Origin of the sequence: Microbacterium rhizosphaerae (genome assembly GCF_034120055.1) — a bacterium.
Classification (GTDB): Bacteria; Actinomycetota; Actinomycetes; order Actinomycetales; family Microbacteriaceae; genus Microbacterium; species Microbacterium rhizosphaerae.
The window spans coordinates 114,930-230,272 of the sequence record NZ_CP139368.1; the positions used below are offsets into that span (position 1 = coordinate 114,930).

At 70.1% G+C, this 115,343-nt stretch carries 98 protein-coding genes (2 of these 98 cut by a window edge); 60 read left to right on the forward strand and 38 right to left on the reverse strand.

Annotated features, from left to right (window positions below; all coding sequences use genetic code 11):
- From SM116_RS00570 to SM116_RS00580, 3 genes are all read left to right on the forward strand, one after another.
- Positions 1 to 713, forward strand: partial view of a kynureninase gene (locus SM116_RS00570; RefSeq protein WP_320942526.1) — the 3' portion only. 544 nt of this gene lie to the left of the window's left edge; the window shows 713 of its 1,257 coding nt (coding positions 545–1,257); its start codon lies beyond the left edge, outside the window; the stop codon is at positions 711 to 713.
- Between the two features lie 100 nt (positions 714 to 813).
- On the forward strand, positions 814 to 2,574 hold the full coding sequence (locus SM116_RS00575; protein WP_320942527.1) for an aldehyde dehydrogenase family protein: 1,761 nt from the start codon (positions 814 to 816) through the stop codon (positions 2,572 to 2,574).
- Positions 2,571 to 4,235, forward strand: a complete 1,665-nt coding sequence (locus SM116_RS00580; RefSeq protein ID WP_320942528.1) for a GMC family oxidoreductase — start codon at positions 2,571 to 2,573, stop codon at positions 4,233 to 4,235. The genes SM116_RS00575 and SM116_RS00580 overlap by 4 nt, the downstream gene beginning before the upstream one ends.
- On the opposite strand, the gene pip is transcribed toward SM116_RS00580, so the two are convergent.
- Both pip and ypfJ read right to left on the reverse strand, forming a co-directional pair.
- Positions 4,236 to 5,216 (reverse strand): prolyl aminopeptidase, encoded by a 981-nt coding sequence (pip, locus tag SM116_RS00585; protein WP_320942529.1) that lies wholly within the window; start codon positions 5,214 to 5,216, stop codon positions 4,236 to 4,238. It abuts the gene before it with no gap.
- On the reverse strand, positions 5,213 to 6,100 hold the full coding sequence (ypfJ, locus tag SM116_RS00590; protein ID WP_320942530.1) for a KPN_02809 family neutral zinc metallopeptidase: 888 nt from the start codon (positions 6,098 to 6,100) through the stop codon (positions 5,213 to 5,215). The genes pip and ypfJ overlap by 4 nt, the downstream gene beginning before the upstream one ends.
- A 60-nt stretch (positions 6,101 to 6,160) precedes the next feature.
- Here ypfJ and SM116_RS00595 point away from each other — a divergent pair, with 60 nt between their 5' ends.
- The 3 genes from SM116_RS00595 to SM116_RS00605 all read left to right on the forward strand — a co-directional run bounded on the left by SM116_RS00595 (position 6,161) and on the right by SM116_RS00605 (position 9,482).
- A complete protein-coding gene (locus SM116_RS00595; RefSeq protein ID WP_320942531.1) occupies positions 6,161 to 7,174 on the forward strand; it encodes a malate dehydrogenase in 1,014 nt (337 codons plus the stop codon).
- On the forward strand, positions 7,174 to 8,943 hold the full coding sequence (locus SM116_RS00600; protein WP_320942532.1) for a cation:proton antiporter: 1,770 nt from the start codon (positions 7,174 to 7,176) through the stop codon (positions 8,941 to 8,943). Before SM116_RS00595 ends, SM116_RS00600 begins: the two co-directional genes overlap by 1 nt.
- Positions 8,944 to 9,029: 86 nt before the next feature.
- Complete coding sequence (locus SM116_RS00605; RefSeq protein WP_320944214.1) at positions 9,030 to 9,482, forward strand: recombinase family protein; 453 nt, start codon at positions 9,030 to 9,032, stop codon at positions 9,480 to 9,482.
- Between the two features lie 9 nt (positions 9,483 to 9,491).
- On the opposite strand, the gene SM116_RS00610 is transcribed toward SM116_RS00605, so the two are convergent.
- The gene (locus tag SM116_RS00610; protein WP_320942533.1) at positions 9,492 to 10,073 is read right to left on the reverse strand and encodes a DNA-3-methyladenine glycosylase I; all 582 of its coding nucleotides are present in this window, start codon (positions 10,071 to 10,073) and stop codon (positions 9,492 to 9,494) included.
- A gap of 185 nt (positions 10,074 to 10,258) precedes the next feature.
- Between SM116_RS00610 and SM116_RS00615 the strand changes: the two genes are divergently transcribed.
- The 7 genes from SM116_RS00615 to SM116_RS00645 all read left to right on the forward strand — a co-directional run bounded on the left by SM116_RS00615 (position 10,259) and on the right by SM116_RS00645 (position 17,962).
- Positions 10,259 to 11,539 (forward strand): ABC transporter substrate-binding protein, encoded by a 1,281-nt coding sequence (locus SM116_RS00615; protein WP_320942534.1) that lies wholly within the window; start codon positions 10,259 to 10,261, stop codon positions 11,537 to 11,539.
- A gap of 1 nt (position 11,540) precedes the next feature.
- The gene (locus tag SM116_RS00620; RefSeq protein ID WP_320942535.1) at positions 11,541 to 12,515 is read left to right on the forward strand and encodes a carbohydrate ABC transporter permease; all 975 of its coding nucleotides are present in this window, start codon (positions 11,541 to 11,543) and stop codon (positions 12,513 to 12,515) included.
- Positions 12,508 to 13,395, forward strand: coding sequence for a carbohydrate ABC transporter permease (locus tag SM116_RS00625; protein WP_320942536.1), 888 nt, complete (start codon positions 12,508 to 12,510; stop codon positions 13,393 to 13,395). The genes SM116_RS00620 and SM116_RS00625 overlap by 8 nt, the downstream gene beginning before the upstream one ends.
- A gap of 3 nt (positions 13,396 to 13,398) precedes the next feature.
- Positions 13,399 to 14,454, forward strand: a complete 1,056-nt coding sequence (locus SM116_RS00630) for a LacI family DNA-binding transcriptional regulator (RefSeq protein ID WP_320942537.1) — start codon at positions 13,399 to 13,401, stop codon at positions 14,452 to 14,454.
- Between the two features lie 61 nt (positions 14,455 to 14,515).
- Positions 14,516 to 15,727 (forward strand): Gfo/Idh/MocA family protein, encoded by a 1,212-nt coding sequence (locus SM116_RS00635; protein WP_320942538.1) that lies wholly within the window; start codon positions 14,516 to 14,518, stop codon positions 15,725 to 15,727.
- Positions 15,724 to 16,767 carry an L-threonine 3-dehydrogenase gene (gene tdh / locus SM116_RS00640; RefSeq protein ID WP_320942539.1) on the forward strand — a complete coding sequence of 348 codons (1,044 nt, stop codon included), beginning with the start codon at positions 15,724 to 15,726 and terminating at the stop codon, positions 16,765 to 16,767. Before SM116_RS00635 ends, tdh begins: the two co-directional genes overlap by 4 nt.
- Positions 16,768 to 16,783: 16 nt before the next feature.
- Positions 16,784 to 17,962 (forward strand): glycine C-acetyltransferase, encoded by a 1,179-nt coding sequence (locus SM116_RS00645; RefSeq protein ID WP_320944215.1) that lies wholly within the window; start codon positions 16,784 to 16,786, stop codon positions 17,960 to 17,962.
- 356 nt (positions 17,963 to 18,318) lie between these two features.
- Here SM116_RS00645 and SM116_RS00650 read toward each other — a convergent pair whose 3' ends face one another.
- From SM116_RS00650 to SM116_RS00660, 3 genes are all read right to left on the reverse strand, one after another.
- A complete protein-coding gene (locus SM116_RS00650) occupies positions 18,319 to 20,385 on the reverse strand; it encodes an ABC transporter ATP-binding protein (RefSeq protein ID WP_320942540.1) in 2,067 nt (688 codons plus the stop codon).
- A 31-nt stretch (positions 20,386 to 20,416) separates the two neighbouring features.
- Complete coding sequence (locus tag SM116_RS00655) at positions 20,417 to 22,144, reverse strand: ABC transporter ATP-binding protein (protein ID WP_320942541.1); 1,728 nt, start codon at positions 22,142 to 22,144, stop codon at positions 20,417 to 20,419.
- A 90-nt stretch (positions 22,145 to 22,234) separates the two neighbouring features.
- Complete coding sequence (locus SM116_RS00660) at positions 22,235 to 24,355, reverse strand: acyl-CoA dehydrogenase family protein (RefSeq protein ID WP_320942542.1); 2,121 nt, start codon at positions 24,353 to 24,355, stop codon at positions 22,235 to 22,237.
- 867 nt (positions 24,356 to 25,222) lie between these two features.
- Between SM116_RS00660 and SM116_RS00665 the strand changes: the two genes are divergently transcribed.
- The 4 genes from SM116_RS00665 (at position 25,223) to SM116_RS00680 (ending at position 30,038) form a co-directional block, all read left to right on the forward strand.
- Entirely contained in the window at positions 25,223 to 25,831 is a 609-nt protein-coding gene (locus SM116_RS00665; RefSeq protein ID WP_320942543.1) for a hypothetical protein, read from the forward strand.
- Positions 25,832 to 26,250: 419 nt separating this feature from the next.
- A complete protein-coding gene (gene lysA / locus SM116_RS00670) occupies positions 26,251 to 27,510 on the forward strand; it encodes a diaminopimelate decarboxylase (protein WP_320942544.1) in 1,260 nt (419 codons plus the stop codon).
- Between the two features lie 93 nt (positions 27,511 to 27,603).
- On the forward strand, positions 27,604 to 29,124 hold the full coding sequence (locus SM116_RS00675; RefSeq protein ID WP_320942545.1) for an amino acid permease: 1,521 nt from the start codon (positions 27,604 to 27,606) through the stop codon (positions 29,122 to 29,124).
- Positions 29,121 to 30,038 carry a universal stress protein gene (locus SM116_RS00680; RefSeq protein WP_320942546.1) on the forward strand — a complete coding sequence of 306 codons (918 nt, stop codon included), beginning with the start codon at positions 29,121 to 29,123 and terminating at the stop codon, positions 30,036 to 30,038. The genes SM116_RS00675 and SM116_RS00680 overlap by 4 nt, the downstream gene beginning before the upstream one ends.
- 310 nt (positions 30,039 to 30,348) lie before the next feature.
- Here the strand turns inward: SM116_RS00680 and SM116_RS00685 are convergent, their stop codons facing one another.
- From SM116_RS00685 to recQ, 3 genes are all read right to left on the reverse strand, one after another.
- A complete protein-coding gene (locus tag SM116_RS00685; protein ID WP_320942547.1) occupies positions 30,349 to 32,145 on the reverse strand; it encodes a glycoside hydrolase family 3 protein in 1,797 nt (598 codons plus the stop codon).
- A 41-nt stretch (positions 32,146 to 32,186) separates the two neighbouring features.
- Positions 32,187 to 33,860, reverse strand: coding sequence for a formate--tetrahydrofolate ligase (locus SM116_RS00690; protein WP_320942548.1), 1,674 nt, complete (start codon positions 33,858 to 33,860; stop codon positions 32,187 to 32,189).
- 98 nt (positions 33,861 to 33,958) lie between these two features.
- The gene (gene recQ / locus SM116_RS00695) at positions 33,959 to 35,851 is read right to left on the reverse strand and encodes a DNA helicase RecQ (protein ID WP_425563219.1); all 1,893 of its coding nucleotides are present in this window, start codon (positions 35,849 to 35,851) and stop codon (positions 33,959 to 33,961) included.
- 159 nt (positions 35,852 to 36,010) lie between these two features.
- On the opposite strand from recQ, the gene SM116_RS00700 reads away from it, so the two are divergent.
- Positions 36,011 to 37,495, forward strand: a complete 1,485-nt coding sequence (locus SM116_RS00700) for a dicarboxylate/amino acid:cation symporter (RefSeq protein WP_320942550.1) — start codon at positions 36,011 to 36,013, stop codon at positions 37,493 to 37,495.
- Between the two features lie 88 nt (positions 37,496 to 37,583).
- A complete protein-coding gene (locus SM116_RS00705; protein ID WP_320942551.1) occupies positions 37,584 to 37,892 on the forward strand; it encodes a GNAT family N-acetyltransferase in 309 nt (102 codons plus the stop codon).
- A gap of 13 nt (positions 37,893 to 37,905) precedes the next feature.
- Here SM116_RS00705 and SM116_RS00710 read toward each other — a convergent pair whose 3' ends face one another.
- Together SM116_RS00710 and SM116_RS00715 are read right to left on the reverse strand one after the other, a co-directional pair.
- Complete coding sequence (locus SM116_RS00710; protein ID WP_320942552.1) at positions 37,906 to 39,141, reverse strand: glycoside hydrolase family 3 N-terminal domain-containing protein; 1,236 nt, start codon at positions 39,139 to 39,141, stop codon at positions 37,906 to 37,908.
- Between the two features lie 42 nt (positions 39,142 to 39,183).
- Positions 39,184 to 41,700 (reverse strand): DEAD/DEAH box helicase, encoded by a 2,517-nt coding sequence (locus SM116_RS00715; protein WP_320942553.1) that lies wholly within the window; start codon positions 41,698 to 41,700, stop codon positions 39,184 to 39,186.
- A gap of 76 nt (positions 41,701 to 41,776) precedes the next feature.
- Here SM116_RS00715 and SM116_RS00720 point away from each other — a divergent pair, with 76 nt between their 5' ends.
- Genes SM116_RS00720 through SM116_RS00735 form a run of 4 tightly spaced genes read left to right on the forward strand, consistent with a single transcriptional unit; the run spans position 41,777 to position 45,946 of the window.
- Positions 41,777 to 42,733 carry a pirin family protein gene (locus SM116_RS00720; protein ID WP_320942554.1) on the forward strand — a complete coding sequence of 319 codons (957 nt, stop codon included), beginning with the start codon at positions 41,777 to 41,779 and terminating at the stop codon, positions 42,731 to 42,733.
- Positions 42,734 to 42,776: 43 nt separating this feature from the next.
- Positions 42,777 to 43,328: an ECF transporter S component gene (locus tag SM116_RS00725; RefSeq protein ID WP_320942555.1), complete on the forward strand. Its 552-nt coding sequence runs from the start codon at positions 42,777 to 42,779 to the stop codon at positions 43,326 to 43,328.
- Positions 43,329 to 43,379: 51 nt separating this feature from the next.
- On the forward strand, positions 43,380 to 45,164 hold the full coding sequence (locus tag SM116_RS00730) for an ABC transporter ATP-binding protein (RefSeq protein ID WP_320942556.1): 1,785 nt from the start codon (positions 43,380 to 43,382) through the stop codon (positions 45,162 to 45,164).
- Positions 45,161 to 45,946, forward strand: coding sequence for an energy-coupling factor transporter transmembrane component T (locus tag SM116_RS00735; protein ID WP_320942557.1), 786 nt, complete (start codon positions 45,161 to 45,163; stop codon positions 45,944 to 45,946). Before SM116_RS00730 ends, SM116_RS00735 begins: the two co-directional genes overlap by 4 nt.
- A gap of 497 nt (positions 45,947 to 46,443) precedes the next feature.
- Here the strand turns inward: SM116_RS00735 and SM116_RS00740 are convergent, their stop codons facing one another.
- Positions 46,444 to 47,601 (reverse strand): acyl-CoA dehydrogenase family protein, encoded by a 1,158-nt coding sequence (locus SM116_RS00740; protein ID WP_320942558.1) that lies wholly within the window; start codon positions 47,599 to 47,601, stop codon positions 46,444 to 46,446.
- Positions 47,602 to 47,730: 129 nt separating this feature from the next.
- Between SM116_RS00740 and SM116_RS00745 the strand changes: the two genes are divergently transcribed.
- From SM116_RS00745 to SM116_RS00755, 3 genes are read left to right on the forward strand one after another with little or no spacing between them, the layout of a single operon-like run.
- Complete coding sequence (locus tag SM116_RS00745) at positions 47,731 to 48,849, forward strand: M15 family metallopeptidase (RefSeq protein ID WP_320942559.1); 1,119 nt, start codon at positions 47,731 to 47,733, stop codon at positions 48,847 to 48,849.
- Positions 48,850 to 48,875: 26 nt separating this feature from the next.
- A complete protein-coding gene (locus tag SM116_RS00750; protein WP_320942560.1) occupies positions 48,876 to 49,787 on the forward strand; it encodes an NADP-dependent oxidoreductase in 912 nt (303 codons plus the stop codon).
- A gap of 55 nt (positions 49,788 to 49,842) precedes the next feature.
- Positions 49,843 to 50,907, forward strand: a complete 1,065-nt coding sequence (locus SM116_RS00755; protein ID WP_320942561.1) for an Rv2578c family radical SAM protein — start codon at positions 49,843 to 49,845, stop codon at positions 50,905 to 50,907.
- A 47-nt stretch (positions 50,908 to 50,954) separates the two neighbouring features.
- On the opposite strand, the gene SM116_RS00760 is transcribed toward SM116_RS00755, so the two are convergent.
- The gene (locus SM116_RS00760; protein ID WP_320942562.1) at positions 50,955 to 51,701 is read right to left on the reverse strand and encodes an MBL fold metallo-hydrolase; all 747 of its coding nucleotides are present in this window, start codon (positions 51,699 to 51,701) and stop codon (positions 50,955 to 50,957) included.
- Between the two features lie 60 nt (positions 51,702 to 51,761).
- Here SM116_RS00760 and SM116_RS00765 point away from each other — a divergent pair, with 60 nt between their 5' ends.
- Positions 51,762 to 52,331: a TetR/AcrR family transcriptional regulator gene (locus SM116_RS00765; protein WP_320942563.1), complete on the forward strand. Its 570-nt coding sequence runs from the start codon at positions 51,762 to 51,764 to the stop codon at positions 52,329 to 52,331.
- Between the two features lie 54 nt (positions 52,332 to 52,385).
- Here the strand turns inward: SM116_RS00765 and SM116_RS00770 are convergent, their stop codons facing one another.
- A complete protein-coding gene (locus tag SM116_RS00770) occupies positions 52,386 to 54,428 on the reverse strand; it encodes a DEAD/DEAH box helicase (protein ID WP_320942564.1) in 2,043 nt (680 codons plus the stop codon).
- Positions 54,429 to 54,688: 260 nt separating this feature from the next.
- On the opposite strand from SM116_RS00770, the gene SM116_RS00775 reads away from it, so the two are divergent.
- Positions 54,689 to 55,621, forward strand: a complete 933-nt coding sequence (locus tag SM116_RS00775; RefSeq protein ID WP_320942565.1) for an aldose 1-epimerase family protein — start codon at positions 54,689 to 54,691, stop codon at positions 55,619 to 55,621.
- 326 nt (positions 55,622 to 55,947) lie between these two features.
- Here SM116_RS00775 and SM116_RS00780 read toward each other — a convergent pair whose 3' ends face one another.
- The 3 genes from SM116_RS00780 to SM116_RS00790 form a co-directional block, all read right to left on the reverse strand.
- Positions 55,948 to 59,481 (reverse strand): efflux RND transporter permease subunit, encoded by a 3,534-nt coding sequence (locus tag SM116_RS00780; RefSeq protein WP_320942566.1) that lies wholly within the window; start codon positions 59,479 to 59,481, stop codon positions 55,948 to 55,950.
- A 64-nt stretch (positions 59,482 to 59,545) separates the two neighbouring features.
- Positions 59,546 to 60,541, reverse strand: a complete 996-nt coding sequence (locus tag SM116_RS00785) for a DNA topoisomerase IB (RefSeq protein WP_320942567.1) — start codon at positions 60,539 to 60,541, stop codon at positions 59,546 to 59,548.
- A gap of 133 nt (positions 60,542 to 60,674) precedes the next feature.
- The gene (locus SM116_RS00790; RefSeq protein ID WP_320942568.1) at positions 60,675 to 61,430 is read right to left on the reverse strand and encodes a MerR family transcriptional regulator; all 756 of its coding nucleotides are present in this window, start codon (positions 61,428 to 61,430) and stop codon (positions 60,675 to 60,677) included.
- A gap of 146 nt (positions 61,431 to 61,576) precedes the next feature.
- Between SM116_RS00790 and SM116_RS00795 the strand changes: the two genes are divergently transcribed.
- Together SM116_RS00795 and SM116_RS00800 are read left to right on the forward strand one after the other, a co-directional pair.
- Positions 61,577 to 62,440: a DUF4097 family beta strand repeat-containing protein gene (locus SM116_RS00795; protein WP_320942569.1), complete on the forward strand. Its 864-nt coding sequence runs from the start codon at positions 61,577 to 61,579 to the stop codon at positions 62,438 to 62,440.
- A gap of 1 nt (position 62,441) precedes the next feature.
- Positions 62,442 to 63,044 (forward strand): PadR family transcriptional regulator, encoded by a 603-nt coding sequence (locus SM116_RS00800; protein ID WP_320942570.1) that lies wholly within the window; start codon positions 62,442 to 62,444, stop codon positions 63,042 to 63,044.
- A 9-nt stretch (positions 63,045 to 63,053) separates the two neighbouring features.
- Here SM116_RS00800 and SM116_RS00805 read toward each other — a convergent pair whose 3' ends face one another.
- A complete protein-coding gene (locus tag SM116_RS00805; RefSeq protein WP_320942571.1) occupies positions 63,054 to 63,662 on the reverse strand; it encodes a universal stress protein in 609 nt (202 codons plus the stop codon).
- Between the two features lie 176 nt (positions 63,663 to 63,838).
- On the opposite strand from SM116_RS00805, the gene SM116_RS00810 reads away from it, so the two are divergent.
- A complete protein-coding gene (locus SM116_RS00810; protein ID WP_320942572.1) occupies positions 63,839 to 64,036 on the forward strand; it encodes a DUF3073 domain-containing protein in 198 nt (65 codons plus the stop codon).
- Between the two features lie 41 nt (positions 64,037 to 64,077).
- Here the strand turns inward: SM116_RS00810 and SM116_RS00815 are convergent, their stop codons facing one another.
- The 3 genes from SM116_RS00815 to purM form a co-directional block, all read right to left on the reverse strand.
- The gene (locus SM116_RS00815; RefSeq protein ID WP_320944216.1) at positions 64,078 to 65,298 is read right to left on the reverse strand and encodes an MFS transporter; all 1,221 of its coding nucleotides are present in this window, start codon (positions 65,296 to 65,298) and stop codon (positions 64,078 to 64,080) included.
- 67 nt (positions 65,299 to 65,365) lie between these two features.
- Positions 65,366 to 66,859, reverse strand: coding sequence for an amidophosphoribosyltransferase (gene purF / locus SM116_RS00820; RefSeq protein WP_320942573.1), 1,494 nt, complete (start codon positions 66,857 to 66,859; stop codon positions 65,366 to 65,368).
- A 24-nt stretch (positions 66,860 to 66,883) separates the two neighbouring features.
- Complete coding sequence (gene purM, locus SM116_RS00825; RefSeq protein ID WP_320942574.1) at positions 66,884 to 68,002, reverse strand: phosphoribosylformylglycinamidine cyclo-ligase; 1,119 nt, start codon at positions 68,000 to 68,002, stop codon at positions 66,884 to 66,886.
- 114 nt (positions 68,003 to 68,116) lie between these two features.
- Between purM and SM116_RS00830 the strand changes: the two genes are divergently transcribed.
- Positions 68,117 to 68,734, forward strand: a complete 618-nt coding sequence (locus tag SM116_RS00830; protein ID WP_320942575.1) for a zinc-binding alcohol dehydrogenase — start codon at positions 68,117 to 68,119, stop codon at positions 68,732 to 68,734.
- Positions 68,735 to 68,758: 24 nt separating this feature from the next.
- Here SM116_RS00830 and SM116_RS00835 read toward each other — a convergent pair whose 3' ends face one another.
- Positions 68,759 to 69,103, reverse strand: coding sequence for a potassium transporter Trk (locus SM116_RS00835; RefSeq protein WP_320942576.1), 345 nt, complete (start codon positions 69,101 to 69,103; stop codon positions 68,759 to 68,761).
- A gap of 57 nt (positions 69,104 to 69,160) precedes the next feature.
- Positions 69,161 to 69,514: a sterol carrier family protein gene (locus SM116_RS00840; RefSeq protein ID WP_320942577.1), complete on the reverse strand. Its 354-nt coding sequence runs from the start codon at positions 69,512 to 69,514 to the stop codon at positions 69,161 to 69,163.
- Positions 69,515 to 69,641: 127 nt separating this feature from the next.
- On the opposite strand from SM116_RS00840, the gene purD reads away from it, so the two are divergent.
- The 3 genes from purD to SM116_RS00855 all read left to right on the forward strand — a co-directional run bounded on the left by purD (position 69,642) and on the right by SM116_RS00855 (position 72,531).
- Positions 69,642 to 70,913, forward strand: coding sequence for a phosphoribosylamine--glycine ligase (purD, locus tag SM116_RS00845; protein WP_320942578.1), 1,272 nt, complete (start codon positions 69,642 to 69,644; stop codon positions 70,911 to 70,913).
- On the forward strand, positions 70,913 to 71,713 hold the full coding sequence (locus SM116_RS00850; RefSeq protein ID WP_320942579.1) for a siderophore-interacting protein: 801 nt from the start codon (positions 70,913 to 70,915) through the stop codon (positions 71,711 to 71,713). The genes purD and SM116_RS00850 overlap by 1 nt, the downstream gene beginning before the upstream one ends.
- Before the next feature lie 65 nt (positions 71,714 to 71,778).
- Positions 71,779 to 72,531 carry an alpha/beta fold hydrolase gene (locus SM116_RS00855; protein ID WP_320942580.1) on the forward strand — a complete coding sequence of 251 codons (753 nt, stop codon included), beginning with the start codon at positions 71,779 to 71,781 and terminating at the stop codon, positions 72,529 to 72,531.
- A 4-nt stretch (positions 72,532 to 72,535) separates the two neighbouring features.
- Here the strand turns inward: SM116_RS00855 and SM116_RS00860 are convergent, their stop codons facing one another.
- The 3 genes from SM116_RS00860 to SM116_RS00870 all read right to left on the reverse strand — a co-directional run bounded on the left by SM116_RS00860 (position 72,536) and on the right by SM116_RS00870 (position 75,638).
- Positions 72,536 to 73,348, reverse strand: a complete 813-nt coding sequence (locus tag SM116_RS00860; RefSeq protein WP_320942581.1) for a shikimate 5-dehydrogenase — start codon at positions 73,346 to 73,348, stop codon at positions 72,536 to 72,538.
- Positions 73,349 to 73,353: 5 nt separating this feature from the next.
- Positions 73,354 to 74,793 carry a DHA2 family efflux MFS transporter permease subunit gene (locus SM116_RS00865; protein WP_425563242.1) on the reverse strand — a complete coding sequence of 480 codons (1,440 nt, stop codon included), beginning with the start codon at positions 74,791 to 74,793 and terminating at the stop codon, positions 73,354 to 73,356.
- A gap of 194 nt (positions 74,794 to 74,987) precedes the next feature.
- Entirely contained in the window at positions 74,988 to 75,638 is a 651-nt protein-coding gene (locus SM116_RS00870; protein ID WP_320942583.1) for a PadR family transcriptional regulator, read from the reverse strand.
- A 113-nt stretch (positions 75,639 to 75,751) separates the two neighbouring features.
- Here SM116_RS00870 and SM116_RS00875 point away from each other — a divergent pair, with 113 nt between their 5' ends.
- The 6 genes from SM116_RS00875 (at position 75,752) to SM116_RS00900 (ending at position 80,896) form a co-directional block, all read left to right on the forward strand.
- Positions 75,752 to 76,174: a pilus assembly protein CpaE gene (locus tag SM116_RS00875; protein WP_320942584.1), complete on the forward strand. Its 423-nt coding sequence runs from the start codon at positions 75,752 to 75,754 to the stop codon at positions 76,172 to 76,174.
- A 19-nt stretch (positions 76,175 to 76,193) separates the two neighbouring features.
- Positions 76,194 to 76,547 carry a hypothetical protein gene (locus tag SM116_RS00880; protein WP_320942585.1) on the forward strand — a complete coding sequence of 118 codons (354 nt, stop codon included), beginning with the start codon at positions 76,194 to 76,196 and terminating at the stop codon, positions 76,545 to 76,547.
- Positions 76,548 to 76,577: 30 nt separating this feature from the next.
- Positions 76,578 to 77,483, forward strand: coding sequence for a phosphoribosylaminoimidazolesuccinocarboxamide synthase (locus tag SM116_RS00885; protein ID WP_320942586.1), 906 nt, complete (start codon positions 76,578 to 76,580; stop codon positions 77,481 to 77,483).
- A 7-nt stretch (positions 77,484 to 77,490) separates the two neighbouring features.
- Complete coding sequence (locus SM116_RS00890) at positions 77,491 to 78,507, forward strand: hypothetical protein (RefSeq protein WP_320942587.1); 1,017 nt, start codon at positions 77,491 to 77,493, stop codon at positions 78,505 to 78,507.
- A gap of 83 nt (positions 78,508 to 78,590) precedes the next feature.
- Entirely contained in the window at positions 78,591 to 79,928 is a 1,338-nt protein-coding gene (locus tag SM116_RS00895; protein WP_320942588.1) for a uracil-xanthine permease family protein, read from the forward strand.
- A 68-nt stretch (positions 79,929 to 79,996) separates the two neighbouring features.
- Complete coding sequence (locus SM116_RS00900) at positions 79,997 to 80,896, forward strand: VOC family protein (RefSeq protein WP_320942589.1); 900 nt, start codon at positions 79,997 to 79,999, stop codon at positions 80,894 to 80,896.
- Positions 80,897 to 80,905: 9 nt separating this feature from the next.
- On the opposite strand, the gene SM116_RS00905 is transcribed toward SM116_RS00900, so the two are convergent.
- The 5 genes from SM116_RS00905 to SM116_RS00925 form a co-directional block, all read right to left on the reverse strand.
- The gene (locus tag SM116_RS00905; protein WP_320942590.1) at positions 80,906 to 81,916 is read right to left on the reverse strand and encodes a LacI family DNA-binding transcriptional regulator; all 1,011 of its coding nucleotides are present in this window, start codon (positions 81,914 to 81,916) and stop codon (positions 80,906 to 80,908) included.
- A gap of 32 nt (positions 81,917 to 81,948) precedes the next feature.
- Positions 81,949 to 83,388 carry a GH1 family beta-glucosidase gene (locus SM116_RS00910; RefSeq protein WP_320942591.1) on the reverse strand — a complete coding sequence of 480 codons (1,440 nt, stop codon included), beginning with the start codon at positions 83,386 to 83,388 and terminating at the stop codon, positions 81,949 to 81,951.
- 35 nt (positions 83,389 to 83,423) lie between these two features.
- The gene (locus SM116_RS00915) at positions 83,424 to 84,329 is read right to left on the reverse strand and encodes a carbohydrate ABC transporter permease (protein WP_320942592.1); all 906 of its coding nucleotides are present in this window, start codon (positions 84,327 to 84,329) and stop codon (positions 83,424 to 83,426) included.
- Positions 84,326 to 85,408, reverse strand: coding sequence for a carbohydrate ABC transporter permease (locus tag SM116_RS00920; RefSeq protein WP_425563222.1), 1,083 nt, complete (start codon positions 85,406 to 85,408; stop codon positions 84,326 to 84,328). The genes SM116_RS00915 and SM116_RS00920 overlap by 4 nt, the downstream gene beginning before the upstream one ends.
- 61 nt (positions 85,409 to 85,469) lie before the next feature.
- Positions 85,470 to 86,750, reverse strand: coding sequence for an ABC transporter substrate-binding protein (locus SM116_RS00925; RefSeq protein ID WP_320942593.1), 1,281 nt, complete (start codon positions 86,748 to 86,750; stop codon positions 85,470 to 85,472).
- A 278-nt stretch (positions 86,751 to 87,028) separates the two neighbouring features.
- Between SM116_RS00925 and purS the strand changes: the two genes are divergently transcribed.
- From purS to sufU, 16 genes are all read left to right on the forward strand, one after another.
- A complete protein-coding gene (gene purS, locus SM116_RS00930; protein WP_320942594.1) occupies positions 87,029 to 87,277 on the forward strand; it encodes a phosphoribosylformylglycinamidine synthase subunit PurS in 249 nt (82 codons plus the stop codon).
- Positions 87,274 to 87,981, forward strand: a complete 708-nt coding sequence (gene purQ / locus SM116_RS00935) for a phosphoribosylformylglycinamidine synthase subunit PurQ (RefSeq protein WP_320942595.1) — start codon at positions 87,274 to 87,276, stop codon at positions 87,979 to 87,981. Before purS ends, purQ begins: the two co-directional genes overlap by 4 nt.
- Before the next feature lie 10 nt (positions 87,982 to 87,991).
- Entirely contained in the window at positions 87,992 to 88,927 is a 936-nt protein-coding gene (locus SM116_RS00940; RefSeq protein ID WP_320942596.1) for a 2-hydroxyacid dehydrogenase, read from the forward strand.
- Between the two features lie 49 nt (positions 88,928 to 88,976).
- Positions 88,977 to 90,632, forward strand: a complete 1,656-nt coding sequence (locus SM116_RS00945; protein ID WP_320942597.1) for a glycoside hydrolase family 13 protein — start codon at positions 88,977 to 88,979, stop codon at positions 90,630 to 90,632.
- A 66-nt stretch (positions 90,633 to 90,698) separates the two neighbouring features.
- Positions 90,699 to 91,724, forward strand: coding sequence for a LacI family DNA-binding transcriptional regulator (locus tag SM116_RS00950; protein ID WP_320942598.1), 1,026 nt, complete (start codon positions 90,699 to 90,701; stop codon positions 91,722 to 91,724).
- A 64-nt stretch (positions 91,725 to 91,788) separates the two neighbouring features.
- Entirely contained in the window at positions 91,789 to 93,003 is a 1,215-nt protein-coding gene (locus tag SM116_RS00955; protein ID WP_320942599.1) for an amidohydrolase, read from the forward strand.
- 115 nt (positions 93,004 to 93,118) lie between these two features.
- Positions 93,119 to 95,275 carry an APC family permease gene (locus SM116_RS00960; protein ID WP_320944218.1) on the forward strand — a complete coding sequence of 719 codons (2,157 nt, stop codon included), beginning with the start codon at positions 93,119 to 93,121 and terminating at the stop codon, positions 95,273 to 95,275.
- Positions 95,276 to 95,443: 168 nt separating this feature from the next.
- Positions 95,444 to 95,584 carry a hypothetical protein gene (locus tag SM116_RS00965; protein ID WP_320942600.1) on the forward strand — a complete coding sequence of 47 codons (141 nt, stop codon included), beginning with the start codon at positions 95,444 to 95,446 and terminating at the stop codon, positions 95,582 to 95,584.
- Complete coding sequence (locus tag SM116_RS00970) at positions 95,581 to 95,670, forward strand: potassium-transporting ATPase subunit F (protein ID WP_320942601.1); 90 nt, start codon at positions 95,581 to 95,583, stop codon at positions 95,668 to 95,670. The genes SM116_RS00965 and SM116_RS00970 overlap by 4 nt, the downstream gene beginning before the upstream one ends.
- Positions 95,670 to 97,352, forward strand: coding sequence for a potassium-transporting ATPase subunit KdpA (gene kdpA / locus SM116_RS00975; protein WP_320942602.1), 1,683 nt, complete (start codon positions 95,670 to 95,672; stop codon positions 97,350 to 97,352). The genes SM116_RS00970 and kdpA overlap by 1 nt, the downstream gene beginning before the upstream one ends.
- On the forward strand, positions 97,349 to 99,520 hold the full coding sequence (gene kdpB / locus SM116_RS00980; RefSeq protein ID WP_320942603.1) for a potassium-transporting ATPase subunit KdpB: 2,172 nt from the start codon (positions 97,349 to 97,351) through the stop codon (positions 99,518 to 99,520). The genes kdpA and kdpB overlap by 4 nt, the downstream gene beginning before the upstream one ends.
- Positions 99,521 to 99,541: 21 nt before the next feature.
- Positions 99,542 to 100,195: a potassium-transporting ATPase subunit KdpC gene (gene kdpC, locus SM116_RS00985; protein ID WP_425563223.1), complete on the forward strand. Its 654-nt coding sequence runs from the start codon at positions 99,542 to 99,544 to the stop codon at positions 100,193 to 100,195.
- Positions 100,196 to 100,228: 33 nt separating this feature from the next.
- Positions 100,229 to 102,772: a sensor histidine kinase gene (locus tag SM116_RS00990; protein ID WP_320942604.1), complete on the forward strand. Its 2,544-nt coding sequence runs from the start codon at positions 100,229 to 100,231 to the stop codon at positions 102,770 to 102,772.
- Entirely contained in the window at positions 102,769 to 103,443 is a 675-nt protein-coding gene (locus tag SM116_RS00995) for a response regulator transcription factor (protein ID WP_320942605.1), read from the forward strand. Before SM116_RS00990 ends, SM116_RS00995 begins: the two co-directional genes overlap by 4 nt.
- 92 nt (positions 103,444 to 103,535) lie before the next feature.
- Positions 103,536 to 104,768, forward strand: a complete 1,233-nt coding sequence (locus tag SM116_RS01000; RefSeq protein ID WP_320942606.1) for an aminotransferase class V-fold PLP-dependent enzyme — start codon at positions 103,536 to 103,538, stop codon at positions 104,766 to 104,768.
- The gene (gene sufU / locus SM116_RS01005) at positions 104,765 to 105,211 is read left to right on the forward strand and encodes a Fe-S cluster assembly sulfur transfer protein SufU (RefSeq protein ID WP_320942607.1); all 447 of its coding nucleotides are present in this window, start codon (positions 104,765 to 104,767) and stop codon (positions 105,209 to 105,211) included. The genes SM116_RS01000 and sufU overlap by 4 nt, the downstream gene beginning before the upstream one ends.
- A gap of 254 nt (positions 105,212 to 105,465) precedes the next feature.
- Here sufU and SM116_RS01010 read toward each other — a convergent pair whose 3' ends face one another.
- The 7 genes from SM116_RS01010 to SM116_RS01040 form a co-directional block, all read right to left on the reverse strand.
- Entirely contained in the window at positions 105,466 to 106,329 is an 864-nt protein-coding gene (locus SM116_RS01010) for an alpha/beta fold hydrolase (RefSeq protein WP_320942608.1), read from the reverse strand.
- 23 nt (positions 106,330 to 106,352) lie between these two features.
- Entirely contained in the window at positions 106,353 to 107,354 is a 1,002-nt protein-coding gene (locus SM116_RS01015; RefSeq protein WP_320942609.1) for an SRPBCC family protein, read from the reverse strand.
- Positions 107,329 to 107,715 carry an ArsR/SmtB family transcription factor gene (locus SM116_RS01020; RefSeq protein WP_320942610.1) on the reverse strand — a complete coding sequence of 129 codons (387 nt, stop codon included), beginning with the start codon at positions 107,713 to 107,715 and terminating at the stop codon, positions 107,329 to 107,331. Before SM116_RS01020 ends, SM116_RS01015 begins: the two co-directional genes overlap by 26 nt.
- Positions 107,716 to 107,771: 56 nt before the next feature.
- Complete coding sequence (locus SM116_RS01025) at positions 107,772 to 108,128, reverse strand: TraR/DksA family transcriptional regulator (protein ID WP_320942611.1); 357 nt, start codon at positions 108,126 to 108,128, stop codon at positions 107,772 to 107,774.
- Positions 108,129 to 108,224: 96 nt separating this feature from the next.
- On the reverse strand, positions 108,225 to 109,847 hold the full coding sequence (locus tag SM116_RS01030) for a phospholipase C (protein ID WP_320942612.1): 1,623 nt from the start codon (positions 109,845 to 109,847) through the stop codon (positions 108,225 to 108,227).
- Between the two features lie 135 nt (positions 109,848 to 109,982).
- Positions 109,983 to 111,227, reverse strand: coding sequence for an iron uptake transporter deferrochelatase/peroxidase subunit (gene efeB / locus SM116_RS01035; RefSeq protein ID WP_320942613.1), 1,245 nt, complete (start codon positions 111,225 to 111,227; stop codon positions 109,983 to 109,985).
- Complete coding sequence (locus SM116_RS01040; protein ID WP_320942614.1) at positions 111,224 to 112,381, reverse strand: EfeM/EfeO family lipoprotein; 1,158 nt, start codon at positions 112,379 to 112,381, stop codon at positions 111,224 to 111,226. The genes efeB and SM116_RS01040 overlap by 4 nt, the downstream gene beginning before the upstream one ends.
- A gap of 153 nt (positions 112,382 to 112,534) precedes the next feature.
- Here SM116_RS01040 and purL point away from each other — a divergent pair, with 153 nt between their 5' ends.
- The 3 genes from purL to SM116_RS01055 form a co-directional block, all read left to right on the forward strand.
- Positions 112,535 to 114,898 carry a phosphoribosylformylglycinamidine synthase subunit PurL gene (gene purL, locus SM116_RS01045; protein ID WP_320942615.1) on the forward strand — a complete coding sequence of 788 codons (2,364 nt, stop codon included), beginning with the start codon at positions 112,535 to 112,537 and terminating at the stop codon, positions 114,896 to 114,898.
- Positions 114,899 to 114,939: 41 nt separating this feature from the next.
- Positions 114,940 to 115,083, forward strand: coding sequence for a hypothetical protein (locus SM116_RS01050; protein WP_320942616.1), 144 nt, complete (start codon positions 114,940 to 114,942; stop codon positions 115,081 to 115,083).
- Between the two features lie 65 nt (positions 115,084 to 115,148).
- Positions 115,149 to 115,343, forward strand: the 5' portion of a protein-coding gene (locus tag SM116_RS01055; protein ID WP_320942617.1) for a hypothetical protein. 708 nt of this gene lie beyond the right edge of the window; 195 of the gene's 903 nt are visible here — the first part of the coding sequence; it begins with the start codon at positions 115,149 to 115,151; the stop codon falls past the right edge of the window.

Consider the following 115,343-nt stretch of genomic DNA (forward strand, 5'->3'; position numbering starts at 1 on the left):
TGAGCCACGTCGCGTACCGGTCGGGATATCTGGCGGATGCGGCGTCCCTCACCGCGATCGCCCACGACGCAGGCGCGCTCATCCTGTGGGATCTCTGCCACTCCGCCGGGTCGGTGCCGGTCGAGGCGGACGCCTGGGGGTTCGACCTCGCCGTCGGCTGCACGTACAAGTACCTCAACGGAGGGCCGGGCTCCCCCGCGTTCGCCTACGTCGCGCACCGGCACCAGGCATCCCTCACCCAGCCGATCCAGGGATGGATGGGCTCCGCCGACGTCTTCGCCATGGGCCCGCACTACGTGCCGGCGGACGGGATGCGCCGCTTCATCTCCGGCACACCGCCCATCACCGGGATGCTCGGCATCCAGGACACGCTCGCCCTCATCGACGAGGTGGGAATCCACGCGATCCGCGAGAAGTCCATCGCCCTGACCGAGTTCGCAATCGCCGTCGCCGATCGCGACCTCGCGCCGCTCGGCGTCACGATCGCGTCCCCCCGGCACGCGGAGCGCCGCGGCGGGCACGTCACCCTCGCCCATCCGCTCATGCGGGAGGCGACGGCACGGCTGTGGGAGCAGGACGTCATCCCCGACTACCGCGACCCGCACGGCCTGCGGATCGGGCTCTCACCGCTGTCGACGAGCTTCGCCGAGACGGAGGCGGGTCTCATCCGCGTCGGCGAGGTGCTGCGCGGGTTGGGTGCCGACGGGCCATGACGGGACCGCGTCCCAGCGAATGCGGCATCGAGTCCCATTCTCTTCGCAGGGACGCCGACGTAGGCTGAGGTGTGTTCCACGCCCGAAGGAGAGCGTTCACGTGAGCCCTGCCAAGACCACTCCGAAGCCCGCCGAGCTCGCCGCCGAGGTCCGCGTGCCGCTCGACGCGGCGATCGCCGACCTCCAGGACGGCACCCGCACCTGGGCCGCCCTCACCATCGACCAGCGCGCCCGCCTGCTCGACCGCGTGCGCGCCGCCGTGGTCGCCAGCGCGGACGAGTGGGCGGACGCCGCCGCCCTGTCGAAAGGCCTCGAGCCCGGGCACCCGTTGCGCGGCGAGGAGTGGATGTCGGGGCCCTATGCCGCCCTCGGCGGCCTGGACGGCTACATCTCGTCACTGAAGGCCCTCGCCCGCGGCACGAGCCCGCTCGAGGGCGTCAGGATCTCCGAGGCCCACGGCGGCCGCGTGCGCATCGAGGCGTTCCCGGCCTCCGGCATGGACCGCGTGCTTCTCTCGGGCTTCACCGGCGAGCTGTGGCTCGAGCCGGGCGTGACCGCCGCCCAGGCACGTTCGGAGGCGGGCCTCGGCCACCTCCGCGCGACCGAGAACACCGGGGTGGGACTCGTCCTCGGCGCGGGCAACATCACCTCGATCCCGTTCCTCGACGTGCTGTACGAGCTCATCGCCGAGAACCGCGTGTCGATCCTCAAGGTCAACCCCACGCAGGATGCCGTGCTCCCGGTCTTCGAGCGCGCGCTCGCCCCGCTCATCGAACTCGGACTGCTGCGCATCGTGCAGGGCGGGGGCGATGTCGGCGCCTACCTGGCGCAGCATCCCTCGATCGCCCACGTGCACATCACGGGCTCGGCGCTCACGTTCGACGCGATCGTCTGGGGCGCGGGTGCCGAGGCCGAGAGGCGCCGCGCGGCCGACGACCCGAAGCTCGCCGTTCCGATCACCGCGGAACTGGGCGGCGTCTCGCCGATCATCGTGGTTCCGGGTACCTGGACCGATGCGGACCTCAAGTACCAGGCCGAGCACGTCGTGACCATGCGCCTGCACAACAGCGGCCACAACTGCATCGCCGGGCAGGTCGTCGTGCTCTCGAGCGACTGGCCGCAGCGCGACGCGTTCATCGCCGCCCTGGAGACCGCACTGCACGCGGCGCCGGAGAGGCCGGTGTGGTATCCCCGCAGCGAGGAGAAGCTGGATGCCGCCGCCGCGGGCTATCCGGACGCGCGGTGGAACGCGGACCGAACGCGGGCCATCGTCGACCTCACAGCGGGCGGCGACGCCACGGCTCTCCAGACGACGGAGTACTTCTCCCCCGTCCTCGGCGTCGTGCAGGTGCCCGGTACCGGGCAGGAGTTCCTCGACAACGCGGTCGCCTACGCGAACGACAACCTCGTCGGCACGCTCGGCGCGAACGTGCTCATCGACCCGGCGACCGAGGCCCTCCTCGGGGCGGGTTTCGAGCGTGCGATCGCCGACCTCCGCTACGGCGGGATCGCCATCAACACGTGGACAGGGGTGGTCTTCGCCACACCGATCCTCTCGTGGGGCGCCTTCCCGGGCGGCACGCTGCAGGATGTGCAGAGCGGCCTCGGCGTCGTCCACAACACGCTGCTGATCGACCGCGTCGAGCGTTCCATCCTGCGCGGACCGTTCCGGCCGTTCCCCCGGGCCGTCGGCGATGTCGTGCGGTCCCTGAGCCTGTCGAAGGGCACGGTGCTGCCCAAGCCGCCGTGGTTCGTCGACGCGAAGACGGGCGCCTCGGTCGGCGAGGGCCTGACCCGGTGGCACATGACCCACAGCGTCCCGCGGCTGGTCGCCACCCTGACCCAGGCCATGCGCTCGTGAGCGCCGACCTCGCCGCGGACTACATCGTCGTCGGCGCCGGCTCAGCGGGCGCGGCACTCGCAGCGCGCCTGAGCGAGGACGAGAAGGTCTCGGTGCTGCTGCTCGAGGCGGGTGGTCCCGACTCCGCCATGGAGCTGCACGTCCCCGCGGCGTTCTCGAAGCTCTTCCGCGGCGTCTACGACTGGAACTACGACACCGTTCCGCAGCCGCACCTCGAGGACCGCACGATCTTCTGGCCGCGCGGCAAGACCCTCGGCGGATCGTCGTCGCTCAACGCGATGATGTGGGTGCGCGGGTTCGCGGCGGACTACGACGAGTGGGCGCAGACGGCCGGAGACGGCTGGTCGTGGGACGCCCTCGTCCCCTATTTCCGCGCCGTCGAGCGCACGCAGGATCCGGCGGACGCGACGCAGGGCATCGACGGCCCGCAGGCGGTCGAGCACCAGCGCGACCCGCGGCCGCACACCGCGGCGTTCCTCCGCGCCGCCGCCGAGGCCGGCTATCCCGTCACCGCGCCGAACCTGCCCGCGGCGCAGGGTTTCTCGCAGACCATGGTGAGCGAGCACCGCGGGGGGCGCGCATCCACCGCCGACTCGTATCTGAAGCCGGCGAAGGGCCGCCGCAACCTGAGGATCGTCACGAACGCGCTCGTGCGGAGGGTGACATTCGTCCCCACGCCCACTCCACCCGTCGCTGACGCGCCGCGCGGAGCCTCCGGGCGCGTGGGCCCGGGAACCCGCGCGACCGGCGTGTACGTCGAGATCGACGGCATCACGCGGCAGGCGACGGCCCACCGCGAAGTCATCCTCTGCGGCGGCGCGGTCAACACACCCCAGCTGCTCATGCTCAGCGGCATCGGGCCGGCCGGTCACCTCGCTGAGCACGGCATCCCGGTCGTCGTCGACGCCCCCGAGGTCGGCGCCAACCTGCAGGACCACCTCGTCGCCGGACTCGCACCGGGCGCCAAGGGCGGCACCCTCTACACCGCCGAGAAGGCGGGGCAGCTCGTGAACTACCTCACGCGACGCAAGGGGATGCTGACCTCCAACGTCGGCGAGGCGTACGGGTTCGTGCGCACGTCGGTGGCCGACGAGCTCGGCATGGGTGAGGGCCTGCCCGACATCGAGATCATCTTCGCGCCGGTACCGTACGTGGGCGAGGGCCTCGTGCCGACGCCCGCCGAGGGCATCACGGTCGGTGCGATCCTGCTGCGGCCGGTGAGCCGCGGAACGATCCGCCTCGCGTCGGCCGACCCGCGCGACAAGCCGCTCATCGACCCGGCGTACCTCTCCGACGAGGAGGGGAGGGATGCCGCGGCCCTCGCCGAGGGCCTCCACGTGTGCGAGCGGCTGCTGGCGACGGATGCGCTCGCGGAACTCACGACGGGCGACTGGGTGCAGCCGGTCGGCGGCGAGTCGATGAGCGCCCAGGAGCGCGTCGAGCTGTCGATGCGCCGCTACTCGCACACCCTGTACCACCCGGTGGGCACGGTGCGGATGGGGATGGATGCCGCGGCCCCGGTCGACCCCGAGCTGCGGGTGCGCGGGGTGGAGGGACTGCGCGTGGCGGACGCGTCCGTCATGCCGACGGTCATCCGCGGGCATACCAACGCTCCCGCGATCGTCATCGGTGTGAAGGCCGCGGACCTCATCCGCGGCTGACTACTCGGCGAAGCGATCGGTCGCGGCGCGCAGCGCCGCCGCGATGCCGGGTTCGGATGCGGCGTGCCCCGCATCCGGAACCACGACGTACTCCGCCTCCGGCCACGCCTGGTGCAGGTCCCACGCGGTCATGATCGGCGTGCAGACGTCGTAGCGCCCCTGGACGATCACCGCCGGGATGTCGCGGATCTTGTCGACCTGGGCGATGAGCTGCCCCTCGTCGAAGAAGCCGCCGTGCATGAAGTAGTGGTTCTCGATGCGGGCGAAGGCGGTCGCGACCGACGGCTCGGTCATCGCCGCGACGAGGTCGGCATCCGGCAGGAGCGTGAGGGTCGAGGCCTCCCAGCCCGACCACGCGATCGCTGCCGGCACGTGGATCGCCGGGTCGGGATCAGTGAGCCGACGGTGGTAGGCCTCGATGAGCCGCGCGCGCTCGAGCAGCGCGATCGGCGCGAGGAACTTCTCCCACTCGTCGGGGAAGATCGCGCTCGCGCCGCCCTCGTAGAACCACTCGAGCTCGTGCGCGCGCAGCGTGAAGACGCCCCGGAGCACGATCTCGCTGACCACCTCGGGGTAGGCCTCGGAGTAGGCGAGCGCGAGGGCGCTCCCCCACGACCCGCCGAACACCTGCCACCGCTGGATGCCGAGGTTCTTGCGCAGCAGCTCCATGTCTGCGACCAGGTGCCACGTCGTGTTGTGCTTGAGGTCCGCATCGGGCGCGCTCGCGCTCGGCGTGCTGCGCCCGCATCCCCGCTGATCGAACAGGATGATGCGGTACTTCCGCGGATCGAAGAACCGGCGGTGCCACGGCGAGGTGCCGCCACCCGGGCCGCCGTGCAGGAACACGACCGGCTTGCCCTCGGGATTGCCGCTCTGCTCCCAGTACACGCGGTTGCCCTCGCCGGCCAGCAGCATGCCGGTCTCGTACGGCTCGGTCGGCGGATAGAGGATGTCGTCGAGGTGAGCGGGACCGTTGGTCACAGCGACCTCCCCGACACGGAGAAGGTGTCGCACGCGCCGGGCCCGCCCTGCATCCCCGTCTCGAACCAGTGCTCGCGCTGCGCGCTGGAGCCGTGGGTCCAGGTCTCCGAGTTCACCGGCACGCCGGACTCCTTCTGGATGTGGTCGTCGCCGACCGCCTGAGCCGCGTTGATCGCGTCCGCGATCTGCGCGTTCGTCGGCGGCTGGAGGTACGGGACTCCCTTCTGGTCCTTCTGCGTGGCCATGTCGGCGATGAAGGCGCCGGCGAAGCAGTCGGCCTGCAGCTCGGTGCGCACGCCGTTGCTCGTGGGACCGGTGCCGTTCGCCGGGTGGTCCTGCGTGATGCCGGTGATCTGCTGCACGTGGTGGCCGTACTCGTGCGCGATGACGTACAACTGCGCCAGGCTGCCTGCCGTGGCGCCGAACTGGGCGTGCAGCAGGTCGAAGAAGGTCGGGTCGATGTATACCGTCTCATCCGGCGGGCAGTAGAACGGCCCGGTGGCGTTCGACGCCGTGCCGCACTGCGTCGGGGTGGAGCGGTCGACGATCACGAGCTGAGGTCCCCGGTAGCCGTCGATCCGCTGCCCCCAGTACTGGTCCAGGACGAGGGAGGTCGCGGCGAGCCGGCAGCTGCTGTCGCGGTTCGCGTCGGCGCCGGTCTGGCAGTTCTGGACGGCCGCGCCGTCGGTGGTGCCGCCTCCGACCGCCTGACCGGGGGCGCTGAGCGCTCCGCCGAGCAGGCCGGTCACGTCCTGCCCGGTGAACAGGGACAGCAGCAGGACGGCCAGGGCGCCGAGACCCGTGATACCGCCTCCGACGGCGATTCCGGCCCCGCGACGACGGGCGCTGTTCCCCCCGACGTTCGCATTGTCGTTGAACGTCATGCCTTTCACGCTACCCCGCACAGCCCGAACGGCCGGGCATTTCCGGTCTAGGCTCGGGCCATGGCGCACTCTCCGACGACCATCACCATCACCGGCGCGGGGGGCCAGATCGGCTACGCGCTCCTGTTCCGCATCGCTGCCGGCGACATGCTCGGACCCGATCGTCCCGTGCGGCTGAGGCTGCTGGAGATCCCGCAGGGCGTGCGCTCGGCCGAGGGCGCGGCCCTCGAGCTGCAGGACTGCGCGTTCCCGCTGCTGCATTCGGTCGACGTGACGGATGACGTCGGCCGCGGATTCCACGGTGCCGACCTGGCGCTGCTCGTGGGCGCCCGCCCGCGGACGGCGGGCATGGAACGGGGCGATCTGCTGGCGGCCAACGCCGGCATCTTCGGCCCGCAGGGCGCGGCCATCGCCGCACATGCCGCAGACGGCATCCAGGTGGTCACGGTGGGAAACCCGGCCAACACCAACGCGCTCATCGCGCGGGCGGCGGCCGACGGCGTGCCGGCCGAGCGCTTCACGGCCCTCACGCGTCTCGACCACAACCGCGCCGTCGGACAGCTCGCGCAGCAGCTGGATGCGCGGCCCGATGGCATCCGCGATGTGACGATCTGGGGCAACCACTCGGCGAGCCAGTTCCCGGACGTGTCGCACGCCACCGCCGACGGCACCTCCGTCCCCGCGCTGCTGGCGGAGCGGCTCGGGCCCGAGGCGGCCGCGCAGTGGCTCGACGACGTGTTCGTGCCGCGCGTCGCCAAGCGCGGCGCCGAGATCATCGAGGTCCGCGGCTCGTCATCGGTCGCGTCCGCCGCCAACGCGGCGATCGACCACGTGCGCGATCTCGTGCGGGGCCGGCCGGTCGACGCCGGCTGGACGTCCGCGGCGCTCGTCTCGCGCGGCGAGTACGGCGTGCCCGAGGGCCTCGTGTGCTCGTTCCCCGTGCGCTCGGACGGAAGCGGCTATCAGGTGGTGGAGGGGCTCGACCTGGACGGCCGCGCCCGCGCGCGGATCGACGCATCCGTCGCCGAGCTCGTCGCGGAGCGCGCTGCCGTTCAGGAGCTCGGCATCCTCTGATGGACCTGCTCGTCCCGGTGCTTCTCGGCGTCCTCGCGATCGCGGCGTCTTCGGCGGTCGGGAGGAAGCTCGGCGTCGCCTCTCCGCTGCTGCTGCTCGCGGTGGGGATCGGGGTCGGATACCTGCCGTTCGTGGGGACGGTGACGGTGAATCCGGAGTGGATCCTCGTCGGCGTGCTGCCGCCGCTGCTCTACTCCGCCGCGGTCAACCTCCCGGCCATCGAGTTCCGCCGGGACCTGCGGCCCATCGCCGGCCTGGCCGTCGCGCTGGTCGTCATCAGCTCGCTCGTGCTCGGCGTGTTCTTCTGGGCGGTGGTCCCCGGCCTGGGACTTCCCCTCGGGATCGCCCTGGGCGCCATCCTCAGTCCGACGGATGCGGTCGCCACGACGATCGCGAAGCGGCTCGGCATCGCGCCGCGCGTCGTCACGCTCCTGGAGGGCGAGAGCCTGCTCAACGACGCCACGGCACTCGTGCTGCTGCGCACCGCCATCGCCGCGATCGCGAGCAGCTTCTCCCTCGCCGAGACCGTGGGGCAGTTCGTATGGAGCGTGGTCATCGCGATCGTCATCGGCGCGATCGTGGGCTGGCTGTCACTGCGACTGCGCGTGTGGGTGCGCAATTCGGCCGCGAACACCGCGGTGAGCTTCACGGTCCCCTTCATCGCGTACCTGCCGACCGAGCACCTCGGCGGGTCGGGTCTCGTCGCCGCCGTCGTCGCGGGTCTCGTCACGAGCCAGCTCGCGCCCAGCCGTCTCACCCCGGAACAGCGCATGTCCGACACGCTGAACTGGCGCACGATCGAGCTCGTGCTCGAGGGCGCGGTGTTCCTCCTCATGGGTCTCGAGCTGCGCGAGATCGTGCGCGCCAACCTGCAGAGCGAGGAGGGCCTGTGGCATGGCACCTGGCTCGCACTCGTCGCCCTCGCCATCGTCCTGGCGGTGCGGGCCGGCTACGTCGCGTTCGTGGTGTGGTCGCAGGGGCGGCGAGCGCGGCGCCTGGACCGCGACCGTCTGGAGGCATTCAGCGATCGGCTGGATGCCGTCGAGTCCGGCGACACGGCTCCCGTCGAGCTGCCGGACCGGCCGCCGAGCGCGGTGACTCCCCGGCGCATGCCACACCGCACGCTGCCCACGGACCCCGTGCAGCGCGAGCGCTTCCTCGGGATCGCCCGCACCCGCGTCACCCGGGCCCTCGCCGACGTGGACTACTACCAGGGAGCGCCCCTGGACTGGCGCCAGGGCGCGGTCATCGTCTGGGGCGGCATGCGCGGTGTCGTGACCCTGGCCGCCGCGCAGACGCTCCCGCGGGACGACGAACGCGCGCTCCTCGTGTTCGTCGCCTTCCTGGTCGCCGCCGTGAGCCTCACGCTGCAGGGGTTCACCCTTCCGGTTCTCGTCCGCCGCCTGGGCCTGGCCGACGGGGAGGCGGAGCCGGTGGGCGGGGGTCGCGATCAGCTCCAGGACGAGCTGCGCACGGCCGCCGCATCCGCCCTCGTCTCCGGCGAGCTGCTCGACAGCGACGGCCACCCATTCGACGCCGACCTGACGACCAGGCTCGGCGCGCGCCTGGCGGAACGCTCGGCGAACGACGACAGCGAGTTCACGCGGACCGCGCTCGAGCTGCGGCTCGCGGTCATCGGCGCGATGCGCGCGCGGCTCGAGGAACTGACCCACGACGGCACCTTCGCCACCGCGGTCCTGCGCCACGCACGGGCCGAGCTCGACGCGGACGAGATCGGCGTGCAGCTGCGGATGGACGCACCCGGCTGATCCCGGCTCTGCCCGGCGCGCCCGTGGGGGACAATGGACGCCAGGGGGTTCTCGTGACGGACGACATGAACGCAGCGGGCCACGCGATGCTGCATCCCGCCGATGCCGACGGCGGCGAGGCGCTGACGAGTCCCATCCACCTGCCGCATGCGGCGGCGGAGTGTCCCAAGTGCTTCACCGAGCTGCAGGCCGACCGCAACTGGTGGCTCGCACGGCCCGCCGGCGCGCGCCTGGTCGGGCTCGTCGTGTCCCGCGACGACATGCCCTCGGTGGTCGAGCAGCGCAACGACCTGACCCGCTTCGGCGTTCCCATCGACGGTTTCCGCCACCCGGCGCCGGAGACCCTCGAATCGTGGGAGGAGCGCCTCGGGCGGCTCTTCGGCACGCTTCGCCCCGGCGATGTGGTCGTCGTCGCGAGCGTGCACGCCCTCGGCCGAGACACCGACGAGGAGACCCGCACGTTCAAGGCGCTGCGCGCGCAGGGCATCGTCGTGAAAGTGCTCGACCACGGCGAGCGCCACCTGCACGACGTCGGCTGAGCTCGCCCCTCAGGCCCGCCAGCATCCTTCGATGTGGTCGTCGACCATGCCCGAGGACTGCATGAGCGCATAGAGCGTCGTCGGCCCCACGAAGCGGAAGCCCAGCGTGCGGAGCGCCGTGCTCGCCGCCTCCGACCCGGGAGTGCTCGCGGGAAGATCGGCGAAGGATGCGGGTCGGCGCGCCGTGGACGGCGGCGCGAACGACCACAGCAGCGCATCGAGCTCGCCCTCGGCCATGGCGGAGACGATCCTCGCGTTGGAGATCGCGGCCTCGATCTTGGCGCGATTGCGGACGATGCCGGCATCCCCCATCAGCCGCTCGATGTCGGAATCGTCGAATGCGGCGACGATCTCGGGCTCGAAGCCTGCGAAGGCCGTCCGGAACGCCGGGCGCTTGCGCAGGATCGTGATCCAGCTGAGACCGGCCTGGAACCCCTCGAGGGTCAGCTTCTCGTAGAGCGGCCGGTCGCCGTGGAGCGGCCGGCCCCACTCCTCGTCGTGGTAGCGCAGGTACTCCGGGTCGCTGCCGGCCCACGCGCAGCGCGCGCGCCCGTCGGGTCCGATGACGAGATCACGGGGAAGGTCGGTCACGGCACCACGCTATCCGTCAGCCCCGACGTTCCTCCACGGTCATGAGAAATGATTGAAAGTGATTGGAACATGCGTCTTGCGCGCAGGAAATGCTCGATGTACAGTCGACGCTAAACGATTAACATCGTTCACGCCGTGTGCGGTCCCTATCTCGTCCGAAGGAGTACCTGATACCCATGCGCCACATGTCCCCCCGAGCCCGCGGCCTCGCCGCCGCCTCGACCGCGGCTGCCGCCGCGCTCGCCCTCACCGCCTGTGCGGGCGGAAGCGCCGGTGGCAGCGCCGGCGGCGGCTCGTCCGAGAACGTCACGCTCTCCTACGCCATCTGGGACCAGAACCAGCAGCCGGCGATGCAGAAGATCGCCGACGCGTTCCACAAGGAGCACCCGAACGTCACCGTCAAGATCCAGCTCACGCCGAACAAGGAGTACTGGACCAAGCTGCAGACGGCCGTCTCCGGCGGCTCCGGCCCCGACGTGTTCTGGATGAACGGCCCGCACATCCAGCTCTACGCATCCAACGGCGTGCTCGCCCCGCTCGACGACCAGAAGGTCCCCACGGCGGACTACCCGAAGAGCCTCGTCGAGCTGTACACCTACGACGGCAAGCTGTACGGCGCTCCCAAGGACTTCGACACGATCGGCGTCTGGTACAACAAGGCGCTGTTCGACGCCGCCGGCGTCGCCTACCCGAAGGCCGGCTGGACCTGGCAGGACATGGCCGACACCGCCGCGAAGCTCACCGACAAAGCCAAGGGCGTGTACGGCATCGCCGCCTCGCAGTACAGCCAGGAGAACTACTACGACTCGATCCCGCAGGCCGGCGGCTACGTCATCAGCCCCGATCACAAGAAGACGGGGTACGGCTCGCCGGAGGCACTCAAGGGCATCGAGTACTGGGTCGACCTGATCAAGGCGGGCAGCTCCCCGACCGCTCAGCAGATGACCGACACCGCCCCCGAGGACATGTTCCTCTCCGGCAAGGTGGCGATGCTGCAGACCGGGTCGTGGGCCGCCATCGGCTACGCGCAGAACGCCGACATCGCCGACAAGGTGAACGTGGCGCCGCTGCCCGCGGGCCCGGCCGGCAACCAGAGCGTCATCCACGGCCTGGCCAACGTCGCGAACGCCAAGAGCGCGCACGTCGCCGAGGCGAAGCAGTTCGCGGCCTTCGCCAGCGGCAAGCAGGCGTCCCAGATCCAGGCCGACACCGGCACCGTCATCCCCGCGTACAACGGCACGCAGGATGCCTGGGTGAAGTCCATGCCGAAGTACGACCTGCACTACTACATCGACGCCGTGAAGGATGCGGTCCCCTACCCGGTCTCGAAGAACACCTCGGTGTGGACGCAGGACGAGACCGACATCCTCTCCCAGGTGTGGGCGGGCACGCTCGCGCCCGCGGCGGGCATGAAGCAGCTCGCCGACAAGATGCAGGCCGCTCTCGACGCCGAGCAGAAGAAGTGACATGACCGATCTGATCGCGCAGCGCTCCAGCGCGCCGATCTCCGAGCTGGACCGGGGGCGCGTCCACGTGCGCGTCCCCGGCTCCCGCCGGAGGGGCCGCGGGCCGCGACAGTCCCCCCTGTGGGCCGTCCTGTTCATCGGCCCCACGGCGATCGGCCTGCTGGTCTTCTACCTGTGGCCGACCATCCGCACCTTCACGATGTCGTTCACCGAGACGGGTCCGTTCGGCGGCTCCACCTTCGTGGGACTCGCGAACTACGTCCGGCTGTTCCAGGATCCCGAGCTCGTCGGCGCGCTCGTGAACACCGCGGAGTACACGATCATCGCGCTCGTCGGCATCCCGATCGCCATCGCGATCGCGGCCCTACTGAACACGACCGGGCTGAAGGGCCGAGGCGCGTACCGGACGCTCTACTTCATCCCGGTCGTGACGATGCCCGCGGCGATCGCGCTCGTGTGGCGCATGATCTACAACGGCGACTACGGCATCCTCAACCAGTTCCTGCACCTGTTCGGCATCGAGGGGAAGTCGTGGCTGACCGATCCGGCGACCGCGCTCGTCGCGATCGCGATCGTCGGCATCTGGGCGGGCCTCGGCACCAACATCGTGATCTTCCTCGCCGGCCTGCAGGGCATCCCGGACACGATCCTCGAGGCGGCCGACCTCGACGGCGCCGGACCCGTGCGGAAGTTCTTCTCCATCACCATCCCGCTGCTGAGCCCGTCGATCTTCTTCGTCAGCGTCGTGAGCGTCATCGGCGCCCTGCAGGTGTTCGACCTCGTGTACATGATGCTCGGCAAGAGCAACCCGGCGATCCCCGACACCAGGACGATCGTCTACCTGTTCTACGAAGCCGGCTTCATCGACAACCAGCGCGGCTACGCCGCGGCCATCGCGTTCCTGCTCCTGATCATCATCCTGGTGCTGACCGTCATCCAGTTCCGGCTGCAGAAGAAGTGGGTGCACTATGAGTGAACTCAGCCTCGACACCCGCGCGGTGACGAGCGCCACCGCCGAGCGCAGCGTGCCCGTCGCGCGACGCACGCGCAGTCACTGGGTCGTCCACACGGTGCTCATCGCGGGTGCGGCGGTCATGATCTTCCCGTTCGTGTGGCAGACCCTCACCGCATTCAAGACCTTCACGCAGTCGGTCGCCGTGCCGCCCGTGATCATCCCCCAGCCGTGGGTGTGGACGAACTTCGCCGAGGTCTTCGCATCCATGCCGTTCGGGCAGATGTTCCTCAACTCGGTGCTCCTGACGATCGGCCGCACCGTCGGGCAGGTCGCACTGTGCACGATGGCCGGCTACGGCTTCGCCCGCATCCGATTCAGGGGTCGCAATCTCGTGTTCGTCCTGTTCCTGTCGGTGCTCATGGTGCCGTCGCAGCTGTACCTGCTGCCGCAGTACGAGATCATGCAGAACCTCGGCTGGCTGAACTCCCTGCAGGCGCTCATCGTGCCCGGCATCTTCAGCGCCTTCGGCACATTCCTCATGCGGCAGTTCTTCATGTCGATGCCGGTGGAGCTCGAGGAGGCGGCGCGCATCGACGGCGCCAACCCGTGGCAGACCTTCTGGCGGGTCATGCTGCCGCTTGCGAAGCCTGGCATCATCGCACTCGTGGTCTTCACCGTGCTGTGGTCGTGGAACGACCTGCTGTGGCCGCTCGTGGTGACCACCGATCCCGAGAAGATGCCGCTGTCGGTCGGGCTCTCGCAGCTGGTCGGCCTGCACAGCACGAACTACCCGGTGCTGATGGCCGGAGCGCTGCTGGCCACGCTGCCGATGCTCGTGACCTTCATGTTCCTGCAGAAGCAGTTCATCCAGGGCATCGCGTTCTCCGGAAGCAAGGGCTGACGGATGGCGAACCCCGAGCACGCATCGCCGGCGCCGGTCCACCGGCGGCCGACGCTGCGCAACGTCGCAGCCGAGGCGGGCGTGTCGACGGCGACCGTGTCGTACGTGTTCTCCGGCCGGCGGGCGAGCGGCGCCGGCATCGCGGAGGACACGGTACGGCGGGTCATGGAGGCGGCCGACCGCCTCAACTACCGTCCCAACACCGCGGCACGCGCCATCCGCACGGGACGCACGGGAACCGTGCACCTGTCGCTGCACATGCTGAGCGACCCGTGGTCGCTGGCCGTGGCGGATGCCGTGAACGCCGAGGCCAACCGGCACGGTCTGACGACGCTCATCCTGGCCGACGGCGATTGGAATGCCGCACTCGATCGGATCGAGTGCGACGTGGCCTACCTCGACGGCGCGCGCGGCGGAGATCAGACGCGTGACAAGCTGCGCGCCCTCGCCGATCGCGGGCAGCACCTCGTAGTGTTCTCGGAGACGCTCGAGCCGGACGGGTTCGACGTCATCCGCTCGGACGCGATCCCGGGGTGCGACATGGCCATGGCGCACCTCCTCGAGAACCACACGGTGATCGCATGCCTCGCCGCCGAAGGCGCCGTCGCGGGCGCCGCCCGTGGCGTCACGCGGTACACGCCGTACGTCCGCGCGTTGGAGGAGCACGGCATCCCGCTCGATCCGAGCCTGACGGCGACCTACCGCGAGTCGAGCGCCAGCGCGTTCGCGTCGTCGCTCGACCTGCTCTCCCGACCGGTGCGCCCGACGGCGATCTACGCCACGACGGACTTCGCCGGCATCGCCGCCATCAACGCGGCGCACCGGCTCGGCCTGCGCGTGCCGCACGACGTCGCGGTGGTCGGCGTCGGCAACACACCGGACGCTCACCTCATCGCCCCGACCCTGACCACGGTCGGCCCGACGGACTTCTACCGCCGCCAGGCCCGGATCATCGTCCGCCGCGCACTCGGCGAGGACACCGAGCCTCCGCGCGTGCACGAGTTCGAGTGGTCGCTCTTCCCGGGCGGCTCGACCGACCTGTCCGCGCCCCAGCGCTGACGCATCCTCTTTCCGCGCCGGCGCGCGGTCTTCCTCTTTCCTCTCCTAAGGAGCACTCTGCATGGACCTCTCCATCGGCATCGTCGGCTTCGGCGCCCGCAGCGGCAGCATGCGCGCCGAGGCGCACCGCCCCGGTCTCGGCTCGCGCATCACGGCGATCTGCGACCCCGCCGAAGCCGCCCGCGCCGCCGCTCGGGCCGAGTTCCCGGACGCGCTCGTCACCGAGTCGCTCGACGAGCTGCTCGCGAGCGGCATCGATGCCGTCCTCGTCCTGACCCCCGACGACTCCCACGCGGCTGTCGCCATCCGGGCCCTCGAGGCAGGCATCGCGGTCTTCTGCGAGAAGCCGATGGCGATCGAGCTGGATGATGCGGACGAGATGCTCCGCACCGCGATGCGCACCGGCACGCGTCTCTATATCGGCCACAACATGCGGCACATGCCGGTCGTGACGCTCATGCGCGAGCTCATCGCCGAGGGGCGCATCGGGCAGGTGAAAGCGATCTGGTGCCGGCACTTCGTGGGCCACGGGGGCGACTACTACTTCAAGGACTGGCACGCCGACCGTCGCCGCACCACGGGCCTTCTGCTGCAGAAGGGCGCCCACGATCTGGACGTGATCCACTGGCTGGCGGGAGCGTACGCTGATCGGGTGGCGGCGATGGGGTCCCTCAGCGTGTACGGAGACATCTCCGACCGCCGCGATCGTTCCGGCGAGCGGATGCCCGACTGGTTCAGCCTGGACAACTGGCCGCCCACCTCGCTCAGCGGCCTGCATCCCGTCGTCGACGTCGAGGACGTGTCGATGGTGAACCTGCATCTGTCGAACGGCGTGCTCGCCTCGTACCAGCAGTGCCACTTCACCCCGGACTACTGGCGCAACTACACGGTCATCGGCACCGAGGGACGCATCGAGAATCTCGACGACGCCCCCGGCGGCATCGTCGCGCTCTGGAACCAGCGCCACCGCGGAGCCGCGGCCCCGGACGAGACCTTCGTCGTCCCCGAGGTCGCCGACGCCGGACACGGAGGCGCCGACGCCCTGCTCATGGCAGAATTCCTGCGGTTCGTCCGCGACGGAGGGCTCACCGAGACCTCCCCCATCGCTGCGCGCGAGGCCGTGGCCGCCGGCATCCTGGCGACCGCGTCCCTGCGTGGCGACGGTTCGGCCATCGCCGTCCCGTCGCTCGACCCTGACCTCGTCTCGTACTTCGAGCGCGGTCAGATTCCATCCCACGGCGCATATTCCCACAAGGAGACACCGATCAGATGAAAGCACTGCTCAAGCCCGCCCCCGGCCCCGGATTCGAATGGGTCGAACGCCCCGAACCGCAGATCGGCCCCGCCGACGTGAAGATCCGGGTGCTCCGCACCGGAATCTGCGGCACAGACCTCCACATCCTCGGATGGGACGACTGGGCGGCCTCGACCATCCGCACTCCCCTGATCCCGGGGCACGAGTTCAGCGGCGAGGTCGTCGAGGTGGGCGAGCTGGTGCACGACATCTCGGTCGGCGACCTGGTCTCCGGCGAGGGTCACATCGTGTGCGGCATGTGCCGCAACTGCCGCGCCGGGCGCCGGCAGATGTGCATCCGCACGCAAGGCATCGGCCTGCACCGTGACGGTGCCTTCGCGGAGTACATCGTGATTCCGGGCGCGAACGTGTGGGTCCACCACACCGCCATCGACCACGACGTCGCCGCGATCTTCGACCCGCTCGGCAATGCGGTGCACACGGCGCTGGCGTTCTCGGTCGTCGGCGAGGACGTGCTGGTCACGGGATGCGGCCCCATCGGCCTCATGGCGATCGCCGTCGCCCGGCACGCCGGGGCGCGTTTCATCGTGGCCACCGACATCAGCCGGACACGCCTCGACCTCGCGAAAGGCATGGGGGCGGATGCCGTGGTCGATGTGTCGCGCGACTCGATCGGCGACGTCCAGCACGCGCTGAAGATGCGCGAGGGCTTCGACATCGGCCTCGAGATGAGCGGGGCGCCCTCGGCGCTCTCGTCGATGATCGACAACATGACCCACGGCGGCCGCATCGCGATGCTCGGCCTTCCGAGCGAGCCCTTCCCGATCGACTGGGGCAAGGTCGTCACCCACATGCTGACCCTCAAGGGCATCTACGGTCGCGAGATGTTCGAGACGTGGAACTCCATGAGCGCCATGATGCAGACCAGTCAGACGCTCCGCGAGCGGGTCGCCTCGACCATCTCCGACCGCTACCCCGCCCACGAGTGGGAGCAGGCGTTCGCGGCGGCCAAATCCGGCGGTGTGGGCAAGGTCATCCTCGACTGGACCCAGGTCTGAAGGGAAGGGTGTGAGCATGTACGGAGACGTGCGCGCGGAGCTGCGCGGAGAGCTCGACGACATCGAGCAGGCGGGTCTGACGAAGCGGGAGCGCGGCATCCGCGGCCCGCAGAACACGGTGGTGGATGTCGCGGACCACGACGTCCTCAACTTCTGCGCCAACAACTACCTCGGTCTCGCCGATGACCCGCGGATCGTCGAGGCCGCCCACCGCGGCCTCGACGAGTGGGGGTACGGCATGGCCAGCGTGCGGTTCATCTGCGGCACGCAGGACCAGCACCTCGAGCTCGAGCAGCGCCTCTCCGCCTTCCTCGGCTACGACGACGCCATCCTGTTCTCGTCGTGCTTCGACGCGAACGGCGGTGTCTTCGAGGTGCTCTTCGGAGCCGAGGACGCGATCATCTCGGACGAGCTGAATCACGCCTCGATCATCGACGGCATCCGCCTCGCGAAGGCGCAGCGCTACCGCTACAAGAACCGCGACATGGCCGACCTCGAGGCGAAGCTGAAGGAGGCGTCGGATGCTCGTCGCCGTGTGATCGTCACCGACGGCGTCTTCTCGATGGACGGCTACTTCGCACCGCTCGAGGAGATCTGCGACCTGGCGGACAAGTACGACGCGCTGGTGTTCGTCGACGACTCCCACGCCGTGGGCTTCGTCGGCGAGGGCGGCCGGGGAACCCCGGAGCGCGCCGGCGTCCAGGGACGGGTCGACATCACGACCGGCACCTTCGGCAAGGCGCTCGGCGGCGCGTCCGGGGGGTACGTCGCCGCGCATCAGGAGATCGTCGACCTCCTGCGCCAGTGCGCACGGCCGTACCTGTTCTCCAACTCGCTGGCGCCGTCGATCGTCGCCGGGACGCTGCAGGCGCTCGAGCTGCTCGCCTCCTCCGGCGAGCTGCGGGAGCGCCTGGCCCGCAACGCGGCCCAGTTCCGCGAGGGCATGGATGCCGCGGGCTTCGACCTGCTCCCTGGCGAGCACCCCATCGTGCCGGTGATGTTCGGGGATGCCGTGCTCACCGGCCGCATCGCGGACGAGCTGCAGCGCCGCGGCGTCTATGTGACGCCGTTCTCGTACCCGGTCGTGCCGAAGGGGCAGGCACGCATCCGCGTGCAGCTGTCGGCCGCACACACCGAGGAGCAGATCCACCGCTGCGTGGCGGCCTTCGTCGCCGCCCGCGACGCCGTCTCCTGACCCAACGCGACCTCTGACGCTCGACTGTCACGTTCCTTCGCTCCAGCCCGGGAATGTGACAGGCGAACGCGACCCCCTGACGCTCGACTGTCACGTTCCTTGGCTTCAGCCCGGGAATGTGACAGGCGAACGCGACCCCCTGACGCTCGACTGTCACGTTCCTTCGCTCCAGCCCGGGAATGTGACAGGCGAACCCGACCTCCTGACGCTCGACTGTCGCGTTCCTTGGCTCCAGCCCGGGAATGTGACAGGCGAACGCGATCCCTGAGGCTCCGGCCGGACAGACGACGAAGGGCCACGGTTCCCCCGAACCGTGGCCCTCGTCCGCGCGAGCCCCCACCCGCGCGCCCTGCGGATCAGCTCTGGACGGAGCGCTCCGCCGGCTCGCCATCGGCCGACTCGTCGTCGATCCCCGCGAGGATCGGGTCGAGTTCGGCCGCGGCCTGCTCGAACTGCGCCTGGTACAGGCGCCAGTACGCACCGCGCGCGGCGATGAGCTCCTCGTGCGTGCCCTTCTCGACGATGTCGCCGTGCTCCATCACGAGGATGAGATCGGCGTCGCGGATCGTCGAGAGGCGGTGCGCGATCACGAACGACGTGCGCCCCTCGCGCAGCACCGCCATCGCGTGCTGGAGCAGCAGCTCCGTGCGCGTGTCGACCGAGCTCGTGGCCTCGTCGAGGATGAGCACCGCCGGCTGCGCCACGAACGCCCGGGCGATCGTGATGAGCTGCTTCTCACCCGCCGACACGTTCGATGCATCCTCGTCCAGCACGGTGTCGTAGCCGTCGGGCAGCGAGTGGACGAACCGGTCGACGCGCGTGGCGACGGCGGCCGCGACGACCTCCTCGTCCGTGGCCGACTGGCGCCCGTAGCGGATGTTCTCGCGGATCGTGCCGGCGAACAGCCACGGGTCCTGCAGCACCATCCCCGTGCGGGAGCGGACGTCGTCGCGCGTCAGCACGGCGATGTCCTGGCCGTCGAGGAGGATCGAGCCCGCATCGAGCTCGTAGAACCGCATGAGCAGGTTGACGAGCGTCGTCTTGCCGGCGCCCGTGGGGCCGACGATAGCGACCGTCTGCCCCGGCTCGACGCGGAACGAGAGATCCCTGATCAGCGGGTGGTCGGGCGAGTACGAGAAGTTGACGTGCTCGAACTCGATGACGCCGTTGCCCTCGACGAGCGCCGGGGAGTCCGCGGCATCCGGGTCCTGCTCGTCGGCGTCCAGCAGCTCGAAGACGCGCTCGGCCGACGCTGTGCCCGACTGGACGACGGCGGCCATGCCGCCCAGCTGCGACAGCGGCTGGGTGAACTGCTGCGAGTACTGGATGAACGCCTGCACGTCGCCGATGCGCAGGGCGCCGTTCGCGACCATGATGCCGCCGAGGACGGCGATGCCGACGTACGTCAGGCTGCCGATGAACATCATCGCCGGCATCATGATGCCCGACAGGAACTGCGCCTTGAACGAGGCCTGATAGAGCTCCTCGTTCTCGACCTGGAACTTCTCCATCGAGTCGGCCTCGCGACCGAACACCCGCACGAGCGCGTGGCCGGAGAACGACTCCTCGACGCGGGCATTGAGCCGTCCGACCTTGCGCCACTGGATGCCGAAGGCCTTCTGCGACCGGGGTCCGATGACGCCGAAGATCACGCCCATGAGCGGCAGGGCGACGAGGGCGACGATCGCGAGCTGCCACGAGATCGAGAACATCATGATGAGCACGCCGACGACCGTGAGCACCGAGGTCAGGGCGCTCGAGAGCGACTGCTGCATCGTCTGCGTGATGTTGTCGATGTCGTTCGTCACGCGCGAGATCAGCTCGCCGCGCTGCACCCTGTCGAAGTACGACAGCGGCAGGCGGTTGATCTTCGCCTCGACGTCCTCGCGCAGCTGCCACATTGCCCGCACCATGATGACGTTGATGATGTAGCCCTGGATCCAGCTCAGCAGCGCCGAGGCGACGTAGATCACGAGGATCCACGCGATCACGTACCGCAATGCGTCGAAATCCACGCCGGCGCCGACGGTGAAGGGGCCCATCGCGGCGATCATGTTCGCCTGGTCGGTCTGCCCCTGCGCGTTGAGGCCGTCGACGACCTGCTGCTGCGTCGTGCCCACGGGGACGTGGTAGACGTCGTGGAGGACGTTCGAGATGAATCCGTCGTAGATGATGTTCGTCGCCGCCCCGAGCACCTTCGGCGCGATGACGGCGAGCACGACGCCGATGGCGCCGAGCAGCGACGCGAACGCGAACGCCCAGGCATGCGGCTTCAGCAGGCCCACCATGCGACGGAAGCTCTGACCGAAGTTCTGGGCCTTGCCCGGCTTGACGCTGTCCCAGTCGCCGGACGATACACGGGCCTGCTCGGCGAGCTCGGCCTCGAGGCGCTCCTCCTCGGTGGGGATATCGGGAGTGCTCACGACTCGCTCCTCTCCGCCGCACGCGACGCGCTCATGCGTCCACCCCCAGCTGCGACTCGACGATCTCGCGATACGTCTGGTTGGATGCGACGAGCTCGTCGTGGGTGCCCATGCCGACGATGCGGCCCGCGTCCAGCACGATGATGCGGTCGGCCTCGGTGATCGTCGACACGCGCTGCGCGACGACGATCTTCGTGACGCGCGGCAGCTCCCGCCACAACGCCTGCCTGAGTCTGGAGTCGGTCGTCAGGTCGAGCGCCGAGAACGAGTCGTCGAACACGAGGATGTCGGGCTGGTGCACGATGGCGCGCGCGATGGCGAGCCGCTGGCGCTGACCGCCGGAGACGTTCGTCCCGCCCTGGGCGATGCGGGCGTCGAGGCCGCCCTCCATCTCGGCCACGAATTCGCGGCCCTGAGCGATCTCGAGCGCGTGCCACAGTTCGGCATCCGTCGCCTCTTCGCGCCCGAAGCGGAGGTTGGACGCCACGGTGCCGGTGAAGAGGTACGGGCGCTGCGGCACGAGGCCGATGCCCTTCCAGAGCAGGTCGAGGTCGGCCTCCCGCACATCCACGCCCGCGACGCGGACGGCGCCCGAGCTGACGTCGAACAGGCGCGGGATGAGCGAGACGAGCGTCGTCTTGCCGGCACCGGTCGATCCGACGATGGCGACGGTCTCACCCGGCTCGGCGCGGAACGTGATGCCGGAGAGGACGGGCTCGTCGGCACCGGGATAGGCGAACGAGACGTCGTCGAACTCGAGTGCACCGGGCGCCGAGAACGACGAGACGGGCTTGTCCGGCCGGTCCAGCGACCCCTTCACGTCGAGCACCTCGCCGATCCGCTCGGCCGACACCGCGGCGCGGGGGATCATGATCGTCATGAAGCTCGCCATCAGCACACCGCCGAGAATCAGGCCGATGTACTGCATGAAGGCGAAGAGGGTGCCGATCTCGATCTCGCCGTCATTGACGCGGATGCCGCCGAACCAGATCACCGCGACGACGGTGACGTTCATGACGAGCATCGCCATCGGGAACATGAGGACGAACAGCGACCCGACGCGCCGGCCGACGACCATGATGTCGGTGTTGGCGAGCCGGAACCGCGCCTCCTCGATCCGCTCGCGGACGAACGCGCGGACGACGCGGACGCCCGTGAGCTGCTCGCGCATCACGAGGTTGACGCCGTCGAGCTTGCGCTGGTAGCTGCGGAAGAGCGGCACCATGCGGCTCGCGATGATGCCGATGAGAAGCAGGATGGCGGCGACCGAGACGGCGATGATCCACGCCATCCCCATGTCCTGCTGCAGCGCCATGATGATGCCGCCGATCGCCAGCAGCGGCGCGCTGACGAGCATCGTGGCGCCCATCATGGCGAGCATCTGCACCTGCTGCACGTCGTTCGTGTTGCGGGTGATGAGTGAGCCGGCCCCGAACTGCGTGACCTCGCGCTCGGAGAACCCGCTCACCTTGCGGTAGACGTCGCGTCGGATGTCACGGCCCGCGGCCATGGCGGCCCGTGCCGCGAAGTAGGTGGCGATGATGGCGGCGACGATCTGGCCCAGTGCGACGGCGAGCATGATCGCGCCGTGCGTCCAGATGTAGCCGATGTCGGCCTTGGCGACACCCTGGTCGATGATGTCGGCATTGAGGCGTGGAAGCGTCAGCTGCGCGTACGCGGAGGCGAACTGGAACACCAGCACGCCGAGCAGCAGCCAGCGGTATGTCTTGAGATAACGGAGAAGGATCTTGCCCAGCACTGATCTAGAGTTGCACGACCTTCCGACATTCTGAAGGCTGGGGCATCCCTCTTCGCTCTCAGCGAAAGCAGACGAGGGATGCCGCGGCGATCAGTGCTTCTTGACGGCCTTCTCGGAGACCGGCGCCTGCCCTGACGTGGCGAGCGCGGCGTAGTACGCGCGGGCCGCATCCTGCCGCTCCTGCTCGGCGCCGGAGGCGATGGGGGCGCGCACGTGCTCGGGCGCGAAGCCCCACGCATCCACCAGATCCTGCGCGTGCGGGCGCAGCCGCGCGCACAGCCGGTCGATGTACGACGACACGGCGGCGCCGCGCTGGGCCGACAGGCGGCCGTGGATGAGGTGCCAGGCGAGGTGCTTCTCGATGAGCCAGAGGCCGAACAGGTCGCGCAGCCACGTCAGGACCCGCAGGGTCCCCTCGTCGCCGACCTTCGCGATGGCGTCGGTGAACGACTCCCACTGGAGGAGCTCCGCGTGCGCGCGGGCGGCCTCGATGAGCTCGGACTGGTTCTCGTTGAACACCGCGGCCGCCTCCACCGGCGACAGCTTGGATGCCGGTCGCAGCCGCACCGCGATGTCTGCGACCATCTGCTGCACCCGGCCGGCCAGCAGCTCGTGCTGCTGGTCGGCGCGCAGTCCGCGCTCGACGGAGCGCGCGGTCCGGCCCAGGTCGCCGACATTCTGTCCGAGCTGGCGCAGGCCGGCGCCGTGGAAGACCTTGCCCGCCGTCTGGCCGACCGCGAACCGAGCGAGGGCGGCGGCATCCTTCCCCTTGAACTGCTTGGCGTAGTCGCTCAGCAGGCGCTTGCCCACGAGCTGGAGCAGCACGTTGTTGTCGCCCTCGAAGGTGACGTAGATGTCGAGGTCGTGGTGCAGACCGACGAGGCGGTTCTCGGCCATGAACCCCGAGCCGCCGCACGCCTCGCGGCACTCCTGGATCGTGTCCAGGGCGTGCCACGTGCTGAGCGGCTTGAGCGCCGCGGCGAGCGTCTCGAGGTTCTCGCGCTCGGCGGGCGTGTCGGTGCGGCCGCCGAAGACGCCGTCGAAGGAGCGCAGCAGCTCGTCATGGGCGAAGGCCTGCGCGTAGGTCTGCGCGAGCCGCGGCAGCAGGCGGCGCTGATGCTTCGCGTAGTCCAGCAGCACGACCTCGGGCGTCCCGGCGCCGGAGTCGAACTGGCGGCGCTGGTTCGCGTAGGTGACGGCGATCTTGAGCGCCAGGGCGGATGCCGTGGTCGCGGCCCCGTCCAGCGACACGCGGCCCTGCACCAGGGCACCGAGCATCGTGAAGAAGCGACGTCCGGGCGACGGGATGTCGCTCGAGTACGAGCCGTCGGCCGCGACGTTCCCGTAGCGGTTCAGGAGGTTGGTGCGCGGGATGCGGACCTGGTCGAACGTGATGCGGCCGTTGTCGATCCCGTTCAGGCCGCCCTTCACGCCGTCGTCCTCCGTGGTGATGCCGGGAAGGTCGGCGCCCGCGGCATCCCGGATCGGCACGAAGAAGCAGTGCACGCCGTAGTTGACGCCGCCCGTGATGAGCTGCGCGAACACCGTCGCGGCCCGTCCGTGGAGTCCCGCGTTGCCGAGGTACTCCTTGGTCGCCGCGCGGAAGGGCGTGTGGATGACGAACTCATCGGTGTCCGGGTCGTACGTCGCCGTCGTGCCGATCGCCGCGACATCCGATCCATGCCCGATCTCGGTCATCGCGAACGCCCCCGGCAGCGCGAGGCTGATGACGTCGGGCAGCCACGCATCGTGGTGCGCCTCCGTGCCGAGCTGGTAGATGGCCGAGCCGAAAAGCCCCCACTGCACGCCCGACTTGATCTGGATGCTGGGGTCGGCCAGCACGAGCTCCTCGAAGCCGGCGATGTTCGAGCCGTTGTCGTTGAGTCCGCCGAACTTCTCCGGGAACGCGCGGCGCGACCCGTTGTTCTCCACGAGGACGTGCATCGCGGCGAGCGCCCGTTCGCGGTGCTCGGCCATCGGCAGGCCGTCGACGCGCCAGAACAGCGGATCCTTGATGAGCTCGCGCGCCTCGCGGCGCGTGGCTGCCCACGTGCCGAGCAGCAGATCGTTGACCGTGACGAGGTCGATGCGGGGCTCCGACGCCTCGACGGCCTGCGCCTCGTCGGCCGAGTGCGGTGCGGTCGGGGCACCGCCGGCCGGCGTGTGCTTGGACGTAGCGGGCGTGTGTGAACGGACAACGGCGTCGACCATGACCTCACCTTTCAGAATCGGCGGAGAACACTCACAACGGTAGGACTCCCACAACGCGGATGCGACTCGGTTGGGACTCTCATACAACTTTCGCGACCGCCGGCCGTCGGCCCGATTGTGGCAACCCCACACGCGCGGGTGCTCGTCTGTCACGTCCGCGGCCTCATGCCCGCGATCGCGACAGGCGCACAACCGCGGCAACCCCTCACCTGTCACGTCCGAGGCCTCGAGCCCAGGATCGTGACAGGCGAACAAGCGCGGCAACGCTTCACCTGTCACGTCTGCGGCTTCGAGCCCGGGATCGTGGCAGGCGAGCAAGCGCGGCATGCCGGCATCCGGCCGGACGCGGAGCCGCCGCGAATGAACGCGGCGTCCGGGGCGTGGCGGCGGTTGCGGACGGGCTTCCTCCACCACGGCGACCTTCAGCGACCTGTCCACCGGTGCGGAATGCCGCCGCCGCGCACGTGCCCGTCGGCCGATCCTCGTGATGTGAGACCGTCGTCAGTGCCCATCCCCAAGCACCTCGGCATCACCTTCCGCGTTCGGGATGCGCGCGCCGCCGGGCTCACTCCAGGGCGCCTCGCCGCCACGGACTTGAACCGTCCCTTCTGGGGTGTGCGGACGACGCAAGACTTCCACTGGCCCCGACCCGCAGAGACGACGGCGGATGGCGCGGCCCTTCAGCGCACGCTCGCATACGGCCCACGGTTGGCTCCCGGCGCATTCTTCGTGCTCGAATCCGCAGCCCTCATCTATGGGCTGCCCGTTCCGATCCACGTCGACACTCCTGTCCACGTAGGCGTCTACCAGCCGCATCGCGCACCGCGAGGGCGTGGAGTGAGGGGCCACCAAGTTCCTCCTCATCTCGTGGCTCTCCGCAACATCGGCGGCCTCACCGTCACAAGCCCTGCATCGACATGGGCACAGCTCGGCGCCGTACTGAGCGTGCGCGACCTGGTCGCTGTCGGCGATGCCATCGTTCGCGTTCCGCGCGGCGAGGGCGGTGCTCCCGCCGATCCCGCATCCGCGCTCGGCACGACCACACAACTCGAGGCGGCGATCGCCGCCGGTCGCCGGGTCGGGATCGGGCGGCTTCGCGAGGCGCTTCCGCTTATCCGGGTCGGCTCATCCTCACGGCCCGAATCGCATCTTCGGCTTGATCTCATGGATGCGCGCCTCCCCACACCCGTGTTGGATCACGAGGTCCGCGACGGTGTCGGCCGTCTTCTGGGCATCAGCGAAATCGCCTTCCCTGGCTTCAGAGTGGCGGTCGAGTACGAGGGTGAGCAGCACCGAGTCGACAAGCTGCAGTGGAACCGGGATATCGAGAAGTACCGCGCGTATACCGCCGCCGGGTGGACCGTTGTGCGGGTCACAGCGGAGACTCTGTACCGGAGCAGCCGACCTGCCGCGGCGCTCGTTCGAGACGCACTTTGGGATGCGGGCTGGCGGCCAGGCTCACTTGTCAGGGACTAGCGCTCAGCCTCGGAACGTGACAGCGGAGCCCCGATCACGCAGCTCACCTGTCACAAACACGCACTCAACCCCACGAAACCGACAGCGGAGCCCCGATCACGCAGCTCACCTGTCACAAACACGCACTCAACCCCACGAAACCGACAGCGGAGCCCCGATCACGCAACTCACCTGTCACAAACACGCACTCCGGCCCGGGAACGTGACAATTCAGCTGTCAAGGGCACGTTCACCTGTCAAGGGCACGTTCACCTGTCAAGGGCACGTTCAGCTGTCAAGGGCACGTTCACCTGTCAAGGGCACGTTCACCTGTCAAGGGCACGTTCACCTGTCACGAAATCGAGCTGCAGCGCGTGATGGTGACAGGTGAAGCACCCGGCGGGTAGAGGCGGCGAGGGGCAGGACTCTACGGTGATGCCGTGGAACACGACATCCTCTCCCTCTTTCCCGCAGGCACGACAGTGGATGCCGACGGCACCCTGCGCATCGGCGGCTGCCGCGTCGACGACCTGGCCGCCGAGTTCGGCACGCCGGCGATCGTCGTCGACGAGGGAGCGCTGCGCGCCCGCGCCCGCGAATACCGGGACGAGCTCACCCGGCGCTGGCCCCACGCCCGCGCGGTGTTCGCTTCGAAGGCCTTCCCGGCGACAGCGGTGCAGCGGGTCATGGTCGAGGAGGGGCTCGGACTCGACGTCGCCGGAGGCGGTGAGATCAAGAGCGCGCTGCGCGCCGGCGTCGATCCGGCGCTCGTCGTGCTCCACGGCAACGCCAAGTCGACCGAGGAGATCGAGCTGGCCGTGAGCGCGGGCGTCGGACTCGTCGTCGTCGACAACGCAGACGACGTCGACCGACTGGAGGCGGCGGTGCCTGCGGGGCGGCGGCAGGGGGTTCTCGTGCGGATCGTCCCGGGCGTCGAGTCATCCACTCACGCGCACGTGCAGACCGGTCAGATCGGCTCGAAGTTCGGCCTCACGCCGCCGACCGCGAGCGCGCTGATCGACCGGATGCGCACGAGCGACCGTATCGAGGTCAGGGGCGTCCACGCGCACGTGGGCTCACAGATCATGGATCCGGCGGAGCTCGCGGCGGCCGTCGCTCCGCTCGCGGCGATGGGCGAGTTCCCGGTCTACGACCTCGGCGGCGGCCTCGGCGCTCGGTACACGTACGCCGAGCACCCGGCATCCGTCGACGACTATCTGGACGCGCTCATCCGGGCGGCGCGCGAGCACCTGCCCGCGGAGGCCGAGCTCATCATCGAGCCGGGCCGCAGCATGGTGAACGGAACCGCGGCGACGCTGTACACGGTCACGACCGTGAAGCGGGATGCGCGCACCTTCGTCGCCGTCGACGGCGGGATGGGCGACAACCTCGAGGTCGCCTTGTTCGGGCAGCGCTACGAGGCATCCCTCGCCCAGCGCATGAACGAGCAGCCGACCGAGGAGGTCGTGATCGTCGGGCGGCACTGCGAGAGCGGCGACGTCCTCATCGACCCGATCGTCCTGCCGGAGCCCCGCGTCGGCGACCTGCTGGCCGTGCCGGCGACCGGCGCGTACACGCACACGATGGCCAACAACTACAACGGCTACCGCCGGCCGCCCGTGGTGTTCGCACACGACGGCGAAGCCCGCGCCGTCATCCGCCGCGAAACCTGGGACGACCTCTTCGCGCGCGACGTGTGACGCGCACCCGGTTGCGGCACGCCCGCGCCCGGTAGGAGGCTGTGAGCCAGCCCGGTCGACGGCGACCGGGGCCGGACGAAGTCAGGAGACGCCATGCCCACGGTCGCCCAACAGCTGCTGCGGCGCAAGCCGACGACGCCTCCCGGTGCGAACGAGGTGCACCTCAAGCGCAGCATCGGTCTCTTCTCGCTGACGATGATCGGCGTCGGTGGCACGCTCGGCACAGGGATCTTCTTCATCCTGTCGCAGGCCGTTCCGGTGGCCGGTCCCGCCGTGATCTGGTCGTTCGTGATCGGCGGCGTCGTCGCCGGCCTCACGGCGCTGTGCTACGCGGAGATGGCGGGTGCCGTGCCCGTCTCGGGCTCGACGTACTCCTACGCGTACGCGACCCTCGGCGAGGCGACCGCGATGGGCGTCGGCGCCTGCCTGCTGCTGGAGTACGGCGTCTCGACCGCGGCGGTCGCGGTCGGCTGGTCGCAGTACGTCAACCAGCTGTTGCAGAACCTGTTCGGCTGGCAGATCCCGCTCCAATGGTCGCAGGCTCCGGAGCAGGGCGGGATCATCAACATCCCCGCGATCATCGTGATCGTGCTGTGCTCGCTGTTGCTGATCCGCGGGGCGAGCGAGTCGACGACCGTGAACAGCGTCATGGTCGTCATCAAGATCGCCGTCATCCTGTTCTTCTGCGCCGTCGCCTTCACGGGCTGGAACGCCGATCACTTCCACAACTTCGCGCCGGCCGGGTTCGCCGGGATCATCGGCGGGGCGGGCATCATCTTCTTCTCGTTCGTGGGTCTGGATGCCGTGTCCACCGCGGGCGACGAGGCGAAGAACCCGAAGCGGAACCTACCGCTCGCGATCATCTTCGCCTTGCTGATCATCGTCGCGCTCTACGTACTGACGTGCCTCGCCGCGCTCGGCGCGCAGGCCCCGGACAAGTTCAAGAACCAGGATGCCGGGCTCGCCGCCATCCTGCAGAACATCATCGGCGCGAGCTGGCCGGGAACCATCGTCGCCGCGGGCGCGATCATCTCGATCTTCTCGGTGACCCTCGTGGTCCTGTACGGCCAGACGCGCATCCTGTTCGCGATGTCGCGCGACGGGATGATCCCGCCCATCTTCGCGAAGGTGAACCCCCGCACGATGACGCCGATCCCGAACACGGTCATCGTCATGGTCCTGACCGCCACTCTGGCCGCCGTCATCCCGATCGACTTCCTCGCCGAGATGACCTCGATCGGCACCCTCGTCGCGTTCATCGTCGTGTCGCTGGGCGTCATCATCCTGCGCGTGCGCGAGCCGAACCTGGAGCGCGGCTTCCGGCTGCCGTTCGGCTGGACGATCCCGATCCTGTCGATCCTCGGCTGCATCGCGATCATCACCCAGCTGCGTCTGATCACGATCGAGGTCTTCGTGATCTGGACGATCGTGTTCCTCGTCTTCTACTGGTTCTACGGCCGCAGGCATTCCGAGCTCGAGGTCGGTCATCCGGTCGTCCCCGTCGACCCGGACGACAGCGCCCCATACGTGCCGTACACGACGAATGTCGCGCAGCCGACGACGGGTGAGGTGCGCAGGGCCGCCGCCGAGCGGAAGACGGAGGATCGGGGATGACGTTCCTCGTCGGCGTCAATCCCGGTCAGCGCTCGGCCTCGACGCTGCACCTCGCGGCCATGCTCGCGCGGTCCGCAGGCACGGATCTCGTCGTCGCGGCGATCGTGCCGCAGACGTGGCCCATGACCGCCGGCCGATCGGATGCCGAATGGCAGAGGTACACGCACCAGACGGCGAACGTCGTCCTCGATCACGCCGCAGCCGTGCTCGGCGACTCCGTGCAGGCCGAGTACCTGCTGCGCGAGGCGTCCTCCGCCCGTCGCGGGCTGCTCGAACTCGTCGATGAGCGGGGCTGCGACCTGGTGGTCGTCGGGTCGTCGTCTGCGGGTCCGCTCGGACGCATCGCCCTCGGGTCGGAGAGCGATGCGCTCGTGCACGCCTCGCACGTGCCCGTCGCGATCGCGCCGCGAGGGTTCCGGACGAAGGACGAGGCCCGCGTAGGGCGCGTCACCGCCGCGTATGGCGGGACGGATGCCGCGGCCGACCTCGTGATCGGCGCCGCGGGCATCGCGGCACAAGTCGGCGCGTCGCTGCGGATCGCGTCGTTCGCCGTCGTCCCGACGGTGTCGGGCACGTCCGGAACGGGCCTCGCGGACGAGCAGCGCATCATCGACGAGTGGGCGAGCGACATCGACCGGCATGCGCAGCAGCTCATCGCCGAAGTCTCCTCGCTGCCGCGCCCGCCGAAGACCGCCGACACCGTGATCGGCATGGGCCATACGTGGGAGTCGGCGATCGAGGACGTCGAGTGGAACGCCGACGACGTGCTCGTCGTCGGCTCGAGCAGCCTCGGGCCCATCGCCCGGGTCTTCCTCGGGTCGCACGCCGCGAAGGTCGTCCGCCACTCCCCCGTTCCTGTGGTCGTGGTGCCTCGGCGGGCCGCGCAGGAGCTCGCCGAGGAAGCCCAGGCGTAGGGCGTCGTGCGACCCCACGGTCGCCCTCTCGGTCGTCGAGCCCCTCGGTCGCCGAGCCCCCGGTCGCCGAGCCCCTCGGTCGCCGAGCCCCCGGTCGCCGAGCCCCCGGTCGCCGAGCCCCCCGGTCGCCGAGCTTGTCGAGGCGTCGCGGCGACGACCGCTCGACAGGCTCGGGGACCGGAGCCGGAGACGGATACAACCAGCCACCCCCACGGTCGCCGAGCTCGTCGAGGCGTCGCGCCGACGACCCCTCGACAGGCTCGGGGACCGGAGCCGGAGACGGCCGGGGACCGGAGAGGGCTCGGGAGGACTACAGCGCGAGCCCGTGGCCGAAGCGGAAGAGGGGGTCGGCGGTGTCGAACGGGACGTCGGGACGGGATGCCTCGACCGCCGCCATGCTGCGCGGCACGTCGAACGGCAGCTTCCCCTGCGCGGGAACCGCGCCCGACAGGACGTCGAGCAGCGCCTCGGCGCTCGCGCCCCAGTTCGCGACCACCGCGTCAGCGGCCTCGACGATAGGCGCGAGGATGGCGGGCCGGTCGAGGAAGACGTCGACCACCGTCGGGACCGCGGCAGCGACCTCCTGCACGTGCGTGACGACGTCGACGGGGAAGTCGAGCGAGCCGGCGTGGAAGAAGTTCTCGAACATCGAGTCGCGCACCTCGTAGGGCGCCTGGATGCGGAGGATCGCGACATCCGCCTCACCCGGTGTCTCGACGACCTCGCCGTACGCGGCCGCTGCTTCGGGTGCGATGCCCTCCACATACAGCTTCGCGCCGCGGGCGAACGGCAGCACAGGTCCCTGAGCCCGTCGAAGGGCGTTGGACAGGACCGCGACCGATGCGCGCTGGGCGTCGAGGCCCGCGGCACGGAACCCGTCGGAGCCGACGATGGAGTCGGCGGCCTCGACATCCACGAACGGGTTCTCGAACAGCCCGAGCAGGAACTTCTCGCGCAGCAGGCGGCGGGCCGAGACGTCCAGCCGCTCCTCGCTGACCGCGCCCGACTCGACGAGGTCCACGAGCATCGACGGCTCGTGCTCGCCGCCGAACTGATCGGCACCGGCATCCAGGACCTTCACCATGCGCTCGGCGGGCGTGAGGTGCTCGACGCCCCACGCGCGCGCGGCGAACTCCGTGCCCATGATCGGCTGGTCGGTGATCAGGCCCCAGTCGGTGCAGACGATGCCGTCGAAGCCGTACCGCTCGCGCAGCAGCCCCGTGAGGACGCCCTTGTTGAAGCCGAAGCCGACCTCTTCGTACTCCGTGCCGACGGGCATGCCGTAGTACGGCATGATCTGCCGGCCGCCCGCCGCGAAGACGGCCTCGAACGGCTTGAGGTGGTACTCGAAGTTGTCGCCGGGGTAGACCTGCTCACGGCCGTAGTCGAAGTGCGGGTCTTCGCCGTCCTTCTGCGGGCCGCCGCCCGGGAAGTGCTTGGTCATGGTCGACACCGAGCCGGCGCCGAACGACGAGCCCTGGAAGCCGCGCACGTAGGCCGCGCCGAGCTCGCCGGAGAGGTCGGCATCCTCACCGAACGTCTGGAGCTGACGTGCCCAGCGCGACTCGGTGGCGAGATCCACCTGCGGGTGCAGCGCAACGCGGATGCCGACGGCCGTGTACTCCTGGCGGGCGATGTCGCCGAAGCGCTCGACGAGCTCGGGGTCGGCGGTCGCTGCAAGCCCGAGGGGCTCGGGCCACTGCGAGAAGGGACCGGCGAAGAACGCGGCACCCGGGTTCTCGCTGAAGGAGTGGCGCGGGTCGGTCGAGATCGTCACGGGGATGCCGAGACGGGTGGATGCCGCCACCTCCTGCACCTTGTTGTGCCAGGCGGCGATGTCGCTCGCCTTCGGCGCGATGCCGAGGAGGTTGAAGTGCGACATGTGCCGGACCGCGATGTACTCGCGGTTCGAGGCGATGCCGAACACCGGGTCGCCCTCGGACAGCTCGCCGCCCTCGCCCATCGCGATCATCGTGTGGAAGAAGAGGCCGGCCTTCTCCTCGAGCGTCATCTGGCCGAGGAGGATCTCGACGCGCTCGTCGACGGGGAGGGAGGCGTCCCGGTAGCGGGTGTCGATGGCGGTCTCGAGTGCGGCGTCGTTGCTCATCCGGCCATCATAAACCGAATGACGCTAGGTTTTCCACCGAGTCAGAACAGGCCCGTGATGCGCCCCTCGTCGTCGACATCGATCGAGTTGGCGGCAGGGGATGCGGGCAGCCCCGGCATCGTCATGATGTCGCCGCAGATCATCACGACGAACCGCGCGCCGGCAGCGAGCCGTACCTCACGGATGTCGACGACGTGGTTGGACGGCGCACCGCGGAGCTTGGCATCCGTCGAGAACGAGTACTGGGTCTTCGCGACGCAGACCGGGTAGTCGCCGTATCCCTCCTCCTGCAGTCGGCGGATCTGGGTGCGCACGGCGGTGGAGGCGATGATGTCGCTCGCGCCGTAGATGCGCGTGGCGATCGCCTTCATCTTGTCCCAGAGCCCGGATTCGTCGGGGTAGGTGAAGTGCAGATCCGTCGGCTCCTCGCAGAGGCGCACCACCTCGCGGGCGAGGTCCTCCGCTCCCGCCCCGCCCTCGGCGTAGTGCTTGGCGACGATCGCGCGGGCGCCGGCCTTCTCGACGGCGGCGACGAGGGCCGCGATCTCTTCAGCCGTGTCCTCGGCGCGGTGGTTGACGGCCACGACGGCCGGGATGCCCCACGTCTCACGCACGGTCTTCACGTGTCGGCGCAGGTTGACCATCCCCCGCTCCAGCGCCGCGACGTCGGGAGTCGGGAGGTCCACGACCTCGACGCCGCCGTGGAACTTCAGCGCGCGCACGGTCGCGACGATGACCGCCGCCGACGGACGCAGGCCGGTCGTGCGACACAGGATGTCGACGAACTTCTCCGCGCCGAGATCCGCCCCGAACCCCGCCTCGGTGACGACGTAGTCGGCGAGGCGCAGCGCGGCACTGGTGGCGATGACCGAGCTGCAGCCGTGGGCGATGTTCGCGAACGGGCCGCCGTGGACGAAGGCCGGGGTGTTCTCGAGGGTCTGCACGAGGTTCGGCGAGAGCGCATCGCGCAGCACCGCGGTCATCGCACCGTGGGCCTGCAGGTCGCGGGCGCGCACCGGGGCACGCCCGCGCGTGTACCCGACGACGATGTCACCGAGGCGCTCCCGGAGATCGGCGATGCTCGTGGCGAGGCAGAAGATCGCCATCACCTCGGAGGCGACGACGATGTCGAAGCCCGTCTCACGCGGGTTTCCGTTGCCCAGACCCCCCAGTCCGATCACGACATCGCGCAGGGACCGGTCGTTGACATCGAGCACGCGCCGCCAGGTGATCCTGCGGGTGTCGATGTCGAGCGCGTTGCCGTGCGTGATGTGGTTGTCGACGAGCGCCGCGAGGAGGTTCGTGGCGGCCTCGATCGCGGCGAAGTCGCCCGTGAAGTGCAGGTTGATGTCCTCCATCGGCACGACCTGCGCGTAACCGCCGCCGGCGGCCCCGCCCTTCATGCCGAAGACGGGGCCGAGCGCCGGCTCGCGCAGGCAGATCATCGATCGCTCGCCGATGCGGGTCAACGCGTCGCCGAGGCCGACGGTGGTGGTCGTCTTGCCCTCGCCCGCGGGCGTCGGCGATATCGCCGTCATCAGGATGAGCTTGCCCTGCGGCCGGTCGCGCAGCGACCGGAGGTACGGCAGCGAGACCTTGGCCTTGAAGCGCCCGTACGGCTCCAGGTTGTCGAGCGGGATGCCGAGACCATCGGCGACCTCTCCGATGGGCAGCATCCGGGCGCCCTGTGCGATCTCGATATTGCTGAGGCTCATCGTCGAACCCTCTCCGGCCCGCACGGGTGACGCAGGCCCTCCGGAATCCGGGCCGTCGTCGGGCCCGATTCCGCCAGCCTAAGACGCGGACGCGCGGGTCATGCGGAGGCGGCGACCACAGCGAGCACGGCCTCGCCGTAGGCCTCGCGCTTCTTCGCACCGATCCCGCTGATGCCGTCGAGGTCTGCGAGCGTCACAGGCCGCTGCTCGGCCAGCGCCCGGAGCGTCGCATCCCCGAAGACGATGTACGCCGGCACCCCCTGCTCCCGAGCGGTATCGGCGCGCCACGCGCGGAGCGCCTCGAACAGCGGCTGGTTCGCAGTGGCGACCGAGTCGGATGCTGCGGGCTTGCGCGACCTGGTCGCGCCCGCGCGGCCGAGCACATCGCGGCGCAGCGGAACCGCCGCGTCTCCGCGCAGCACGCCGGCGCTCGCATCGGTGAGCCCGAGGGTGCCGTACTCGCCCCGCGCCACGAGGAACCCGCGCGCGAGCAGCTGGCGCACGACGCTCCGCCAGTCCTGCTCGGAGAGGTCGGCGCCGATGCCGAAGGTCGCGAGCGTGTCGTGGTTCAGCTGGCGGACGCGCTCGGTGGATGCGCCGCGCAGGATGTCGATGAGCTGGCCGGCGCCGTACGACTGCCCGCGCTCGCGCTGCAGCCGGACGATCGTCGAGAGCAGCTTCTGCGACGGGATGAGCCCGTCCCACGTCTCGGGCGGCGTGAGGCAGGTGTCGCAGTTGCCGCACGGCTCGGAGACCTCGCCGAAGTAGCCGAGCAGGTTCTGGCGCCGGCATCCCACCGTCTCGCACAGAGCGAGCATGGCGTCGAGGTGCTGCCCCAGCCGCGTCTTGAACGTGCGGTCGCCGGGGGATGCCTCGATCAGCCGGCGCTGCTGCACGACGTCGCCGAGGCCGTAGGCCATCCAGGCGATCGACGGCTCGCCGTCGCGGCCGGCGCGGCCGGTCTCCTGGTAGTAGCCCTCGACCGATTTCGGCAGGTCGACGTGTGCGACGAACCGCACGTCGGGCTTGTCGATGCCCATGCCGAAGGCGATCGTCGCGACCATGACGACGCCGTCTTCGCGGAGGAACCGGGACTGGTTCGCCGCCCGCTGCTCGGCGGGCAGTCCGGCGTGGTACGGCAGCGCGTCGATGCCCTGACCGGCGAGGTAGTCGGCGATCTGGTCGACGGACTTGCGGCTGAGGGCGTAGACGATGCCGGCGGCGTCGGGGAACGACCGGATGAACGCGAGCAGCTGACGGCGCGCGTCGACCTTCGGCTCGATGCGGTACTGGATGTTGGGCCGGTCGAAGCTCGCGACGAAGTGCCGGGCGTCGGGCAGCCGCAGGCGCTTGGTGATCTCGCGGTGCGTCTCGCGCGTGGCCGTCGCGGTGAGCGCCATGCGCGGCACGCCGGGGAACGCGTCGGCGAGGCCGCCGAGGGTCAGGTAGTCGGGCCGGAAGTCGTGGCCCCACTGCGAGACGCAGTGCGCCTCGTCGATGGCGATGACGCTCAGTTCTCCCCGCTGCAGGAATGCGATGGTCTGGTTCGGTCCCTGAGCCTGGTTCGGTCCCTGAGCCTGGTTCGGTCCCTGAGCCTGTCGAAGGGTGCCGAGGCGCTCGGGCGCGACATACAGCAGGTCGAGCTCTCCGTCGAGGTAGGCGCGGTCGACCGCCCGCCGCTCGTCGATGGACTGGGTCGAGTTGAGGTACGCGGCGCGCACGCCGTTGGCGACCAGCGCATCCACCTGATCGTGCATGAGCGCGATGAGCGGACTGACCACGAGCCCCGTGCCGGGCCGGACGAGGGCAGGCACCTGGTACGTGACGCTCTTGCCCGCGCCGGTCGGCATCAGGACCACCGCATCGCCACCCGCGATCACATGGTCGACGATCGCCGCCTGGTCGCCGCGGAACTCGTCGTACCCGTAGACCTCGTGCAGCACCGAGCGCGCATCCACAACCCGCTGCCCGGCATCCACCCGCCCCACCATATCCGCGTGCGCCGACAGAGGCCTGAGCGATCGGTCGGCGCCTGGGGACAACTCCAGCCTCCCATCGCTCACTGACAGCGCTGTCACAGGAAGAAACATCCGTCTGCATGGGATCCGGTATTCCATACGGTGGAGGCAACCCCTAAGGAGTACCCCCGCATGTCCGCAACATCCCCCGCGCGCCGCGCCAAGGCACCCGATACGCGCAGTCCGCTGCGCAAGGTGCTGACCTCGTTCGGCTTCCAGATCGTCGTCGCCCTCATCCTGGGTATCGCGCTCGGTCTGCTCGCGCGCAGCCTCGGCGCGAGTGCGACGAACCACACGCCGCTGTCCGACACGCTCGCCACGATCGGCACGTCGTACGTGACGCTCCTGCGCGCCGCTGTGGTGCCGCTCATCTTCACCGCGATCGTCGCGAGCATCTCGAACCTGCGCCGCGTGCAGAACGCCGCACGCCTCGCCGGCCAGACGATCCTTTGGTTCGCGATCACGGCGTTCATCGCCGTGTCGATCGGCATCGTGCTCGGTCTCGTCATCCAGCCGGGCAGCCGCGCGGGCACGGATCTGAAGCCCGGCGACCCGTACACGGTGGGCACGTGGTGGAACTTCCTCATCGGGCTCATCCCGCAGAACTTCCTCGGGCTGCAGGTCACGAGCGCGGCCGACCCCGCGTCGGGGGCGATCACCTCGACCGTCGGCTTCAACGTGCTGCAGGTCATCGTCGTGGCCGCGGCCGTCGGCATCGCCGCGCTGAAGGCGGGCAGGAAGGCAGAGCCCTTCCTCGTCTTCACCGAGTCGCTGCTCAAGGTCATCCAGCGTGTGCTGTGGTGGATCATCCGCATCGCGCCGCTGGGCACCCTGGGCCTCATCGGCTCGGCCGTCGTGACGTACGGATGGGAACGTCTCACGTCGCTCGCCTGGTTCGCCGGCGCGATCTACATCGGCCTCGCGCTCGTGCTGTTCGTGGTGTACCCGATCATCCTCAAGAGCAACCGCCTCTCGGTCCGCCAGTACTTCTCGGGCGCCTGGCCGGCGATTCAGCTGGGCTTCGTGAGCCGCTCGTCGATCGGCACGCTGCCGCTCACGCAGCGCGTCACCGAGCGCAACCTCGGGGTGCCGCGCGGCTACGCGTCGTTCGCCGTGCCGCTGGGGGCGACCACGAAGATGGACGGCTGCGCCGCCATCTACCCCGCCGTCGCCGCGATCTTCGTCGCGCAGTTCTACGGCATCCAGCTCGAATGGTGGCAGTACCTCATGATCATCGTCGTGTCGGTGGTCGGCTCGGCCGCGACGGCCGGCACCACGGGCGCCATCGTCATGCTGACGCTCACCCTCTCGACGCTGGGCCTGCCCCTCGAGGGCGTCGGACTGCTGCTGGCGATCGACCCGATCCTCGACATGGGTCGCACCGCCGTCAACGTCGCCGGTCAGGCGCTCGTGCCGACGATCGTCTCGCAGCGCGAGCGCATCCTCGACGCGGACCTCTACAACGCTCCGCGCGACGGCCAGCCGTTCGCCGAGGACCTCGACGACGACCGGGACGACGACCTCGCGAGCCGCGAGGCGCGCTCGCTCGCGACCGTCTCGCTGCAGGAGGGTGACCTGGAGCGGGCCTCCGAGGAGGATGCGGCACTGACCCGCTGACGTCTCGCGACCGCAGGGGGCGGCATCCGTTCATCGATCGGATGCCGCCCCCGTCGTCTTGCGCCCCCGGACGTGATTGAGTGGATGCATGACCGCGATGGACGAGATCACCGTGACGCGCAACGACGAGGCCCACCGCTACGAGCTGCGCGTGGGCGACACGCTCGCCGGATTCACAGAGTTCATCAAGGACACGCGTGGGCGCCTCGTCTTCCCGCACACCCTGATCGACCCCGCTTTCCGCGGGCAGGGTCTCGCGGGCATCGTGGTCGAGCGGGCGATGGAGGATGTCGCCTCCCGCGGCGAGACCGTCGTGCCGCGCTGCCCGGTCGTGTCGAAGTACCTGCGCGAGTACGAGGTCCCGGGCCTCATCGTCGAGTGGCCCACCGAGAGCTGAGGATGCGTCCGCCTCAGCCGCGGGCTTTGGCCTCGACCACCCGGCGGGCGGCGTCATCCACCTGCTTCGCGAAGCCCGGGTCGGCCTTGGCCTTCGCGAGCACCGCGTCGTACATCGGCGCGTAGACGCTCGGGTCGGCCGAGACGAGCACCACGTCCACACCGGCCTGGATCGACAGCACAGCGCGATCCGCGGGCGACCACGCCTTGACCTGGGCGGTCGCCGACACGTCGTCGGTCATGATCACGCCGTCGAAGCCCACCCTGTCGCGCAGGAGGTCGGTCACGACCGTCCTCGAGAACACCGCTGGCGTGCTCGGGTCGATCTTCGTGTAGATCGCCGTCGAGAGCATCACCGTCGAGACGCCCGGGCCTGCCGTGAGCCGACGGAACGCGTCGACGTCGGGGGCGGACGCATCCACCGTGTCGTCGACGATGCCCGCGTCGAAGTCGGTGTTGCCGGTGACGCGGCCGAGCCCGGGGAAGTGCTTGAACGTCGGGACGACGCCGGCGGCACGCATCCCGTCCGCGAACGCGCCGGCGTGGGTCTCCACGGTCGATTCGTCGAATCCGTACTCGCGCTGCAGCGCGCCGATCGGCGCATTCGAGTGCGCGGTTGCGGGGCTCGTGACGATGTCGGCGACGGGTGCGAGGTTCATGTTGACACCCGCCATGCCGAGCTGGCCGCCCCACGTCCGCGCCTGCGACGCCAGCTGATCGGGCGGCATCGCGCCCTGGGCGAGGGCGGAGGGGATGCGGTCGAACCCCGGTCCCTGCAGGACCTGCACCTGGCCGCCCTCCTGGTCGGTCGCGACCCACAGCGGCTCGTCGCCCGTCGTCGCCGGAGACACGAGCGACGTGAACGAGCGGACGAGGGATGCCGTGGCATCCACGCCCGCCTGCGACCTGCCGTGGAGGAAGATGCTGCCGGCGTGCCGGTCCGCGATGGCCGACAGGGTCGCCGGGTCGGCGCCCCGCACGCTCGTGCCCACCATGAACAGCTGCCCGACCCGCTGCTCGAGCGTCAGTGCGGCGATGGGGTCGACCGTCGGGGTCGGGGTCGGGGACGCGGTCGGGGTCGCCGACCCGGGGGACGGCGAGCCGGACGCCGAGGGCCGATCGGGCGCGCAGGCCGCCACCGCCACGCCGATGCAGGCGAGAGCGAGGAAGCAGGCGGCGAGGCGACGGCCCGCGCGCTTCGGACCGCGGCGGCGTGCGCCGAGGCCGGATCGAGAACGCGTGGGGGGCATCCGGCCATTCTGCGGCCCTTGCCTGAACGGGGGATGACCGTGCTAGAGCCGCACGACCTCGGTCACGCGCACGACGGCCGTCCCGACCTCCTCGGATGCGGCGAGGTCGACGACTCCGCGGATGCGCCAGTCGTGGTCGCCGGCCGGATCGTCGATGGTCTGCTCGACGCGCCATTCCCCGGGGCCTTCGCTGATCGAGACGAGGGACGCCGATCGAGCGGATCCACCGGTGAGGATCTCATCGTGCTCGTCGTAGTAGGCGTCGAGGGCCTCGGGCCAGCCCGCATCCGGATCCAGCTCGACCAGCTCGTCGTCGCGTTGGAGCGCTGCGAGCTGCACGCGGCGGAACAGCTCGTTGCGTACGAGCACGCCGAACGCGCGGCGGTTGGTGAGTACCGACGGCGGGGCGGGCGGGACGACGGGCTCCTCATCCGGTCCTTGAGCCTGTCGAAGGGCGAGCGACGGATTGACGAGCGACTCCCACTCGTCGACGAGGCTCGAGTCGACCTGGCGCACCATCTCACCGAGCCACGCGATGACGTCGAGCAGGTCGGAGGTCTGCGCGTCCGAGGGCACCGTCTGCCGGATCGCCCGGTACGCGTCGCTGAGGTAACGCAGCACGAGACCCTCGCTGCGGGCGAGCTGGTACAGCGAGATCAGCTCGGTGAACGAGAGGGCGCGCTCGAACATGTCGCGCACGACGGACTTGGGACGCAGCGCGAAGTCGAGCACCCACGGCTGGCTCGAGGCGAACACGGCGTAGGCCTCGGCGAGCAGCTCGGCGAGCGGCTGCGGGTAGGTGATCTCCTCGAGGGCCTCCATGCGCTCGTCGTAGTCCAGCCCGTCGCGCTTCATCGCCGCGACCGCCTCGCCGCGGGCCCGGAACTGCTGCTGCGACAGCACCGGCCGCGGGTCGTCGAGGGTGGCCTCGATGACGCTGACGACATCGAGGGCGTAATGGCCGGTTCCCACCGATCCCGCTCCGTCCTCCGGGTCGAGCAGCTCGATCGCCGCGAGCGCGAACGGCGAGAGCGGCTGGTTGAGGGCGAAGTTCGGCTGCAGCTCGACGGTCAGCCGGATGCCGTCGGCATCCCACACGACGACCTGCGCGACGACGAGTGTGCGGAAGATCGCGAGCGCCCGTCGGGCGAGCTCGAACTGACGGGCGCGGGGCTCGTGGTTGTCGAAGACGAGCGAGCGCATGCTGTGCAGCACATCGCCGCCGCGCGCGATCACGTTGATGAGCATCGCCGCGGTCAGCTGCAGCTGCGGCGTGAGCGGCTCGGGCTCCGCCGAGATCAGGCGGTCGTACGACGTCTCGGTCCAGTTGACGAATCCCTGCGGGGCCTTCTTGCGGATGATCTTCCTGAGCTTCTTCGGATCGTCGGCGGCCTTCGCGATCTGGACCGCGTTCTCGATCTCGTGCTCCGGCGCCATGACGACGACGGTTCCGGCGGTGTCGAAGCCCGCGCGGCCGGCGCGCCCCGCGATCTGGTGGAACTCGCGAGCCGTGAGCTGACGCATCCGCTGCCCGTCGAACTTGGTGAGCGCGGTCAGCAGCACGGTCCGGATCGGCACGTTGATGCCGACGCCGAGGGTGTCGGTGCCGCAGATGACCCGCAGCAGCCCGCGTTGGGCGAGCGTCTCCACGAGCCGCCGGTAGCGCGGCAGCATCCCCGCGTGATGCACGCCGATGCCCGCGCGCACGTAGCGCGAGAGCGTGCGGCCGAAGGCCGTGGTGAACCGGAAGCCGCCGATGGCGTCGGCGATGGCGTCGCGCTGAGCGCGGTCGATGATCCGGATGGATGACAGCGCCTGCGCCCGTTCCATCGCCGCGGCCTGCGAGAAGTGCACGATGTAGATCGGCGCGCGGGCGGTGTGCAGGAGCTCCTCCACCGTCTCGTGGATGGGCGTTCGCACGTACTCGAAGTGCAGCGGCACGGGACGCTCGACGCCCGTGATGCGGGCCACCGGCATGCCGGTCCGGCGGGTGAGGTCGTCGGCGATCGCGGTCACATCGCCGAGTGTCGCCGACATCAGGATGAACTGCGTGCGCGGCAGCAGCAGGAGGGGCACCTGCCAGGCCCAGCCGCGATCGGGATCGCCGTAGTAGTGGAACTCGTCCATCACGACCTGGGCGACCTCGGCGCCCGCACCCTGCCGGAGCGCGAGGTTCGCGAGGATCTCGGCCGTGCAGCAGACGATCGGCGCGTCCGCGTTGACCGAGGAGTCTCCCGTCACCATGCCGACGTTCGCGGCGCCGAAGATGTCGACGAGGGCGAAGAACTTCTCGCTGACGAGGGCTTTGATCGGCGCCGTGTAGTACGAGCGGCCGCCCCGGGCGAGGGCGGCCGCGTGCGCGGCGACCGCGACGAGCGACTTGCCCGTGCCGGTGGGTGTGGACAGGATGACGTGCGCCCCGGACACGATCTCGATGACCGCCTCGTCCTGCGCCGGGTAGAGCGTGAGCCCCTGATCCTCGGCCCAGGCGACGAAGCCCAGATAGGCGTCGTCGGGATCGGCGCCGCGCGGCACCGCGTCCAGCAGCGAGACAGGCATCATCCGAGTCTGCCAGGTCGCCGGGGCGACGAGACAGGAGCGCCCCGCTCGCGACGGTCCGGCGTAGCCTGGCGGCATGACCCGCCTGGATGCCGGACCTCTGGAAGCGGAATCGGCCGTCGACTGCGACGGACCCCGCACCCTGCTGCTCGAGGCGCGCGAGGTCCCGCTCGGCGGAGTGCGCGCGATGCACGTGCGCCGGGCGCTCCCCCAGCGCGACCTGCCGATGATCGGCGCGTGGTGCTTCCTCGACCGCTTCGGCCCCGACCCGACCCGGATGCGGGTCGAGCCTCACCCGCACATCGGACTCCAGACCGTCACCTGGCCGCTGATCGGCGAGGTGCGCCACCGCGACACCGTCGGCAGCGATGTGGTGCTCCGCCGCGGGCAGCTGAACCTCATGACGAGCGGCGAGGGCATCGCGCACTCCGAGTACTCCGTGGGCGAGGAGCCGATCCCTCTCGATGCGCTGCAGCTGTGGGTCGCGCTGCCCGAATCGCGCCGGCACGGCGAGCCCGCCTTCGAGCAGCACCTGCGGCTTCCGACGGTGGACCTCGGCTCGGGGGCGGCGGCGACGGTCGTGATGGGCGCGTTCGGGGGCGTCGCATCCCCCGCCTCCGCGTACACGCCCATCGCCGGCGTGGAGATCTTCATCCCCGCCGGCGTCGACGTGTCGCTGCCACTGGAGACGGATTGGGAGTACGGGATCGTCGGGGTGGCGGGCGAGGTCGTGGTCGAGGGCGTCGCGGTGGCCCGCGACCATCTGCTGTATCTCGGCATCCATCGTTCCGAGATGTCGGTGCGGGCGGATGCCGACGCCACGATCTTCGTGCTCGGCGGTGAGCCGTTCGAGGACGAGATCGTGATGTGGTGGAACTTCGTCGGCCGCAGCCACGACGAGATCGTCGAGGCGCGCGAGGCGTGGGAGGCCGATTCGCCGCGCTTCGGGCACGTCGTGGGTCACGGTGACGAGCGGATCCCCGCTCCGCCGATGCCCGCCGTCCGGCTGACGCGCCGGCACCGGCGGATCTGATCGGGGTTAGGGTACCCTCACTTCCGACCGCTAGGCTGTGCAGGTGGCCCACCCCCGCACGCTGTCGACGCGCGTCCTCCTGATCTGTGCGGCCATCGGCGTGGCCACCGGACTCCTCGCGGCGGTCGCCGGGTACGTCAGTCCGCTCGTCTTCGCGACACTCCCGATCCTGTACGGGCTGGTGCTCGCCTCCCACGTCATCCCCGGTGTCATCGCGCAGGCGCTCCTGCGGCTGCCGTGGGTGGCGCTGCTGACCCACCTCTTCGCCGCGCTCATCGCGAGCGCGTTCGCCCCGCAGTGGATCGGCCGCTACCTCGGCACCGCTCTCCTCATCGGCGGCCTGCAGGAGGGCGTCGCCGCGCTCACCCGCTACCGGTCGTGGCAGCCGTGGCGGTTCTTCATCTCGGCTGTCATCGTCGGCGTCGCGCTGGCGGTCGTCATGGGCTTCGTGCTGAACGCGGCCGCGCTCCCGCTCTGGGCGACGATCACCCTGTACGCCGTGCTGCTTCTCGCCCCGGTGCTCTGGACGTGGATCGGACTGCGCATCGGCGTCGCCCTCCGCAACGCGGGGGTCGCGCGCACGGTGCGCCGATGACCCGTCTGCCTCTGAGCCGTGCCGCCTGAGAGGGCGAGGCCGCTCGCTCGCGTGCGGCGGCTCGCGATCACCCACGTGGATGCCGGGTCCCCGACGCCGGCTGACGTCTCGTTCGACGTCCACCCCGGTGATGTCGTGCTGGTGCTCGGGCCGAGCGGCTCCGGCAAGTCGACGCTCGCGCTGGCGCTCGACGGGCTGATCCCGCACGACGTGCCGGCCGACGTCGCGGGGTCGGTCGAGATCGCCGGGCTCACTGCGGCGGACTCCACCGTGGCGGAGCTGAGCACCCACGCGGCGATGGTCTTCCAGGATCCGGATGCGCAGCTCGTCACCGGCACCGTCCTCGACGAAGTGGCGTTCGGCCCTGAGAACCTGCTGCTGCCCGTGGAGCAGGTACTGTCGCGCACCGAGGACGCGCTACGGCGTGTCGGCCTGTGGGATCGGCGTGACGAGAACCCCGACCGGCTGTCGGGCGGCGGCCGCCAGCGGCTCGCGATCGCGGCCGCACTGGCGATGGGCGCACCGCTGCTCGTGCTCGACGAGCCCACGGCGAACCTCGACCCGCGCGGGATCGACGAGGTCTACGACACCCTCGCCGGAGTCGTCGCCGCCGGCGACCGCGCGATCGTCCTGGTCGAGCACAACCTCGACGCCGCCGTCGCCCTCGCGACGCGGGTCGTCGTGCTGGATCAGACCGGGATGCTGGTCGCCGACGGGCCCATCGACCTCCTGCGCGACCGCGCCGAGGAGCTGCACAAGCTGGGCGTCTGGCTGCCGGTGTCGACTCTCGCCGCGCTGCGGCTGCGCCGCGCCGGTTATGCGCTCGAGCCGCTGCCGCTCACGCCCGGGGAGCTGCGCGGGGCCCTCGAGGCGCATCCGCAGCGGCGCGCCCGGTCCTCGAGCGAGCACCCCCACCTCGATGTCGCGTCCCGTCGGCGCGCGCCCAGCGACCCGTCGTCGTCTCCTCTCATCGCCGTCCGCGACCTCACACTGCGCCGCGGCCGGACCGAGGTCCTCCACGGCATCGACCTCGACATCCGCCGCGGGGACTTCGTCGCGATCGTCGGCTCGAACGGCGCGGGTAAGACGAGCCTGCTGCAGGCGATCGCCGGTGTCGTCCGGCCGCCCCGCGGCACGGTGCGCATCGACGGCAGTGACGTCTCGCGGCTGGATGCGCGCAGCCTCGCCCGCACGATCGGGTTCGTCTTCCAGAACCCCGAGCACCAGTTCATCACCCACACCGTCGCGGGCGAGCTCGCGCACGGCGGCACGCCGTCCGCGGACGTCGACCGCATGCTCGAGCGGTTCGGCCTCGCCGACAAGGCCGGCATCCATCCGTTCCTGCTCTCCGGGGGCCAGAAGCGCCGACTCTCGGTCGGCACCGCGCTCATCGCGGGGGCGCCCGTCCTCGCTCTGGACGAGCCGACGTTCGGTCAGGATCGCGCTCGAGCCGACGAGCTGCTGGCGCTGCTGCGCGGTCTGAACGACGACGGCACGACGATCATCGTGGTCACCCACGACATGCAGCTGGTCGCCGATCACGCGGACCGCGCGGTCGTCCTCTCCGACGGCCGCGTCATCGCGGACGCGGTCACCGCCGACCTCCTCGGCGACCCCGATCTGCTCGACCGAGCAGGGCTCCGGCCGCCGCCGCTGCGGCAGGCGCTCGCCGGTCTGGCGCAGCATCCGGAGCTCGCCGGAGCGACCCGCCTCGCAGACCTGCCCGGGGCGCCCGGCCCAGCCGCGGAGATTCCCACAACAGCGGACCCTGCGCCTCGGCGGCCTCCGCGGGACGGCGGATCTCCGCCGTTGCGCGACCGAGAGGACGGGGCATGAGCCTCGATCCGTACGCCGAGGCACCGGCATCCCGCGGCTTCCTGTACGGCCTGAACCCACTCGGGAAGCTCGCGGCCCCGCTGCCGGCGATGGTGCTGCTCGTGTTCGTGCGCGACCTGCTGACGCCGCTCGCCTTCATCGCGCTCGCGTACGCGATCCTGCTCGTGGGGATGCGGATGACCCGAACCCTCGCGCTGCTGCTGTTCGTCGCGCTCCCGGCGGTCGCCGTGCTCGTCGGCCTCGGGCTCTCGATCTGGACCGATCCTGCTCAGGTCCCGCACGATGCGGTGGTCCTGCAGCTGGGCGGGTGGACGCTGTACGGCGCGGCCGTGGCCGTCGGCTTCGCCACGGCGCTGCGACTCGTCGCGATCATCGCGCTGGCTCTGGTCGCGGGCATGTCGACGACGGGACCGGACCTCGCCCGCTCGCTCGTGCAGCAGCTCCGCATCCCGTATCGCGTGGGCTACACGGCGATCGCCGCATTCCGCTTCGTGCCGAGGTTCGGGCACGAACTGGATCTCATCCGGCAGGCGCACCGGGTGCGCGGCGCCCACGGCGGCCGCGGCCCGTTCGCCGCGATCGCGCGCTGGTACGGTTACGTCGTGCCGCTGATGGCCGGTTCGATCCGGCACGCGGAACGAGTCGCGCTGGCGATGGATGCGCGTGCCTTCGGTGCCCATCCGACCCGCACCGAGCGGCACCTCGTGCCGTTGCGGGCACGCGATATCGTCTTCGTCGTGCTCTTCTGGGCCGCGTCGGCGGCCCTGTTCCTTCTGACCTGAGGGAAGGGGCGCCCGCCTGTCCGAGCGAGGGCTCGCCTGTCAGAGCGGACGCTCACCTGTCACCATCCCGGCATCCACCCCGTGATCGTGACAGTCGAGCACACGGGGCCAGCCTCACCTGTCACCATCCCGGCATCCACCCCCGTGATCGTGACAGTCGAGCGAGCGGGCCCGCCTCACCTGTCACCATCCCGGCATCCACCCCGTGATCGTGACAGTCGAGCACACGGGGCCAGCCTCACCTGTCACCATCCCGGCATCCACCCCGTGATCGCGACAGTCGAGCGAGCGGGCCCGCCTCACCTGTCACCATCCCGGCATCCACCCCGTGATCGTGACAGTCGAGCACACGGGGCCAGCCTCACCTGTCACCATCCCGGCATCCACCCCCGTGATCGCGACAGTCGAGCACACGGGCCAGCCTCATCGCGGCGCTCGCGGAGGCAGAACGACGGATGCCGCCTCCCCGCGGGAGACGGCATCCGGAATCGTGTCGACTACTTCGCGAACGGGCGGCTCACGATGTCGCGCATGATCTCGTTCGTGCCGCCGTAGATGCGATGGACCCGCGCATCGAGGAACGCGCGCGCGATCGGGTACTCGGTGATGTAGCCGTAGCCGCCGTGGAGCTGCACGCAGGTGTCGAGCACCTCCCACTCGCGCTCGGTCGACCAGAACTTGTACTTGGCGGCCTCTTCGGCCGTGAGCTTCGACTCTCCATACGCCTTGACGGCGCGATCGTTGTACGCCCACAGCGCCTCGACGGTGGCGGAGACGGTGGCCAGCTGGAAGCGCGTGTTCTGGAAGTCGATGATCCGCTCGCCGAACGCCTCGCGGTCGCGGGTGTAGGCGACGGTCCAGTCGAACGCCGCCTGCGCCGCCGAGGCGGCCGCGACGCCGATCGACAGGCGCTCGAGCGGCAGGTTCATCATGAGCTGGATGAAGCCGCGGCCCTCCTGCCCGCCGATGAGGTTCTCCTCGGGCACGAACACGTCGGTGAACGAGAGCTCCGCGGTGTCGTGGCCCTGGAAGCCCATCTTGTGCAGCTTCTTGCCGTGGTCGAAGCCGTTCATCCCGTTCTCGATGATCAGGATGCTGAAGGCGTCGGGACGGTTGCCCTCGCCGGTCTTGACGAACGTGACGACGATGTCGGCGGTCTTGCCGCTCGAGATGAACGTTTTCGCGCCGTTGACGAGGTAGCCGCCCTCGACGCGCTTGGCCGTCGTCTTGATGCCGCGCAGGTCGCTGCCCGCGCCGGGCTCGCTCATCGCGAGGGCGCCGAGCACCTCGCCGGTCGCCATGCGCGGAAGCCAGGTGGCCTTCTGCTCCTCGGTGCCCATGTGGACGAGGTACGGCACGGCGAGGTCGTCCTGGATGCCGAAGGCACCCGCAAGCGAGCCCGCACCGGCTGCGATGACCTCTTCGTTGACGACCGCGCGGAAGCGGTAGTCCTGCAGCATGCCGGCGCCACCGAACTCCTCGGGGACGGACAGGCCGATGATCCCCGCCTCGCCCGCGGCCAGCATGGTCTCACGATCGATCTCGCCCGCAGCATCCCACTGCTCGCGCTTCTCGTTCGTGACGTAGCGCTTGATGAACTCCTTGACGACGTCGCGGAACGCCTCGTGGTCCTCGTCGTAGATGTCCCGCTCCATCGCGGTGTCCTCCTTCGGTAGTGAATCCCTGAGACTGATCCTCACCTTTCATGGTACTCAGTCTCAAAGGTCCTCGCACATCGCACGCCTGGGAGGCGCCTTTCAGGGCGATTGGGAGACAATGGGCGGGTGACGGACCCCGGCACCGGCACCCCTCTGACGCGACGCGCAGCGCGCGCCGCCGCAGAGCGCGCCCATTCGTCGGGTCCGGTCCAGGGTGAGGCGGCACCGACCCGTCGATCCACGCGACCTCCTCGGACTCCCGTCGACGACGTCGCCGACCCGCTGACGGATGCCGTCGCAGAGGTTCGCCACGCCGCCGGGCGTCGTGCCCGCCGCGCCCGAGGCGCCTTCACGCTCATCGCTGCCGGCGTTCTTCTGATCGGCGGCACGGCGGCGGTGAGCGCGGCCGCGTACGGGACGAGCACGGCAGCAGCACCCGGTGCGTCTGCCGCCGCATCCGTCTCCCCGTCCGCCAGCCCGACCGTCACCCCGCCGCCCGTCGATCCGGCCACGGTGATGACCACGCGCAACCCGTGCACGGATGCCGCGTTCACCGCCGCGCTCGCGGCCCACGACACCGAGGCAGCCGTCACGGCCGCGGGGGGCGGACCCGCATTCCGCGAGGAGGTCGTGACCGGCGAAGCACCGTGCGTCCACCTGGATGATCCGTCCTTCACCTGGGTCGTGGTCAACAAGCAGCGCCCGTACTCCCCGAAGGACTACAGGCCGTCCCCGGTCGTGGCCCCTGCGGGAGTTCAGGTGATCAACGGCGGGTCGCTCCGCTCCGACGCGGCGGCGGCGCTGTCCGACATGGTCGCCGCGGCGAAGCAGGCGGGCGCCGGCGCGATCGCGCTCGACAGTGGATACCGGTCGTACCGCACGCAGGTCACGTCATATGGAGTCCAGGTGACGTCTCGCGGGTCTTCCGGCGCCGACCTCGTGAGCGCGAGGCCCGGGTTCAGCGAGCATCAGTCGGGTCTGGCCGGAGACCTCGTGGCCTGCACCCGATCGTGCGGCACCCTCGACATGCTCGCCGGCACTCCGCAGAACCAGTTCATCCTCGCTCACGCGTGGGAGTACGGCTGGATCGTCCGCTACGAGGCCGGCCACACGCCGGTCACCGGCTACGCGTCGGAGCCCTGGCACCTCCGCTTCATCGGCGTGCAATTGGCGAAGGCGTACCACGACGGCGGTTTCCACACGCTCGAGGAGTTCTTCGGCTTGCCCGCGGCGCCCTCCTATTAGCCGGGCCGTGGGTGCATGATCGACGCATGAGCAGAGCGGTGCGATACGACGAAGTGGGCGGGCCCGAGGTGCTGTACATCGCCGAGGTGTCGGAGCCGCAGCCGCGCGACGGACAGGTGGTCGTAGACGTCGAAGCCGTCGGGCTGAACTTCTGGGATGCGAAGGCCCGCTCGGGCGCCGTGCCGCTGAAGAGCGCCTTCCCCCGCGGTCTCGGGGGCGACTTCGCCGGCACCGTCGTGCGCGACGGCCTCGGTGCGCAGTACTTCGACGGTACGTACGTCCAGTCGGGCGACGAGGTGCTCGGCTGGGGTGTCTCGACCCTGCGCGAGCGGCTCGCGGTCTCTGCAGCCAACCTCGCGCGCAAGCCCGAGGCCCTCCCCTGGGCGGTCGCGGCGTCTCTCGCCACGCCCGGACTCACCGCGGTGGCGTGCCTGCGCGCTGTGCCGATCGGCGCCGGAGACACCGTCCTCGTCGGGGCCGCCGCCGGCGGAGTCGGCTTCCTCTATGGTCAACTCGCGCGGCGCGCCGGCGCCCGCGTCATCGGCACGGCGAGCCCGTCCAATCACGATCGGCTCCGCGAGGCCGGCATCGAGCCGGTCGCCTACGGCGAGGGGCTCGTGGATGCCGTGCGCGGCCTCGGCGACGTGACCGCCGCCGTGGACGCGCAGGGCCGGGCCACGATCGATGCCGCGCTCGCGCTGGGTGTGCCCCCGGATCGCATCTGCACCATCGCGGACTACGCCGCCGCCTCGGAGCTCGGCCTCGTCACGCCTACCAGCGAACGCTCCGCCGAGGTGCTGCAAGAGCTCGCGAACCACGTCGCCGCGGGCCACCTCACGCTGTCCGTGCAGGAGGAGTTCGAGCTGGACGACCTGCACGACGCCTTCCGCCTGCTGGAGGGACGTCACCTCAGCGGCAAGGTCGTCATGCGTTTCTAGATCAAAAGTTCGACGCATACTTGACACAGTATCGTATTTCTGTTCTCATAGGTGCATGCGTTGGCAGGGGCAGCAATTGGGCGCGACGGATGCCGCCGCCCTGCCCGGACTCGAACGGCTCGACGGCCTCGTGCGCAGTGTGACGACGCCGGAGTTCGCCGGTGTGACCTTCCACGAGGTCATGGCGAAGAGCGCGCTCAACCATGTGCCCGGTGCATCCGCCATGCCTTTCGACTGGACGGTGAACCCGTACCGGGGCTGCACACATGCGTGCACCTACTGCTTCGCCCGGGGGACGCATGAGTACCTCGACCTGGATGCCGGGCACGACTTCGATTCGCAGATCGTCGTCAAGATCAACGTCGGCGAGGTGCTGCAGCGCGAGCTCCGCCGCGGCAGCTGGCAGCGCGACCCGGTGGCGCTCGGAACCAACACCGATCCGTACCAGCGGGCCGAGGGACGCTACCGGCTCATGCCGGGCATCATCTCGGCGCTCACGGAGTCAGGCACCTCCTTCTCGGTGCTGACGAAGGGAACGTTGATCCGCCGGGATCTGCCGCTGCTGAAGGAGGCCGCGACCCGCGTGGACGTCACCATCGCGACGTCGATCGCGGTCTTCGACGAACGACTCCAGCACTCCGTCGAACCGGGGACACCCACGGCCGCCGCCCGGCTCGAGACGGTGCGCGCGGCCACCGAGGCCGGATTCGGCGTGACGGTGTTCATGATGCCGATCCTCCCCCACCTCACGGACTCGATTCCGATGATCGACGACGCCCTGCGACGGGTGAAGGATGCGGGTGCCCGCAATGTCGTGTTCGGCGCCCTGCACCTGAGGCCTGGAGTCAAGCCGTGGTTCTTCGAATGGCTCGAGCGCGAGCATCCCGAACTCGTCTCGTCGTATCGCGGGCTCTACCCGGGTGCGGCGGCCATGGCGCCCAAGGCGTATCGACAGTGGCTCGCACGCCGCATGCGGCCCCTCGTCCGCGCCCACGGGCTGGATGCGCGGGCCGAGGACGACGGCCCGCCGAGAGGCCCGGTGTCGGGACTCGCGGCGCGGGCCGCGATCCGCAAGACCGGGCCGCCTGTCGGAGCGACGGCCGCAGATCGGCTCTTCTGATCTTGCGGCCAGCGAAGCGCCCGCCCGGCGAAGCGCCAGCCCGGCCGTCACGCCGCCTTCGTGTCCCCCGACCCTGCGGCGTTCGCAGCCGCTGCCCGCACGCGGCGCACCGCCTCATCCACCCCACCGGACCATGGCGCACCATGACCGGGAAGCACCCAGGTCGCCTTCAGGCCGGCGATGTGATCCAACACCTCGAGAGCCTCCGCGGGGTCGTCGGTGAACGGCGCCGGCGCGGGGCCTTCGACGCCGGTCAGCACGTTGCGCGTCGTCAGGGCGTCGCCGACGAAGAGGGCATCCACGGCGGGGACGTGCACCGCGATGCTGCCCGGCGAGTGTCCGGGCATCGGCACGATGACGGGCGATCCCGGGAGCGGGAGCGTGACACCGGCCTCGATCGGCATGACCTCGGTGAGATACACGGGCTTCAGGCCGCCGTGGAGCGCTGCGTACCAGAGGAAGCGTGCGGTCGCACCGATGCGCATGCCGCCCCACGACGCCGAGGCCTTCACCTCGCCGCGAGCACGCGCTGCGTCGTGCTCCTGCACGTAGACCGGCACGCCGTGGTCGCGGCGCAGCCGCTCCGCGAAGCCGATGTGGTCGCTGTCGCCGTGCGTCAGCACGACACCGCGGACGTCCTCGATGCTCCGGCCCATCGCGGTGAGCTCGGCGAGGAAGTCATTCCACTGACCGGGGATGCCGGCGTCGATGAGGGTGAGGCCACTCTCATCGGAGACGAGGTAGCAGGCGACGATGTCGTTGCCGATGCGGTTCAATCCGGGGCGAAGTTCCATGATCGCTACGATATGTAGCTATGATGGCTATTGTCAATAGCCCATTCGGAAGGACTCGCGATGCCGACCCCCGAGCGCACCAACGTCGATGCCATCGTCGCCGCGGCGACCGAGATCCTCGAGCGGAACGGAGCCGAGGCGCTGACGATGCAGGCGGTGGCTGCGGCCGTCGGCGTGCGAGCACCCTCGCTGTACAAGCGCGTCCGGAGCCGCAACGACGTGATCCGGCTCGTCATGGAGCGGGTCGCGGTCGACCTCGGCGATGCGCTGGATGCCGCGGTGGACGGCATCCACGATCCCCGCGAGCGGGTCCTCGCGCTGCTCCACGCGACGAGGGCGTTCGCGCGCGCACGCGCGAACGCCTACTCTCTTCTCTTCGCGCGCCTGCCCGACGATGCGCTCCCCGAGCCGGCGGTTCTGGCGGGGACGATCGCGGCGGTCCTCCGCGTGTCGACAGACCTCGTCGGCGAGGGGCATGCGCTCGAGGCCGCGCGGACGCTCACCGCCTGGGTGCACGGGTTCGTGTCGATGGAACTCGCTGATCGCTTCCGCATGGGCCGCGACGTCGATGAGGCTTTCGAGTACGGGTCGCGGTGCATCGCCGACGCACTGGCCATGACCACCGGCTGATGACGGACGAAGCGGGCACACCCCGAAGGATGCGCCCGCTTGGTCGAGCAGAACCTAGTCGGTCAGCTCGGCAGCGGTCGGAACCCTGCCCGCGAGCTCGTCGATGATGTCGTCACCGGGGCGGGCCTCATCGAAGGGCGCCTCGATCTCGGCGCGATCGAGCATCTCCGTCATGCGGCGGCGGCGCTGGCGCGGAATGAGCGTCACGACCGTGCCGCTGCGTCCCGCGCGACCCGTGCGGCCCGAACGATGCAGATACGTCTTGTACTCGTCGGGTGCATCCGCCTGGACCACGAGATCGATGTCGTCCACGTGGATGCCGCGTGCCGCGACATCCGTCGCCACGAGCACGTCGACGCGCCCTGAAGTGAGCTTCTCTAGGTTCCGCGTGCGCTTGGCCTGGTTGAGGTCGCCGTGCAGTGCGACCGCGCGGATGCCGGCGTCGTCGAACTGCTCGGCGAGCATCTCGGCATAGGCGCGCGTGCGGGCGAACACGAGGGTCCTCCCCCGGCGGTCGACGAGCGACGTGAGGATCTCGGCCTTGTCGCGGTGGTCGATCACGAGCACGCGGTGGTCGATGGTCCCGGACGCCTGGTCTTCGCCGGCGACCTCGAAGACCTCGGGCTCGACCAGGAACTCGTCCACGAGCGCGGCGACCTCGCGGTCGAGCGTCGCGGAGAAGAGCAGCTTCTGCGTCGCACGGTCGAGGTCGGAGCCGACGAGGCGCAGGATGCGCTGCATCGGCTCGAGGAACCCCAGCTCGGACATGTGGTCGGCCTCGTCGAGGACCGCGATCCGGATCTGCGAGAGGTCGAGCTTGCCCTGGTTGATCAGGTCCTCGATGCGGCCAGGAGTGCCGATGATGATGTCGACACCCTTCTTCAGCGCGCCCACCTGCCGCGCCTGCGGCACACCGCCGTAGATCTGGGTCGTGAACAGACCGACGCTGCGGGCGATCGGCTGGATCGTGCGGTCGATCTGCAACGCGAGCTCGCGGGTCGGCGCGAGGATGATCGCCTTCGGCGCGCGGCCGAATTCGCGCTTCTGGCCGGCCTGCGAGATCAGGATCGACTCCACGAGCGGTGCGCCGAATGCGATGGTCTTGCCGGATCCGGTGCGGCCGCGTGCGAGGACGTCCTTGCCGTTCAGGATGGGTGCGATCGTCGCCGCCTGGATCGGGAACGGATGCTCCGCCCCCATGTCTGCCAGCACGCGCACGATGTTCTGGCCGATGCCGAGATCAGCGAAGCTCTGGTCCGCGCCCGTCTCGGCTTGCACGGCTTCGGCCTGCAGGCGCTCGTGGACGACGTCGAGGTGCTGCTCGCGCGCCTTCGCCGCTGCGCTCCGCTCGGGCGTCGGCCGCGCGTTCTCCCCGCGCCCACTCCACTCGCCGCTGTCGCGACGCGGACGGTCATCGTAGGAGCGAGCCGGACGGTCATCCCGACGCGGCCGGTCATCCCGACGCGGACGGTCATCGAACGAACGCGCCGGACGATCGCTGTAGCTGCGCGCCGGACGATCGCTGGAACTGCGAACCGGACGATCGCCGTACTCGCGACGCGGACGGTCATCGAACGAGCGAGCCGGACGGTCACCGTACGAGCGAGCGGGACGGTCATCCCGACGCGGACGGTCATCATACGAACGAGCCGGACGATCGCTGTAGGTGCGCGCCGGACGGTCGCTGGAACTGCGAACCGGACGATCGCCGTACTCGCGACGCGGACGGTCATCGTACGAACGAGCAGGACGGTCATCGTACGAACGAGCAGGACGGTCATCCCGACGCGGACGGTCATCATACGAACGAGCCGGACGATCGCTGTAGGTGCGCGCCGGACGGTCATCCCGCCCGTGCGAGCGGATCGCGCGGGCCGAGTCGCGGCCGGCCTTCTCCTGTGCGGTCCAACGGCGCTTCGAGTCGGTGCCCTCCTCGGTCGGGGGGCGGTAGCCGCGGTGACTCGGGCTCTTGCTGCCCGGCTTGGCTGCCGCATCCGTCGGGCGGTGCTTGCGGTCCTGATACGAGGTCTTCGCGCCATAGCGCGGCTCGAAGTTCTTGGCCGGACGTCCGCCGGCGGGCTTCTTGTTCTTGGGCATGGATGTGTCCTTCTGGGTTCTCTGCGCACGAGAACAGCGCCCGCATCCACCCGCAGCACTCAGCGATGCTGACGAGGGGCCTCGTGGGCATACCCGGACTGTCGTCGGCCGGGGCCATTCATGTGATGGTCATGCACGCCGATCGGCGCTCACCATCGGCCCCTTGGACTCACAAACCCATCCGCAACGCGCGGTGTCCAGAGCCGACGCATCAAGGCTACCGTGCCCGGCCTGGGAGAACACCGGCCTAGCATTGCTGCATGACCGCCGACTCCGATCCGACCTCCGTGGGCGCCGATCCGACCGGTCGTCGGTTCGTCCTCGAGCACGGCGACGACCGCGCCGAGGTCACGGAGGTCGCCGCATCCATCCGTGCCCTCACGATCGGCGGCGTGAGCGTCATCGCTCGCTATCCTGACGGGATGCCGTCTCCCGCGGCATCCGGCATCGTCCTGTTCCCGTGGCCGAACCGCGTGCGCGGCGGCACCTGGACGCAGGGCGGCACCGAACGCCGGTTGGCCATCACGGAGCCGGCGCTCGACAACGCTTCGCACGGGCTGCTGCGGTTCGCCTCGTACCACCCCGCCGATGAGCTGACGGATGCCGTCACGCTGCAGGCGCAGGTCTTCCCCCAGACCGGCTATCCGTTCCACCTCGCGATCTCCGTCACCTATGCGCTCGGCGACGACGGGCTCACGGTCACGCACGTGATCCGGAACGTGGGAACGGATGCGGCCCCCGTCGCACTGGGGCAGCATCCGTACATGGCTCTCGGCGACGGGCCGACCGCGGACGTCACGGTGCAGCTCGACGCCCCCACGCGGTTCCTCGTCGACGACCAGAAGATCCCGACCGGCGAGGCGCCGGTGGATGCTGCGACCGACCTCCGCACGCCGCGCCGACTGGGCGACCTCGACCTCGACACGGCGTACTCGGACATCGTCCGGGGCGAGGATGGCCGTATCCGGGCTGTCCTGCGCACACCGGACGGCCGGGAGGCCGAGCTGTGGGCGGGGCCGGGTTTCGACTACGTGCAGGTCTTCACGAACCGGACGTATCCCGGCCACGACATGGCCGTGGCGATCGAGCCGATGACCGCGCCCGCCGACGCGTTCAACTCCGGCCGAGGGTTGCGGTGGCTCGCCCCCGGCGAGCTCTGGACCCTGGAATGGGGCATCCGCCTCCTCGCCTGACGTCGCCCTGCGCTCGCGTTTCGTCTCGCTCCGCTCGCTCAACGACCCGTGAACCGGACGTTGAACGACGTCCCGCGCCCAACGCTCGCCCCGGCCGCGCCAACCCGGTCGTCGAGCGAGCGAGGAACGAGCGCCCGCGCCCCGGGCCTTGACCCGGTCGTTGAGCGAGCGAGGAACGAGCGCCCGCGCCCCGGGCCTTGACCCGGTCGTTGAGCGAGCGAGGAACGAGCGCCCGCGCCCCGGGCCTTGACCCGGTCGTTGAGCGAGCGAGGAACGAGCGAGACGAAACGAGGTCCCCCGCACCGCGTTCGCCCCGGACGCGAACCTCAGTCGTGCCGAGGCTCCTCGCCGGCGTCATCGGTCGGCTCGGTGGATGCCTCGGTCTCCGGTTCGGCCGGCTCCGCGGTGGCTTCGCCCGAGGACTCCGGTACCTCGGCGGGCGCCGGCGACGCAGGCTCGTCGGCCGGCGACTCGTCCCCGGGCTCGGCAGCATCCCCAGGCTCTGCAGCATTCGCCGGCTGTGCAGGTTCAGCGGGCTCTGCGGGTTCGGCGGGCTCTGCGGGTTCGGCGGGTTCGGCGGGTTCGGCGGGTTCGGCGTCCTCGGCGCCTGGCTCCGCCGCGGCCTCCTCCGGTGAGGCCGGCTCAATAACCGTCGGCTCGGCAGCGGACTCGGCCGCCGCCCGACGCGCACGCCGGGAGGTGTACCCGACAGCCGCCGCCGCATCCGTCGCCGGAGCACCGACCGCGACGAGCTCAGGCTCGGCGGGCTCGGGAGCAGCGCCGGCCGCGCGAGCAGTCCGTCGCTCCTTCGCGCCTTCGACGAGGTTGTAGAGCGTCGGCAGCACGAGCAGCGTGAGGATCGTCGACGAGAACAGACCGCCGATCACCACGATCGCCAGCGGCTGAGAGATGAACCCGCCGTGCCCGGTGACGCCGAGCGCCATCGGGGTCAGGGCGAAGATCGTCGCGAGCGCCGTCATCAGGATCGGGCGCAGTCGTCGCGATCCACCCGCCACGACGGCGTCGTGCGCCGAGAGCCCCTTCACGCGGTACTGGTTCACGAGGTCCACGAGCACGATCGCGTTCGTCACCACGATCCCGATGAGCATCAGCACGCCGATGAGGGAGGCGACGCCGAGCGGAACGCCCGTGATGATCTGCAGCAGGATCGCTCCGGTCGCCGCGAACGGCACGGAGACGAGCAGCAGCAGCGGCTGCCGCAGTGAGCGGAAGGTCGCGACCATCACGATGTAGACGATCAGGATGGCCGCGAGCATCGCGAGACCGAGCTGGCCGAACGCATCCGTCTGCTGGGAGAGCACCCCGCCGAGGGTCGCTGTCGCGGACGCCGGCAGGTCGACGGTCTTCAGCGCAGTGTTCACCGACGCCGATGCCTCGCTGAGGTTGTCGGTCGAAGGGGTGACCGTGACGGTCGCCGTGCGCTTGCCGCGGTCGGTCGTGATCGACACCGGTCCGACGCTCTGCTCGACCGTGGCGATCGAGTCGAGACGCACGGGCCCGCCGATCGACGGCACCTGCATGGCCCGCAGCTCGTCGAGGGTCGACGGCGGGTTCGACGAGGAGAGGTACACGGTGAGGCTCGTCGAGTCGATCTCGACGGTGCCGATCTGCTGCGGCTGCATCTCGTTGGCGACCAGCGAGCCGACGGCCACTTCCGAGAGCCCGATGCCGGCGGCCTTCTTCAGATCGACGTGCACGGCGATGTACGGCAGCGACGCAGCGAGGTTCGAGGTGACGGGGCCGATGCCCGGCTGACCCTTCACGGCGTTCACGACATCGTCGGTGGCCGTCTTGAGGGTCTTCTCGTCGGGAGCGGACACGTCGATCGTGATGTTGCTCGAGCCGAATCCGCCACCGCCCGACGAGACGGTGACGGTGCCTGCGTCCGGAAGCGCCTCGACGGCCTTCTGCACGTCCGCGCGCACCTGCGTCTGATCGGCGTTCGGGTCGGTCGTGATCGAGTAGGTGATGCCGCCGGAGCCGCCGCTGAACGCGTCGCGCAGGGCCGAGCCGGACGAGCCGATCGACGTCTGCACGGTGACGACGCCGTTCACGTCCTTGAGCGCGCCCTCGACCTGCTGGGCCGCCGAATCCTTCGCGTCGAGGCTTGCGCCCGGCGCGAGCTGCTGCGTCATCGTGAAGGTGTTCTGGCCCGAGTCGCCCAGGAAGTTGGTCTTCATGAGCGGGGCGACGGCGATCGTGCCGACGAGCACGAGCACGGCCAGCATCACGGTGATCCACGAGTGACGGAGGGTCCAGCGGATGATCGGGAGGTAGGCGCGCTGCAGCCGCGACGGCGGCGCCTCCGGCGCCTCGGGGTCGATCTCCGCGCCCGCCGCGTCCAGCAGCGGCTTGCCGGGCTTGAGGAACCAGTACGCGAGCACGGGCACGATCGTCAGGGCGACGAGCAGCGACGCGAGCATCGCGATCGTCACGGTGAGCGCGAACGGCCGGAAGAGCTCGCCCGTCACGTCGCCCACGAAGGCGATCGGCAGGAACACCGCGACGGTCGTGATGGTGGATGCCGAGACGGCCGTCGCGACCTCCTTCACGGCGCGGGTGATCGACGAGAGCTTGCCGGCGGTGCCGACGTAATGGCGCCGGATGTTCTCGATGACGACGATGGAGTCGTCGACCACGCGCCCGATGGCGATCGTGAGGGCGCCAAGGGTCAGGATGTTGAGGCTGTACCCGAAGGCCTGGATGCCGACGAAGGTGATGAGCACACTCGTCGGGATCGAGATCGCCGCGACGAGGGTCGAGCGCACGGACAGCAGGAAGATGAAGATGATGATGACCGCGAAGAGCAGGCCGAGCAGGCCCTCCTGCGCGAGCGAGTCGATCGACTGCTGGATGTATGGCGCCTGGTCGAACACGACCTGGTAGTGCACGCCGGGGGTTTTCTTCTCGATGCCGGGAAGCGCGTTGTTGACGGCCTTCGACACGTCGACCGTGTTGGCAGACGGCAGCTTGGTGATGGCGATCGTGATGGCCGGCTCGCCGTTGACGCGCGAGATCGAGGTGACGGGGTCCTGCTCCTGGACGACGGATGACACGTCCCCGACGGTCGTCGTGCCGGCATGGGCCTGCGCAGGAGTGGAGGGGACCAGCGGCAGCGCCATGATCTGATCGACCGACACGAGCTTGTCGCCGGTCTGCACGGTCAGGGTCTGGTCGTTCTCGGTGATCGATCCGCCCGGGAACAGCACGCCGTTCTGTGTGAGCGCGTCGCTGATCGCCTTCGAGGTGAAGCCGGCGGCGGCGAGCTTCACCGGGTCCGGCGTGATCGTCACGCGCTGCCCGCGTGCGCCGACGATCTGCGCCGCGTTGACGCCGGGCAGCTCGTTCAGCGCGGGGATGGTCGTGGCCTCGAGCTGCTGCTGGACGGCGACCTCGTCGGTGTAGCCCGTGACGGCGAGCTGGACGACAGGGAAGTCGTCGATGCTGACTGTGACGACGTTCGGGTCGACGCCGGCCGGCAGGCGATCCTTGATGCGCTCGATCGCCAGGGTGACCTTCTGCTCGGCCGTGGCCAGGTCGGTGCCGTAGGTGAACTGCGCCTGCACGATCGATGCGTTCGTCGTGCTCGTCGCCGATGTCGACTTCAGCCCGGGAACGCCCTGGATCGCGGTCTCGATCGGCGTCGACACGTCGTTGTTGACGACCTCCGGTGCCGCTCCCGGGTAGCTCGAGACGATCGAGAGCTGCGGGAACTCGATCGAGGGGATCAGCTCCTGCTTGAGGTTGACGAGCGCGAGACTGCCGAACACTGCCGCCACGATCGTGACGAGTGCGATCAGCGCACGGTTCTTGAGGCTCAGGACGGCGAGATTCGACACAGGCGGCCTTCGAGATGCTGTGGGTTCGATACGGATGCGTATCGAGGGTCAGTATCCCATGAGTTCATCTGAAGGTCGCTGTGGGTGCCTCCTGTCGCACGGGCCGCAGGAGCCGCCCGATCGCCGCCTCCGGAGAGCCCGAGAGGTCGAGCAGGTCGCCGTCCTTGTACCGCACCCAGACACGTGGATCGATGTACGAGTTGCGGGCGACGGTCGGGGTGTTCCCGAGCAGCTCGGAGGTCGCCTTCACGGCGTCCTGCTCGGCCTTCCGGCGGTCACGCTCGGTCGCCGGGACCCCCGATCTCGCGAGCGCCTCCGCAGCCGCGATGGTGCCGCGGAGCGTCCGGAAGTCCTTCGCGGAGAAGCGGCCCCCGGTGAGCTCGCGGACGTAGTCGTTGACGTCCTTGGGCCTCACGGGGATGCGGCGCCGTCCCCGCCGGTACGCCAGGAGCGGCGATCGCGGCGGTCCGCCGACGAGCTCGGCGATGACGGCGGCGAGGGCCGGGTCCTCGACCTCGATGTCCTGGCGCTTGCCGCCCTTGCCGGGAAAGCTCAGGGTGACGGTCGTGCCGTCGACAGACGCATCCCGCCGCTGCAAGGTCGTGAGTCCGCGGTTGCCGTTCTCCGCGAAATAGCGTTCCGAGCCGATGCGCGGGGCTGCTTCGTCGAGCAGCCGGAAGGCGGTCGCGAGCACGCGCTCGCGACCGAGCTCATCCGAGCGCAGCGATCTCGTCACGCGGGCTCGCGCCGAGGGAAGGGCCTTCGCCAGCGCCAGCATGCGCTCGTACTTGCCGCGGTCGCGGCGCTTCACCCAGTCCGGGTGGTAGATGTACTGGCGCCGCCCGGCGTCGTCGGTGCCGACCGCCTGGATGTGCCCGCGCTCGTGCTCGCTGATCCACACGTCGGTCCAGGCGGGCGGGATGACGAGCGCGTCGATGCGCTTGCGATCCTTGTTCGAGGCAGGGCGGCCCGCCGCGTCGACGTACTGGAAGCCGCGCCCGCGGCGCACGCGCCGGATGCCGGCGTCCTCCAGGGGGCGGACGCGACGCAGTCGTGCCATGCCGCCCCCGTCCGCTCGCCGCCTCGTGACGACGAGGCTACGTGACCGGCGCGCCGGTCACGAGGGGCTTGACAGGCCGGGAGCCCGCATCCGTTCAGGTGAATCGGATGCGGGCTCCCGGGGATGCGTGGCCCTAGAGGTTCGCGTCGGCATACGCGCGCAGCGCGTCGCGCACGAAGGCCGCCCCTTCGACGCCGCCGTAGTTCTTGCCGAACCGCGGGTCGGCGACGTACATGTCGCCGAGTCCCGTGACGTACGCCTTGAGGTTCCCGCCGTCGCCGGCCGGGGTCCCCGGGATGTCGCTCAGCCACTCGACGTGACGCTTCGCGAGCGCCTGCGCCTCGTCGCTGTCGGGCGAGACGCCGCGCGCCGCGGCATCCGTCCAGTCGCTCGAGAGTCGCGAGACGCGCTCCTGCCACTGCGCCCTGTCGTCGGCGCTCATCGAGCGCCACCAGGCGTCACTGCGCGCATATGCGTCCTTGCCCCAACGCTCCTCGACCTCGTCCTTGTACTGCGTGTGGTCGAAGCCGTCGAACATGTTCTCCGCCATGGGTCGTTCACCTCCTCTCAGTGCCTCGATGGTGTGCTCGACCGACGCGATCTGCCGCGCCAGCCGGTCCTGCTCCTGGCGCAGCAGCGCCAGGTGGGTCGTGAGGGCATCCGTCTCGTCGGTCTCGCGGTCGATCACGTCGCCGATCTGCACAAGGCCGAGGCCGAGCTCGCGCAGCAGCAGAATCCGCTGCAGCCGCACGAGCGACGACTCGTCGTAATAGCGGTATCCGTTGTGGCCGATGCGCGACGGATGCAGCAGCCCGATGTCGTCGTAGTGCCGCAGCGTGCGGCTCGTCGTGCCCGCGAGCCGCGCGATGTCCTGGATCGAGCGGTCCATGCTGCCCTCCTTCCCTCGTGATCTCACGGTAGAGGTTGACGTTGCGTCAATGTCAACTTCCGCTGCTTGACTTGAACGCGATATATCGTGTTACAGTATCAGCACGCGATATATCGCGATCGGTGAGACCACAGGAGATAGGACACATGACCCACGAGAAATGGCTCATCCACCCGGGCGAGACCCGGGTGATCGACCTCGAGGACGTCAGCAGGCTGAAGATCGGCCTGGTCGGCGGCCAGGTCGACGTCGTCGCACACGACGAGCCGGGCATCCGCATCGAGGTGCACAGCGTGACCGTCAAGGACCTGCGCGTCGAGGCGAACGACGGCTTCGTCGAGATCGACCACCCGCAGCTGGGCTGGGACAACTTCCTCGAAGTGTTCCGCAACTTCGGCAGCGGCGGCCCGAAGGCCGAGATCAGTGTGGCGGTGCCGCGCACGATCGCCCTCACCCTCGGCGTGGTCAACGCCAGCGCGCTGGTCTCGGGCATCACGTCCGACGCGAAGCTGAACACCGTCTCGGGCGACATCATCGTCGACGGCGTCACGGGAGATCTCGCCCTGAACGGCGTCTCCGGCGACGTCCAGATCCGCGGCCTCGTCGGCACGCTCAACGCCAACACGGTCTCGGGCGACGTCGCGACCACCGGCGAGATCCGCAAGATCTTCGTCGACTCCGTCTCGGGCAACATGCTCGTGGATGCGCACGGCCCCATCGCCGCGGTGAGCCTCAACTCCGTAAGCGGCAACTCGATGGTGCGGCTGGATGCCGGCGTCCCCGCGAACTACGTCGCGCGCAGCGTCAGCGGCAAGGTCGAGATCGACGGCGTCAAGCGCTCCGGCGCCGGCGGCGTCAGTGGCAGCATCGGCGTCGGCACGAGCTATGCCGGCTCGACCGGTGAGCTCAGCGGGCAGTTCGTCGACGTGCGCGTGCACTCGGTGTCGGGCGACCTGGTCGTCGTGCGCCGCCAGGAAGTGGAGTCGACTGCGAATGGCCAGGAGGCCTGATATGGCGCCCGTCTTCTCCCACGGCGACCTGCGCCTGTACCTCCTCAGCCTCCTCGACGAAGGTCCCCGGCACGGCTACGACCTCATGCAGGCCCTCGCCGATCGCACCGGTGGCACGTACACCCCGAGCGCCGGCACGGTCTACCCTCGCCTCGCGAAGCTCGAGGAGGAGGGTCTCGTGACCAAGACGGTGGACGGCCGCAAGACCGTCTACGAGATCACTCCGGCGGGACACGCCGAGGTCGAAGCGCGCGCCGCCGACCTCGAGGGCATCGAGGCCGGACTCGCCGACTCGGTGCGTCTCATCGCCGATGAGGTGCGCGGCAGCGTCCGCGAGGCGATGAAGAGCCTGCAGGCCGATCTCGCCGCGGCGCGAACAGCCGAGCCCGCCAGGGAGCCCCGGAACTCGGACGACCCCCGCGTGCGCAGCCGTGAGGAGCTGCACCGAGCCGACGCCGTGATCAACGAATTCCGCGCCCAGATCCGCACCGACCTGCGCACTCACCTCGCGCGCGGCGGAGCGCTCGCCGCGACCGTCGTCGACGAGCTCGCGAACGCGCTCGACACGGCGGCGCGCGAACTCACCCGCGCCCTGCGCCGCTGACGGCGGGCGCTACTCCCACACGTCCTCGTCATCCGGCACGGGCTCCCCGAGCGGGATGACGAGGACCGGGTGTGTCTGCCGGTGCGACAGCCGAGCCGCCACCGAGCCGGTGAAGAACTCGCGGATCGACTCGCCGAGCCCGCGCCTACGGGTGCCGACGACGAGGAGCTTCGCGTCGATCTCCTCGGCAAGGTGCTTGATGGCGATGGCCGGGTCGCCCACGAGTTGGCGCACCGACCAGTCGAGCGTCGAGCCGCTCAGCACATCGGATGCTTGCTGCTTGACCGCCATGAGGTCGGTCTCGCCGGCGACCACGTTGATGTCGATCGGCGCGGAGTGGACATACCCGTCCGGGTCCTCGTATGTGACGAACCGTGTGACGTCGACGTGAACGACCAGGAGGTGGGCTCCGAGGAGCTTCGCGTACTTCGCGCCCTCCTTGAGGACGCGCGACGACTGACCCGGCACCACCCCGACGATCACCGCACCGCGGGTCGCGGGGTCCGTCACCGCCTCGCCGGACCGCCCGCTCGGGACCGGCTCTGCGTCGCCCGGGACTCCGGCCGATGGGGCGGCGTCGCCTCGAGACGGCTCGGGGATGGATGCCTCGTCCGACATATGCACCGTCTCTCTCTCGGCGGCGCGGCCGGATCGCGGTACTCCGCGTACGGCCGCGCGGCCGGTGGCAGGGGCCGCGTGTTATTCTGAATGCTACTCTTCCCGGTGTTGAACCGGATTTCGTGAATGCGTCGGGCTCCCGCACTTGCCCGCGAGTCAATATGAGGGGGTTGCGCATGGGGCGTGGCCGTCAAAAGGCGAAGCACACCAAGATCGCCCGTGAACTCAAGTCGTACAGCCCGAGCGTGAACTACGCTGCGCTCGAGCGAGAGCTCGGTCACCACGAGGGCGGCGAGGATTACGTCGACAAGTGGGCCGACCAGTACGACGACGAGGACGAAGACGAGGAACAGGGCCAGTACTCCGCCGTCTGATCCTCTCGTGAGTCGTACCGGCGGGACGGCTCACCGGTGCGTCACCACGACCCGTGGCGACGCTCCCACTCGGCCTCGACGGTGCTGCGGCGCGCCGCGACGAGGCCGGCCGGCAGAGCGGCCACCGCGACGCCGGCCAGCACGCACAGGGATGCCGTCCACTCGCCGGTCGCATCGTGCAGCAGTCCGATCATGATCGGGAAGAACGCCGCGATCGCGTAGCCGATGCTCTGCACGAACCCGCTCAACGCGACGGCCGCCCCGTGCGTGCGTGCGCGCATCCCCAGCAGGGTCAGCACCAGCGGGAAGAGCAGCGCCGTCACACCGAAGATCGACACCCAGAGCCAGGTGGCCGTCGCAGGCGCGATGAGCAGCCCGCCGATGCCGATGACGCCGACAGCCGCTGCCACGACGAACAGCGTCCGCACGAGATGGAATCGGGCGATCAGCGTCGGAACGACCAGCGAGACCGGGAGTCCGATCGCGGCGAACAGCGACAGAAGCGCGCCCGCTTGCGCCGCGCTGGCGCCCGCGATGTCGTGAAGGATCGTCGGCAGCCACATGAACGACGAGTACGCCAGCGTGGCGGATGCCGCGAAGGCCCCGGTGATCGCCCACGCCAGTGGCAGCCGGAACAGTCGGCCGAGCACGGGCGGTCGCTGGTCGACGAGTGCGCCCGCGTCCTCTGCTCGGCTGCGCACGGCGAGTGCCGTCCACGGCACCACCGCGACCACAGCGGGGATCGCCCAGACGGCCAGCGCGAATCGCCAGGACGTCGCATCCGCCACGGGCACGGCGACCAAGGGCGGAATGAACGTCGCCGCCGCCATGGTCGTCGAGTAGACCGTCGTCATGAGTCCGAGCCGATCCGGGAAGTACGCCTTCACCAGCGGCGGCATGAGGATGTTGCCGACGCCCACGGCCCCGAACACGAGTGCCGTCGCGCCCAGGAGGCCGACGACGTCGCCGACGAAGCCGCGCGCTCCCAGCCCGATGACCAGGACGATCAGCGCCCCCACCGCGAGCCGCTGCGGGCCGAAGCGGCGCTCGAGGCCCGGCGTCAGGATGCCGAAGACCGCGTAGCAGGCCGGCGGTGCGGCACCGAGCAGGCCGATGGCGACGGCGGGAACCTCGAACTCCCGATCGATCTGCAGGATCAGCGGAGACAGCGACGCCACGGCCGACCGCAGCGAGAAGGCCAGCAGGACGATGCCGAGGATCGCGATGGCCCGCCCCTTCCACAGGGGCCTGACCGGTGTCATCACCTCACAAGCGTAGGCGGAAGCCCGCGGCCGAGGTCGGGTCGCTCACGTGCTGGACCCGTGAGGGTCAGGACTCCTGCGAGCCCTCGACCCACGCGAGGTACTCCTCGCTCACGGTGCCGGTGACGTAGCGCCCGTCGAAGCAGCTCATGTCGAGGTCGGTGATGTCGGAGCCCTCGAGGATCGCCGCCTTCAGATCGTCGACCTCCTGGTACACGAGGTAGTCGCAGCCGAGCTCCTTCGCGATCTCGGGGATCGTCCGGTTGTAGGCGACGAGCTCCTGGCGCGACGGCATGTTGATGCCGTAGACGTGCGGGAAGCGCACGGGCGGCGCTGCGGAGGCGAACGTCACACTCCTGGCGCCGGCATCCCTCGCCATCTGGATGATCTCGCGGCTCGTCGTCCCGCGCACGATCGAGTCGTCGATCAGCAGGACGTTCTTGCCGGCGAACTCGCTCGGCATCGCGTTGAGCTTCTGCCGCACGCTCTTCTTGCGCACCGCCTGCCCGGGCATGATGAACGTCCGGCCGACGTAGCGGTTCTTGTAGAAGCCCTCGCGGTATTCGATGCCGAGCTTTCGGGCGACCTCCATCGCCGCGGGCCGCGACGAGTCCGGGATCGGCATGACGACATCGATGGCCTCGCGCGGCGTGTACTTGGCGATGGTGTCGGCGAGGCGCTCCCCCATCCGCAGCCGCGCCTCGTAGACCGCGATGCCGTTCATGACCGTGTCGGGGCGAGCGAGGTAGACGTACTCGAACGAGCACGGGGCGAGCTGCGTCGTCTCGGCGCACTGCTGCGCCCACAGCGTGCCGTCGAGCTGGATGAAGACGGCCTCGCCCGGTGCGATGTCGCGCACGACGTCGAAGCCCGCGTTGTCGAGGACGAGCGACTCGGATGCGACGACCCACTCGTCGCGCCCGTGCTCGTCGGCGCGCACGCCGAGGATGAGCGGGCGGATGCCGAACGGGTCGCGGAACGCGAGGAGACCGTGGCCGGCGATGAGGGAGATCGCCGCGTAGGAGCCTTCGACGCGCTCGTGCACCCGGGAGACCGCTTGGAACACCTGGGCCGGATCGAGCTCGCCCTTGCGCACTCCGCCCGCGGGCAGGCCGTCCTCACCGGTCAGCGTCGCCTGCAGCTCGGTGGCGAGCACGTTGACGAGCAGCTCGGTGTCGGAGCTCGTGTTCAGGTGCCGGCGGTCCATGTGGAAGAGCTCGTCGGTGAGTTCACGCGTGTTGGTGAGGTTGCCGTTGTGGACCAGGACGAGGCCGTACGGTGCGTTCACGTAGAACGGCTGCGCCTCCTCCTCGCTCGACGCGGTGCCCTTCGTCGCGTAGCGGACGTGGCCGAGGCCGATCGTGCCGAGGAGCGCGCGCATGTCACGCGTGCGGAAGCCCTCGCGCACCTGGCCTTTCACCTTGTGCATGTGGAAGACGCCGGAGGGCTCGGCCGTGGCGATGCCCGTCGAGTCCTGCCCACGGTGCTGCAGGAGCAGCAGGGCGTCGTAGATCTCCTGGTTGACCGGGCCGTGCCCGACCATTCCGACGATGCCGCACATAGGTGTGTTGCTCTGCTCCTGTGTCTAGCTGTACGAACCGACGAGCCGCACAGCACCGCCGTCGACGCCCTTGGCGCCCTGCTCCCAGTCGCCATCGGTCCCTGAGCCCGTCGAAGGGCGCGTCCCGCCGCCGACGACGCCGACCTGCCACGTCGCGATGCCCCGGGCGGACAGCGTGGATGCCGCGGCCTCCGCGGACGCCGCGTCGACGACCGCGAGGAAGCCGATGCCGAGATTCCACGTGCCCTCGGTGGCGACGAGGTCGAGGTGCCCGCGCTCGGCCAGCACCTGGAAGACGGTGGGTGGCGTCCACGTCGACCGGTCGACCTCGACCCAGGCGCTCTGCGGGAGCACGCGCGCGAGGTTCGCGGCGATGCCGCCGCCGGTCACGTGGCTGAGGGCATGAACGGACCCGGGCAACTCGTCGACGAGCTGCAGGAGCGGCGTCGTGTACAGGCGGGTCGGCTCCAGGAGCGCCTCGCCCCACGTCGTGCCGAACTCCGCGGCGTTGTCGGCGTACTGGATGCCGGCGCCCATCACGATGTGGCGGACCAGCGAATAGCCGTTCGAGTGCAGGCCGCTGCTGGCCAGCGCCAGGACGACGTCACCGGTGCGGACGCGCTCCGCGCCGAGCACGCGGTCGGCCTCGACGACTCCGGTCGCGGCGCCCGCGACGTCGTAGTCGTTCACGCCGAGAAGACCGGGGTGCTCCGCCGTCTCTCCGCCCACGAGGGCTGTGCCGGTCTCCGCACAGCCCGCGGCGATGCCGTGCACGATGCTCGCGATCCGCTCGGGTACGACCTTGCCGCAGGCGATGTAGTCGGTCATGAACAGTGGCTTGGCGCCGACCACGACGATGTCGTCGACGACCATGCCGACGAGGTCGCGCCCGATGGTGTCGTGCTTGTCGATGGCCTGCGCGATGGCGACCTTCGTGCCGACGCCGTCGGTGCTGGACGCGAGCAGCGGCTTGTCGTAGCCGCGCAGCGCGCTCGCGTCGAAGAGGCCGGCGAATCCGCCCACGCCGCCGAGCACCTCGGGACCGTGGGTGCGGCGGACCGCCGACTTCATGAGCTCTACTGCACGGTCGCCGGCTGCGGTGTCCACGCCGGCCGCGGCATAAGGATCGGTGGATGACGCCACCCGTCCAGCCTACCTGCGGCGGGGAGTCCTGCCGGCCGGGGGCGATTGTAAGCCCGCTGGGGCGGGAAGCCGGGATCCCGTTCCGGTGTATCAGGGTCGTCCTAGAATGGCGGCATGAGCGGCGCCGGGGCTCCCGAGTGGGTGATCCGCGAGGACGCGGGTGAGCCGGTCCTCGTCGCGCTCTACCTGCGCCAGATGCTCGGCATCCGCTCACCCGACGAGCTGCCGGCGCTGCGCGGCATCCCTCCCGTGCCTCCGATGGCGGCGCGCACCGAGGCCGAGCAGGACGCGCTCGAGGCGCAGTGGCGGGACTTCTGGGAGATGACGGTCGAGCCGCTCGGCCACCGTTCGAGTGTTCCCCTCGAACTCGTCGAAGGCTTCGACACGCTCGTGGCCCTGCCCGTCGAAGGCGCGGAGCAGCTGCGCGAGGCGATCCTGCCGTTCGGGCCCGCGGCCGTCGCCTACGCGCAGTCCGTCAACGCGAGATACGCGAAGGATGCCACGGCCAAGCCCGGCGTCTCCTACCGCGCCTATGCGAGCGCCATCGCCGAGCACGAGCGGCAGGTGGGCCGTCGTGCGCACGCCTTCGAGCTCAACGTCCAGGTGCTGCCGCTCGCGCAGCGAGGCGTCTGGTGGATCGGCACCCTCACGGTCGCCGTGACCGACGGCCTGCGCGGCGACGTCGTCGCGTTCGACGCGGCGATCCACCCGATCATCGCCGAGCTCGCGTAGCGGCGACCCGACGTGCGGGCGCCTTCAGTCGATCGAGAGGTGCTCTTCGCGCTCGACGGAGACCGGCCTCGTGCGACGCCCGATGGTGCGATCGAAGGCGATCGCGATGATGCCGCCGATGCCGAGTCCGATGACGCCGCAGATGAGGGCGAGGAACCCGAAGATCTGGCTCGCCGAGAACTGCATGGTCTGCCCGAGCGCAGGGTCCGGCTGGCCGTCGAACGCGAAGGTCAGGATCATCGCGACGAAGACGCCGATCGCCGCACCGAGCACGAGGAAGACCGAGTACTTCGGCGCGCGGCGAACGCGGGCGGTCTCGATGCCGTCGCTGACGACCACCTCGGAGGAATCGTCCATCTTGTCGGCCATGACTCCATTGTCTCACCGCTGCCTGAGGGCGGACCCTCTGGATCCGTTCCCGCGAGGCTATGGGCGAAGCGGCAGCAGGTCGGAGATGTCGGCGCGGGTGCCGGAGGCCGAGATGCGGCCGGCGGCCGCGGCATCCATCCACTGCACCTCGCCCAGGGCGAGAGCGATCCAGGTCTCGGCATCCGTCTCGACGACGTTCGGGGGCGTGCCGCGCGTGTGGCGCGGGCCTTCGACGACCTGCACGGCTCCGAACGGCGGGACCCGCACCTCCACGGTGTGCCCGGGCGCCTTCTCGGCGAGCAGCTGCAACAGGTAGCGCACGGCCGTCGCCCGATCGGTGCGGGCGGTGGAGCCGGCGCGCAGCGCCGCGAGGGCGGCGCGTCCGGTCTCGGTCTCGATGCCGCGTGCCACGCTCCCACGCTAGCCGCTGCAGAACTCCACGGATCTGCGGCGATCCCGCCGCGTGGCCGCCGGATCAGGCGTCGCAGCCACGGAATCCGTGGAGTAATGCAGAATGGCCCGCGGATAGGCTGACGGGGTGAAGATCCTGGTCCTCGGCTCGGGCGCGCGCGAGCACGCCATCATCCTCGCCCTCCGTTCGGAGGAGGCCGAGCACGAGATCCTCGCTGCCCCCGGCAACGCCGGCATCGCGCAGGACGCCACCGTCGTCGAGCTCGACCCCGACAGCCCCGACGCGGTCACGGAGTTCGCGATCGAGCATGCCGTCGACCTCGTCGTCATCGGACCCGAGGCGCCGCTGGTCGCGGGGGTCGCCGACGCGGTCCGCGAGCAGGGCATCCCCGTGTTCGGCCCCGGCAAGGCGGCCGCGCAGCTCGAGGGATCGAAAGCGTTCGCGAAGCGCATCATGGATGCCGCGGGAGTGCCGACCGGTCGGGCCGTGCGCGCCCGCACCGCGGGAGAGGCGGCCGCCGCCCTCGACGAGTTCGGGGCGCCGCACGTCGTGAAGGCCGACGGCCTCGCCGCCGGCAAGGGTGTCATCGTCACCCAGGACCGCGCGGCCGCGCTCGCGCACGCCGAGGCCTACCTCCCGCTCGGACCGGTGCTGGTCGAGGAGTTCCTGTCCGGCCCCGAGGTCTCGCTCTTCTTCCTCAGCGACGGCGACCATGTGCTGCCGCTCTCCCCTGCCCAGGACTACAAGCGGCTTCGCGACGGCGACACCGGCCCCAACACCGGCGGCATGGGAGCCTATTCGCCGCTGCCCTGGCTCGACGGACACTTCGGCAGCGAGCGCGAGTTCGTCGAGCTCGTCACGCGCGAGGTCGCCGAGCCGGTCGTGCGGCAGCTCGACGCCGAGGGCACCCCCTTCATCGGCCTGCTCTACGCCGGCCTCATCATCACCGAGCAGGGCATCAAGGTCATCGAGTTCAACGCCCGGTTCGGCGACCCCGAGACGCAGGTCGTGCTGCCGCGGCTGGTCGACCCGCTGTCGGAGCTGCTGATGGCGGCGGCCTCCGGCACGCTCGAGGATCTCCCCCAGCCCGCGTTCGCGGAGGCGACCGCCGTCACGGTGGTCCTGGCCAGCGAGGGGTACCCCGAGAGCCCGATCACGGGTCGGGCCCTGACGGGGCTGGATGCCGCGGCATCCGTCGACGGCGTCCACCTGGCACACGCCGCGACCGCCCGCTCGGATGAGGGGCTCACGGCTACCGGCGGGCGCGTGCTCAACGTCGTCGCCCTCGGGACCACCTTCGCCCAGGCCCGCGACCGCGCCTATCAGGCGCTGTCGCGCATCGAGCTCGAGGGCGGTCAGTACCGGACCGACATCGCGGAGAGGGTCGTGGAGCACTGATGTTCGAGCGCGAGCGCACTCGTCACCGGTTCACCGCCCGCACGGCCACGGTCTCCGCCGTCGAGACGGTCGGTGCCTACGTCCGCGTGACCCTCACCGGTCCCGACTTCGCCGACTTCGCCAGCACCGGTCCCACCGACCATGTCCGCGTCTTCTTCCCGAACCCGCTGACGGGCGAGCTGCTCGCACCCGTCGCCGACGAGGAGGAGGGGGTCATCCGTCCCGACGGACCGACGTTCGGGCGAGACTTCACGCCGCTGAACGTCCGCGACACCGACGGCGGCCGCAGCTTCGACCTGGACGTGCTCCGTCATCCCGATCCCGGCCCCGCCGCAGCCTGGGCTGAGCACGCGCAGGTCGGCGACCGGCTCGTCGTCGTCGGACCGCGCGGATCCGCCGGCGCGCCCCAGGATGCCGAGCGCGCTCTGCTCGTGGTGGACGGGACGTCGCTGCCGGCGGCATCCCGCTTTCTCGACGACCTCCCCGAATCGACCTCGGTCGACGTCCTCGCCTTCGGCGACCTCACGGGCGATGCCGCCGAGTCGTACCTCGCCTCGGAGCGGGCCTTCGCGGTGTTCGAGGCCGCGGGCGACCTCGTCACCGAGGCGCGTGATCTGGCTCCGGATGCCGGCACCTTCGTGTTCGCGGCGGGAGAGGCATCCGCCCTCACCCCGTTGCGACGCTATCTGCGGCGGGAGCTCGGCCTGTCGGCCGCGCAGGTCGTCATGAGCGGCTACTGGCGCAGGGGCGTCGTGGCGTGGGACCACCACGCGCCGATCGACCCCTACGACCCCGACTGAGGCCCATAGGGGTCGCATAGCGCAGACACGCCACCTCTTGCTGTGCGCGGGGCAGACTGGGGGACATGTCCGACACGTGCCCGGCCGTCGTCCGGGTCGGCGACCTGCACGTCGAGGTCAGCGGAGCCGGCTCGACGGTGCTGCTCATCCACGGCAACTCGGGCGACCTGCATTACTTCGACGACATCGTGCCGGTGCTGGAACGGCACTTCCGGGTCGTGCGCATGGACTGCCGCGGACAGGGACGCTCGGCGCGCGGCGATGGGCCGCTCACCATTCGTCGCATGGCCGACGATGCGGCCGACGTCATCCGCGCCACGCAGCAGGACGGCGAGCCCTTCGGGGTCGTGGGCTTCTCCGACGGCGCGAATGTCGCCATGTCGCTGGCCATCCATCACCCCGACGCGGTCTCGGCGCTCGTCCTGAACGCGGGCAACATCCGGCGCTCCGGTATGCACCGCATCGTGCGCGCCCACCTGTGGCTGGTGCACGCGCTGCAGCGGATGCGGCGCCCCACCCCGCTCGTGAGGCAACGGCACGAGCTCAATCGCCTCATGCTCGATCAGCCCGGGATCCCGCGGGCGGCGCTCGCTCGCATCGCGGTGCCGACGCTCGTCCTGGCCGGGGCGCCCGACCTCATCCGACGCGCCCACACCCGGATGATCGCGCGGACCATCCCCGGCGCGCAGCTGCGGATCGTCCGCGGGGGAACGCACTTCCTGATGCGTCTGATGCCCGACGTCGCGAATCCGATGATCGATGCCTTCCTGCGCACGGGGATCGCACCCTTGGACGGCCCGCTCGTCGTGGACCGCTGAGACCCTACTCCCGGGAGAACGCCGAGGCCCGGGCCACCTGCTCCGGCGTGATCGCGACCCCGGTGTAGCGCTCGAACTGGCGCGCGGCCTGCAGCGCGATGACCTCCGCCCCGGTGATGACCGGCGTGCCCGCGGCGCGGGCGGCGACGATCAGCGGGGTCTCGGCCGGGAAGGCGACGACATCGAACACCGTATGCGCCGCATCCACCTGCGCCTGACCGAAGGCGAGGGTCTGCGCATCCGGACCGTCCATGCCGAGCGGGGTGACGTTGACGATGACGCCTTCGACGGGTGCCGGGTCGCTCTCGACCCAGCGGTAGCCGTAGGTCGAGGCCAGCGCCGTGCCGGCCTCGCGATTGCGGGCGACGACCGTCACGTCGTCGAAGCCGCTGCCGTGGAACGCCGCGACGACGGCCTTCGCCATCCCTCCCGATCCGCGGACGAGCACCGGCAGCGCCGGATCGACCGCATGCTCGGCGAGCAGCTGGGCGACGGCTTCGTAGTCGGTGTTGGATGCCGTGAGCCTGCCGTCGTCGTTCACGATCGTGTTCACGGACTCGATGGCCGCCGCCGACTCCTCGAGGTCGTCGACGAGCGGGATCACGGCCTCTTTGAAGGGCATCGAGACCGAGCACCCGCGGATGCCGAGCGCGCGCACGCCGCGGATCGCGCCCTCGATGTCGTCGGTCGTGAACGCCTTGTAGATGAAGTTCAGCCCGAGCTCGTCATACAGGTAGTTGTGGAACCGCGTGCCGAGATTCGACGGACGCCCCGACAGCGAGATGCACAGGGACATGTCCTTGTTGAGGATCGGCATGCGGGCTAGGACTCCTCGACGGCGGTCCGGGCATCGACCCACTCGTGGCGCTGGCCCGCCTTCAGCAGGTGCGTCGGGCGCTTCATGAACAGCACCACGATGACGCCGAGGGCCATGACGGCGGCGGGCAGCAGGATCGCCTGCGCCATCGCGGTGGCGAAGCCGTCGACGACGAACGACGGCAGCTTGCCGCCGCCGAAGCCGGTCGTGTTGCCCGTCGCGTGGGGGAACTGCGCATCCAGCCGGCCCTGCATGAAGGCGGCGATCGCCGCCGAGCCGAGCACCGAGCCGACGGTCCGCGTCGTGTTGTAGATGCCGGCGCCGGCGCCCGCCTGCCGCGGGGGCAGGTTGCGGGTCGCGGTGGTCGCAAGCGGCCCCCACATCCCGGCGCTCGCGATGCCGATGAGCAGCGACGGCAGGAGGAAGAGCCACACCGCGGTATTCGGATCGCGCATCAGCCACGCGTTCCAGCCGATCGCGATCACCATGAGCGACAGACCGGGCACGAGCAGCACGCGCGGATCGACGTGGTCGAGGATGCGGCCGGCGATCGGCGAGAGCACGCCGGCGGCGAGCGCCATCGGGATCATCAGCAGCGCCGCCTCGGTCGGCGTGAGGCCGCGAGCCAGCTGCAGGTAGAACATGTACGGCAGCGACATGCTCGTGACGACGAAGCCGACGATCGCGATGCCGCCGTTCGAGACCGAGAAGTTGCGGTCGCGGAACAGCTCGAGCGGCACGAGCGCCTCGCTCTTGGTCTTCGCCTGCTGCCAGATGAACAGGCCCAGCAGGACGACGCCGGCGATGATCATGGTCCAGATGCGGGCGTCCCAGTTCCACGACTGGCCCTCCTGCAGTCCGAAGACGATCAGGAAGAGGGCCGCGGCGCTCAGGAAGACGCCGACGATGTCGAACCTGTGCTCGTGCGTCTTGAGCTTCGGCACGAGCACCGCGGCCAGCACGAAGCCGACGATGCCGACCGGGATGTTGACGAAGAAGATCCACTCCCACCCGAGGCCGTCGACCAGCAGGCCGCCGGCCAGCGGTCCGACGAGCATCGCGACGCCCGACGTCGCCCCCCACAGGCCCATGGCCGCACCGCGGGACTCGGCCGGGAACGTCCTGGTGATGACCGCCATCGTCTGCGGGGTCATCATCGAGGCGCCGAAGCCCTGCACCGCGCGGAAGAGGATCAGCATCCCGAGGGTCGGCGAGAGGCCGCAGCCGAGCGAGGCGAGCGTGAAGACCGCGAGCCCGATGAGGTAGATGTTCTTCGGCCCGAACCGGTCGCCGAGGCGGCCGGTGATGAGCAGGGGCACCGCGTAGGCCAGCAGATATGCGCTCGTCACCCACACGACGTTGTCGAGGTTGGCGGAGTCGGGGTCGAGCGCCGCCTTGATCGCCGGATTCGCGACCGAGACGATCGTGGTGTCCACGAGGATCATGAAGAAGCCGATGACCAGCGCCCACAAGGCGGGCCACGGGCTGCGGGGCTTGTGCCCGATCGCGTAGGCGCCCGTGATCGGGCCGCCGGAGGCGGGAGCGGATGCCGTCGTCTTCTTCTGCGCCTCCGCGGCGCCCGTCTCGGCGGCGGTCATCGCCTTCGCCTCGGCGCGCGTCGTCGGCGCTGCGGGATCTGTCATATCGATGCCTTTCGCAAGATCGTGTGCAAGCCGGTCTCGGCCGATGCGGCGAGATCGGTGTCCTCCTCCGACTCGACGTCGATGCCCCACGGGAATCGACACTGGTCGAGATCGAGAAGGAAGCCGTCGAGCCATTCGAGGTCCGCGGCGAGCAGTGCGGCCTGTCGACCGCTCTGCACCAGGTACTGCTCCGGCACGCGGCGTTCGCGGGCCTTCGCGACTCCGTCGGCGAAGAGCCGATGCTCTCCGGCCAGGGCCGCGCGCCGCTCGGTCAGGAGATCGATGACCTCGTCCCGGTCGATGTTGTGCGACTCGGCGAGCGCGACGCGGAACTCGACCGGCCGGTCGATCCGCGGCAATTCCGCACGCACCCAGGCAGCGACGGCCTCCTGGCCGGCATCCGTCATCGTGTACGTCGTTCGCTCCGGCCTCTTGCCGTCCCGGTCGACGCGCACCTCGGCCAGCAGCCCGTGCTTCTTCAAGCGGGAGACCGTGTGGTAGAACGTTCCGTTCGTGAGCGCGAGCAGCCGGTCGTGGTGGCGCAGGCGCATGAGCCGCATCATCTCGTACGGGTGCATATCGCCCTCGCGCAGGAGTGCGAGCGCCATCACGCCGAGAGGCGTGAGCTTGCACGCGTCATCCGTCACGGTTGCTCCATCCCGATTAGTCCACTTGGACTATACGCGACTACCGCCGGACTGTCGAGATCCACGGCCCGCCCGGGCGATCGACGCTTCGTGCATACGCGTAGCCTGACCTCATGATCAGCCGGGACCTCGCCATCGCTCTCAAGGAGGCCGGCCTGCGCTGGCATCCGGAATCGGGTGACCGTTTCCAGCTCGCCCTGTCGAGCGATGTCGAGCCGGAGGTCGAGGCCGACGTCTTCACCGTGAGCGACATGACGATCGAGTCGCGCCGGACGCCGAGCGGCGTGACGATCCTCGCGTTCAACGGCACCACCGAATGGGCGCTCGACGCCGTCTCCGTGGAGGAGGCGATCTGGCTGCCTGCGGAAGAGCAGCTGCGCGAACTGCTGCGGGGAGCGTTCCGCAGCCTGCGCCGGCTTCCGGACGCGTATGAGGTGGAGGCCGAGATCGCGGGCGAGCGACTCCGGTTCGAGCATCCGGATGCCTCCGAGGCCTACGGCATGGCGCTGCTCGAACTCGTCACCCGGTCGCGCTGACCGGCGTACGCTGTGGCGCATGGCCTCGAATGGGCACGCGCGGCGCGAGAAGTTCCCCGAGTCGTACGCGATCTTCGACCGACTGACCGCGGAGTACGCGCAGCGCGACGGCGTCGCGCTCGGGCGGATGTTCGGCTCGGAGGGTCTCAGCATCCGCGGCAAGGTGTTCGCCTTCGTCGGGTTCACCGGCAGCCTTTTCGCGAAGCTCCCCGAGAAGCGCGTCGGCGAGCTCATCGAGAGCGGGGATGCCGACCCCGCCGTCATGCGCGATCGGCCGATGCGCGAGTGGGTCACCGTGCGCGCCGACATGCCCGGCACGTGGTCGGGCATCGTCGCCGAGGCGTACGAGTTCGTCGATTCGATCACGCCCTGACGGGTGGTTCCGCGGCGGGATAATGGGCTCGTGACCCACGATCTCCCCGGCTGGCGGCATGTCTACTCCGGCAAGGTGCGCGACCTGTATGCGCCCGACGACGCCTCGACCGGCTCGGGAGGCGGGGGCGATGGCCGCGCACAGCGGATGCTGGTCGTCGCCAGTGACCGGGTGAGCGCCTTCGACCACGTGCTCTCCCCGGACATCCCCGGCAAGGGCGCGCTGCTCACCGCCCTGTCGCTGTGGTGGTTCGACCGGCTCGCGGGCGGAGACGACGGGCGCAGCATCCCGAATCACCTCGCCGAGGGCGAGATCCCGGATGCCGTCGCCGGGCGCGCGATGCTCGTGCGGTCGCTCGACATGCAGCCGATCGAGTGCGTCGTGCGCGGCTACCTCACCGGTTCGGGCTGGAACGAGTATCGCGAGCACGGGACGGTGTGCGGCATCCGCCTGGAGTCCGGCCTCCGCAACGGCGACCGTCTGCCGGCGCCCATCTTCACCCCCGCGTACAAGGCTCCCCTCGGCGAGCACGACGAGAACATCACGTTCGAGAGGACCGTCGAGCTCGTCGGCCTCGAGCGCGCGGAGGAGCTGCGCGACCTGTCGCTCGAGATCTACGAGCGGGCAGCCGCGACGGCCGAAGAGCACGGGCTGATTCTCGCGGACACCAAGTTCGAGTTCGGCGTCGACGAGGACGGCGTGCTCACACTGGCGGACGAGGTGCTCACGAGCGACTCGTCGCGCTACTGGGATGCCGCGGCCTGGGCCGCCGGCACGACCCCCGACGAGCGCATGGCGAGCTTCGACAAGCAGATCGTGCGCGACTGGCTCGCCGCCCATTGGGACAAGACCGGCGAGCCGCCGGAGCTGCCGCAGGACGTCGTCGCCCGCACCGCCGACCGCTACCGCGAGCTGCTGGAACGCCTGACCGACTGAGCGGATCATGCTCAGCGACGAGGAGTCCGCCGAACTGGCGGAACTGCGCCGTCGCGCCTGGGGCGAGACCCCGGATATCCTCGACGACCCGGCGGCGCTCTCCCGGCTCGAGGAGCTGGAGGACAGGGCCCGTCCCGACCGCTCCCCGAGCGTCGACCGGTCCCCGAGCGTCGACCGGTCTCCGAGCGTCGACCGGTCCCCGAGCGTCGACCGGTCCCCGAGCGTCGACCGGTGCCCGAGCTTGTCGAGGGGCGGCACCGACGATCAGCGCAGGGACGACCCCTCGACAGGCTCGGGGACCGCGGTTGGCATGCCGACGGAGGATCCGGTTGAGCGAGGGAGCGCCGGCGACCGAGACGAGACGCGGGACGCAGAACCACGTTCCGACCCGCACGAGCAGACGCCACCGGACCAGCCGCGCACGGGCGCGAAGCGCGGCATCCTGCTCGTCCTCGGGGTCGTCATCACCGTCGTCGCCCTTGCGGCCGGGGTGCGCAGCATCCTGAATCCGGCATCCCCGCCCGCGACCGCCTCCCCCAGCCCCACGTTCGCGTTCGCGACGCCGCGGATTCTGCCCGCCCTCGCGTGCGGAGACGGCTGGGGACCACCCAGCAGCCTGTCGACACCCGCGGGCAAGCCGGTCTGGAGCCGGCAGTTCGACTTCCCGATCAGCGAGACGTGGGTGATGCCCCACCGGGGCGCCCGGATGGTCGGCGTCTGGGCGAACCTCGATGTGGATGCGGGGACGATCTCCGACGTCCAGGTCGTGAGCCCGACGACCGCCCGCCTGTTCTACACGGCGGCGAGGACCTGGACCTCTCCGCCCTCCCCCGACGAGATCATCGCGAACAGCAAGCCGGGCATCGTGCTGCCGATGTGCGACAACCCGGACAGCTATCCGGGGTTCATCCTCGCGCGGGCGCCGGCGTGCGTGACGCTCGAGTTCACCGTGGCCGGCACCGCCCACTACACGGTTCGCACGCCCGTCGGCCTCGACGAGGGCGCCCGCTGCCCGACGCCGTGACGCCGGGGCCGGCATCCCTATGCACGGCCTGTGCGCCGCCGATATCGTGAATCAGCCTTTCCACTGAGCACGAGGAGCGATGCATGGCGATCTGGAAGATCCACGGCAATGGGCGCACCGTCGAACCCGGTCAGGTCGTGCGCCCCGATGAGCGGATGAGCTGGCCCGCCACGGTCGCGATCGGGGCGCAGCACGTCGTCGCGATGTTCGGCGCGACGTTCCTGGTGCCGATCCTGACCGGCTTCCCCGTCTCGACGACGCTGTTCTTCTCCGGCATCGGCACGATCCTGTTCCTGCTCATCACGCGCAACCGCCTGCCCAGCTACCTCGGGTCGTCGTTCGCCTTCATCGCCCCGGTGACCGCCGCCGTGGCGTCGTCGAAGGAGACGGGCATGGGCACCGCCCTCGCCGGCATCGTCGCGGTCGGCATCCTGCTCGCCCTCGTCGGTCTCCTCGTCCAGTTCGTCGGCGTGGGGTGGGTCGACCGGTTCATGCCACCGGTCGTCGCCGGCGCGATCGTGTGCCTCATCGGCCTGAACCTCGCGCCCGCCGCGTGGAACAACTTCAAGGTGCAGCCGCTCACCGCGACCATCACGCTGACGGCCGTCATCCTGTTCAGCGTGCTCTTCCGCGGATTCCTCGGTCGGATCTCGATCTTCCTCGGCGTGATCGTCGGCTACATCGCGGCCGGCATCCAGGGTCAGATCGACTGGAAGGCCGTGAGCGGCGCCGACTGGGTGGGACTCCCCGAGTTCCACCTGGCGAACTTCACTGCGCCGGGCACGTGGGCCGCGATCGCGATGTTCCTGCCGGTCGTCCTCGTGCTCATCGCCGAGAACGTCGGGCACGTGCGCGCGGTCGCGACCATGACCGACAGCACGGTCAACAAGGAGACCGGGCGCGCCCTCATCGCGGACGGCGTCTCGACGACGGTGGCCGGCCTGTTCGGCGGATCGGGCACGACGACCTACGGCGAGAACATCGGCGTCATGGCCGCCACCCGCGTGTACTCGACGGCGGCGTATTGGGTGGCCGGGCTCGTGGCGGTCCTGCTCGCGCTGTCGCCCAAGATCGGCGCCCTCTTCAACACGATCCCGGCCGGCGTGCTCGGCGGCGCCACGACCGCGCTGTACGGCCTCATCGGCATCATCGGCATCAAGATCTGGGTCGACAACCGCGTCGACTTCTCGCGCCCGGTGAACCAGTACACCGGCGCGGTCGCACTCGTCATCGCGATCGCGAACTTCACCATGAGCTGGGGACAGTTCCAGCTCACCGGCATCGTGCTCGGCGCGGCAGCGGCCCTGCTGATCTACCACCTCGGCAACGCGATCGCCCGCGCGCGGAAGACGGGCGCGGATGACGGCGGTCCGATCCCGGCCGTCGGGCCCCTCGGCGGAGACCCTGTCGAGGCCGAATAGCTCCTGATCGCCCGCCCGGAGATTGTTGCCGCGGGAACAATCTCCGGGCGGACGGCGTTGTGACCGGTATGAGCGAGTTCACGACCGGATCCGAGCGGCGGGCGACCCAGGATCGCATCGCCGCCGACACGTCCATGGGCGCTGTGACCCTGCTGGTCGCGGATCTGGATGCGATGATCCGCTTCTACCGGGATGCCGTGACCCTCGAGCTGCTGACGGCCGACGGCGGTGCCGCCGTCCTCGGTCGTGCCGGACGGCCGATCGTGATCCTCCGGCACGAGCCGACCCTGCGCCATGCGACCCAGGGATCAGCCGGCCTCTACCACACGGCGATCCTGTTCGAGTCGCAGACGGCTCTCGCCGCCGCGCTCTCGTCGGTCGCGCGCAACGCACCCGGGACGTTCACCGGCAGCGCCGACCACCTGGTCAGCCAGGCGTTCTACTTCACCGATCCGGAGGGCAACGGCGTCGAGCTGTACTGGGATCGGCTGCGCACCGAGTGGTCGTGGGCGCACGGGCAGGTGCAGATGGACACCGTCTACCTCGACCCGAACCGGTACCTGCGCGAACACCTGACGGAGGATGCGCTGGCCGGATCGACGGCTCGGGATGCGGCATCCGTCGGTCACGTCCATCTCTCGGTCGGCGACGTGCGCACCGCTCGCGCCTTCTATGTCGACACGCTCGGCTTCGACGCGACGGCGACCCTCGGCGACACCGCGCTCTTCGTCAGCGCCGGCGGCTATCACCACCACATGGCCATGAACGTGTGGAACTCGCGCGGCGCCGGTCCCCGCATGCCGGCCCTCGGGCTCGGCCGCATCGATCTGGCGCTTCCGGATGCCGACGCCCTCGGCTCGCTGCAGGAGCGGCTGCGCCACCGCGGCTTCGCCGTGCGCGACGACGGCCGCACACTGAGCTTCGACGACCCGTGGAACAACGCGCTGCACGCTGTCGTCGCCGGCTGAGAGCGGCGATCAGGCGGACTCCCGGACCACCAGCCCCGTCGGCATGATGCGGGAGTTCGGTATGGCGATTCCCGCGAGCCGGTCGATGAGCATGCTCGCCATCTCCTCGCCCTGGAGGAACGACGGCTGACGCATCGTCGTGAGCGCCGGAGAGACGGAGGTCGCGATGGGCGAGTCGTCGAACCCGATCAACGCGACATCCTCCGGTACGCGCAGCCCCGCGGCGGCGAGGGCGTGCAGAGCACCCCGGGCCATCAGATCGCTGGCCGCGAACACCGCATCCGGGCGCTCCCCGGACGCGAGGATCCGACGCATCGCCTCGGCTCCGCCCTCATCCGTGAAGTTGCCGTTCTCGACGGCGCCCGGGGTGAGGCCCGCAGCTGCCAGCGCCTCCCGCCATCCCGTCAGCCGGTCCATCGCCGCAGGCATCGTCTGCGGACCCGTGATCGTCGCGATCCTCCGGTGGCCCCGCCCGATGAGGTACTCGGTCGCCTCCCGGCCGCCACGCACGTTGTCGACGTCGACGTAGTAGTCGTCGTCGCGCAGCTTCACCGGCCGGCCGCCGTAGACGACCGGCACGGCGTCGGCGATGCGGTCGATGAACGTGTCGCTCGTGTGGTGCGAGACGATGATCGCGCCGTCGACGTTGCCGCGGCTGAGGTAGCTCGTCATCTTGTCGCCCGGGTCGCTGTTGGCGATGAAGAGGTTCAGCACGTAGTCCGACCGAGCGATGCGGGCGTTGATGCCCGACACGATGGCCGCGAAGAACGGGTCTCCGAAGAACCGCGTCGTCTCCTCGGGGACCACCAGCGCGATCGCGAGCGTCTGACGACTGGCGAGCGACCTCGCCGCACGGTTGGGAACGTAGTGGAGGTCCGAGATGGCCTTCGACACGGCCTCCAGCGCCGAGGGGCTCACGGAGGTCGCGCCGTTGACGACGCGCGACACGGTCGAGCGCGAGACGCCCGCGGCCGCCGCCACCTCTTCGATCGTGACAGGCGATGGCAGCCTATCCGTCATGTCGCTCCCTCCGCGCTGCGCCGCTGCAGCACTCAGATCGTGCGCGTCCGTGCGATCCGACTGTACGCGAGGCCGCTGTCCTTGACCGATCGCTCCTGGGTCTCGTAGTCGACGCGCACGATGCCGAACCGCTTCTCGTACCCCCACGCCCACTCGAAGTTGTCGAGGAGCGACCAGTAGAAGTAGCCTCGCACGTCGACGCCGGCGTCCACCGCATCCAGGATCGCGCCGAGGTGGCTCTCGACGAAGTCGACCCGCTCCGCATCGTGGATGCGCGTCTCGCCGTCCTCGACGACGGCGACGTCGTCGTACGCGGCGCCGTTCTCGGTGACGAAGAGCGACACCCCCGGCTCGGCGGCATACTCCTCCCACACGCGCACCAGCAGGCGCGTGAGGCCCTCGGGCTGCACCTCCCAGTTCATGGGGGTGCGCGCCAGGCCGCGATCGTGCCAGTGGATACCTGTTTGCGACGGGAACGGCGAGTCCGCGCGCCGGCCCGTCGGTGCGTCGCCCGGGGCCGGCGGGTCGGCCGGCTCGTGGCCGCCGACGTAGTCGCCGTGGTAGTAGTTCACGCCGAGCGTGTCGATGCGCGTCGCGATGGCCTCGAGGTCGCCCGGGCGCACGGCGTCCTCGAATTCCGCCACCGCGGCGGAATCGACCACGCGGATGTCCTCGATGATGTCGGCCGGGTACGCGCCCCGGAACACCGGGTCGAGGAACCAGCGGTTGAACTGTCCGTCGATGCGCCGTGCGGCGTCGACGTCCGCGGGGTCGGCCGCATCGACCGGGTCGGCCACCGTGAGGTTGAGGGTCAGCCCCAGGTTCAGCGTCGCGTCGCGCCTGCGCAGCTCGCGCACGGTCTGGCCGTGGGCGAGGAGGAGGTGGTGGGATGCCAGCATCCCCTCGGCGATGCTGTAGTGCCCCGGCGCGTGGATGCCCGCGGTGTAGCTGAGGAACGACGCGCACCACGGCTCGTTGAGCGTGGTCCACACGTTCACGCGGTCACCCAGCGCGTCGTGCATCCCGAGCGCATACTCGGTGAACAGATCCGCGGTGTCGCGGCTGGTCCAGCCGCCCGTCTCCTGCAGGGCCTGCGGGAGGTCCCAGTGATAGAGCGTGAGCCAGGGCAGGATGCCCGCATCCAGCAGCTCGTCGACGAGGCGCGAGTAGAAGTCGACGCCCGCCGCGTTCACCGGGCCGCCGTCCGGGCGCACGCGCGACCACGAGGTCGAGAAGCGGTACGTCTCCAGGCCCATGCGCTTCATGAGGGCCACGTCGTCGCGGTAGCGGTCGTAGTGGTCGCACGCGATGTCGCCGTCGTCGCCGTTGATCACCGCACCGGGCACCCGGCAGAACGCGTCCCAGATCGAATCGCGGCGACCGTCCACGTGCGCGGCGCCCTCGATCTGGAAGGCGGCCGTGGCCGCTCCGAAGAGGAAATCGTCCGGGAACGCACGAGGCGTCGAGTGCATCTCTGTTTCCTTTCCGGATGCGATGAACGCCGAAGTCATCCCTTCACCGCGCCCGCCATAATGCCACTGACGAGCTGCTTTCCGGCGAAGACGAACAGGATCAGCAGGGGGATCGTCGACAGCAGCACGCCGGCGAGCACGATCGAGTAGTCGACGAAGTGGTTGGACTGCAGCAGCGACAGCGCCACCGGCAGTGTCGGGTTCTCCCGGTCGAGGACGATGAAGGGCCAGAAGAAGTTGTTCCATGCCGAGATGAACGTGAACAGGCCGAGCATCGCGACCGCCGGCCGCGCAGCCGGGAGGCCGACGGTCAGGAAGGTGCGGAACGAGCTCGCACCGTCCACCCTCGCGGCTTCGATGAGCTCGTCGGGGACCGCCTGGCGCAGGTACTGCGTCATCCAGAACACCCCGAACGCCGTCACGAGGGCGGGGACGATAATCGCGCCGACCTGGCCGGTCCAGCCGATATCGCTGAAGAGGATGTAGAGAGGCACGACGCCGAGCTGCGTGGGCACGGCCATCGTCGCCACCACGAACACCAGCAGCACGCCGCTGCCGCGGAAGCGCAGCTTCGCGAACGCCCAGCCCGCGAGGGTCGAGAAGAAGACGACCGACAGGGCGATGAGCGCGGAGCTCCAGATCGAGTTCCACAGGGCCGCCCAGAAGTTGACCGCGGGGTCGTCGACCACCTTCGCGGCGTTGGCGAAGAAGTTGCCTCCCGGGATCCACGACATGTTGGGGTCGCGGATCGTGTACGAATCGCCCGAGCCGATGAGGAGCGACCAGTAGTACGGGAACACCGAGCCGAGGATCATCGCGCCGAGGAACGCGTAGACGACCCAGCCGGGGCGCGTGCCGCGCAGGCCGCGACGCCGGGGCGCACGCGCGACCGCTTCCTTCGAGGCACTGGTGGTGACGGGGGGTGTGTCGAGGGCGGTCACGAGACCATCTCCTTCGCGGCGAGCAGGGCGGCGTCCGATGCCAGTCGGCGGCGGGCTTCGCGCGCGGCGGCTCGGCGCTGCGCCCTGGTGAGCACGCCTCGCCCTCCCTCATCACGGACGAGGGAGCGGGTGACGAGAAGATTGATGACGCCGATGACGAGGATGATGAGGAAGAGGATCCACGCGAGGGCGGCGGCGCGGCCGAAGTTCCACTGGCCCCAGCCGATGTCGTACAGCCAGAGGGTGATCGTGAGCCACTGGCTGTCGGGACCACCGGTGCCGTACTGGTCGTACATGCGCGGCTCGTCGAAGATCTGAAGTCCGCCGATCGTCGAGGTGATGATGACGAAGATCAGCGTCGGCCGAAGGCTGGGCAGCGTGATCGCGATGAACTGGCGGATCCTCCCGGCGCCGTCGACGACCGCTGCCTCGTAGTAGTCGCGCGGGATGGCCTGCATGGCGGCCAGCAGGATCAGCGTGTTGTAGCCGGTCCAGCGGAAGTTGACCATGGTCGCGATGGCGATGTGGCTCGCGAAGGCGTTGGAGTGCCACGGGATGGCGGGGATGCCGACGTGCCCGAGCAGCGTGTTGATCAGGCCGTAGCGGTCGCCGAACATGTTGCTGAAGATCAGGGCGACGGCCACCGGCGCCATGACGTAGGGCAGCAGCACGCCCATCCGCCAGAAGGTCTTGGCCCGGATGTTCTGGTCGAGCATCGCGGCGATCACGATCGCGACGACCAGCTGCGGGATGCTCGACAGCAGGAAGATGCTGAAGGTGTTGCGCAGCGCGATCCAGAACTTCGGGTTGGAGAGCACGTACTGGTACTGCGCGAACCCGATGAACTCGCCGGTGTTGCGGACGAGGTCCCAGTTCATGAACGAGATCACCGCCGTGTACGCGATCGGGAAGAGCCCGACGACGATGAACAGCAGGAAGAACGGCGAGACGTAGAGGTACGGCGAGAGCTTCAGATCCCACTCGCTGCGCCTCCGGCGCAATCCGACCCGTCGGGGGGACTTCGGTGTGCCGCCGGGCGCCGCCGTCACGGCGTCGGGGCGAATAGTCGTCGTGGTCACGACGCTCCCTCGAGAAGGGGATGCTGCGGGCCCTGCTCGAGCCCGCAGCATCCGGCTGTCGTTACTTGATGGCCTTCACCTCGGAGACCCACTGGTCCCACGAGGCCTGGGCGTCCTGCGTGCCGTCCTCGACGCGGGTCAGCGCCTTCTGCATCGCGTCGTTGATCTGGAAGTAGTACTGGCCCTTGTACGGAGCGACCGTCACGGCCTTCGCACGGTCGGTGAAGATCTGTCCGACCGGTGCGCTGTTGAAATAGTCGTTCTTGAAGTCGAGCAGCGTGCTGTCCTGGAGAGCCTTGGTCTGGCTCGGGAAGGTGCCGGCGTTCACGAACGCCTTGATCTGCTGCGCGGGCGCGGTCAGCCACGAGGCGAGCTCCTGGGCGGCCTTCACGTGCGCGCCGTTCGCGGGCACGGTCAGGTAGGAGCCTCCCCAGTTGCCGCCGCCGTTCGGGAAGACGTTCGCGACGTCCCATGTCTTGACGTCCTTGGCGTTGCCGGAGATGACGCCGAGCATCCAGCCCGGGCAGAGCATCGTGGCGAAGGCGCCGTTGGACAGGCCCGCCATCCAGTCGTCCGACCACTGGCCGAGGTGCGCCGACTGCGTCTTGGACGCGGCGGTGACCTGCTGGTAGACCGCCTTCACATCCGGGTTCGTCGTCGCGGTGATCTTTCCGTTCTTGGGGTTCTCGTACGCGGCCTCGACCTGGTTGATCATGCCCTGGTAGGTGCCGCCGGCCGAGTCGAACCACGCCTTGCCCGTGGCCTTGACGTACTGGTCGCCGACCGCGAAGTACTTCGACCAGTCGCCCTCGAGGAGCTTCGAGACCGAATCGCGGTCGGTCGGCAGGCCCGCGGCCTTGAACAGATCCGAGCGGTAGCAGATGGCCTCGGGGCCGATGTCGGTGCCGTACCCGATCAGGTTCCCCTTCTTGTCGGTGGCCATGTCCGTCTTCCAGCCGAGCCAGCGGTCCTTGTCCGCGGCGGGCACCGGCGCGAGCAGGTCGGAGTACTTCATGACCTCCGGCAGCCAGTCGACCTCGATCGCCTCGACGTCGGCGAGGCCCTTCTTGCCGAGCTTCTGGAAGTAGTTCGCGCGGGCGTCGTTCGACGTCGCCGCCTTGGTCTGCTGAACGGTGACGTTCGGGTGCAGCTTCGTGTACTCCTTCAGCAGGGCGTCGGTGTAGCCGAAGTCGTTGAACGTCGCAACGGTCAGCGTGATCTTCTCGTTCGGGTTGCTCGACGATGCGCCGCCGCCGCTGCCGGCGCAGCCGGCGAGCATGATGGCCGTCGTCGAAGCCGCGACCGCGATGAGCGCGGTGCGACGCAGTGCTCGTGTGTTCACGTGTCACTCCTTTGTGGGTCTGGTGCGGGCGTGCGGTCCCTCGAGCGTGGGAGCGCTCTCACCGCACGGGAGGAGACGTTATGGGATCGCTCCCATGATGTCAAGGGAGCGCTCCCATCACCCATGTCCGACCCCGCGGTGAGGCATGCCGGGCGCCCCGTAGACTGGATGCATCCCCGCCCGCGACGAAGTCGCCCGTACAACGCCGACGAAGTCGCCCGCACAACGCCGACGCAGACCGCCTCTGCACGTCGCCCACTCCGCAGTAGGGAGCCGCAATGCCCACCATCGTCGTCGACGTGATGCCCAAGGCCGAGCTTCTCGACCCGCAGGGGAAGGCGGTCGCCGGTGCGCTCGCCCGCCTCGGCGTCGAGTCCTTCAGCGGCGTGCGGATCGGCAAGCGCTTCGAGCTGACCGTCGACGGCCCCGTCGACGACGCCGTGCTCGAACAGGTGCGCGACATCGCCGCCGACGTCCTGTCGAACTCTGTCATCGAGGACGTGGTGGGCGTCGAGGTCGTGGAATGACCGTCCGCATCGGGGTCATCACCTTCCCCGGGTCGCTCGACGACCGCGACGCGCAGCGCGCGATCCGCATGGCCGGGGCCGAGCCCGTGGCCCTCTGGCACGGCTCGCACGACCTCGAGGGCGTCGACGCCCTCGTGCTGCCCGGCGGGTTCAGCTACGGCGACTATTTGAGGGCCGGTGCGATCGCGGCGCTCTCGCCGATCATGACCGAGGTCACGCAGGCCGCGTCGGCCGGCATGCCGGTCCTCGGCATCTGCAACGGCTTCCAGATGCTCGTCGAGGCCCACCTGCTGCCAGGCGGACTCATCCGCAACGCCCACCAGCAGTTCATCCGCCGCGACCAGCGACTGCGCGTCGAGAACGCGGACACCGCATGGACGTCCGCCTTCACGCAGGGTCAGGAGATCATCACGCCCCTGAAGAACGGCGACGGCGGCTACATCGCGGATGCCGAGACCCTCGCCCGCATCGAGGGCGAAGGCCTCGTCGCCTTCCGCTACGTCTGCGTGAACCCCAACGGCTCGCTCGACGACATCGCGGGGCTCACGAACGAGCGCGGCAACGTCGTCGGTCTCATGCCGCACCCGGAGCACGCCGTCGAGCCGGGCTTCGGCCCCGATACCCGCGCGGCGATGCGCTCCGGGATCGACGGCCTCGGATTCTTCACCTCGGCCATCGACGCGGTCGTCTCCGCGGCGGCCTGAGCGGGCGACCGTGGCCGCCACCGGCATCCCCTCGCTCGTCGTCTCCGTTCCGGACGAGAAGCTCGCACACGACCTGCAGCCCCTGCCCGAGGGCGCCGAGCTGCTGCTGTGGGACATGAAGACGCCCCCGCCGCGCGATCACATCGACATCGTCGTGCCGCCGTACATGAGCATGTCGGAGATCCTGCCGATGCTCGCGGATGTCGACGTCCGCCTCGTGCAGGGCCAGTCGATCGGCTACGACGGCGTCTCGGCCCACCTGCCGCCCGGAAAGGTCTTCGCGAACGCGGCGAGCGTGCACGAGACCTCCACCGCCGAGCTCGCGGTCGGACTCGCCATCGCGGCGCAGCGTCACATCCCGGAGTTCGTGCGCGCGCAGGACGAGCACCGCTGGGCGCCGGTCTTCGCGACGAGCCTCGCCGACCGGCGCGTGCTCCTGCTCGGCTACGGCGGCGTCGGCAAGGCCGTCGCCGACCGGCTGCGGCCGTTCGAGGTGGAGCTGACCGTCGTCGCCCACACCGCCCGCGACGAGGACGGCGTCGCCGTGCACGGCGTGGACGAGCTGGCGGACCTGCTCCCGGATGCCGAGATCCTCATCGCCACGCTCCCCGGAGGCGAGGCCACCCGGCACATCGTCGCGGACGAGGCACTCACGGCTCTGCCCGACGGCGCGCTCGTGATCAACGTGGGTCGCGGATCCCTCATCGACACCGACGCGCTCGTCGAGCACGTATCGCGCGGCCGCATCCGGGCGGCACTCGACGTCACCGATCCCGAGCCGCTCCCCGAGGACCACCCGCTGTGGTCGCTCCCCGGCGTGCTGATCGCACCTCATGTGGGCGGCGCATCCACAGCGATGCAGCCGCGCATCGCGCGTCTCGTGCGCCGGCAGATCGATCGCATGCTGCGGGGCGAAGAGCCGGTCAACGTCGTCCTCACGACCTGAGTCCGCCTCCCGGCGGCCGGGATGTAAGCGCTTGCAGTATCCTGGGTCCATGACTTCCGGCTCCGAGTGGTGGCGCAGCGCCGTCATCTACCAGATCTATCCCCGTTCCTTCGCGGACGGCTCCGGCGACGGCATGGGCGACCTGCCCGGCATCACGTCGCACCTCGACGACCTCCGCGACCTCGGCGTCGACGCGATCTGGCTGAGCCCGTTCTTCACGTCGCCGCAGAAGGACGCGGGCTACGACGTCTCCGACTACTGCGACGTCGACCCCCTCTTCGGCACGCTGGCGGACTTCGACGACATGCTCGCGGCCGCGCACGAGCGCGGCATCCGGGTCATCGTCGACCTGGTGCCGAACCACTCGTCCGACCAGCACATCTGGTTCCAGGAAGCGCTTGCGGCCACGCCGGGCAGCCCGGCCCGTTCGCGCTACCTCTTCCGCGACGGCAAGGGCGAGCACGGTGAGCTGCCGCCGAACAACTGGGAGTCGGTCTTCGGCGGCGACGCCTGGACCCGCGTCATCGAGCCCGACGGCACCCCGGGCCAGTGGTACCTGCACATCTTCGACGAGTCGCAGCCCGACTTCGACTGGTCGAACGAGCAGGTCCGCGAGGAGTTCCGGCGCATCCTGCGCTTCTGGCTGGACCGCGGCGTCGACGGCTTCCGCATCGACGTCGCCCATGGCCTCATCAAGAAGGACGGCCTGCCCGACCACTTCGCCGACCCCGAGGGCGGCTCGATGGGCGGCGACGAGGCGGACGTGCCGTTCTGGGGCCAGGAGGGCGTCCACGACGTATACCGCGACTGGAATGCCCTCGTCTCCGAGTACGACGGCGACCGCGCCCTGTGCGGCGAGGCCTGGCTGCCCACGCTCGAGAAGACGGCTCTCTGGGTGCGCCCCGACGAGCTCCACCAGACCTTCAACTTCATCTACCTCGAGACCGAGTGGGATGCCGCGGCCCTCCGCGCGGTCATCGACGAGTCGCTGCGCGCATTCGGCAGCGTCGGCGCGCCGAGCACGTGGGTGCTGTCCAACCACGACGTGGTGCGTCACGCATCCCGCCTCGCGCTGACCGCCGTCAACCCGCAGGGCCACGGCATCGGACCGAACTCCCCCGGCCAGCCGATCCCCGAGGTCGGCCTCCGTCGCGCCCGCGCCGCGTCGGCTCTCATGCTCGCGCTCCCCGGCTCCGCCTATCTCTATCAGGGCGAGGAGCTCGGGCTCCCCGAGGTCATCGACATCCCGGACGAGGCGCGACAGGACCCCACCTGGTTCCGCACCGAGGGCGAGCGGTACGGACGGGATGGATGCCGGGTCCCCCTCCCCTGGACCGCGGACGCTCCCTCCTACGGCTTCAGCCCGACCGGTTCGAGCTGGCTCCCGCAGCCGGCCGAGTGGGCCGAGCACGCCCGTGACATCGAGGCGGCGGACGAGGCATCCACTCTCTCGCTCTATAAGACGCTCCTCGAGACGCGACGCGTCCACGATCTCGGCGCGGGTACCCTGGAGTGGATCCCGACGAGCGACGGCACGCTCTCGTTCCGCAACGGCGCCATCACCGTCGTCGCGAACCTCGGAACCGAGCCGGTCGCCCTGCCCGGAGGACGCGTGGCCGCGGCGAGTTCGCCGGTGGACGGCGGCGTGCTTCCGGTGGACGCGACGGCGTGGCTCATCGGTTCACCAGAGGTTTGCGGGGACTGATCCGGATGCTGGGGCGCCCGGACCGGTGAGCGAAGACGCACCGGCCGGGCATGACGGAGGGGCTGAATGGTCGGCATCGATGAGGTCGCACGCCTCGCCGGCGTTTCGACGGCGACGGTCTCGCGCGCGCTGAGCGGACGCGGCAACGTGTCCGATGCGTCACGGGCGCGGGTGGAGGCGGCGGCGCACACGCTGGGCTACGTCGTCTCGGCGTCGGCATCGAGCCTCGCGTCCGGGCGCACGCGCAACGTGGGCGTGCTGGTCCCCTACCTCGACCGCTGGTTCTTCAGCACGGTGCTCTCGGGCATCGCGCGGGAGCTCATGGCGCACGGTTACGACATCACGCTCTACTCGCTGTCGGCCGATCGCGAGCAGCGGCGCGAGGTGTTCGAGACGTCCCTCAAGCGTCAGCGCGTCGACGGCGTCATCGCGATCTCCATCGAGCTCGGATCCGAGGAGAGCGGACGTGTCGGCGAGCTCGGCCTTCCGGTCATCGCGATCGGAGGCCCGAACCCCGGGCTCGCCACCCTCACCGTCGACGACGTCGCCGTGGCGCGGCTCGCGACCGAGCACCTGCTCGCACTCGGCCACCGCGAGATCGCGCACATCGGGGCGAGCCCGGAGTTCGACATCGACTTCCACATCCCCACCCAGCGCCGGCAGGGCTTCGAGCTCGCCCTCGACGCAGCGGGCATCACGCCCAACCCCGCGCTGTACGAGCCCGCCGATTTCACGATCGAGGGCGGGTTCCGTGCGGGCAAGCAGCTGCTCGGCCGACCGGGCGACCGCCCGACCGCGATCTTCGCCGCGTCCGACGAGATGGCCATCGGCGCGCTCCTGGCCGCACGCGAGCTCGGATACCGGGTGCCGGAGGACCTCTCGATCGTCGGGATCGACGGTCACGAGCTCGGCAAGTTCTTCCAGGTGACGACGGTCGACCAGTTCCCGGGCGACCAGGGCGTCCGCGCGGCCAAGGCCCTGCTCGCCGCCCTCGAGGCGCGCGAGCAGCACGGCGAGTCGCCGACCGTCGTCCCGGGGCAGCTGCCGTTCGAGCTCGTCGTGCGCAACACGACCGCCCGGCTCGACCGCTGACAGGACGGTGCGGCGCCTCGCGGTCCCCGAGGGGCCGTCCGCGCGGCGCCGTATGCTCGGGGTCATGACCATGGACCTCGAAGGCATCTACACGGATCTGCACCGTCATCCCGAGCTGTCGTTCCAGGAGCACCGCACCGCCGGCATCGTCGCCGAGCACCTGCGCGCCCTCGGCATCGACACGACCGAGGGGGTCGGACGGACAGGCGTCGTCGGAGTCGTCTCGAACGGAGTCGGGCCGACGGTGTGGCTGCGCGCCGACATGGACGGCCTGCCCGTCGAGGAGCTCACCGGCCTCCCCTACGCCAGCGCGGCGCGGGGCGTGAACCCCGCCGGGCTCGACGTTCCGGTCATGCACGCGTGCGGCCACGACATGCACGTCACCTGCCTCCTCGGCGCGATCGAGCGCCTCGTCGCAGAGAAGGATTCCTGGCACGGCACGGTCGTCGCCGTCTTCCAGCCCGCCGAGGAGTTCGGTGCCGGGTCGCAGGCGATGCTCGACGACGGGGTGCTCGACCGGTTCCCGCGTCCCGACATCGTCCTCGGCCAGCACGTGACGCCGCTGCCCGCAGGGACGATCGGCGTCCGCAGCGGAACGCAGATGGCCGCCTCGGACGGGCTCACCGTCACGATGTACGGGCGCGGCGGCCACGGTTCGCGCCCGCAGGCGACGATCGACCCGGTCGTCATGGCGGCCGCGACCGTCATGCGGCTGCAGACGATCGTCTCGCGCGAGGTCGATCCTCGCGATGTCGCGGTCGTGACCGTCGGATCGATCCACGCCGGACTGAAGAACAACATCATCTCGGACGAGGCGAAGCTCGAGATCAGTCTGCGCTACCCGACGGATGCGCTGCGCGACGCGGTGCTCGCCAAGCTCGAGCGCGTCGTCAACGCCGAGGCCGCCGCATCCGGTGCCACCGTCGCGCCGCGGATCGTCACCGACCACACGCTCCCTCCGACGATCAACGACGAGAACGCGACCGCCCGGCTCGTCTCCGCGTTCGAGGCGTCGTTCGGCGACGGCAGCGTGATCGACCCGGGCATGTTCACGGGCAGCGAGGACGTGTCGCGCTTCGCCCGCGACGCGGGCGTGCCGCTCGTCTTCTGGTTCTGGGGAGGGGTGGATGCCGAGGCCCACGCGCGCGCCCTCGCGGCGGGCACCCTCGAGACCGATATCCCCACCAACCACTCGGCCTACTTCGCGCCCGTCCTGCAGCCGACACTGTCGCGGGGCGTCGAGGCCCTCGTGATCGCCGCGCGCGAATTCCTCGGCTGATCAGGGATCCGCGCGAGGCGGAGCGTCGCCGGAGCCTCACTCGATCCGCGCGCATCCAGCCAACGAGCAGGTAACGCACGCCGCGCCGCGTTGCATACGAACGCCGAAAAGCGTACTGTCGCACGCCGTGACGAACGAGAGTCGCGAGACCGAAGTCGATGAGACTCCGATCGCGAAACGCATCCTGATCGGCGACCCGCTGGCGTCGACGAATTCCGAGGAGCACCTCCTCCCGAAGCGGATGGCGCTGCCGATCTTCGCGTCCGACGCGTTGTCGTCCGTGGCGTACGGTCCACAGGAGATGATGATGATCCTCCTGACCGGAGGACTCGCGTTCCTGGCCTTCAGCCCGTGGATCGCATTCGCCGTCGTCATCCTCCTGGTCGTCATCGTGCTGAGCTACCGGCAGCTCATCAAGGCCTACCCGTCGGGCGGTGGAGACTACGAGGTCGCCCGCAAGAACCTCGGCGAGATCCCGGGCGTCGTCGTCGCCGCGGCGCTGCTCGTCGACTACGTGCTGACGGTCTCGGTGTCGGTCGCGTCCGGCGTCGACAACATCATCTCGGCGCTGCCGGTGCTCAACCCCTGGCGCGTCGAGATGGCGGTGGGGTTCGTCATCCTCATCGTGGTCGTGAACCTCCGAGGCGTGCGGGAGGCGTCACGGGCGTTCGCCATCCCCACCTATGTCTTCATCGGTTCCGTCGGCGTCATGATCGTCGTGGGCCTCGCGCGCACCTTCCTCGGCTTCGCGCCCGTGGCCTCGAGCGCCCAGTACGGCGTGAAGGGCACGGACCTCATGCAGGCCGCCGTCATCCTCCTCGTCCTGCGCGCGTTCTCGAGCGGCTGCTCCGCCCTCACCGGCATCGAGGCCGTGTCGAACGGCGTGCAGGCCTTCCGCAAGCCGAAGATCCTCAATGCGCAGACCACGCTGGCGCTGATGGGCACGATCGCCATCCTGCTGTTCTCCGGGCTCACCGCGCTCGCGCTGATCTCGGGCGTGCACTACGCGGAGGATCCGTGCACCGAGCTCATCGGATGGAACTGCAGCAACCCGCAGCCGAGCCTCATGGCGCAGGTGGCCGCCGCCACCTTCGGGATGAACAGCATCCCGTTCTTCATCATCCAGGCGGCGACCGCCGTCGTCCTGCTGCTGGCGGCCAACACCGCCTTCAACGGGTTCCCGCTGCTCGGCTCGGTGCTCGCGCGCGACGGCTACGCGCCGAAGGCCCTCAACACCCGCGGCGACCGGCTCGTCTACTCGAACGGCATGATCATCCTCGGCCTCGTGGCCATCGGCGTGCTGATCATCTATCAGGCGAACCTCACCAACCTCATCCAGCTGTACATCATCGGCGTGTTCGTGTCGTTCACCCTCGGACAGATCGGCATGATCCGGCACTGGAGACGGGGGCTGCGCGGCATCCGTCTCATGCCCGAGAACCTGCGCAACACCAAGGCGACCGCCAAGGAGAGGTTCGGGCTGCGCAAGGGCCTCGCGATCAACTCCCTCGGTGCCACGCTCACCTCGATCGTGCTCGTGATCGTGACCATCACGAAGTTCACGCACGGCGCGTGGCTCGTGTTCCTCGCCATCCCGGTGCTGACGTTCCTCATGATCGGCGTGCACCGCTACTACCGCGACGTCGAGCACGAGATCGAGATGGATGACTCGCTCCATTTCGGCTCGACGGGCGACGTCGCGCTCATCCTCGTCAACAAGCTGCAGAAGCCGGTCGTGAAGGCGATCGACTACGCGCTGGCCGCCAAGCACGAGCACACCTTCGCCATCCACATCGCGGTGACGAAGGAGGATGCGGCCGACCTCGAGAAGGAATGGCGCATGCACCGCATGCCCATCCCGCTGAAGATCATCGAATCGCCGTTCCGCACGTACGCGAGCCCCATCGCCGACTACATCAAGAAGTACCGGGCCGAGCACGGTTCGTCGATCGTCACCGTCTACCTGCCGCAGTACATCGTGGGGCACTGGTGGGAGACGATCCTGCACAACCGGCGCGCGAGCCGCATCGCGCAGCAGCTCATGCTGCTGCACGGTGTCTCCATCACGCTCGTGCCCTGGCTGCTCGACTCCTCGGAGCTCATCTACGGACGCCGCTCCCGACCGCTGCCGGGCCAGGAGCGCTCCGGGCGCCCGTTCGAGGACGGGGTCGTCCAGAAGGGCCGCCGCGTCATCCGCCCCGCCGGGCCGCCGAAGGCGTCCGCCGTCGACGCGAAGACGCCCGTCGTCGACACGAAGACGCCCGAGCACTGAGCCTCGCGGGCTGTCGCCTGACCTGAGCACGCGTGAGGGGCGCGTGAGGGGCGCGTCAGGAATCCACGTGACGGCGTATGGATTCCGTCAGGACGACGCATCCCTCGCCCGCGCCGGAGTTGCATCGTCTCCCGGAGCGCACTCGGCGCTCCGGATGGAGGCTCTCCCGTGCTCGATGTCATCTACATCGCCGTGGTGATCGCGCTGTTCGCGCTCGTCACCCTCATCGCGAAGGGGGCGGAGCGGCTGGTGCCGCCCCTCCGCGGCTCGGCTCCGCGCGATGCGGCGGGCGCGGAGAAGTCGCGATGATCCTCTTCTCGCTCCTCGCGGCCGGGCTCGGCATCGCCGCGATCGTCTACCTCGTCATCGCGCTCCTGCTGCCGGAGCGCTTCTGATGTCGCCGGGCTCGCTCGCCTTCGGCATCCTGCAGGCGGCCACGCTCGTCGTCGTGCTCGTCCTGCTGTACCGCCCGGTCGGGAACTACCTCGCCCGGGTCTACCTGTCGCGTCGTGACGGGGTCCTCGAGCGCGGCGTCTACCGTCTCATCGGCGTCGACCCGCGCGCCGATCAGTCGTGGCCCGCCTACACCCGCGGTGTGATCGCGTTCTCGCTCGTGGGGGTGCTGCTCGTCTACGGTCTGCAGCGCATCCAGGCGGTGCTCCCCTGGTCGCTCGGCCTGCCGGCCGTCCCCGAGGGGCTCGCCTTCAACACCGCGGTGTCGTTCGTCACGAACACCAACTGGCAGTCGTACTCGCCCGAAGCCACCGTGGGCTATACCGTCCAGTTCGCCGGCCTCGCCGTGCAGAACTTCGTCTCCGCCGCGGTCGGCATCGCCGTCGCGATCGCGCTCGTGCGGGGTCTCGCCTCGCGGCGCGGCGGCACGATCGGCAACTTCTGGGTCGATCTCGTCCGGACGTGCGGCCGCATCCTGCTTCCGCTCTCGGTCGTCGCTGCCATCGTGCTCATGGCGGCCGGCGTCGTGCAGAACTTCGCCGGCTTCACGGACATCCACACGCTCGCCGGCGCCACGCAGGCGATCCCCGGCGGCCCGGTCGCCTCCCAGGAGGCCATCAAGGAGCTCGGCACCAACGGCGGCGGCTTCTACAACGCCAACTCGGCGCATCCGTTCGAGAACCCGACGCCGTGGACCAGCCTCTTCGAGGTCTTCCTGCTGCTCCTCATCCCGTTCTGCCTTCCGCGTGCGTTCGGCCGGATCATCGGCGACGACCGGCAGGGAACGGCGATCGTCGCGGCCATGGCCGTCATCGCCACCGCATCCCTCGTCGTGCTGACCTGGTTCGAGACGACGACGGGCGGCACGGCGGTGAAGGCCGCGGGAGCCGCGATGGAGGGCAAGGAGCAGCGCTTCGGGATCCTCGGCTCGACGCTGTTCGCCACGGGGACGACGCTCACGTCCACCGGCGCGGTGAACTCGATGCACGACTCGTACACGGCGCTCGGCGGCATGATGCCGATGTTCAACATGATGCTCGGCGAGATCGCGCCCGGCGGCGTCGGCTCGGGACTGTACGGGATGCTCGTCATCGCCATCATCGCGGTGTTCGTCGGCGGCCTCATGGTGGGACGGACGCCGGAGTACGTCGGCAAGAAGATCGGCCCGCGCGAGATGAAGCTCGCGAGCCTGTACATCCTCGTCACCCCGACGCTGGCGCTCGCCGGCGCCGCCCTGAGCTTCGCGATCCCCGGCGTGCGGCAGGACGTCGAGAACGTCTCGATCCTGAACCCGGGTGCGCACGGCCTCAGCGAGGTGCTCTACGCGTTCACCTCGGCGGCCAACAACAACGGCTCGGCGTTCGCGGGCCTGACCGCGAACACGCCGTGGCTGAACACGGCGCTGGGGGTCGTGATGCTGCTCGGCCGGTTCGTGCCGATCGTGGTGGTCCTCGCCCTGGCCGGCTCCGTCGCCCAGCAGGACATCGTGCCGTCGACGGCCGGCACGCTGCCGACCTACCGACCGCAGTTCGTCGGACTGCTCGTCGCCGTCACCCTCATCGTCGTCGCGCTGACGTACTTCCCGGTGCTCGCGCTCGGCCCCCTCGCAGAAGGACTCTCATGACCACCGCCGTCTACGGACACGCAACAGAACCGGCGACTCCTCCGGCACCGAAGAAGACCCGGGCGTTCGGCTGGTCGCAGCTCGTGCAGGCGCTTCCGGGCGCGCTGCGCAAGCTCAACCCCGCCGACCAGTGGCGCAACCCCGTCATGATGCTCGTGTGGGTGGGCGCCGTTCTGACGACGGTCATCGCGATCGCGCAGCCGTTCATCCCCGCGATGCAGACGTCGGGCGGCGCACCGGTCCCCCTGCTGTTCACGTGGGGCATCGCGATCTGGCTCTGGATCACCGTGATCTTCGCCAACCTGGCCGAATCGGTCGCCGAGGGCCGGGGCAAGGCGCAGGCGGCCACGCTCCGCAAGACGCGCGCGACGACGATGGCCACGCGGGTCGCGGGCTACGACGAGAAGGGGGATGCTGCGGCATCCCGCGCCGCGACGGAGCAGGTCGCCTCGACCGACCTGAAGCTCGGCGACGTGGTCGTCGTGACCGCCGGAGAGCTCATCCCCGGCGACGGGGACATCATCGCCGGCATCGCGACCGTCGACGAGTCGGCGATCACGGGCGAGTCCGCCCCGGTGGTGCGCGAGTCGGGCGGTGACCGCAGCGCCGTGACCGGCGGGACGCGCGTGCTCTCCGACCGGATCGTCGTGCGGATCACCTCGAAGCCGGGTGAGACGTTCGTCGACCGCATGATCGCCCTCGTCGAGGGCGCCGCACGTCAGCGGACGCCGAACGAGATCGCGCTCAGCATCCTGCTCTCGAGCCTCACGATCATCTTCCTCATCGTGGTGCTCACCCTGAACCCCGTGGCCTCGTACGCGGCGAAGCCGGCCGGCATCGCGGTGCTCGTCGCACTGCTCGTCTGCCTCATCCCGACGACGATCGGCGCGCTGCTCTCGGCGATCGGCATCGCCGGCATGGACCGCCTCGTGCAGCACAACGTGCTCGCGATGTCGGGGCGCGCGGTCGAGGCGGCAGGCGACGTCACGACGCTGCTGCTCGATAAGACCGGCACGATCACCTACGGCAACCGGCGGGCGACGGAGTTCGTCGCGCTGCCGGGCGTCGAGCAGGGCGAGCTGACCCGCATCGCCGCCGAATGCTCCCTCGCCGACCCCACGCCGGAGGGGACGTCGGTGGTGGAGCTCGCGGCGGGGCGCGGCATCCACGTGTCCGCTCCGGCGGATGCGACGGTCGTGCCGTTCACCGCCCAGACGCGCATGAGCGGTCTCGACCTGCCCGACGGCTCCCAGCTGCGCAAGGGCGCCGGATCGGCGGTCCTCGCCTGGCTCGACGAGAACGGGGCGCAGGTGACGGATGCGACGCGCACGGCGCTGACCGGCATCGTCGACGGCATCGCCGCCGACGGCGGCACGCCGCTCGTGGTCGCCGTGTCCGGCCCCTCGACGAGCTCGGGGACCGGAGGTGCGCGGCCACTGGGGGTCATCCACCTCAAGGACATCGTCAAGGACGGTCTGCGCGAGCGTTTCGTCGAGATGCGGGCGATGGGCATCCGCACCGTCATGATCACGGGTGACAACCCGCTCACGGCGAAGGCGATCGCGACCGAGGCGGGCGTCGACGACTACCTCGCCGAAGCCACGCCCGAGGACAAGCTGGCGCTCATCCGGCGGGAGCAGGAGGGCGGCAACCTCGTCGCGATGACCGGCGACGGCACGAACGATGCTCCCGCGCTGGCGCAGGCGGACGTCGGGGTCGCGATGAACACCGGAACCTCGGCGGCGAAGGAGGCCGGCAACATGGTCGACCTCGACTCCGACCCCACGAAGCTCATCGACATCGTGCGCATCGGCAAGCAGCTGCTCATCACCCGCGGCGCGCTGACGACGTTCTCGCTCGCGAACGACATCGCGAAGTACTTCGCGATCATCCCGGCGATGTTCATGGTCGTGTACCCCGGGCTCGGGGTGCTGAACGTCATGGGCCTGCACTCCCCCGCCTCGGCGGTCACGAGCGCGATCATCTTCAACGCGATCATCATCGTGCTGCTCATCCCGCTGGCCCTCCGCGGAGTCACCTATCGGCCCGCGAGCGCATCGCAGATCCTGGGCCGCAATCTGCTCATCTACGGGCTCGGCGGGATCATCGCGCCGTTCATCGGCATCAAGCTCATCGACCTCGTCATCGGCCTGATCCCGGGCTTCTGACCCGGTCCCGAAGGAGTCATCGTGTCCACCACCACTGCATCCGTCCGGCCCCTGCGTCCGGCGCATCCCGGCCGGCGCGGCTCGCTGCGCACACTGTGGGCCGCGCTTCGCGCCATGCTCGTCGCGACCGCCGTCCTCGGGGTCGGCTACCCGCTGCTGATCACGGCGGTCGGGCAGTCGGCCTTCCCCGGGCAGGCCAACGGATCCCTCGTCACCGACGCGCAGGGCGCCGCCGTCGGCTCGGCTTTGCTCGGCCAGAGCTTCTCCGAAGCCCACGGCGCCCCCCTGCCGCAGTATTTCCAGCCGCGGCCGTCCGCCGCCGGCAAGGGGTACGACGGCGCGGCATCCGGCGGCTCGAACCTCGGGCCGAACAACTCGACGCTCGTGACGCGGATCGACAAGACCCGCGCAGCCCTCGCCGCGTTCAACGGCGTGGATCCGTCGCAGCTGCCGCCGGATGCCCTGACCTCGTCGGCCTCGGGCCTCGATCCCGACATCAGCGTCGCCTACGCGCTCCTCCAGGTCGATCGTGTGGCCCGGGCGCGGAATCTGCCGCCGACGTCGGTGCGCGATCTCGTCGAGGCGAACGTCATCCCGCGCGATCTGGGCTTCCTCGGCGAGCCGCGCGTGAACGTCCTGAAGCTCAATCTCGCCCTCGATGCCGTCACCCGATGACCGCGCGAAGGCGGCGACGGGGAGAATGACAGCATGAAGCGCGGCAGGCTGCGCGTCCTGCTCGGCGCCGCTCCCGGCGTCGGCAAGACGTACGAGATGCTCGAAGAGGGCCGCACCCGCAAGGCGGGGGGCGTCGACGTCGTGATCGGGATCGTCGAGACGCACGGCCGCACCGCGACCGCCGCCCTCACCGAGGGGCTCGAGCAGGTGCCGCGCCGGTCGGTCCGCTACCGCGAGGTCGACCTCGACGAACTGGACGTCGATGCGGTCCTCGAGCGCTCCCCTCAGGTGGCGCTGGTCGACGAGCTCGCCCACACGAACGCGCCCGGATCGCGGCACGAGAAGCGCTGGCAGGACGTCGACGAGATCCTGGATGCCGGCATCGACGTCATCACGACCGTGAACGTGCAGCACATCGAGTCGCTGAGCGATGTCGTCGCGCAGATCACGGGCATCGTGCAGCGCGAGACGGTTCCGGATGCCGTGGTCCGCGGCGCGGACCAGATCGAGGTCGTCGACCTCGCACCGCAGTCGCTACGCGACCGGCTCGCCGCCGGTCAGGTGTACCCCGCCGACCGGATCGACGCCGCGCTGTCGAACTACTTCCGCCTGGGCAACCTCACGGCGCTGCGCGAACTCGCGCTGCTGTGGCTCGCGGACGAGGTCGACAGCGCGCTGAACCTCTATCGCGCCGAGCATGGCATCGAGGGCACGTGGCGCGCCCGCGAGCGGGTCGTCGTCGCGCTCACGGGCGGCGCCGAGGGCGAGACCCTCATCCGCCGCGGCGCCCGCATCGCCGCCAGGGCGGCGGGCGGCGAGCTCCTGGCCGTGCACGTCTCGAGCCAGGACGGCCTGCGTGCCGGCCCGCCCAGCGCACTCGCCGAGCAGCGCGCGCTCGTCGAGGCGCTGGACGGCACGTACCACCAGGTCGTCGGAGACGACGTCCCGGTCACCCTCGTCGAGTTCGCGCGCTCGGTGAACGCGACGCAGCTCGTCATCGGCGCGAGCCGCCGCGGGAGGCTGGCCGCGGCCCTGACCGGACCGGGCATCGGTGCCACCGTCGTCCGCGAGTCGGGCGACATCGACGTGCACATCGTGACCCACGCGGCGGCCGCCGGTCGGTTCGCCCTGCCGCGCGTGCGCGGTGGAGCGCTCAGCGCCCGCCGCCGCATCCTCGGGTTCGCCGTCGCCCTCGTGTGCGGCCCGTTGCTGTCGCTCGTCCTGTACTCGTGGCGCGGCAGCGACGCCATCACGGCCCAGGTGCTCGCGTACCAGCTCCTCGTCGTGATCGTCGCGCTCATCGGCGGCATCTGGCCCGCCCTGTTCGCCGCCGTCCTGTCGGGGCTGACCCTCGACTACCTCTTCGTCGCGCCGCTGTTCACCGTGACGATCGCGGCGCCGGCGCACGCCCTCGCCCTGGCCCTGTACGTCGTCAATGCCATCCTCGTGAGCCTCGTGGTCGACCGCTCGGCCCGGCGCACGCGTGCCGCCCAGCGCGCCGCCGCCGAATCGGAGCTCATCGCCACCGTCGCGGGCAGCGTGCTGCGCGGCGAGTCGGCCGTGCCGGCGCTCGTGTCGCGCGCACGGGAGGCCTTCGGGCTCGCCGGCGTGCGCCTGCTCACCGCCGACGGCACCGTGGTGGCGACCGACGGCGAGCCCCTGCCCGACGAGCGGGTCGAGCGTGTGGCGGTCGGCCCGGATCACGTGCTCGAACTCCACGGGGCGGAACTGGATGCGTCGGCCCGCCGCCTGCTCGACGTGATCGCCGCGCAGATCGAGGCCGCGCTGGAGCACTCGACCCTCGCCGGCGCGGCCCGCGAGGTCGACGCGCTGGCCGCCGCCGACAATGTGCGGACGGCGCTGCTCTCGGCCGTGAGCCACGACCTGCGGCGCCCCCTCGCTGCCGCCGTCGCCGCGGTGGGCGGCCTGCGGGCCGCGGGCGCCTCACTCTCCGACGCCGACCGCGCCGAGCTGCTCGCGACCGCCGACGAGAGCCTCGGCACCCTGTCGCAGCTCGTCACCGACCTCCTCGACGTCAGCCGCGTCCAGGCGGGGGTGCTCGCCGTGTCGCTCACCGCCCTGGACGCCGCCGACGTCGTGCTCGCGGCCGTCGACGAGCTCGGACTCGGTCCGGCGGAGGTCGAGCTGGCCCTCGACGAGGCCGTCCCCGCCGTGCGCGCGGACCCCGTGCTGCTGCAGCGCGTGATCGTGAACGTCCTGGCCAACGCCGTGCGGCACTCGCCTCCCGGCACACGCGCACGCGTCGCGACGAGCGGCCTCGGCGATACGGTCGAGATCCGGATCGTCGACCGCGGCGCCGGCGTCCCCGCCGACCAGCGCGACGCGATGTTCGCGCCGTTCCAGCGCATGGGCGACACCGACAACACCGTCGGGCTCGGTCTCGGTCTCGCCCTCTCCCGCGGTTTCGCCGAGGGCATGGGCGGATCGCTCGCCGCGGAAGACACCCCCGGCGGCGGCCTCACGATGGTCGTGTCGCTGCCGGCGGCCGTGGCATCCCTCCCCTCCCCTGCCGTCACGGCCGCGCCACAGGCCGCTTCGGGCAAGGTGGACTCGTGAAGGTCCTGATCGCCGACGACGATCCGCAGCTCGTGCGGGCCCTGCGCATCACGCTGGGCGCCCACGGCTACGACGTGGTCGCCGCCCCCGACGGCGCCGCCGCGATCACGCTCGCCGCGCAGTCGCGTCCCGACATCGTGCTGCTCGATCTCGGGATGCCGCGACTCGACGGCATCGAGGTCATCCATGCTCTGCGCGGCTGGACCGACGCGCCGATCATCGTCGTGTCGGGCCGCACCGGCTCGGGCGACAAGGTCGACGCGCTGGACGCCGGTGCCGACGACTACGTGACGAAGCCGTTCCAGATCGACGAGCTGCTCGCCCGGCTCCGGGCGCTCTCGCGCCGGACCGTTGCCGCGCCCGGCACCACCGTCGTGCGCTTCGGGGATGTGACCATCGACCTGGTCTCGCGCTCGGTGAGCCGCGACGGCACGCTCGTGCACCTCACCCCGACGGAATGGCGGATGCTCGAGTTCCTCGCGCGCAACCCCGGCGCCCTCGTCACGCGGCAGACCCTGCTGAAGGAGATCTGGGGCACGGAGCAGATCGCCGACTCCGGCTACCTGCGGCTGTACATGTCGCAGCTGCGCAAGAAGCTGGAGCCCGACGCATCCGCCCCCCGCTTCCTCCTCACGGAATCGGGGATGGGCTACCGCCTCGTCACCGAGTGACCCCTTCACCGGAGGCGCGACTCACCGAGCCCTCCGGGCGCGCACACAGGGCAGACTTGACGCATACCTTCTCCCCGATCCGAACGGACACTGTGACCCGCGCCGATTTCCCGCTGCTGGCCGCGCACCCCGAGCTCGTCTACCTCGACTCGGCCGCGACGTCGCAGCGACCCGCATCCGTGATCGCCGCCGAGCGCGCCTTCGTCGAACACGACTACGCGGCGGTGCACCGCGGCGCGAGCGAAGCCGTCGGGCGCTCGACGGAGGCCTTCGAGGGCGCGCGCGAGCGCGTGGCGCGGTTCGTCGGCGCGCAGCCGGACGAGATCGTGTGGGCCGAGAACGCGACGGATGCGCTGAACATCGTCGCGCTGGGGATCTCGGATGCGAGCGCCGGCCTCGGCGCTCCCGACCTCGCGCTGCGCGAGTGCGACGAGATCCTCGTGACGGAGGCCGAGCACCACGCCAACCTCATCCCGTGGCAGCGGGTCGCCGCGCGGACCGGGGCGGTGCTGCGCTGGGCGGAGGTCGCCGACGACGGCACGTGGACCATCGACGCGCTGCGCGCAGCATCCTCTCGCCGCACCCGCATCATCGCCGTCGCGCACGTCTCCAACGTCACCGGCTACATCGCGCCGGTCGCGGACGTCGTCGCGCTGGCGCGCGAGCTCGGCGCACTGACCGTGCTGGACGCGTGCCAGTCCGCGCCCCACATATCGCTGGATCTCGCGGCCCTCGGGGTCGACTTCGCCGCGTTCTCGGGGCACAAGATGCTCGGCCCGACGGGAATCGGCGTGCTCTACGGCCGCAGCGAGCTGCTGAACGCCCTGCCTCCGGCCCGCACCGGCGGCTCGACCATCACGACGGTGACGATGACGGATGCGCAGTTCCTCCCCGCTCCGCAGCGATTCGAGGCCGGAACGCAGCCTGTGACGCAGGTCGTCGGCCTGGGTGCCGCCGTCGACTACCTCTCCGCGTTCGGGATGGACCGCCTGCACGCGCACGAGCGCGAGCTGGCCGGACTGCTGACGGATGCCGTGGCCTCGGTGCCCGGCGTGCGGCTGCTGGGTCCCGAGCCGGGCCGCGAGCGCGCATCCCTCGTCAGCGTCGACGTCGACGGCGTGCACGCGCACGACGTCGGGCAGTTCCTCGACTCCCGCGGCATCGCCGTCCGCGTCGGGCACCACTGCGCGCAGCCGCTGCACCGTCGCCTCGGGATCACGGCATCCACCCGCGCCAGCGCCTACCTGTACACGACCCCCGACGACGTGGCGGCCTTCGCCGCCGCACTCGCCGAGGTCCGCCCGTTCTTCGGAGCCGACCGATGAGCGCCGGGCTGGAGGGCCTGTACCAGGAGGTCATCCTCGACCACGCGCGGCGCAAGGTCGGCGCGGGCTCATCCGAGGGCTGGGCGCACACGCACCACGAGGTGAACCCCACGTGCGGCGACGAGATCACCGTCGGCGCGACGGTGGACGACGGTCATGTCCACCTCGTGTGGGAGGGGCGTGGATGCAGCATCTCCACGGCATCCGCGTCGGCGATGTCGGAGCTGGTGGCGGATGCCTCCCCCGCCGACGTCCACGAGGCCATCGACGCCTTCCGCACGATGATGCGCTCGCGCGGCGAGGGCGAACCGCCGGAGCTGCTCGGGGATGCCGAGGTCTTCCAGGGCGTGGCCCGATACGTCATGCGGGTCAAGTGCGCGATGCTGCCCTGGGTCGCGCTCGAGGCCGCCCTCGCCCAGGCCGAGAGCGCCGCCGAGGCCTGATCCCCGTCCATACGGACAGGTCCCCGAGCCTGTCGAGGGGCCCCGAGCCTCCATACGGACAGGTCCCCGAGCCTGTCGAGGGGCCCCGAGCCTCCATGCGGACAGGTCCCCGAGCCTGTCGAGGGGCCACCCCTCGACAAGCTCGGGGACCGGGTTGTCGAGGGGCTACCCGCGCAGATCGCAGGGGCCACCCCTCGACAAGCTCGGGGACCGGGTTTCAGTGAGCGGGACGAAACGCGGTCGCCGGCACAGCTCTAGCGGTCGAGCACCTCGCGCAGGCGGGCGGCGAAGGCGTCCGGGTCGCCGGGGTACCCGGGCGAGTCCTGGAATCCGCCGTGGTGGCTCGGGAACTCCGTCGGCTCGATGCCGACCTCGGTCGCCACCGCGCGGGCTCCGCGGGCGGCCATCGTGTCGCCGGACTGCACACCCGCGGCGATCACGAGCCGGTCGCCGAAGCCCCGCAGAGCCTCGGTGTCGACCCGGTACTCGATGATCGCCGGCATGTTGCGGAACAGCGGGTTGGTGCGCGAGCCGTCGTCCTCCGAGGGCATCCCGAACATCGCGGGATCGGGCGCGGGCTGGTCGAGGTAGCCGTCGGGCACGGGCCCGTCGTGCATCACGAGCGCGACGAACTTCGCCATGGCAGCGCCGTCGCCCTTCTCGGCGTACGTCTTCTTCAGGTCGGCGATGACCTCGAGCACCTCCTCGCCGTCCGGAAGGAAGGTGGCGTTCGGCGGCTCGTGCGCCACGATGGTGCGGAAGTCCTCGGGGTGCGTCGCGGCGGCCGCGAGCAGGTTGACGGCGCCACCGCTCGAACCGAAGGCGTCGACCGGCCCGACGCCGAGCGCAGCGACGACCCGGTGGATGTCGTCGGCGTGCTGCGCCGTGCTGATGTCGGACGTGCCGACCGGGTTGCGGCCTGCGCCGCGCGGGTCGTAGGTGACGACGGGCCGGTCGGCGAAGTGCTCGGCGAGCTGCTGGAAGCCCGAGGCATCCATCGGCGCGCCGAACACGAACAGCGGCACCCCGGACGACAGGTCTCCCCGCACGTCGTACGTGATCGCGTCCTCGCCCTCGCCGACGACCTGCGTGGCGATGGTCACGGTGTTCTCGGTCATTTCGTGTCCTCTCTCGACCCGCCTCACACGGAGGCGAGCACCTCTCGTTCGAGCCGCTGGTAGCTGGTCTCCATGCCCTCGGTCATGCCCGTGGCGAGCACGGCGTCGCGGGTCGCGGCATCCGGGTATTCGATGAGGAGGGTGAGCAGCGTCGCGCCGTCCTCCTCGTAGAGCTGCAGGTCGTTGACCGTGCTCGGGTAGTCGGTGCCCGTCATGTGCTCCGTCGTGACGCTGCGGCGCGGGGCGTCGACGACGAGGGTCTCGCCGTCGAAGCCGAAGGCCTGCCCGGCGGGCCCCGAGCCTGTCGAGGGGTCGACCACAGGCTCCCACGCGTAGCGATAGCGGCCGCCGACCGTCGGGTCGACCTCGCACACGCTCATGCGCCAGCCGTCAGGGCCGAGCAGCCACTGCTGGAGCAGCTCCGGCTCGGTGTGCGCACGCCACACGAGCTCGCGCGGACCCTCGACGAGGCGCGTGATGCGCACGTGCTGGTCATCGAGGATCTCGACCTGGGTGCCCTTGCCCTGCGCGTACTCGCGCAGGCTCTGCAGCACCGTGTCGAGCTGAGCCATCGCCATCCGCGTGCCCTCGACCATGCCCATCGCCACCGACTGCTCGAGCGCGGTGAGCGACTCGAAGTGCGTCACGCCGGTGAACCGGGTGCGATCTCCGTCGGACTCGAACGAGAAGACCATCCGCATCGGCGCCATCTCGGACACGAAGTCGCCATCCGCGTCGGCGAAGCCGTCGAGCACCTCGTACGACCGCGGCTCGTCGATGCGCAGGAACTCCCACCGGGCATGGTGCGTCGCGCCGTGGGGACCGGTCAGCGAGTACTGGGCCAGCCCGCCGGGCGTGAAGTCGAACCTGCTGAACGTGGCGGGCCATCCCGGAGGGCCCCAGAACCGCTCGAGCTGGCGCGGGTCGGTGAACACGGACCACACGCGGTCGACGGATGCGTCGAACTCGGCGGCGATGTTCATCGTCAGGGCCTCGGGATCACTGGTGATCTGGGTGACGGGCATTGCTTCCTCCTGGGGTGTCCGGTCTGGGTGGTTCGGCGAGCAGCGCGTCGATGGCGTCGATGCGGTGCCGCCAGAGCTCCTGGTAGCGCTCGAGCAGCTGCTGCGCCCGGGCGATGCGTGCGGGGTCGGTGCGCACGAGTCGCTCCCTTCCCTCGGCCCGCTTGATGATCAGGCGGGCGGCCTCGAGCACGGCGACGTGCTTCTGCACCGCGGCGAACGACATGTCGTAGGCCGCGGCGAGCGCCGAGACCGACTGCTCGGCCTCGATCGTGCGGCGCAGGATGTCGCGCCGCGTCGCGTCGGCGAGGGCCCGGAAGATCCGGTCCACCTCGTCGTCGGTCAGCTGTTCTTCTACAACCATTTGGTTGTAGGTTAGGCCGCACGCATCCCCGTGTCAACCCCTTCGTCTTCGTCGGATCAGCCGCCGGTGGCCGCCGCGCACTCGACGCACATCGTCGCCATGGGGCGAGCCTCCAGGCGGGCGGCCGGGATGCGGCGCCCGCAGCGGATGCACACTCCGTAGCCGCCGTCCTGCACACGCACGAGCGCCGCTGCGACCTCGGCGCGCTCGGCTTCGGCGGAGCGTCGAAGGGCATCGATCCGCTGCCACTCGGCGGAGAGCGTCACGCCTTCGGGGTCGTGCTCGTCGTCGGCGGAGGAGGCGGCACGATCGGCCCGGATGTCGCGCTCGTCGTTCTCGAGCAGTGCCAGCAGGTCATCGAGCTCCTGCGCGCGCTCCTGCAGTCTGCGGACGGGGTCGGGTGTCGGCGCCATGGGGCAAGAGCGTACGCCGGGTCCCGGACAGGCGGCCCGCGGAGACACGAGAACGACCCCGGGGATGCCGCATCCCGGGGCCGTCCTCTCACGATGTCAGTGCGTTGCGGCGATCGACTGCACGGAACCGTCCGCGTTCAGCAGCACCTGCTTTCCGTCGGTCCGACCGAACTGGAACATCGGCATGAGCGAGCCCGCGGTCGCATCCAGCGACGAGTCGCCGATCCGGCCGGTCTTCCAGTTGTCCTCGATGAACTTCAGGATGGAGGGCTGCGTCGTCTCGTTGTGCGCGACGAAGTTCGACTTCGCGTAGGGCGAGATGACGAGGAGCGGCAGGCGCTGGCTCGGGCCGCAGCGGTCGAGGTAGCCGCCCAGCACCGGAGCGGTCGAGCTCGAGCACACGGCGACGTCGTGCGCGGCGCTCGTCGACGCGTTCGAGATCACCGGCGCGACGTGGTCGTACCAGCCGTCGGAGTCGTCGTAGGAGATGACGACGGCCGTGGAGCTCCACTCCTTCGACTTCTGCAGCGTGTTGATGGTGTCGACGATGAAGTGCTGCTCGTCGATCGGGTCGGAGTAGCCGGCGTGCCCGTCCTGGTACTCGGACGCCTTGAGGAAGCTGACGGCGGGCAGGTTGCCGGACGTCAGCGCCGCGTCGAAGTCGGACAGGTCGTACTGGTGGTTCGCCTGGTCGGTGTTGCCGATCATCGCCACCGACGTCGGCGGCAGGTGGTGCTGGTTCGAGGTCGACTTGAAGTAGGCGAACGGGTTGTGGTGCGGGCTGTAGTCCGCGACCGAGGCGCCGGCGAGGTTCGTGTGGCTCGCACCGCAGACCGCGTAGGTCGTGCCGTCGCCGGCGGCCGTCGTCGGACGGAAGCCGCCCTGGAACCATCCCCACGTCACGCCCTTGGCGTTCAGCAGGTCGCCGATGTTCTTGCCGGATCCCGCGGCGAGGGTGTTCGTCGAGGTGTGGTTCTTGTCCGCGCAGTCGTCGAACGCCGGGTCCGGGTCGTTGATGACGGTGCCGACACCGGCGGTGTTCGGGTCGGCGACGGTGTACGAGCCCGGGGTCGCCACCTGCTGCAGCGTCTTGGAGTCGACCTCCGTGAAGCCGTGCGTCTGGCCCGAGATCAGGTTCAGCGCGCCCGGCGTCGAGGGGCCGAAGGTCGCATCCCACGAGTTGTCCGACATCGCGTACTGCTGCGGGTAGTTCCACAGCCCGGTGACGGTGTTCCCGTCGTAGTAGCCCATGGTGAGGCCCGGAGCGGCATAGAGGCCCGTGCAGGTGTCGACCGACACGTTCTGCACGAAGGCGTCCATCGCGCCGTCGTCCAGCGCCTTCTGCTCGGCCGTGTAGCTGTGGTTCTGGTCGCAGGTCGCGGCCTGGCTGGGCGCGAGGCGCGTCGGCGGGTACAGGTTCGGGTTGTCCGTCAGGGCGCCCGACGTGGCCAGGTTGTCGTTGCGCGGTGTCGCCGCGGCAGCCGTGAAGGTCGTGCCGTCGGTGTTCGCGGCCTGGGGGTAGGTGCCGAAGTAGTGGTCGTACGAGACGTTCTCGCCGAAGATCACGACGACGTGCGTGATGGGCGTCGCCGTCTTCGCGGAGTGGTCGGCGGACGGCTGGGCGGATGCCGCGGAGGTGCCGGCGATCGCGAGACCGACGGCCGCGAGGGCGGCGCCGGCTGCGATGACCGCGCGGGTGCGCTTCCGAGTGGATGCCACGACGGAGTCCTTTCGAATGGGGAGGGGATGCGGGTTCATCCTCGTTCGCGCGTGTGAAGTGTTCGGCGACCACAGCCTGAACATCGGATGAACGGTGCCGGTCGAGGCCGGACGGCCCGAAGCCCCGGCCTCCGGTCAGGCGAAGAGTGCCCGGCCGTACCGGTCCGAGGTGTCCCGGACTCCGGGCAGCGCGAAGAAGTACCCGCCGCCGACGGGCGAGACGTAATCCACGAGGGGCTCGTCGGCGAGGCGCTTCTGCGTGGCGACGAACTGCCGATCGAGGTCCTGCACGTACGCGTTGAAGACGAGCCCCATGTCGAGGTCGCCGTTCGTGTCCGTGCCGAGGTCGTAGTTGTAGCCGCGCCGCAGGAGGCGCGAGGCATCCGTCGTCTTCGTCCGCGGATTCGCGAGCCGGATGTGCGCGTCGAGCGGGACCGCCGAGCCCTTGGGGTCGTCGACGTAGTCCGGCGGATCGGTCTCGTGACTGCCGCTGAGCGGCGCGCCCGAGTCACGACGACGGCCGATGATGCGCTCCTGCTCCGAGATCGTGACGCGGTCCCAGAACTCGACGAGCATCCGGATGACGCGCACCACGTGATACGAGCCGCCCTCGGTCCACGCCGGCTCCGACCCGCCCGCAGGCACCCACACCAGCCGGTCGGCCTCCTTCGCGGCGGGGTTCACGATCCCGTCCTTGAAGCCCAGGAGGTTGCGCGAAGCGCCGCTCGGGCGCGACGGCGACCGGAAGCCGTCGATGCGCCAGCGCACCTGCATCCCGCCGCGCGTGTGCCGCGCGATGTCGCGCAGCGCGTGCAGGACGACGTCCCGGCTGTCTCCGCAGAGCTGCAGCATGAGGTCTCCGCCGCAGCGTGCGGGATCGAGATCGTCGTTCGGGAAGACATCCATCGCGCGCAGCTGCGCGGGACGCCTGCTCTGGATGCCGAGCACGTCGAAGAACGACGAGCCCACCCCGACGGTGACGGTGAGGCCGCCGGCGGGCACCTCGGGGCCGAGCAGCCCGGAGTCGGCGGACGGGGCGGAGATCCCGAGGTTCACCGGCGTCCCGCCCGCGGTGAGCACACGCGCGCGCTCGGTGATCGCCCGCAGCAGCTGCGCCGCCTCCGCCGGAGTGGTGACCGTGAGATCGAACGCGACGAAGGCCGCGGCCTCCTGACCGGGCGTGAGGATCCCGGCCTGGTGGGCGCCGTGGAACGGGACGGCGCGATCCGCCGACATCGGCGACGCCGCCTCCGCCCGCGCCGGCTGTGCGAAGCCGCCGACGCCATAGCCCGCGAGCGCCGCACCCGACACCGCGGCGGCCCCGACGGCTCTGCGCAGGAACTGCCGCCGGCCGACCGAGGGCTTCGAGGAGTCGGTCACTGGTCGACCCTCCGGGGTTCGAGCATGGATGCGACGGGTGCGAGGTCCTCGGCGAGCTGCGCGACGTCGGCGTCGATGCGCTCGCGCTGCCCCCTGGTGAGGGCTGCGAGCGCCGGCGCGGCGGCGACGTCCGCCCGGGTCCTCTCGAGCCACGCCAGCGTCTGCGGCAGCTGCGGAAACCGGTCGGCGAGGAGCGGCTTCAGGATGCCGAGCACCGTCGCCGTGCCCTCGAGGTTCGCCGCGACGGACTGCAGGTTCGAGCCGCTGCCGAAATCGGTGCGCCCGGTGAGCTCGAACTGCAGCGCGTTCTCGGTGATCTCGTGCGCGCGCAGCGAAAGGTCGAGCGGATCGATCTGCGCCGTGGCGAAGGTGCGCTGCAGCCGGCCGACGGATGCCGCGAGCACGTCGGCGACGGGGCGCAGGGTCGCCGCATCCTGCCCGTGCCACAGCCCGTACTCGAGCCGGTGGAATCCCGTCCACGAGGGATCCGCGGTCCCGTCGGTCCGTCCGTCGGGCAGCCCGTCGATCTCGTCGTCGAGCTCGCCGAATGCGCCGTACGCGGCGCCGAGCCTCTCGTACTCGAGGTGCGCAGGGAGCCAGTCGGCCCGCGCCGCGGCGAGATCGCCGTAACCGAGGTCGGCCTGCAGCCGTGCCGTGAGCGACGCGAGCGTCGGCAGCTGCCCCGAGACGTACGACTCGTAGGCGCGGGTCGCCTCGATCAGATCGGCCTGCGCGACGGCCCGCACCGGCGCGAGCGAGGTCTTCGGGCCGGTGGAGATCGTGACCGTCGGCCCGACGACCGTCTGCTCGTCCTCCATCGCGCAGCGGAACGCGTACGTCCCGGCGCCGAGGGTGATGTCGACGGTCTGTGTCGCGCCGGCCGCGAGCGGGTCGACCTCGGCGTACACGTCGCCGCTGCGTGCATCCGTCAGGTAGACCTCGCCGGGTCTCGTGTCCGTGTCGTCGAGCACGAACCGCTGCGGACCGGGAACGGGGTCCGTCCAGCCCGACCCGCAGCGGTCGACGGAGACCTCGATCCACGTCGAGGAGGAGGCGATGGATGCGGCGCCCGCCCCGCTGCATCCCGCGAGCGCCATGGCGGTCACGAGCGTGCCGGCCGCCGCGAAGCAGGGTCGGAGACGGAGATCTGGCACCGCGTCAGCCTAGGCATCGCGCGACGGCGCGACGCCCGGGTTCGACGGATGTTCACCTTCCGGTCATCGACCCGTCGCCCCGGCCGGGCGCGTGGGGGCCTGCACCTAGACTGGGGTGGTCCGGCATCCCCGATTTTCTTGGAGTTCAGCCGCGTGACCACCACAGCCTCCGACGGCGCCACCGCGAGAGCGGCGGCCTCCGACACCGTCGAGAACGCCGCATCCACCCCTGAGCGCGAGCTGCCGTACGCGGCCCTCGGCCTGAAGGACGACGAGTACGAGCGCATCAAGGAGATCCTCGGCCGGCGTCCGACCGGCGCCGAGCTGGCGATGTACTCCGTCATGTGGAGCGAGCACTGCTCCTACAAGTCGAGCAAGATCTACCTCCGTCAGTTCGGCCAGAAGGTCTCGGACGAGATGAAGGAGCGGCTCATGGTCGGCATGGGCCAGAACGCCGGCGTCGTCGACATCGGCGACGGCTGGGCCGTGACGTTCAAGGTGGAGTCGCACAACCACCCGAGCTACATCGAGCCGTTCCAGGGCGCAGCGACCGGCGTCGGCGGCATCGTCCGCGACATCATCTCGATGGGCGCGCGCCCCGTTGCCGTCATGGACCAGCTGCGCTTCGGCGCCATCGACAACCCCGACACCGCGCGCGTCGTGCACGGCGTCGTGAGCGGCATCTCCTTCTACGGCAACTGCCTCGGCCTGCCGAACATCGGCGGCGAGACGGTCTTCGACGCGGTGTACCAGGGCAACCCCCTCGTCAACGCCCTCGCGGTCGGCGTGCTGCGCCACGAAGACCTGAAGCTCGCGAACGCCTCGGGCACCGGCAACAAGGTCGTGCTCTTCGGTGCGCGCACGGGCGGCGACGGCATCGGCGGCGCATCCATCCTCGCCTCCGACACCTTCAGCGCGGGGGGCCCGACCAAGCGCCCCGCGGTGCAGGTCGGCGACCCGTTCGCCGAGAAGGTGCTCATCGAGTGCTGCCTCGAGCTCTACCGCGACGAGCTCGTCGAGGCCATCCAGGACCTCGGCGCCGCCGGTATCTCGTGCGCGACGAGCGAGTTGGCCGCCAATGGCGGCAGCGGCATGCGCGTCGACCTCGAGAACGTGCTGCTGCGCGACCCCACGCTCACGCCGGAGGAGATCCTCATGAGCGAGAGCCAGGAGCGCATGATGGCGATCGTCGCTCCCGAGAAGCTGGACGACTTCCTCGCGGTGACGAAGAAATGGGATGTCGAGACCTCGGTGCTCGGCGAGGTCACCGGCGACGGCCGCCTGCAGATCTTCTGGCACGGCGCGCAGATCGTGGATGTCGACCCCTCGACGGTCGCGGTCGACGGCCCTGTCTACGACCGCCCGGTGGCGTACCCCGCGTGGATCGACGCCCTCCGCGACGACACCGCGTCGGCGCTCGAGCGTCCCACCGATGCCGAGACGCTGCGCGAGCAGTTCACGCGGCTCGTATCGAGCCCGAACCTCGCCGACACGTCCTGGATCACGAACCAGTACGACTACTACGTCATGGGCAACACCGCCCTCTCGTTCCCCGACGACGCCGGCATGATCCGCGTGGACGAGGAGTCCGGCCTCGGCTTCGCCATCGCGACCGACGCCAATGGGCGCTTCTGCCAGCTCGACCCGTACGAGGGCGCCAAGCTCGCCCTCGCCGAGGCCTACCGCAACGTCGCCGTCACCGGCGCCGTGCCGGCGGCGGTCACGGACTGCCTGAACTTCGGCAGCCCCGAGAACCCCGAGGTCATGTGGCAGTTCTCGCAGGCGGTCGCGGGTCTGGCGGACGGATGCCTCGAGCTCGGCGTCCCCGTCACCGGCGGCAACGTCAGCTTCTACAACCAGACCGGCGACACCCCGATCCACCCCACGCCGGTCGTCGGCGTCATGGGCATCATCGAGGACGTGGCGCACCGCATCCCGAGCGGCTTCCAGGACCCGGGCCAGAACCTCTACCTGCTCGGCGTCACCTCGACCGAGCTCAGCGGCTCGGCCTGGGCGGCGACGATCCACGGCCACCTCGGGGGCCGCCCGCCCGTCGTCGACCTCGCCGGCGAGAAGCGCCTCGCCGAGCTGCTGAAGGCGGCATCCGACCAGGGTCTCGTATCGAGCGCCCACGACCTGTCGGAGGGCGGCCTCGCCCAGGCGCTCACCGACGTGACCCTCCGCTTCGGCGTGGGTGCGCGGGTGTGGCTCGACGAGCTCATCGAACGCGACGGGGTGGATGCGGCGTCCGCACTCTTCTCGGAGTCCACGGGCCGCGTCATCGTGTCCGTGCCGCGCGAGGACGACGTGAAGTTCCGCGGCCTGTGCGAGGGGCGCAACTACCCCGTGCTGCGCATCGGGGTGACCGACTCCGCAGGGGACGGCGGGGACGCAGCACTCGAGGTGCAGGGCCTGTTCACGATCCCGCTGGGCGAGCTGAAGGCCCTGTCGACCGGAACACTGCCCGCCGTCTTCGGCCCCACGATCGCCGAGCCCGCCGCCGCATCCGGTCGTTGAGCGAGCGCAGCGGGACGAAACGCAGACGAAGGAAACGAGAGATGCCCGAGAACGACGACGAGTACGCCGAGCTCAACGAGAACCGGTCGCGCCGCATGAAGACGATCGCCTGGATCGTCATCGTGGCGCTGATCCTCGTGGGCGGTGGCGCGACGGTGCTCGCACTGCTCGTGCCCGGCGCCTGAGGCGTCCGCTCGCAATCCTCTGAGCGCCCGGAGAGCACCCCGCTCCCCGGGGCTACGATGAAGCGGTGCACTGGGACTTCTTGGGCTATTGGTGGCTCGTGTTCCCGCTCATGGGGGTGATGGGCGCGATCGGTCGCGGTTACGAGCAGCGCGCCCGCCGCCGGCACGCGCGCCGCCTGGAGATCATCCACGCGAAGACCGAGGCTCGCGCCATCGCCCGTGGCATCCCGTATCCGACGTCCGGGATCCCGGTCGTCCAG

What these genes read in the sequence shown, in the direction of transcription:
- SM116_RS00635 (WP_320942538.1), top strand. Translation starts at nt 14,516, where the DNA reads ATGGACCTCTCCATCGGCATCGTCGGCTTCGGCGCCCGCAGCGGCAGC.
- SM116_RS00890 (WP_320942587.1), top strand. Translation starts at nt 77,491, where the DNA reads ATGCTCAGCGACGAGGAGTCCGCCGAACTGGCGGAACTGCGCCGTCGC.
- SM116_RS00645 (WP_320944215.1), top strand. Translation starts at nt 16,784, where the DNA reads ATGTACGGAGACGTGCGCGCGGAGCTGCGCGGAGAGCTCGACGACATC.
- SM116_RS00900 (WP_320942589.1), top strand. Translation starts at nt 79,997, where the DNA reads ATGAGCGAGTTCACGACCGGATCCGAGCGGCGGGCGACCCAGGATCGC.
- purQ (WP_320942595.1), top strand. Translation starts at nt 87,274, where the DNA reads ATGACCGTCCGCATCGGGGTCATCACCTTCCCCGGGTCGCTCGACGAC.
- SM116_RS00595 (WP_320942531.1), top strand. Translation starts at nt 6,161, where the DNA reads ATGGCGCACTCTCCGACGACCATCACCATCACCGGCGCGGGGGGCCAG.
- SM116_RS00860 (WP_320942581.1), bottom strand. Translation starts at nt 73,348, where the DNA reads ATGCCGATCCTCAACAAGGACATGTCCCTGTGCATCTCGCTGTCGGGG.
- SM116_RS00950 (WP_320942598.1), top strand. Translation starts at nt 90,699, where the DNA reads ATGGTCGGCATCGATGAGGTCGCACGCCTCGCCGGCGTTTCGACGGCG.
- SM116_RS00660 (WP_320942542.1), bottom strand. Translation starts at nt 24,355, where the DNA reads ATGGTCGACGCCGTTGTCCGTTCACACACGCCCGCTACGTCCAAGCAC.
- SM116_RS00800 (WP_320942570.1), top strand. Translation starts at nt 62,442, where the DNA reads ATGGCGCCCGTCTTCTCCCACGGCGACCTGCGCCTGTACCTCCTCAGC.
- SM116_RS00970 (WP_320942601.1), top strand. Translation starts at nt 95,581, where the DNA reads ATGATCCTCTTCTCGCTCCTCGCGGCCGGGCTCGGCATCGCCGCGATC.
- SM116_RS00810 (WP_320942572.1), top strand. Translation starts at nt 63,839, where the DNA reads ATGGGGCGTGGCCGTCAAAAGGCGAAGCACACCAAGATCGCCCGTGAA.
- SM116_RS00600 (WP_320942532.1), top strand. Translation starts at nt 7,174, where the DNA reads ATGGACCTGCTCGTCCCGGTGCTTCTCGGCGTCCTCGCGATCGCGGCG.
- purF (WP_320942573.1), bottom strand. Translation starts at nt 66,859, where the DNA reads ATGTGCGGCATCGTCGGAATGGTCGGGCACGGCCCGGTCAACCAGGAG.
- SM116_RS00910 (WP_320942591.1), bottom strand. Translation starts at nt 83,388, where the DNA reads ATGCACTCGACGCCTCGTGCGTTCCCGGACGATTTCCTCTTCGGAGCG.
- SM116_RS00880 (WP_320942585.1), top strand. Translation starts at nt 76,194, where the DNA reads ATGGCCTCGAATGGGCACGCGCGGCGCGAGAAGTTCCCCGAGTCGTAC.
- sufU (WP_320942607.1), top strand. Translation starts at nt 104,765, where the DNA reads ATGAGCGCCGGGCTGGAGGGCCTGTACCAGGAGGTCATCCTCGACCAC.
- SM116_RS00615 (WP_320942534.1), top strand. Translation starts at nt 10,259, where the DNA reads ATGTCCCCCCGAGCCCGCGGCCTCGCCGCCGCCTCGACCGCGGCTGCC.
- SM116_RS00785 (WP_320942567.1), bottom strand. Translation starts at nt 60,541, where the DNA reads ATGGCACGACTGCGTCGCGTCCGCCCCCTGGAGGACGCCGGCATCCGG.
- SM116_RS00715 (WP_320942553.1), bottom strand. Translation starts at nt 41,700, where the DNA reads ATGCCTGTCTCGCTGCTGGACGCGGTGCCGCGCGGCGCCGATCCCGAC.
- SM116_RS01025 (WP_320942611.1), bottom strand. Translation starts at nt 108,128, where the DNA reads ATGGCGCCGACACCCGACCCCGTCCGCAGACTGCAGGAGCGCGCGCAG.
- kdpA (WP_320942602.1), top strand. Translation starts at nt 95,670, where the DNA reads ATGTCGCCGGGCTCGCTCGCCTTCGGCATCCTGCAGGCGGCCACGCTC.
- SM116_RS00850 (WP_320942579.1), top strand. Translation starts at nt 70,913, where the DNA reads ATGTTCGAGCGCGAGCGCACTCGTCACCGGTTCACCGCCCGCACGGCC.
- SM116_RS00710 (WP_320942552.1), bottom strand. Translation starts at nt 39,141, where the DNA reads ATGCCCCCCACGCGTTCTCGATCCGGCCTCGGCGCACGCCGCCGCGGT.
- SM116_RS00765 (WP_320942563.1), top strand. Translation starts at nt 51,762, where the DNA reads ATGCCGACCCCCGAGCGCACCAACGTCGATGCCATCGTCGCCGCGGCG.
- SM116_RS00835 (WP_320942576.1), bottom strand. Translation starts at nt 69,103, where the DNA reads ATGGCCGACAAGATGGACGATTCCTCCGAGGTGGTCGTCAGCGACGGC.
- SM116_RS00680 (WP_320942546.1), top strand. Translation starts at nt 29,121, where the DNA reads ATGACGTTCCTCGTCGGCGTCAATCCCGGTCAGCGCTCGGCCTCGACG.
- SM116_RS00630 (WP_320942537.1), top strand. Translation starts at nt 13,399, where the DNA reads ATGGCGAACCCCGAGCACGCATCGCCGGCGCCGGTCCACCGGCGGCCG.
- recQ (WP_425563219.1), bottom strand. Translation starts at nt 35,851, where the DNA reads ATGGTGGGGCGGGTGGATGCCGGGCAGCGGGTTGTGGATGCGCGCTCG.
- SM116_RS00875 (WP_320942584.1), top strand. Translation starts at nt 75,752, where the DNA reads ATGATCAGCCGGGACCTCGCCATCGCTCTCAAGGAGGCCGGCCTGCGC.
- SM116_RS00705 (WP_320942551.1), top strand. Translation starts at nt 37,584, where the DNA reads ATGACCGCGATGGACGAGATCACCGTGACGCGCAACGACGAGGCCCAC.
- SM116_RS00865 (WP_425563242.1), bottom strand. Translation starts at nt 74,793, where the DNA reads ATGATCCTCGTGGACACCACGATCGTCTCGGTCGCGAATCCGGCGATC.
- SM116_RS00700 (WP_320942550.1), top strand. Translation starts at nt 36,011, where the DNA reads ATGTCCGCAACATCCCCCGCGCGCCGCGCCAAGGCACCCGATACGCGC.
- SM116_RS00895 (WP_320942588.1), top strand. Translation starts at nt 78,591, where the DNA reads ATGGCGATCTGGAAGATCCACGGCAATGGGCGCACCGTCGAACCCGGT.
- SM116_RS00620 (WP_320942535.1), top strand. Translation starts at nt 11,541, where the DNA reads ATGACCGATCTGATCGCGCAGCGCTCCAGCGCGCCGATCTCCGAGCTG.
- SM116_RS00605 (WP_320944214.1), top strand. Translation starts at nt 9,030, where the DNA reads ATGCTGCATCCCGCCGATGCCGACGGCGGCGAGGCGCTGACGAGTCCC.
- SM116_RS00720 (WP_320942554.1), top strand. Translation starts at nt 41,777, where the DNA reads ATGACCCGCCTGGATGCCGGACCTCTGGAAGCGGAATCGGCCGTCGAC.
- SM116_RS01015 (WP_320942609.1), bottom strand. Translation starts at nt 107,354, where the DNA reads ATGCCCGTCACCCAGATCACCAGTGATCCCGAGGCCCTGACGATGAAC.
- SM116_RS00945 (WP_320942597.1), top strand. Translation starts at nt 88,977, where the DNA reads ATGACTTCCGGCTCCGAGTGGTGGCGCAGCGCCGTCATCTACCAGATC.
- SM116_RS00750 (WP_320942560.1), top strand. Translation starts at nt 48,876, where the DNA reads ATGAGCAGAGCGGTGCGATACGACGAAGTGGGCGGGCCCGAGGTGCTG.
- SM116_RS00755 (WP_320942561.1), top strand. Translation starts at nt 49,843, where the DNA reads ATGCGTTGGCAGGGGCAGCAATTGGGCGCGACGGATGCCGCCGCCCTG.
- SM116_RS00990 (WP_320942604.1), top strand. Translation starts at nt 100,229, where the DNA reads ATGAAGCGCGGCAGGCTGCGCGTCCTGCTCGGCGCCGCTCCCGGCGTC.
- SM116_RS00805 (WP_320942571.1), bottom strand. Translation starts at nt 63,662, where the DNA reads ATGTCGGACGAGGCATCCATCCCCGAGCCGTCTCGAGGCGACGCCGCC.
- SM116_RS00815 (WP_320944216.1), bottom strand. Translation starts at nt 65,298, where the DNA reads ATGACACCGGTCAGGCCCCTGTGGAAGGGGCGGGCCATCGCGATCCTC.
- purS (WP_320942594.1), top strand. Translation starts at nt 87,029, where the DNA reads ATGCCCACCATCGTCGTCGACGTGATGCCCAAGGCCGAGCTTCTCGAC.
- ypfJ (WP_320942530.1), bottom strand. Translation starts at nt 6,100, where the DNA reads ATGACGTTCAACGACAATGCGAACGTCGGGGGGAACAGCGCCCGTCGT.
- tdh (WP_320942539.1), top strand. Translation starts at nt 15,724, where the DNA reads ATGAAAGCACTGCTCAAGCCCGCCCCCGGCCCCGGATTCGAATGGGTC.
- SM116_RS01050 (WP_320942616.1), top strand. Translation starts at nt 114,940, where the DNA reads ATGCCCGAGAACGACGACGAGTACGCCGAGCTCAACGAGAACCGGTCG.
- SM116_RS00735 (WP_320942557.1), top strand. Translation starts at nt 45,161, where the DNA reads ATGAGCCTCGATCCGTACGCCGAGGCACCGGCATCCCGCGGCTTCCTG.
- SM116_RS00775 (WP_320942565.1), top strand. Translation starts at nt 54,689, where the DNA reads ATGACCGCCGACTCCGATCCGACCTCCGTGGGCGCCGATCCGACCGGT.
- SM116_RS00905 (WP_320942590.1), bottom strand. Translation starts at nt 81,916, where the DNA reads ATGACGGATAGGCTGCCATCGCCTGTCACGATCGAAGAGGTGGCGGCG.
- kdpB (WP_320942603.1), top strand. Translation starts at nt 97,349, where the DNA reads ATGACCACCGCCGTCTACGGACACGCAACAGAACCGGCGACTCCTCCG.
- SM116_RS00790 (WP_320942568.1), bottom strand. Translation starts at nt 61,430, where the DNA reads ATGGACCGCTCGATCCAGGACATCGCGCGGCTCGCGGGCACGACGAGC.
- SM116_RS00685 (WP_320942547.1), bottom strand. Translation starts at nt 32,145, where the DNA reads ATGAGCAACGACGCCGCACTCGAGACCGCCATCGACACCCGCTACCGG.
- SM116_RS00740 (WP_320942558.1), bottom strand. Translation starts at nt 47,601, where the DNA reads ATGGAGCGGGACATCTACGACGAGGACCACGAGGCGTTCCGCGACGTC.
- SM116_RS01020 (WP_320942610.1), bottom strand. Translation starts at nt 107,715, where the DNA reads ATGGTTGTAGAAGAACAGCTGACCGACGACGAGGTGGACCGGATCTTC.
- SM116_RS00955 (WP_320942599.1), top strand. Translation starts at nt 91,789, where the DNA reads ATGACCATGGACCTCGAAGGCATCTACACGGATCTGCACCGTCATCCC.
- SM116_RS00795 (WP_320942569.1), top strand. Translation starts at nt 61,577, where the DNA reads ATGACCCACGAGAAATGGCTCATCCACCCGGGCGAGACCCGGGTGATC.
- SM116_RS00690 (WP_320942548.1), bottom strand. Translation starts at nt 33,860, where the DNA reads ATGAGCCTCAGCAATATCGAGATCGCACAGGGCGCCCGGATGCTGCCC.
- SM116_RS01010 (WP_320942608.1), bottom strand. Translation starts at nt 106,329, where the DNA reads ATGACCGAGAACACCGTGACCATCGCCACGCAGGTCGTCGGCGAGGGC.
- SM116_RS00830 (WP_320942575.1), top strand. Translation starts at nt 68,117, where the DNA reads ATGAGCGGCGCCGGGGCTCCCGAGTGGGTGATCCGCGAGGACGCGGGT.
- SM116_RS00770 (WP_320942564.1), bottom strand. Translation starts at nt 54,428, where the DNA reads ATGCCCAAGAACAAGAAGCCCGCCGGCGGACGTCCGGCCAAGAACTTC.
- SM116_RS00675 (WP_320942545.1), top strand. Translation starts at nt 27,604, where the DNA reads ATGCCCACGGTCGCCCAACAGCTGCTGCGGCGCAAGCCGACGACGCCT.
- SM116_RS00760 (WP_320942562.1), bottom strand. Translation starts at nt 51,701, where the DNA reads ATGGAACTTCGCCCCGGATTGAACCGCATCGGCAACGACATCGTCGCC.
- SM116_RS00625 (WP_320942536.1), top strand. Translation starts at nt 12,508, where the DNA reads ATGAGTGAACTCAGCCTCGACACCCGCGCGGTGACGAGCGCCACCGCC.
- SM116_RS00855 (WP_320942580.1), top strand. Translation starts at nt 71,779, where the DNA reads ATGTCCGACACGTGCCCGGCCGTCGTCCGGGTCGGCGACCTGCACGTC.